The organism is Cohnella hashimotonis (genome assembly GCF_030014955.1).
Taxonomy (GTDB): Bacteria; Bacillota; Bacilli; order Paenibacillales; family Paenibacillaceae; genus Cohnella; species Cohnella hashimotonis.
In genome coordinates, this window is sequence record NZ_JAGRPV010000001.1 from 4496227 (window position 1) to 4611569 (window position 115343).

Annotated in this window: 93 protein-coding genes (2 of these 93 only partly in view); 8 read left to right on the forward strand and 85 right to left on the reverse strand. The window is 58.3% G+C overall.

Annotation, left to right across the window (positions count from 1 at the left end; all coding sequences use genetic code 11):
- The 34 genes from KB449_RS18260 to KB449_RS18425 all read right to left on the reverse strand — a co-directional run.
- Positions 1 to 121: the start of a hypothetical protein gene (locus KB449_RS18260; protein ID WP_282909735.1), read on the reverse strand. It extends 449 nt beyond the left edge of the window; only the first 121 of its 570 coding nucleotides appear in the window; it begins with the start codon at positions 119 to 121; its stop codon lies beyond the left edge, outside the window.
- Between the two features lie 165 nt (positions 122 to 286).
- Positions 287 to 820 carry a histidine phosphatase family protein gene (locus KB449_RS18265; protein ID WP_282909736.1) on the reverse strand — a complete coding sequence of 178 codons (534 nt, stop codon included), beginning with the start codon at positions 818 to 820 and terminating at the stop codon, positions 287 to 289.
- Positions 821 to 969: 149 nt separating this feature from the next.
- On the reverse strand, positions 970 to 1455 hold the full coding sequence (locus KB449_RS18270) for a GNAT family N-acetyltransferase (RefSeq protein ID WP_282909737.1): 486 nt from the start codon (positions 1453 to 1455) through the stop codon (positions 970 to 972).
- Between the two features lie 191 nt (positions 1456 to 1646).
- Positions 1647 to 2219, reverse strand: a complete 573-nt coding sequence (locus tag KB449_RS18275) for a hypothetical protein (protein WP_282909738.1) — start codon at positions 2217 to 2219, stop codon at positions 1647 to 1649.
- 249 nt (positions 2220 to 2468) lie between these two features.
- Positions 2469 to 2849, reverse strand: a complete 381-nt coding sequence (locus KB449_RS18280) for a retropepsin-like aspartic protease (RefSeq protein ID WP_282909739.1) — start codon at positions 2847 to 2849, stop codon at positions 2469 to 2471.
- The gene (locus KB449_RS18285) at positions 2846 to 3088 is read right to left on the reverse strand and encodes a hypothetical protein (protein ID WP_282909740.1); all 243 of its coding nucleotides are present in this window, start codon (positions 3086 to 3088) and stop codon (positions 2846 to 2848) included. Before KB449_RS18285 ends, KB449_RS18280 begins: the two co-directional genes overlap by 4 nt.
- A 467-nt stretch (positions 3089 to 3555) precedes the next feature.
- Positions 3556 to 3762 (reverse strand): hypothetical protein, encoded by a 207-nt coding sequence (locus tag KB449_RS18290; protein WP_282909741.1) that lies wholly within the window; start codon positions 3760 to 3762, stop codon positions 3556 to 3558.
- Positions 3763 to 3918: 156 nt separating this feature from the next.
- Positions 3919 to 4446, reverse strand: coding sequence for a VanZ family protein (locus KB449_RS18295; RefSeq protein WP_282909742.1), 528 nt, complete (start codon positions 4444 to 4446; stop codon positions 3919 to 3921).
- Between the two features lie 22 nt (positions 4447 to 4468).
- Complete coding sequence (cysC, locus tag KB449_RS18300) at positions 4469 to 5161, reverse strand: adenylyl-sulfate kinase (RefSeq protein WP_282909743.1); 693 nt, start codon at positions 5159 to 5161, stop codon at positions 4469 to 4471.
- A 43-nt stretch (positions 5162 to 5204) separates the two neighbouring features.
- The gene (locus KB449_RS18305; protein WP_282909744.1) at positions 5205 to 7013 is read right to left on the reverse strand and encodes an ABC transporter ATP-binding protein; all 1809 of its coding nucleotides are present in this window, start codon (positions 7011 to 7013) and stop codon (positions 5205 to 5207) included.
- 15 nt (positions 7014 to 7028) lie between these two features.
- The gene (locus tag KB449_RS18310) at positions 7029 to 8201 is read right to left on the reverse strand and encodes a nucleotidyltransferase domain-containing protein (protein ID WP_282909745.1); all 1173 of its coding nucleotides are present in this window, start codon (positions 8199 to 8201) and stop codon (positions 7029 to 7031) included.
- Positions 8179 to 8667: a lasso peptide biosynthesis B2 protein gene (locus tag KB449_RS18315; protein WP_282909746.1), complete on the reverse strand. Its 489-nt coding sequence runs from the start codon at positions 8665 to 8667 to the stop codon at positions 8179 to 8181. Before KB449_RS18315 ends, KB449_RS18310 begins: the two co-directional genes overlap by 23 nt.
- Positions 8667 to 8972: a lasso peptide biosynthesis PqqD family chaperone gene (locus KB449_RS18320; RefSeq protein ID WP_282909747.1), complete on the reverse strand. Its 306-nt coding sequence runs from the start codon at positions 8970 to 8972 to the stop codon at positions 8667 to 8669. The genes KB449_RS18315 and KB449_RS18320 overlap by 1 nt, the downstream gene beginning before the upstream one ends.
- A complete protein-coding gene (locus tag KB449_RS18325; RefSeq protein ID WP_282909748.1) occupies positions 8969 to 9931 on the reverse strand; it encodes an aldolase in 963 nt (320 codons plus the stop codon). The genes KB449_RS18320 and KB449_RS18325 overlap by 4 nt, the downstream gene beginning before the upstream one ends.
- Positions 9932 to 10218: 287 nt before the next feature.
- The gene (locus KB449_RS18330; protein WP_282909749.1) at positions 10219 to 10347 is read right to left on the reverse strand and encodes a paeninodin family lasso peptide; all 129 of its coding nucleotides are present in this window, start codon (positions 10345 to 10347) and stop codon (positions 10219 to 10221) included.
- A 78-nt stretch (positions 10348 to 10425) separates the two neighbouring features.
- Complete coding sequence (locus tag KB449_RS18335) at positions 10426 to 12369, reverse strand: asparagine synthase-related protein (protein WP_282909750.1); 1944 nt, start codon at positions 12367 to 12369, stop codon at positions 10426 to 10428.
- Positions 12366 to 13808 carry a sulfotransferase family protein gene (locus KB449_RS18340; RefSeq protein WP_282909751.1) on the reverse strand — a complete coding sequence of 481 codons (1443 nt, stop codon included), beginning with the start codon at positions 13806 to 13808 and terminating at the stop codon, positions 12366 to 12368. Before KB449_RS18340 ends, KB449_RS18335 begins: the two co-directional genes overlap by 4 nt.
- Positions 13809 to 13822: 14 nt before the next feature.
- Positions 13823 to 16765 carry a chitobiase/beta-hexosaminidase C-terminal domain-containing protein gene (locus tag KB449_RS18345; protein ID WP_282909752.1) on the reverse strand — a complete coding sequence of 981 codons (2943 nt, stop codon included), beginning with the start codon at positions 16763 to 16765 and terminating at the stop codon, positions 13823 to 13825.
- Positions 16766 to 16792: 27 nt separating this feature from the next.
- A complete protein-coding gene (locus KB449_RS18350) occupies positions 16793 to 18133 on the reverse strand; it encodes a UDP-glucose dehydrogenase family protein (protein WP_282909753.1) in 1341 nt (446 codons plus the stop codon).
- Complete coding sequence (locus tag KB449_RS18355) at positions 18130 to 19560, reverse strand: sugar phosphate nucleotidyltransferase (RefSeq protein WP_282909754.1); 1431 nt, start codon at positions 19558 to 19560, stop codon at positions 18130 to 18132. The genes KB449_RS18350 and KB449_RS18355 overlap by 4 nt, the downstream gene beginning before the upstream one ends.
- Positions 19557 to 20534, reverse strand: a complete 978-nt coding sequence (locus tag KB449_RS18360; protein WP_282909755.1) for a polysaccharide pyruvyl transferase family protein — start codon at positions 20532 to 20534, stop codon at positions 19557 to 19559. The genes KB449_RS18355 and KB449_RS18360 overlap by 4 nt, the downstream gene beginning before the upstream one ends.
- A gap of 737 nt (positions 20535 to 21271) precedes the next feature.
- Complete coding sequence (locus KB449_RS18365) at positions 21272 to 22636, reverse strand: lipopolysaccharide biosynthesis protein (RefSeq protein ID WP_282909756.1); 1365 nt, start codon at positions 22634 to 22636, stop codon at positions 21272 to 21274.
- Entirely contained in the window at positions 22633 to 23517 is an 885-nt protein-coding gene (locus KB449_RS18370) for a glycosyltransferase (protein WP_282909757.1), read from the reverse strand. The genes KB449_RS18365 and KB449_RS18370 overlap by 4 nt, the downstream gene beginning before the upstream one ends.
- Positions 23514 to 24569, reverse strand: coding sequence for a glycosyltransferase (locus tag KB449_RS18375; RefSeq protein ID WP_282909758.1), 1056 nt, complete (start codon positions 24567 to 24569; stop codon positions 23514 to 23516). Before KB449_RS18375 ends, KB449_RS18370 begins: the two co-directional genes overlap by 4 nt.
- Positions 24570 to 25793 carry a glycosyltransferase family 4 protein gene (locus KB449_RS18380; protein WP_282909759.1) on the reverse strand — a complete coding sequence of 408 codons (1224 nt, stop codon included), beginning with the start codon at positions 25791 to 25793 and terminating at the stop codon, positions 24570 to 24572. It abuts the gene before it with no gap.
- Positions 25790 to 27070, reverse strand: coding sequence for an O-antigen ligase family protein (locus tag KB449_RS18385; RefSeq protein ID WP_282909760.1), 1281 nt, complete (start codon positions 27068 to 27070; stop codon positions 25790 to 25792). Before KB449_RS18385 ends, KB449_RS18380 begins: the two co-directional genes overlap by 4 nt.
- A 56-nt stretch (positions 27071 to 27126) precedes the next feature.
- Positions 27127 to 28386: a glycosyltransferase gene (locus tag KB449_RS18390; protein WP_282909761.1), complete on the reverse strand. Its 1260-nt coding sequence runs from the start codon at positions 28384 to 28386 to the stop codon at positions 27127 to 27129.
- Between the two features lie 12 nt (positions 28387 to 28398).
- Complete coding sequence (locus tag KB449_RS18395) at positions 28399 to 29091, reverse strand: sugar transferase (protein ID WP_282909762.1); 693 nt, start codon at positions 29089 to 29091, stop codon at positions 28399 to 28401.
- The gene (galU, locus tag KB449_RS18400; RefSeq protein WP_282909763.1) at positions 29075 to 29974 is read right to left on the reverse strand and encodes a UTP--glucose-1-phosphate uridylyltransferase GalU; all 900 of its coding nucleotides are present in this window, start codon (positions 29972 to 29974) and stop codon (positions 29075 to 29077) included. The genes KB449_RS18395 and galU overlap by 17 nt, the downstream gene beginning before the upstream one ends.
- Positions 29975 to 30399: 425 nt before the next feature.
- A complete protein-coding gene (locus KB449_RS18405) occupies positions 30400 to 31044 on the reverse strand; it encodes a CpsD/CapB family tyrosine-protein kinase (RefSeq protein ID WP_282909764.1) in 645 nt (214 codons plus the stop codon).
- The gene (locus KB449_RS18410; protein WP_282909765.1) at positions 31025 to 31777 is read right to left on the reverse strand and encodes a YveK family protein; all 753 of its coding nucleotides are present in this window, start codon (positions 31775 to 31777) and stop codon (positions 31025 to 31027) included. The genes KB449_RS18405 and KB449_RS18410 overlap by 20 nt, the downstream gene beginning before the upstream one ends.
- A 211-nt stretch (positions 31778 to 31988) precedes the next feature.
- Entirely contained in the window at positions 31989 to 32660 is a 672-nt protein-coding gene (locus tag KB449_RS18415) for a response regulator (protein ID WP_282909766.1), read from the reverse strand.
- A 24-nt stretch (positions 32661 to 32684) separates the two neighbouring features.
- Positions 32685 to 33359, reverse strand: coding sequence for a sensor histidine kinase (locus KB449_RS18420; RefSeq protein WP_282909767.1), 675 nt, complete (start codon positions 33357 to 33359; stop codon positions 32685 to 32687).
- Positions 33360 to 33964: 605 nt separating this feature from the next.
- Entirely contained in the window at positions 33965 to 34501 is a 537-nt protein-coding gene (locus KB449_RS18425) for a hypothetical protein (protein WP_282909768.1), read from the reverse strand.
- Between the two features lie 159 nt (positions 34502 to 34660).
- Here KB449_RS18425 and guaD point away from each other — a divergent pair, with 159 nt between their 5' ends.
- Positions 34661 to 36025 carry a guanine deaminase gene (gene guaD, locus KB449_RS18430; RefSeq protein WP_282909769.1) on the forward strand — a complete coding sequence of 455 codons (1365 nt, stop codon included), beginning with the start codon at positions 34661 to 34663 and terminating at the stop codon, positions 36023 to 36025.
- A gap of 358 nt (positions 36026 to 36383) precedes the next feature.
- On the forward strand, positions 36384 to 37271 hold the full coding sequence (locus KB449_RS18435; RefSeq protein WP_282909770.1) for a fructose bisphosphate aldolase: 888 nt from the start codon (positions 36384 to 36386) through the stop codon (positions 37269 to 37271).
- 178 nt (positions 37272 to 37449) lie between these two features.
- On the opposite strand, the gene KB449_RS18440 is transcribed toward KB449_RS18435, so the two are convergent.
- Complete coding sequence (locus KB449_RS18440; protein WP_282909771.1) at positions 37450 to 38262, reverse strand: ABC transporter permease; 813 nt, start codon at positions 38260 to 38262, stop codon at positions 37450 to 37452.
- Positions 38259 to 39290, reverse strand: a complete 1032-nt coding sequence (locus KB449_RS18445) for an ATP-binding cassette domain-containing protein (protein WP_282909772.1) — start codon at positions 39288 to 39290, stop codon at positions 38259 to 38261. The genes KB449_RS18440 and KB449_RS18445 overlap by 4 nt, the downstream gene beginning before the upstream one ends.
- A 154-nt stretch (positions 39291 to 39444) precedes the next feature.
- Here KB449_RS18445 and KB449_RS18450 point away from each other — a divergent pair, with 154 nt between their 5' ends.
- Positions 39445 to 39582, forward strand: a complete 138-nt coding sequence (locus KB449_RS18450) for a hypothetical protein (protein ID WP_282909773.1) — start codon at positions 39445 to 39447, stop codon at positions 39580 to 39582.
- Between the two features lie 32 nt (positions 39583 to 39614).
- Here the strand turns inward: KB449_RS18450 and KB449_RS18455 are convergent, their stop codons facing one another.
- The 17 genes from KB449_RS18455 to gltC form a co-directional block, all read right to left on the reverse strand.
- Positions 39615 to 40007: an RrF2 family transcriptional regulator gene (locus KB449_RS18455; RefSeq protein WP_282909774.1), complete on the reverse strand. Its 393-nt coding sequence runs from the start codon at positions 40005 to 40007 to the stop codon at positions 39615 to 39617.
- 52 nt (positions 40008 to 40059) lie between these two features.
- On the reverse strand, positions 40060 to 40485 hold the full coding sequence (locus KB449_RS18460; protein WP_282909775.1) for a VOC family protein: 426 nt from the start codon (positions 40483 to 40485) through the stop codon (positions 40060 to 40062).
- 94 nt (positions 40486 to 40579) lie between these two features.
- On the reverse strand, positions 40580 to 40801 hold the full coding sequence (locus KB449_RS18465; RefSeq protein WP_282909776.1) for a spore germination protein: 222 nt from the start codon (positions 40799 to 40801) through the stop codon (positions 40580 to 40582).
- Positions 40802 to 40896: 95 nt separating this feature from the next.
- The gene (locus tag KB449_RS18470; RefSeq protein WP_282909777.1) at positions 40897 to 41265 is read right to left on the reverse strand and encodes a DUF4180 domain-containing protein; all 369 of its coding nucleotides are present in this window, start codon (positions 41263 to 41265) and stop codon (positions 40897 to 40899) included.
- Positions 41266 to 41526: 261 nt separating this feature from the next.
- Positions 41527 to 41862, reverse strand: a complete 336-nt coding sequence (gene isdG, locus KB449_RS18475) for a heme oxygenase (protein ID WP_282909778.1) — start codon at positions 41860 to 41862, stop codon at positions 41527 to 41529.
- A 117-nt stretch (positions 41863 to 41979) separates the two neighbouring features.
- Positions 41980 to 43089, reverse strand: a complete 1110-nt coding sequence (locus KB449_RS18480; protein ID WP_282909779.1) for an ATP-binding cassette domain-containing protein — start codon at positions 43087 to 43089, stop codon at positions 41980 to 41982.
- The gene (locus KB449_RS18485) at positions 43086 to 44084 is read right to left on the reverse strand and encodes a FecCD family ABC transporter permease (RefSeq protein ID WP_282909780.1); all 999 of its coding nucleotides are present in this window, start codon (positions 44082 to 44084) and stop codon (positions 43086 to 43088) included. The genes KB449_RS18480 and KB449_RS18485 overlap by 4 nt, the downstream gene beginning before the upstream one ends.
- Positions 44081 to 45097, reverse strand: a complete 1017-nt coding sequence (locus KB449_RS18490) for an ABC transporter substrate-binding protein (RefSeq protein ID WP_282912849.1) — start codon at positions 45095 to 45097, stop codon at positions 44081 to 44083. The genes KB449_RS18485 and KB449_RS18490 overlap by 4 nt, the downstream gene beginning before the upstream one ends.
- Before the next feature lie 2 nt (positions 45098 to 45099).
- Positions 45100 to 46245 carry a heme uptake protein IsdC gene (gene isdC / locus KB449_RS18495; RefSeq protein WP_282909781.1) on the reverse strand — a complete coding sequence of 382 codons (1146 nt, stop codon included), beginning with the start codon at positions 46243 to 46245 and terminating at the stop codon, positions 45100 to 45102.
- Entirely contained in the window at positions 46242 to 47063 is an 822-nt protein-coding gene (locus tag KB449_RS18500) for an ABC transporter ATP-binding protein (protein ID WP_282909782.1), read from the reverse strand. The genes isdC and KB449_RS18500 overlap by 4 nt, the downstream gene beginning before the upstream one ends.
- On the reverse strand, positions 47053 to 48036 hold the full coding sequence (locus tag KB449_RS18505) for a FecCD family ABC transporter permease (protein ID WP_282909783.1): 984 nt from the start codon (positions 48034 to 48036) through the stop codon (positions 47053 to 47055). The genes KB449_RS18500 and KB449_RS18505 overlap by 11 nt, the downstream gene beginning before the upstream one ends.
- Before the next feature lie 33 nt (positions 48037 to 48069).
- Entirely contained in the window at positions 48070 to 49008 is a 939-nt protein-coding gene (gene isdE, locus KB449_RS18510; RefSeq protein ID WP_434082559.1) for a heme ABC transporter substrate-binding protein IsdE, read from the reverse strand.
- Positions 49009 to 49149: 141 nt separating this feature from the next.
- Positions 49150 to 52578 (reverse strand): NEAT domain-containing protein, encoded by a 3429-nt coding sequence (locus tag KB449_RS18515; RefSeq protein ID WP_282909785.1) that lies wholly within the window; start codon positions 52576 to 52578, stop codon positions 49150 to 49152.
- A gap of 293 nt (positions 52579 to 52871) precedes the next feature.
- Complete coding sequence (locus KB449_RS18520; RefSeq protein ID WP_282909786.1) at positions 52872 to 53273, reverse strand: hypothetical protein; 402 nt, start codon at positions 53271 to 53273, stop codon at positions 52872 to 52874.
- A 318-nt stretch (positions 53274 to 53591) separates the two neighbouring features.
- Positions 53592 to 54974, reverse strand: coding sequence for a sensor histidine kinase (locus KB449_RS18525; protein ID WP_282909787.1), 1383 nt, complete (start codon positions 54972 to 54974; stop codon positions 53592 to 53594).
- Entirely contained in the window at positions 54971 to 55648 is a 678-nt protein-coding gene (locus KB449_RS18530) for a response regulator transcription factor (protein WP_282909788.1), read from the reverse strand. The genes KB449_RS18525 and KB449_RS18530 overlap by 4 nt, the downstream gene beginning before the upstream one ends.
- A 274-nt stretch (positions 55649 to 55922) precedes the next feature.
- Entirely contained in the window at positions 55923 to 56825 is a 903-nt protein-coding gene (gltC, locus tag KB449_RS18535) for a glutamate biosynthesis transcriptional regulator GltC (protein WP_282912850.1), read from the reverse strand.
- Positions 56826 to 56976: 151 nt separating this feature from the next.
- Here gltC and gdhA point away from each other — a divergent pair, with 151 nt between their 5' ends.
- Both gdhA and KB449_RS18545 read left to right on the forward strand, forming a co-directional pair.
- Positions 56977 to 58356, forward strand: coding sequence for an NADP-specific glutamate dehydrogenase (gene gdhA, locus KB449_RS18540; protein WP_282909789.1), 1380 nt, complete (start codon positions 56977 to 56979; stop codon positions 58354 to 58356).
- Positions 58357 to 58515: 159 nt separating this feature from the next.
- Positions 58516 to 58863, forward strand: a complete 348-nt coding sequence (locus tag KB449_RS18545; RefSeq protein ID WP_282909790.1) for a hypothetical protein — start codon at positions 58516 to 58518, stop codon at positions 58861 to 58863.
- Positions 58864 to 59025: 162 nt separating this feature from the next.
- Here KB449_RS18545 and KB449_RS18550 read toward each other — a convergent pair whose 3' ends face one another.
- The 15 genes from KB449_RS18550 to KB449_RS18620 form a co-directional block, all read right to left on the reverse strand.
- Positions 59026 to 59397, reverse strand: a complete 372-nt coding sequence (locus tag KB449_RS18550) for an iron chaperone (RefSeq protein ID WP_282909791.1) — start codon at positions 59395 to 59397, stop codon at positions 59026 to 59028.
- A 23-nt stretch (positions 59398 to 59420) separates the two neighbouring features.
- A complete protein-coding gene (locus KB449_RS18555) occupies positions 59421 to 61688 on the reverse strand; it encodes a glycosyl hydrolase family 95 catalytic domain-containing protein (protein ID WP_282909792.1) in 2268 nt (755 codons plus the stop codon).
- Positions 61689 to 61704: 16 nt separating this feature from the next.
- On the reverse strand, positions 61705 to 63324 hold the full coding sequence (locus tag KB449_RS18560; protein ID WP_282909793.1) for a helix-turn-helix domain-containing protein: 1620 nt from the start codon (positions 63322 to 63324) through the stop codon (positions 61705 to 61707).
- Complete coding sequence (locus KB449_RS18565; RefSeq protein WP_282909794.1) at positions 63299 to 65068, reverse strand: sensor histidine kinase; 1770 nt, start codon at positions 65066 to 65068, stop codon at positions 63299 to 63301. Before KB449_RS18565 ends, KB449_RS18560 begins: the two co-directional genes overlap by 26 nt.
- Positions 65069 to 65083: 15 nt before the next feature.
- On the reverse strand, positions 65084 to 66838 hold the full coding sequence (locus tag KB449_RS18570; protein ID WP_282909795.1) for an extracellular solute-binding protein: 1755 nt from the start codon (positions 66836 to 66838) through the stop codon (positions 65084 to 65086).
- Positions 66839 to 66933: 95 nt separating this feature from the next.
- Positions 66934 to 68349, reverse strand: a complete 1416-nt coding sequence (locus KB449_RS18575) for a family 43 glycosylhydrolase (protein ID WP_282909796.1) — start codon at positions 68347 to 68349, stop codon at positions 66934 to 66936.
- Positions 68350 to 68361: 12 nt separating this feature from the next.
- Positions 68362 to 69912: a carboxylesterase/lipase family protein gene (locus tag KB449_RS18580; protein ID WP_282909797.1), complete on the reverse strand. Its 1551-nt coding sequence runs from the start codon at positions 69910 to 69912 to the stop codon at positions 68362 to 68364.
- 96 nt (positions 69913 to 70008) lie between these two features.
- On the reverse strand, positions 70009 to 71799 hold the full coding sequence (locus KB449_RS18585) for an extracellular solute-binding protein (RefSeq protein ID WP_282909798.1): 1791 nt from the start codon (positions 71797 to 71799) through the stop codon (positions 70009 to 70011).
- Between the two features lie 46 nt (positions 71800 to 71845).
- Positions 71846 to 72811 (reverse strand): carbohydrate ABC transporter permease, encoded by a 966-nt coding sequence (locus KB449_RS18590; protein ID WP_282909799.1) that lies wholly within the window; start codon positions 72809 to 72811, stop codon positions 71846 to 71848.
- Entirely contained in the window at positions 72808 to 73722 is a 915-nt protein-coding gene (locus tag KB449_RS18595) for an ABC transporter permease subunit (RefSeq protein ID WP_282909800.1), read from the reverse strand. The genes KB449_RS18590 and KB449_RS18595 overlap by 4 nt, the downstream gene beginning before the upstream one ends.
- A 262-nt stretch (positions 73723 to 73984) precedes the next feature.
- Positions 73985 to 74983, reverse strand: a complete 999-nt coding sequence (locus tag KB449_RS18600) for a glycoside hydrolase family 43 protein (RefSeq protein ID WP_282909801.1) — start codon at positions 74981 to 74983, stop codon at positions 73985 to 73987.
- Between the two features lie 18 nt (positions 74984 to 75001).
- Positions 75002 to 76528 carry a glycoside hydrolase family 43 protein gene (locus KB449_RS18605; RefSeq protein WP_282909802.1) on the reverse strand — a complete coding sequence of 509 codons (1527 nt, stop codon included), beginning with the start codon at positions 76526 to 76528 and terminating at the stop codon, positions 75002 to 75004.
- 22 nt (positions 76529 to 76550) lie between these two features.
- Entirely contained in the window at positions 76551 to 78434 is a 1884-nt protein-coding gene (locus tag KB449_RS18610; RefSeq protein WP_282909803.1) for a beta-L-arabinofuranosidase domain-containing protein, read from the reverse strand.
- A 272-nt stretch (positions 78435 to 78706) separates the two neighbouring features.
- Positions 78707 to 83851 (reverse strand): Ig-like domain-containing protein, encoded by a 5145-nt coding sequence (locus tag KB449_RS18615; RefSeq protein WP_282909804.1) that lies wholly within the window; start codon positions 83849 to 83851, stop codon positions 78707 to 78709.
- Between the two features lie 330 nt (positions 83852 to 84181).
- Entirely contained in the window at positions 84182 to 85405 is a 1224-nt protein-coding gene (locus KB449_RS18620) for a Gfo/Idh/MocA family protein (RefSeq protein WP_282909805.1), read from the reverse strand.
- A 129-nt stretch (positions 85406 to 85534) separates the two neighbouring features.
- Here KB449_RS18620 and KB449_RS18625 point away from each other — a divergent pair, with 129 nt between their 5' ends.
- A complete protein-coding gene (locus KB449_RS18625; protein ID WP_282909806.1) occupies positions 85535 to 86449 on the forward strand; it encodes a helix-turn-helix transcriptional regulator in 915 nt (304 codons plus the stop codon).
- Positions 86450 to 86952: 503 nt separating this feature from the next.
- On the opposite strand, the gene KB449_RS18630 is transcribed toward KB449_RS18625, so the two are convergent.
- The 15 genes from KB449_RS18630 to KB449_RS18700 form a co-directional block, all read right to left on the reverse strand.
- Positions 86953 to 88941, reverse strand: a complete 1989-nt coding sequence (locus KB449_RS18630) for a hypothetical protein (RefSeq protein ID WP_282909807.1) — start codon at positions 88939 to 88941, stop codon at positions 86953 to 86955.
- 19 nt (positions 88942 to 88960) lie between these two features.
- Positions 88961 to 89782, reverse strand: coding sequence for a carbohydrate ABC transporter permease (locus KB449_RS18635; RefSeq protein WP_282909808.1), 822 nt, complete (start codon positions 89780 to 89782; stop codon positions 88961 to 88963).
- A gap of 10 nt (positions 89783 to 89792) precedes the next feature.
- A complete protein-coding gene (locus KB449_RS18640) occupies positions 89793 to 90683 on the reverse strand; it encodes a carbohydrate ABC transporter permease (protein ID WP_282909809.1) in 891 nt (296 codons plus the stop codon).
- 101 nt (positions 90684 to 90784) lie between these two features.
- On the reverse strand, positions 90785 to 92272 hold the full coding sequence (locus KB449_RS18645) for an ABC transporter substrate-binding protein (protein WP_282909810.1): 1488 nt from the start codon (positions 92270 to 92272) through the stop codon (positions 90785 to 90787).
- A gap of 200 nt (positions 92273 to 92472) precedes the next feature.
- Positions 92473 to 94686: a glycoside hydrolase family 36 protein gene (locus tag KB449_RS18650; protein ID WP_282909811.1), complete on the reverse strand. Its 2214-nt coding sequence runs from the start codon at positions 94684 to 94686 to the stop codon at positions 92473 to 92475.
- Positions 94687 to 94697: 11 nt separating this feature from the next.
- Positions 94698 to 100430 carry an S-layer homology domain-containing protein gene (locus KB449_RS18655; protein WP_282909812.1) on the reverse strand — a complete coding sequence of 1911 codons (5733 nt, stop codon included), beginning with the start codon at positions 100428 to 100430 and terminating at the stop codon, positions 94698 to 94700.
- A 22-nt stretch (positions 100431 to 100452) separates the two neighbouring features.
- Positions 100453 to 103461 carry a sensor histidine kinase gene (locus KB449_RS18660; protein WP_282912851.1) on the reverse strand — a complete coding sequence of 1003 codons (3009 nt, stop codon included), beginning with the start codon at positions 103459 to 103461 and terminating at the stop codon, positions 100453 to 100455.
- A 5-nt stretch (positions 103462 to 103466) separates the two neighbouring features.
- Complete coding sequence (locus KB449_RS18665; RefSeq protein ID WP_282909813.1) at positions 103467 to 104828, reverse strand: response regulator transcription factor; 1362 nt, start codon at positions 104826 to 104828, stop codon at positions 103467 to 103469.
- Between the two features lie 12 nt (positions 104829 to 104840).
- Positions 104841 to 106433 carry an ABC transporter substrate-binding protein gene (locus KB449_RS18670; protein WP_282909814.1) on the reverse strand — a complete coding sequence of 531 codons (1593 nt, stop codon included), beginning with the start codon at positions 106431 to 106433 and terminating at the stop codon, positions 104841 to 104843.
- Between the two features lie 175 nt (positions 106434 to 106608).
- Positions 106609 to 107865: a metal-dependent hydrolase family protein gene (locus KB449_RS18675; RefSeq protein ID WP_282909815.1), complete on the reverse strand. Its 1257-nt coding sequence runs from the start codon at positions 107863 to 107865 to the stop codon at positions 106609 to 106611.
- Positions 107862 to 109232, reverse strand: a complete 1371-nt coding sequence (locus KB449_RS18680; RefSeq protein ID WP_282909816.1) for a lanthionine synthetase LanC family protein — start codon at positions 109230 to 109232, stop codon at positions 107862 to 107864. The genes KB449_RS18675 and KB449_RS18680 overlap by 4 nt, the downstream gene beginning before the upstream one ends.
- 11 nt (positions 109233 to 109243) lie before the next feature.
- Positions 109244 to 109996, reverse strand: a complete 753-nt coding sequence (locus tag KB449_RS18685) for an amino acid ABC transporter ATP-binding protein (protein WP_282909817.1) — start codon at positions 109994 to 109996, stop codon at positions 109244 to 109246.
- Entirely contained in the window at positions 109993 to 110700 is a 708-nt protein-coding gene (locus KB449_RS18690; RefSeq protein WP_282909818.1) for an amino acid ABC transporter permease, read from the reverse strand. The genes KB449_RS18685 and KB449_RS18690 overlap by 4 nt, the downstream gene beginning before the upstream one ends.
- Positions 110697 to 111410, reverse strand: coding sequence for an amino acid ABC transporter permease (locus KB449_RS18695; RefSeq protein WP_282909819.1), 714 nt, complete (start codon positions 111408 to 111410; stop codon positions 110697 to 110699). Before KB449_RS18695 ends, KB449_RS18690 begins: the two co-directional genes overlap by 4 nt.
- Before the next feature lie 12 nt (positions 111411 to 111422).
- Positions 111423 to 112277: a transporter substrate-binding domain-containing protein gene (locus KB449_RS18700; RefSeq protein ID WP_282909820.1), complete on the reverse strand. Its 855-nt coding sequence runs from the start codon at positions 112275 to 112277 to the stop codon at positions 111423 to 111425.
- Positions 112278 to 112512: 235 nt separating this feature from the next.
- Between KB449_RS18700 and KB449_RS18705 the strand changes: the two genes are divergently transcribed.
- Positions 112513 to 113088 (forward strand): TetR/AcrR family transcriptional regulator, encoded by a 576-nt coding sequence (locus tag KB449_RS18705; RefSeq protein ID WP_282909821.1) that lies wholly within the window; start codon positions 112513 to 112515, stop codon positions 113086 to 113088.
- 87 nt (positions 113089 to 113175) lie between these two features.
- Positions 113176 to 114090, forward strand: a complete 915-nt coding sequence (locus tag KB449_RS18710; RefSeq protein WP_282909822.1) for an NmrA/HSCARG family protein — start codon at positions 113176 to 113178, stop codon at positions 114088 to 114090.
- Between the two features lie 96 nt (positions 114091 to 114186).
- Here the strand turns inward: KB449_RS18710 and KB449_RS18715 are convergent, their stop codons facing one another.
- Complete coding sequence (locus KB449_RS18715; protein WP_282909823.1) at positions 114187 to 114948, reverse strand: hypothetical protein; 762 nt, start codon at positions 114946 to 114948, stop codon at positions 114187 to 114189.
- Positions 114929 to 115343: the 3' portion of an RNA polymerase sigma factor gene (locus KB449_RS18720; protein ID WP_282909824.1), read on the reverse strand. It continues 149 nt past the right edge of the window; 415 of the gene's 564 nt are visible here — the last part of the coding sequence; its start codon lies off the right edge, out of view; the stop codon is at positions 114929 to 114931. The genes KB449_RS18715 and KB449_RS18720 overlap by 20 nt, the downstream gene beginning before the upstream one ends.

Genomic DNA, 115343 nt, shown 5'->3' on the forward strand with positions numbered 1-115343 from the left:
GCAGCTTTTGCGGAATGCTGGAATCTACGCAGCTGCATGCGAAGGCTCTGGATGGCGGAAACGAAACGAGTCCTGCAAAAACGAAAATCGCCAGCATGAAAACGGTAACGAAACGGCGCATCATAAACCTCCATTCGCGGCAGCACGCCCGAGCATCCGATACGTTCGTACCCAGCCGCCGAGTTGTGATGTTACCTCCGTTATATCATAAATAACAGATTCAGGAAAACCAAATGAACCGGTCGGGCAGCCTCGCTTTCGATAATCCTCACTTCTGGAACAAACCTCATAGTTTCTTTTTCTTTAGTTCGATTATGTAAGCATGTGGAATTTCATCTATCTGATATTGTGTTCTAAAAATCATTCCGTGACCTGCAATGATGACATATTCGAAATTTAAGTATCTATTCATAACACTTTCTATCCTTGTCTTCATCATTAAACTTGATTCCCATAATCGGGTTTCTCCTTCAGGGTATATTCCTTTATGTTTATCGAAGTCATCTCCAAGTTCTTTTAACTGTTCTAGCGTGTCAAATTGAAATGACAAATCAGGTTGCCATTCCCTCAAATCAAATTCAACTTGCACTTCTATATTCAATTGTTTAGAAAGAATGGCTGCTGTTTGAAGTGCCCGGGTATAGGGTGAGGATAAAATGATTTGTGCCTTTTTTAATCGGTCATCTTTAGAGGCTTCATAAACTTGCTGAATACCATTTGGAGTCAGTGGAACAAGATCTCTTCCATGCCCTTTTAACTTGTACTTCTCATTAATATCCCACTGGGGCTCCCCATGACGGATAAGAAAAAATATGGTCAATTGAACCCTTCTTTCGTTGTTTTATATGTTTTCGAGGAATTGCCGATAACGTTTCCGGATTCACGGCGCGAGAGGCTTAAGGTCACGAAGTGAACGGAGCCGACCGGACTTAGCCTGGCAAGTGTGTTCGATTATTCTTCCATTTAGCTCTACATATTAATTATAAATCCAGTCTTTTTGCCTTTAATGAATCCAGCATTTTCATAAAATCTATGTACTTCTTTCCTATGAGAACCAGTTAAAAGCATTACTTTATAGCAATTCATTTCTTTTGCCATTTCTTTAGCTTTTTCTAATACCGTAAACCCAAATCCCATTCTTCTATAATCTATATGCGTAATAACATTTTCAATCAAAGCGTACGGTCTTGCACTTCTAGTCAAATTCTTAATTATAACTAGGACACATGATGCCACAAGTTTCCCGTCATGCTTTACTACAATGATTTTCATACTCTGATCTTCTAAAATATTTTGCCAATGATCGTACAGGCTCTGGTCTATTTCCAGCACAGGATCTGCTGATTGTAAAAACTTATAAAGTAATAAAAGATCTTTTAATTCGCCTTCCCGGATTAATCTGCATACTGTCATTTCAATACACCTGCTTTCCATACAAGATATCGGCTGTTTCATCTAATATTTCCGTATCACGACGTGAGGGTTTTAAGGGCTGCAGGTTCGGCTAGGGCCTGTGCAGTGAATCTCGCAGGTGTGTCCGCCCAATTCCGTTTCATCGAATTCCATCTGGCGGACCGTGGAGCCTTTGGCTCCGAAGCGTACATACATTGTTATGAGAAGTCGGCGAATTCCTAATACACGTTCAACTATTCATTCATCATTTTATTGATGCTATGCATTTCAATTCGATCTTTCTCTTCCCTAAGATCTATGTATTCATGTTCGTTTACTATAATTAGCAATTTATTTTCTAAAAATCTTAAAACCCGCTTTGCTTCTTGGTTAATTTTCTCTCTATATTTTTGCATTTCAATAGGATCTTGATTTATGGCCTCTCTATATTCATCTGATGTAGTAACATACGCAAAAGCTATATATCTTAAAAAAAAGTATCCATCACAGTAATCATCATCATCATATATAGTGTCTAAAATTCCTAAGTACTCTTTAGAATTTACAATTAATTCGTTTAAGCTTGTTTCAATTCTTTCTTGTTCATAGAATCCGATGTTTTCTAAAAGATGTTTGATCTGTTCTTTGGTATCCTCGTAGGCGTATTTGTTTTTATAGTCTCGAGCGATAAATTGATAGTATTCATGCTCCCCAAAGATATCTTCAAGCTCTTGGTGGGTGTAAAACCATTGTTCAATCTCAAACAAAGTAACTTTGTCTTTGAGAAATTGATATAAGTATCTGTGAGCTGCGATTTTATCAAGCATTCTAGTACACCAACTTTGTATAGTCATTCGCCAACTTGTCATAACGTTACTGTATTCACGACGCCGTGAGGCTCAAGGCAGCAAAGCTGCCGGGGCCGTCAAGACTTAACCTAGAAGGTGTGTCCGCCTGAACCTGCTTCCCGAATTCCATCTTGCGGACCGAGGAGCCGCTGGCACCAAAGCGTGAATGCTTTGCTAGGTAAAATTCTATCTCTTCTTCGATTTTGCCCACAAAAAAATCTGCAATCGTTATTGCAGACGTAGTAGTTCAAGGTTGTATAAATCTATATTAAATTTCCCAGTCATTAAAATATCTAAACCTAATAGCCCATTAATATTGTGATATTTAAATGAAGTAAAATCCAATTCAACATTCGTTAAACTGTAATCTCCAATCTCAATTGATTGAATGGTTTTAATAAAAGCGTGCTCTTCTCCGCCGATCCCGTAGCTTGCAACAAAATGATCATCTTTTGTTACTCGTATTCCAAGGTCATCGACTTCATCTTGGGAAATCAGCGTATGGCTTGCACCTGTATCAATTACAATATTCTTAACGGTCTTACTTCGTCCATTAAATGTGATTTTTAATTCTGTAAAAAGGAGGCCATCTCTCAACTCAATCTTCATAGATATTTCCTCAATCCAATGTTCTTGCGGATCTTAACTATAATTTGATCTTTCGAAGTATGATAAACGAGAGTCCTGTTCTTACTATTCAATAATTCCTTTGTCGCATCATCATCTTTGACAGGTCCGATTAAAGCAATTTCGTCGATAATCTCATTATTGTCTTGCTCATATGAATGCAAAATTTCAAATTTAACAAATTGGTCCGGATAAATACTTTGAACTTCGTTCCACTTCACGTTGGATACCTCCAAACGTTTTCTTCTATTTTAACATTTATTGTTTCTAAAATCTTAGATAGAATCTCACCTAACGTTCCCGTATTCACGACGCCGAGAGGCTAAGTTCAAGAAGTGATCGGGTCCGACAGGACTCAACCTCGCAGGTATGTCACCTAATTCCACTTTCCCGAATTCCATCTGGCGGACGGGTCTGATAGCCTCGAAGCGTGAATACACAGTCATTAGAAATAATGGATTTTGTTTTGATCTTTGAATGCGTTGAGTTGTCCCATAACTAATTATTCTATTCAACTCATTCCTCCTGCTTTCAGTATTTCGATGAATTCATCATGCTTCCGACAGATTTGCAACCGACTAAGTGCGATTGGTTTTTGCTGAACGAGATTCCGCAGGAATCCGCCCCTCCGCCAAGCGCTTGAATCGTGATTCGTTTAGTCGAGACGCCTTTCCAGGCACGTTGAACGTCAAAGGCATATTGTTGCACCTGAAAGCAATATGCTCGGTAAGCCCTTATGGATCACTTTGCCGACGAACACGGCTGCGGCGTCGTCCAGTCTCTCCTGCGTATTCTTATCGGCGCAGCTGCAGGCGAACGCTCTATCAGTTGGAAAAGAGAAGAGTCCGACTGCAGCCAAGCTTATAAGCAGTAAAATGGAGATGTAACGCTTCATCAATGGCCTCCTTTTCCTTTAGCTAAGATTACCTCCGTTATATCACATTTGGTAATTCAGGTAACAAAATCAATGTTTTGAGTGTATCGTCGCCAAACGCAAAAAGAGCGACCCGCACTTCGCGGATCGCTCAATATGCAAGCAAAATGACGTGTCTTACCGCCTTCCTGCCGTACGGCTGCGTCGCCATTGCCGGTAGAGCGCGGCTGCGCCGAAGCATACGGCAAGACTGATCGCGCCGCCAGTGAGATCGACGAGCACGTCTTGATAAGTCGGCGTACGGGCCGAGGAATAGCGTTGGTTCCACTCGTCGAGAATCGCGACGAGCCCGACGACCGCCATCGACAGCGCCGCCGCGGCAGACGGGCGCAATCGGAACAAGCGCAGCGCCAGCGCGGTTACAGCCGCGAGCACGCCATAGACAAACAAATGCGCGCCCTTTCGAAACGCGAATTCGATCATGCCGTACGGATTTACGTCCCGGCGATATTCCTTGCCGTCGTAATGGATGTCCAAGCCCGGCGGCAGCAACCGCTCTGCCTTTTCAAAGGATAACGTTCGAAATAGAAGCGGCTGAATCGTCTGCTTGCTGTAAGGCTGCGAAGATAGCTTGAATATGACAGCGACGACGCAGCACAAGAGGACAAGCGCAACAAGACGCCTCCAACTGAGTTTGTGAGTCATGGTGCCATTCTCCTTCCTGCCGCTAGACCTGCCCCGCTTCGGCCAGCCTGCCGAGCAGATCGCCGCGCGCTTCCAGATATTCAATTAAGGCGGCGACCGATTCATTCGCCGATTCCGTCTGCGTATCGATCGTCAGCTCCGGCCGCTCGGGGACATCATACGGCGCGCCGATGCCCGTAAAGCTCGGAATCAGGCCGCTTCGCGCTTTTTTGTAGAGCCCTTTGGGGTCCCTGCGCTCGCACTCTTCAAGCGAACAGCGAACGTAGACTTCCGCAAAATCGCCCTCCTCGAACAAATTTCTGACCATCTGCCGGTCCTCGGCGTTCGGAGAGACAAGCGCCGCAAGCACGACGATTCCCGCATCGACGAACAGCTTCGACACCTCGCCCACTCTGCGCAGGTTCTCCCGCCGGTCGGCTTCAGAGAACCCAAGATCGCGGCACAGTCCATGGCGGACGTTGTCGCCGTCCAACACATAGCAGGCGATGCCGCGGGCATGCAGCTCCCGCTCCAACGAAAAGGCGAGCGTAGACTTGCCGGATCCCGGCAGTCCCGTGAACCAGAGCACGCGGCCGGAATGCCCGTTTTTGCGCTCCCGATCCTCACGCGTGACGCCTGGGCGCTGCCAGGTTACTTGGCCGACAGGCTTATCTCCGTGTCCTGCCGCTATGCCGGACACGCCAGCTTCTCCTGTGGTCGTCTCGTTAATTTTCATTCGAATTCCTCCCGGAGTCGCCCGCCAGCCTTCTCGCGAGCGCTTATCTAACGCCTGCCGGCCATTCGACGACGCCGTCGACCGGATGGCCATCCTGCATGCCTACGCGGCCGTCTTCCCGCACGATCGCCTCTCCTTGCTCCATGACGACGACTTGATCCGCTCCCCGGATCGTCGACAGCCGGTGCGCGATGACGATGATCGTCATTTTCCCCTTGAGTCGATCGATGGCCTCCTGAATGCGCGCCTCGTTGTCGGTGTCGAGCGCGCTCGTCGCCTCGTCAAGCACGAGAATCGACGGCTTCCTGAGGATCGCGCGCGCCAGCACGAGACGCTGACGCTCGCCGCCCGATAGCCGAACGCCGCGGTCGCCTACTACCGTGTCCAGCCCTTCGGGCAAGCGCCTGACGAAATCTTCCGAAGCCGAGAAGCTTAGCGCTTCCCACAGCTCCCGCTCGCTTGCTTCGGGCCGCACGGCCAGCAAATTGTCTCGAATGCTCTCATGGAACAAAAACGGCTCCTGCGCAACATAGCTCACCGCATGCCGCAAGTCGAGCCGCCGTCCGCCCGTCACCGGCAGGCCGTCGATCAGCACCGATCCGCGCTCGGGCTCGAGCAGCCCCATCAGCAGGTCGACGAGCGTACTCTTGCCTGCGCCAGACTTGCCGACGATTGCCGTCATCTTGCCCGCCGGTATGTGGAGGCACACGTCACGCAGCGCATATTCGGCGGTCGGGTCTCCGCCGTACTTGAAGTAGACGTGGCGGCATTCGATCCCTGTCTTGACCTGCAGCCCTTCCGTGCGTTCGACGGTTCCGTCGCTGCCCGTCTCGCGGGCTTCGGCGCATTCGCGCTCGAGCTCGCTCAGACTGCGGAACGCCGGAATCGCTGAGCCGATCTGCTCCGCATTCGATTGAATCTGGGCAAAGCGGGGCCAAAGCCGCGCGAACAACACGACGATGAGCAGGAGCTCGCCCGCGCCGACGTGCAGCGCCTCGACGGCCAGGTACACGAACAAGGCGATCAGCGCTGCCGAAGATATCTTGTACAAGCTCGACGTCGTCGCCTGCAGCCGCGCGAAGGCGATGAAGTTAGCCTCCATCCGCCCGGTCAGTCCGCGGAACCATCCGAGATAAGAGTCTTCCAGACGGTTGCTCTTAATGTCCTTGATCCCGTTGAAATGGTCGGTCAGTCCCGCGTAATATTGCTGCGAGAGCTCGCTCGTCCGGTTGCCGACTTCCTTGGCCCGCCGAATCTTGCGGCGCATGACGATCGCGATCGCGGCGCCGCTCGCAAGCACGACCGCCGTCAGCTTGGCCGACAGCCAGAAGGCGATCCCGATCTGGATGACCGTAAACGCCGCCGAGGAAGCGAGCTGCAAAAACAGATAAGTCGCCTGGCTGACCCGCGCCAGCTCGGAGGTGAGCAGGTGATGGAAGTCGGATCGCCGGCGACGCAGGAAAAAGATCCAATCGGAACGCATGAGCGACGCATACAGCGTCAGTCGCAGATGCCGGATAAAGCCCTGCTGCAGCCGGGTGCCGCGAATGCTCTGCGCCCGCTGCAGCAGCGACTGCAGCGTCACGATAAGCACGTAGACGGCCAGCAGGACCGGCAGGGCAAGGTGCGCAGGCAGCTCGCGAAGCGCGGAGAGCGCCTCGCCGGTAAACGGGAGGCTTCCGGTGCCGCCGGCGCCATCGCCGAGCAGGCCGAGCAGCCCAAGCATCGGCGCAAGCATGTAGATGCCGATGCCGTCGAACAAGCCGAGCGCGACCATCGCGAGAAGCTGGCCGTACAGGCGCATTCCCGCGTAGCTGCGCAGCCGGTTCAAGTAAAACCGCAGTTCGTTCATCGCCTCACTCCGTCCTCAAGTCTCCTGACGAACCTGCCTCCACAGCCAGACGAACGGCCGCAGCGGAAAATAAAGAAAATACAAAGAGCGCGGCAGCGGCAGCGCTTTGGTATCCCGGAAGCTGGGATAGAGCCGGCTGATCGCATAGCCCCATTTTTGCCGCGTCGTCTTTAGCTCGAATAAATAGCGCTTGTAAACCCGCGATACTTCGCCTGCGCTCGGATCTGTCGTCAGTACGACCGTATCGCGGATAAAACCGAGCGCGCGATCGGCCAGCGCTGGACCTCGACCGCCGGCGAGCACGCGGCTCATCTCGCGGGGAACCGGCGTATGCAAAAGTCCCGAAGCCAGCACGAGCGCCTGCCCCGCCTGATCGAGCGCGTTGTAGCGCCGCAGCAGCGGGATAATCGCGCTCCAGTCCAGCTCGCGCCCGACCATGCGGTCGATATCCGCGAGCCATCGCAGCCGGAACCAGCCGTGGCGCGCGCCGTGCGTGACGAGATACATGAACAGATGCGCGTCGCCCGGCATATAGACCGCGTCGGACAGCGCGCACGCCTGCCGATCCCGCCAGAGCGCTTCGAACGACGGCTCCTTTCCGTTTTCGCCGTTGAGGCGCCAATGCACCTCGACCTGGATCCCCGATTGAGGGTTGGTGAAGGATACGTGGTGGATTTTCCACTTCCAGTCGCCGAGTCCGCGCGGGATCGGCTCGTCCGCCCGATAGCCGAGCTCCAGCAGCAGACGCTCCGCCTGCTCCAGATCGCCGACAGGGATCAGAATATCCAGGTCCTTGGACGTCCGCAGCGAAATGTCTCCGTACAGCTGCCGGGCGAGCGCCGGACCTTTGAGCGCCAGCGATCTCACGCCCCGCTCGCCCAGCGACCTGCACAGCCGGTCCAGCTCGCCGCTCAGCCGGAGCATGCGCCAGGTATTTTGCCGGCAATCGCCGCCCAGGGCTTGCAGGACATCGGACGGAATCAAGCCGGTGCCGTCCCGGTCTCCTCGGATCTGCGGATAGACCCGGTGATGACGGACCAGCTTCACGAATTGATTCCAATCGATGTTCGGCAACGGCGGCGCCTGCCGCGCCTTTTTCTCCTGCGCGGCATCGCTGCGCATCGCCGCCAGCATCGCGGTCAGTTCCCGGGGAAATGCGGTCGTATCAAGCTCGAATGTTTGATTCATGCCTCGCACCTTCTATCTTTTCAGTCGAATAGTCCGTGCCGAATACAGCCACCGTCGTGAACAATCGCCGCTCTCCGGCGCCCGTCAGATAGACCGGGCCGCTGCGGAGCCACGCATGCGCGATGAGATTCCCTTGCTTGTCCTTGGCCGTGCCGAGATAAAGCGTGCTGTCCATGCTCCGCCGTTCAAGCATTTTTTTGGCCGCGAGCGCCTTAACGAGACATTGGCTCTCCCAGAACGTATGACGGCTCATGACCCGAACCGCCTCCGAGATGCTGCGAACCACGCGCTCGGCGCGGAGATCGTGCACGTGCGGCGTCTCCGTCATCGGCCGGCCGAGCTTCGGCGCGAGCCGGTTGAACGGCAGCGCCTTCAGGATTCGCGCCCAAGCCAAGTACAAGAGCGCCTCCAGCATGAGCCGCCGGCGCGCGGCGGGCCAGGCCATGAACTTTACGAAGCCCCGCATCAGGACGGACGCACCTCGATTAGCGACTCCCGGTACATTTGCCGAAGAAAAGCCAGCGCCTCCCGCTCGCACATCGCCCGTTCGACCTCGTATTCCGAGGCAAGCGTATCGACCAGCCGGCCGATATCGATGGGCTCGGCGATGAGATCCCAGATTCGGCCCCCGACGGCGCCAAGATTGTAGTACTTGCCCGTGCGGGTGCTGAACATGACCTTCTCGCCGTTCATGTCGCTTGCCATATTGCCCTCTGCCCGCACAACGATCTGCTCGGTATCGTGCGTATCCTTCAAGCCTGCTTCGATCATACCGGTAGGCCTCCCTTGTCGAATTGAATCATGGTCTTTGCGAGCTCCCGCGCCGTAAATCCGGCGGACGGTCTGAACAACCGGCCTACGGTGATGCCGGAAGCAATGCCCGATGCCGCGCGAAAATGCCAATCCACGAGACCGAGCCGGGGAATCAGCGCCTGCCGGTACGTATGCTGCAGCATGACGCGCAGCCGCTCGAGCACCGGCATTCGGGAGACGCCGATCTGCGTTCCTTCGGACCGTCCCAGTTCCAACACGCCTGCCAGCGGCACGGGGTCCGAACCGAAGCCCCCGACGAGCGGTACGGCGAACTTTTCGGTCTCCCTGTAGATGGTGCGGTACGGAGCGGCTTGCATCCCGAGCCCGTCCAGGCTTTCCCGCCACAGCTTCTGCTGCGGATAGGCGGGCATTACATACGACCTGCCGTCTACGCCCGCAGCGACCGCTACGACATCGTCGCTCAGCAGGCGATGTCCCATGCCGACAAGCGCGGCGGCGAGCGTCGACTTGCCTGCGCCCGAATCGCCGACAAAGGCGTACGCCCTGTCGCCGATGACGACCGCGCTGCCATGCAACGGCAGCAGTCCGCGGATCAGGAGCAGCGCGCCGAAGCAGGTGCCGAGCAGGTATACGCGCACCTTCTCCGGATCGGCGCCCGGCAGCGGCGCGACCGCGATATGGCGGCCTTCGTCGATGCAGTAGACGGCCGTATCGGGGATCAGGAAGAGAAAGCGGCTGCCTTCGCGCGTCAGCGAAAAGTTGCTGCCGCTCGCTTCAAGCTCCTCCCGGAGCGGAACCGGATCGGCCGTATCGATTGTCACGTCCGGCATTCCTGCGGTGCGCCCTGCCCCTGCCGGCGGCAATTCGGGCAGCGGAATCGTGCTCGCCATATCAAGACCGAAGGCCCTGTAGACCATTCCGGTCGCCGTTCGCTCGGCCAAAGCCGCATCGATCATCGTAATCGCTCCTTTTTTTGTAAAATGGGATGACTATTTCGACCGCTAACGCGGATATGGCCAAAGGTAAAGATTTGCTGGTTTCCTCTGCGCTGGAGCGCGTACGGGATAACCGCAAACGGAGGATTTCTTGCGTCCGTTTCCAAACATCAGATGCGACCTCAAACAGTAAATCTACGTGCAAACTCGTAACGCTAACTGCGATCAAGCCGTGACAAATGGATAAAGAAGTCCTTATACAGTCCGGTTAAGGACTGCATAAGGACACTTTTGGATGAAAAACGAATTCAGCTCGGCGTGTAAATGTCCATGTCTTCGACCGTGACGAAGTCGATATTCGTCATGCCCTTGCCGTACATCGTCTCGCTGACGTTCAGCGTTTCGAGCTCGGGCGTTTGCCATTGTTGCTTTGCCATTGTGCGTTCACCTCCTTTCAAAGGCGGGGATAGCGCCCGCAGGAGCAGCTTGCGCCCCGAGCGTCAGGCGTGCTTTTTTCAGGCGTGCTTTTTAATGAATCTGTACAAGATCACGCTGCGCAAGAGCAGCCTCATCTCCGGGTGAAAAGCGAGTTCGGGACGGGGCTCCCGCCCGATCCCGGCCGCGGCTGCGCGAATCCGGTCGACGTGCAGATAGCCGGCGACGGCCGAATCGCTGCAGAGCCGCCGCAACTCGTCCTGCAATTGCGGCCACATGGGCGCAGCCCGGTGGATCCAATCCGCGCCCTGGACGCCACGCACCCGCTGATTGAGCCGGACCTCGTCGGGCAGCACGGACTTCGTCGCGCGGCGGATCAGGGCGCGGTCCATGCCGTCCCGCACGTACTGCTCGACCGGCACCGAGAGGCAGAATCGCACGACCCGCAGGTCGCAGGTCGGGTCTCGCTCCCAGACGCCGTACCGCAGGGACAGCTTGGTCGCGGTCGCGCCGTTCTTGTTGGCGGCCGAGAGGCTGGCGAGCTTCTCCCTGCGTAGGGCGAAGGGATCCGCCGCCGCAGATCCGCTCCCGCCACCGCGCAGCTTGGCGAATACGCCCGTGCGCTGCGCGAAGTCGGGATGGATGAGCATCGCCGGCAGGTTCGGCTCCTCGTTGCCGCGACGGCCGCCCGAGAGCGCCGGAAAAGCCATCTTCCCCAAGGTCGACAGCAGACGCCGCCGGCCGATGCCCTTGTTCGCCCCGAACATGCGCAGCTCGCGGGACAGCCTCATCCACTTCATGCGTTTTAAAAGCTGCGCATAATAGTCGAGTGCCGGCCCCCACGAGACGGTGAAGTTGCCTCGCGCGCCCGTGAGCAGAATTCCCGCTCCCCGGCTGCCCGCCCGCTCGTGTATGCCTTTCAGCCAATGCGAGTTTTCAAAAAACTTGTAAGGCGATTCTAGCAAATCGATCCATTCGTCCACTTCGCTCAGCGGGCTAATCCCCTCGAAGTCCATGTACGACGACTCGATATTGCCGACATGCCTTACCGTGGCCGAGATGTGTGGACGCTCGTCGGCAGCCGCATGACCCGGCGTCCAATCGGCGAAACCGCTGGACGGCACGCTGCTGTAAGCCTGGAGCGTCTTGCCCTCCTGCAGCAGCGCCCTCGCCGCGAAGCCTGCGACCGCGCCGGAGTCGAGTCCGCCGCTCAGCGTCGCCGCGACTTCTCGATGCGTGCGCAGCCTGGCGCGGACGGCTTGGCCGAAGATGTCGCGCATCGCTTCCTCGTACTCGCCGTCCGACCGCAGAAGCAGCGGCTCGGCCGGCTCGATCGAGCCGTAGGCCTCGAAGCTGGCCCGTCCGTCCGCGAAAACGACCGCGTGCCCCGGCGGCACCTGACGAATGCCGGTATACGGCGTTGCGCCGGCGTCAGTGGACTCGAACATCTCGGGAATCGCCATGAATTCGGCGAGCCACGTCTCGTCCAGCCTGCCGCCGGTGTCCGGCAGCGCCAGCAGCGGCGCCATCGTCGTCGCGAAGGCGAGACGCCCTGCGCCGATGTGATAATAGAGCGAGCGGCTGCCGAACAGATCGCGCGCGCCGAACAGCTCCCTGCGCTCCTCGTCCCAGATCATGAACGCGAAGTCCCCGATCAGGTACGAGGGGGCGAGCCGTCCCCATCTGCGATACGCGAGCAGGATCAGCTCGCTGTCCGTTACGGCAGACCTGCGGACGATCGGCACCTCGAGCCGCTCGAACAGCTCGCTGCGGTTGTCGAGGATCGCGTCCGCGACAATGCGCAGCCGTCCGCCCGCGCCGCCGCCGGCAACGCCGTCCGGCATCCGCTCCAAGGCCGATTCCGGCGTAATCCAGCGGATGCGGCAGCCGAGAAACGCCGGCCCGTCGCGCCAGGTACGCACGTCGTCCGCGACATAACGCGACATGGCGTTCATCATCGCTTCGCCGTCCGCTGCCTCCGCTTCCCTGCCGTCGAAGCGAACAATACCCGCCAGCGCGCTCATTTCTTCCCTCCGCCGGCCATATAGGCCGATGCGAACCGGGACAGGCGCCTGCCGAACGGGATGGCCGACTTCAGCCAATCCGCCTTCCGCTTCATCGCCCCGAGCTGCGCGCGGAGATGCCGCTGCTCCCGGATGCCGGCTTCGAGCCGCATTTCCAGCGCGCGGACGGTCATCTGGAGCTGATGCACGCGGGAATCCGTCGCACGCGCATGCTTCGCCTCGTCCGCCATCGCCGACAATGCCGCAGGAACGCCCATCGCAGAAACCGCCTCATTCGTTGCCGGTCCGTTCGTTGCTGTTTCGTTCGTTACCAGACCGTACGTTGCCGTTCCGTTCGTTGCCGTTCCGTTCGTTACCAGTCCGTTCGTTGCCACCGTCGACTCCGCTATCCCGCCGATATGCAGCGCCCGCATCCCTGCGTCGGCGGCGGCTTCCGCCTTGAATTCACCGGCGGCGCCGCTACGCATCGCATACCCCGGCTGCCAGCGGCATCCCGTCGCGTCGGCCAGCTGCCGCTCCCGCAGCGCCAGCAGCGCCTCGTCCGGCTCGCGTTCGAAGCGAGCGCCGGTCCACCGCTCCGCCTCAGCCAGCGCCTCGCCGTAGCCGAGCGCCTCGAAGGTCCGCGCGCCGAGCAGGCGAACGTACAGCTCCGCCTCCTGCTTCGTGAGCGTCTCCTTCCAGGAGCCGACGGCATTCGTGTGCGGCGCGGCGTGGTCCGCGACGTTCGGATCGCCGACGCCCATGCTGAAGTACAGCTCCGACTTCGCCGTCCCCATCCGCTCGCCATACCGCTCCATGCCTTCCTCGTAAGCGATGCCGAAGAACTCGCTTACGCCCGCCAGCTGTCCGCGGGGATCCGCGACCAGCTCCTCGTAGCGCAGCCGGTATGCGTAAGGATCGGGCGCCGCGAAGTACCGCATATAACGCATCAGCCCGACCGTAAGGTCCGCGGCCTTGATATCGAACGCGGAGCCCGCCAGCAGTCCTGCGAGGTCCACGGCGCCGCCGCGCGATGCGCCCAGCTTTTTGTACGAAGCGAGCACGTCCAGCGGATTGCGCAAGAGCCAGATTCGCTTGGACCGGGGGAACAGCGTATCGAGGAATTCCAGCAGGTAATAGTACCGCGGCGATTTGTCGACGACGATGTCCGCGCCTTCGCCGCCCCGCAGGAGTCCGTTGTACGCCTCCACCGCAAACGCCCGGCACGCGTCCGCGAACGCGTCCTCGGGCAGCACGCCGCCGAAAAACCGTTCGAGAATCGCGCCTCCGCCGTACGCACGCCGCTGCGCCGCCTTCAGGTCGAGCAGGCTCATGAGGAACCACATCTCCTGCGCCGCGTACACGCTGCTATGATTTTGCAGCATGACCGTGGCCAGGGAGCTGCCGCTCCTCGGCGTGCATAGCAGGAATACGAGGTTGTTGCCGCTTGCGTCGACCATCCGGGGCGCCTCCTTCACTTCTTGTTGAAATCGTAGAAATACTTCGGCCGCTGACCGAGCATGATCCGGTAGATGTCGTCGTTCGTCGCCTTCGCGGCCGTCAGATAGTCCTTGTAGGGCCGGTCCGCGACATTGACGAGGCCCGAATTATAATGCTCGCCCCACTGGCCCTGCCAGTGACGGCCCAGGCCCGCCTGGTCCACGTAGTTGAACACGTTGGCCCCGACGACATACCTCAGCGATGCGACGCCCTCCACGTAGTTGCGGTAACGGATGCCGCGTTGGGCCTGATTCGATGCCGCGTTTTGAATGAGCTGCGCGAGTCCCTGCTCCGACGTGCCGTAGCCGAACTCGCTCATCATGATCGGTTTGCCAGCCTTCGCGTACAGGTCGTCGAGCAGCTCTGTCTCGACCTTGTGAGAGTAGTAATTAAGGCTGATGACGTCTACGTACTTGCCTTCTGCGGCGGCAAGCATCCCGCGCAGCTTCGCGTCGCGGAACGCCGTTACGGTCCACCGGTCGCCGAGCAGCAGATGATGCGAATCGTACTTGCGGAACAGCTTGGCGACGGTGCCGTAGAACCGGTCGAGATATTCCGCGAACAGCCCGTTCATATCGCTCCAGGCCGTCTTCGTGTCGACCGGCAGCTTCGCTTCCTTCAGGCTGTCGAACGAGGCGAAGTCCGTCCCCCACGCTTTGTTGAACGCGCCGATCGTTCCGTATTTGGACGCGAGACGCTGGACGAGACGGCCTTTTATCGCCGCCTTGCTTGCCTTCAGCCCCGGCACGACCTGATAGAACTTGTGAAAATCGTACTCGTTGCCGATGAAGTAGCCGACGAGCATTGGGTCGTCCTTGTACGGCGCGACGGCCTGGGCGAACGCCTGGTCGAGCTTCGTCTCCGCGCCCGGCGCGTAAATGTCGAAGAACTTCAGGCCGTCGATCTTCGCCCAGCTCATGGAATCGAGCGGCAGCATACGCATGTAGGGGAACAGCCCCTCTTCGCCGTACTTCTCCGGCGAGAAGCCGCCGATGCCGTTGAAGCCCCACTTTTCCAGCCGTCCGATCGCTTCCATATAAATGTCGTGCTCCGTCGGGAACACGCCGGACTTGCGGTACTTGTTGGCGACGTAGTACGAGAAGCTGTCCGTCCCGAGCCAGGCCGGCTTGTACTCTCCGGCATAAGGCGGCACCGACTCGTACAGCGTCTCCCTGCCTTTAACGAGCGAATACGTCTCGTTGGCCGTCACGCCGTTGACTGCGAGACTGAAGTACAGATTGCCGGACGGCGTCGTCATGACCGGGCGTCCGTTCAGCCGCTGGATCGCGAAGTAGCCGGTCGCCTTGAAGCCGTACTTGTCCTTGCTGCCGGCCAGCCCGCCGTAATCGTCGCGTCCCGCCGGCGCCTGGAGGCTGTCGTAGTATGCCTTGTCCGCCTTCGCGTCCGCCGCTAATTGCGACTCGGACGTCACCTTGCCCGCGAAGCTCGCGTCCTCCATCTGGCCGAACCGGTCGAGCTGCACCTCGTCGCTAGCGTTGATCGCGTAGCTGCGGACGGGGCTCGGCAGCAGCCCCTCCTTTACCGCGTACGCTTCCAGCCTGACGTACCCGTGCAGCGCGATCGGCGCCGTATACGGCAGGAAGTCGTTGCCGTCGTTCAGCCGATAGTAAAGACGCGCCCCGTCGGTCTCCGTCGCAAGCGTCGCGAGTATCCCGCCCTTCGTCTTCGTCGTCGCCAGCGACGCGGAAGCCGTATTCAGGTTGATCGCCACGCTCGACACTTGCGGGGTCCAGGCTTTGCTCTTGCCCGTCATCTCGATTTTCAGGTAGCGCGTGCCTTCCGGCAGCGCCATGTTCTCGTAGGCGTACGGCTGCCAGTTTTTAACCGGATTGCCGGACGGGTACGCAAGCGCCGGGACCTCGTTGTACGTCACGTCGTCGGAGGAGGCGTAGAACTTCAGCTTGCTAAGCGGGAGCCCGGCAAAATAATAGCTGCTGACCGAAAAGGAAGTCATGTCGTATTCGGTCTTGTAAAGGATCACGCCCGCCCCTGTCGTGGCGCGGACCGCTCTGCGGCCGTCGCCGCCGTAGTAGGCGGGATTGTCGGTCGCCGTGTAGACGTTCGCGCGGACGGCGGTCAGACCGAAGTCGTCCAGCTTGTCGTCGATGCCCTCGGGCGGCGCGGCAAGCGGATAGGGTGTATACGCGTAAGTCGATACGCCGCTTGACTCCTTTGCCGGCCCGCTTGCCGGGTCCGCCGACGTCGCCTTCAGCACTGTCTCGCTTGCGATCGCGATCGGCGCCCCGTACAGCAAACGCGTCTTCGAAGTCCGCGGGTCGCTGCCGTCCGTCGTGTAATAGACGGCTTCGCCTTCCTCCTGCGGACTGAGCAGGACCATGCTGCCGTACAAGACGGCTCCCGAAGGCTTGCTGGCAGCGGCGCCGGTGCCCGCATCGTCGTTCAGAACGACCTCGCCGATCTCCGGCGAAGCGTCCGCGCCGCCGCCCTCGAACACGATTTTCAAAAACTTCGTGCCGACGGGAAAGCCCCGCGACGCATAGGTTACGGTCGGCGACTTCCCCGGCTCCTCGTGAATGTCCGGCGTCACGCTCCGATACGACTTGCCGTCTGCCGAGATCAGGAATTGCAGTCCGCCGCCATCGCCGGCGCCCGGCTTGCCGCCGTACGTTTGAACCGCGAACGATCGCAGGCCGCCTTGGGTCTTGTAGACGAGCGCCTCGCCCGCCTCTCCGCTCGGCGCGACGCGGGTGGCGTCCTGTCCGCTGGCCGCGACCGTTCGCAGCGCCAGCGTGTCGGAATGCCCGTACGTCCGCTCCCAATCGGCAAGGTCGTCGACCTCGATCTCGTAGCTGCCGGGGCTGTCCCCGTGCGAGTGCGCGGGAAGCACGACGACGAGCATGCCGTAAGCCAGGAGCCAGATCGCTTTTCTTTTCATGATGACGAAGCTCCTTTGACCTTGCTATTAATACTGGAGGATCGGCATCTCTTCTCTGACGCCCTGATTCAGGCTGGGGCGGCCGATCGAGTAATAGACAAATGCCGTTCCGGCAAGATCCGTTTCCTTGAACACGTTGCGTCCGTCGATGAGGATCGGCCGTCGCATCGTCTCCTGCAAGCTGTGCAGGTCGGTCCTGGCGAACTCCTCCCACTCAGTGAGCAGGCACAGGGCGTCGGCGCCCCGCGCGGCTTCGAGCGCGCTTTCGCACCAGACGACGCCGCCGTCGCCGAACAGACCGCGGAAGCTCGGCGTCGCGATCGGATCGTACGCCCGCACGACGACGCCGCTGTCGACCAGATGCCGGATGATCTCGAGCGCCGGAGATTCGCGCACGTCGTCCGTGTTCGGCTTGAAGGACAGCCCCCATACGGCGACCGTCTTGCCCCGCAGCTCGCCGCCGAAGATCGTCTCGAGCTTGCGGACGATGCGCATGCGCTGGTCTTGATTGACTTCCACGACCGACCGCAGCAGCTTGAACTCGTACTCGACGTGGCCGGCGATCTGGATGAGCGCCCGCGTATCCTTCGGGAAGCAGGAGCCGCCGTAGCCGATGCCCGCGTTCAGGAACGCGGTGCCGATCCGCCGGTCGAGCCCCATGCCCGCGGCGACCTCCGCCACGTCCGCGCCGACCTTCTCGCATATATTGGCGATCTCGTTAATAAAGGAGATCTTGGTTGCCAGAAACGCGTTCGAGGCGTACTTGAGCATCTCCGCGCTGCGGATGTCGGTCACCATGACCTGCCCGGTCAGCGGCCGGTGAAGCTCGGCGATCCGCTCGGCGGCTGCAGGCGAGTCGGCGCCGATGACGACCCGGTCCGGCTCGAGCGTGTCGCGCACGGCCGAGCCTTCGCGCAGGAACTCCGGCAGCGATACGCTGTCGAAAGGCACGGCGGTCCTCGCGCGGATCAGATCGCGCACCCGCTCGTTCGTGCCGACGGGGACGGTGCTCTTGACGGCGACGATCGCATAGCCGGTGAGCGCGTCCGCGATCTCGGCAGCCGCGCCGTCGATATAAGACAGATCGGCCTGACCGCTCGGCAGCGGCGGCGTGCCGACCGCGATAATGACGAGATCGGCGCCGCGCACCGCCTCCGCCAGATCGTGCGTGTAGCGCAGTTTGCCGGCCGCGACGCCTTTGCGCGACAGCTCCTCGAGTCCCGGCTCATAGATCGGGATGCCTCCGCTTTGGAGCGTGGCGATCTTATACGGATCCTTGTCGACGCAGACGACCGCATGTCCGAGCTCGGCGTAGCAGATCCCCGATACGAGTCCGACGTAGCCGGTGCCGATTACCGCGATTTTCAAATGGATCCCTCCTGTGTCTCGCATAGTTCCATGATTTCTCCCCAGACCATCTCCAGCCTGACGATATCCTCCTCGATCAGGAGCGTTCCGGTTTGAACCTCGATGATCTCGAGATCCTGCTCCGCACGCACGCTGTGCATGCTCTCCTTGGGAATCCGAATGACGTCCCCGGCAGCCAGCGGCGAGATCCGCCCGTTCAAGACGAAGGTGCCGCTGCCCGCCATGACGGTCCATACTTCGTCCCGCAGGCTGTGGTACTGATAGCTGAGGTTGCGTCCCGCCGCGATCGTGATCCGTTTGGTCAGCACCTCGCGTCCGTCCGGATAGACCGCGTAGTCCAGCACGCGGTATCTGCCCCAGCGCCGCTCTTCGTACATCGGACGCTGATCCGCGGACTTAAGCAGGTCCTTCACCATCGGGCTCAGCGCCTTATCCGCGACGAGGATGCCGTCCGGGCTCGCGGCCACGATGACGTCGGACAAGCCGAGCACCGCGATCGGAACGTCCAGCTCGTTAATGACGTGCGCGCCCCGCGTCTGCGACGAGATCGTGCCCTTGCCGGTGAGCGGCTCGGCGATCTCCTCGGTGAGCGTGTTCCAGGTGCCCAGGTCCTTCCAGTCGCCATCGTAGCGAACGGCTGCGATCCGGTTCGCCTTCTCGACGACCTCGTAGTCGAAGCTGATCTGAGGCAGCGTGTCGTAGCGTCTCGCCATCTCCTCATGCTGAATCGGCAGCTCGTGGGCAATGAGGATATTGATCAGAAAATCGAGCTTGAATGCGAACACGCCGCAGTTCCACAGCGCGCCGTCCGAGATCATCGCCTCGGCCTCGGCTTTTGCCGGTTTCTCGCGGAAACCGCGTACGGTCATGAACGGCGCTTGGCCGCCTTCATGCGCGCCGGCAGCCGTGCCGACGCTCCCGTCCTCACCTACGGCGCTCGATCCGGGCAGGATGTACCCGTACTTTTCGGATGGGTACGTCGGCTGCACGCCGACGAGCGCCAGATCCGCGCCGGACGCGTCCAGCGCCCGTTCGAGCTTCGCGAGTTCCGCGAAAAACCGGCCGTCGACGTAAGGGTCGACCGGCATGACGACAACCGTTTCGGAGAGGCTCACGCCTTCCATCGCGTACAAGTGCGTCGCCGCGAGCGCGATCGCCGGGAAGGTATCCCTGCGCGAAGGCTCGGCGATCAGCCTGACGTCGCTGCCGAGCTGGCCGTACAAAATCTCGACCTGGGACTTGCCCGTCGCCACATAGGCATGGTCCTGCAGTCCCGCGTCCCCCAGCTGCCGCCATACCCGCTGGATCATCGATTCGGGCTTGCCGGACGGATCCTTAAGCACCTTGAGAAACTGCTTCGAGCGGGAATCGTTCGACAGCGGCCAGAGCCGCTTGCCCGATCCGCCGGACAAGAGCACGATTTTCATGCCATCCCTCCACTCTGCAAGTTCGTCGGCTCCGCCGCCAGCTTGGCCGAAGCGATGCTCTGAGTCCAACAGCGATAGTAGCGGCCGTTTTTGCCGTACGCGTTGTCGTACAGGACGTTCGGCTTGTCCATCAGGCAGGACAGGATATGGCCGTGAAGCCTCGACGTCTGCACGGTGCGGTACTGCGCGAACCGCTCGACCGCCTTGCTCACGAGCCGGTCCGAGTACCTGATCCAGAACTTCCCGACGGGCAGTTTACCCTTGGAGATGCGCATCACCTTGCCGATCGCGCGGATCGACCGATGCTCCGTACGGCTGTAGAGCGTCGACCAGTCGAGATCGTCGCCCGCGCCTTCGAGGGCTAGCCCGTCCTGTCCGGCCGTCTTCTCGATATCGGTACGCATGAAGCGAAGCAGCTCCCGCGCCGGCTCGCCGCCTCCGCGGATCGGCCACAGCTGATGCGCCATGTCCGGGGACAGGTAGACGCCGCAGCGCTTGAACTTGTCCTTCGCCATCTCCAGCGACAGCGTGTCGCGCACGAACAGATGCACGTCCTTGTGGCGGTTCAGGATATCGGCGGTCCGGTCGAACTCGCGCACGTCCTTGTAGTGAATCGTCTGCGGCAGGATGACGACCCGGTTTTTCGGATAGCCGGCGACGACCCGCTCGCGCAGCTTCTGGTGCACGGGGTACAGATCGCCGAAGTTGCCGCCGCCCTGCAGGACGAGAATATGGTCCTTCGGCACGCTCAGTCCGTCGGGGAAGTCGAACGCGCTGTATCGCGCACGCACCCGGATGCCGTTTTCACGAAAGAAGGCTTCCGTTCCTTTCATAATGAGCAGGTCCCCGCCATTGGAATAAACGGGATAGTCGATATAATAGATGTTCGAGCCGGGCGGTATAACGTTCAGTATGATTCTCAGCCGATTTTTGAGCTCATCCATCGGGTGAGCCGATAAGGTCGCGATCTCCATCCGTTTGTCTCCTTCGCGCTTATATCTTTCTTGTTCCTATGAAATGCGTTCCCCCGTCAGAAACGGGAGCCTTCTTTTTGCTTCGGCGGTTTAGGAGGCGCGGGAACGGGGAGCAATAACGGCACCGCGTGCCGCTAAGCTCCGGGGAACTCGTCCGCCGCGTGCAATAACGGCACCGCGTGCCGCTAAGCCCCGGGGCATCCGCACGCCGCGTGCAATAACGGCACCACGTGCCGCTAAGCCTCGGGGCACCCGCCCGCCGCGGGCAATAACGGCACCGCATGCCGCTAAGCCCCTCGGGCACTGCCCGCAGCGTGCAATAACGGCACCGCGTGCCGCTAAGCCCCTCGGGCACCCGCCCGCCGCGTGCAATAACGGCACCGCGTGCCGCTAAGAACCTCGGGCACCCGCCAGCTGCGGGCAATAGCGACACCGCGTGCCGCTAAGCTCCTCGGGCACCCGCCCTCCCGGGCGATAACGGCACCGCGTGCCGCTAAGCTCCTCGGGCACCCGCCCTCCCGGGCGATAACGGCACCGCGTGCCGCTAAGAACCTCGGGCATCCGCCCGCCGCGGGCGATAACGGCACCGCGTGCCGCTAAGAACCTCGGGCACCCGCCAGCTGCGGGCAATAGCGGCACCGCGTGCCGCTAAGCTCCTCGGGCACCCGCCCTCCCGGGCGATAACGGCACCGCGTGCCGCTAAGCTCCTCGGGCACCCGCCCGCCACTAAGCCCCGGTCAAGACTGCGCGGCCCTTGACAGGCGTCCGGCCAGGAAGCGCCAGTCCTCTTTATCGAAAAGCACGCCCGATACGGGCGCCTTGAACACGATCTTCATGGCCGCGACCGAGATGACGATCCGGCTGAAGGCGCCGATCAGCATAGCCGTCGCAATGCCGTTGAGCCCGTAGGCCGGAGCGAGCAAGAAACACAGACCGACCGTCAGCGCCAGCGCGATTGCCTGTCTGGTGACCACGAGGCCCGGCCGCCCCATCGCGTTGAAGGAGGAAGCGAGGATCCAGGAGCCGCCGCCGACGACGCATTCCAGGGACAGCAGATAGAAAGCCGTGTCCGCCGCCAGGAACGGCTCGCCGTAGAGCAGGCCCAGCAGCCAGCGTCCGACGATAATGCCGGGCACGAGCGCCGCGAGCATGAGCGGGAAGGAAAGCCGGAACGCCCGGCTGACCTTGGCGACGACCTCCTCCTGCGAGAGTCCCGTCACCTTCGGGAAGACGACGCCCGAGATAGCCGTCTGGACGATGTTGAACACGCGGGACAGCGTGTACACGACCGTGTATAGTCCGAATTCCCGGGGCGCGAGCAGCGACAGGATGATCAGCTTGTCGCACTGCGTGTAAAGCGTGCCGAGCAGTTCGACGCCGTACACTCTGCTGCCGTAGCCGAACAGCGACTTGATCGGGCCGCGCTCGGCGGATTTGGCGGCGCTTGCGGACGCGGTGTCCTTTTTCCCGAACCAGCCCACCGCCAGCTCCCGTCTCAGCCGGAACAGCGCCCAGCAGACGACGCCCAGGCTCGTGACGAGAAACATGAGCGCCGAGGAAAACTGGCTTAAGTACCCGCAGACCCACAGGGCGAGAAGTCCGATCAGATTGCTGAGCGGCACGTACAGCCGAATGCCGTTGTACAATCCGAAGTTCTCCATGCTCTGCGCGAGCGCCGACAGCAGGTTGACCATGAGCAGCAGCGGCAGCGTGAGCACGGTGTACCACCGCGCGATGGCTACGATATGGTCGCCGTAGTTGCCGAGCCAGGCGGGCATGCACATCCAGGCGACCGTGCCTGCGATCACGCATACCGGCAGCTGGAATAGAAATCCGGCTCTGATGTAGGCCGGTCCGTGCGTAGGATGCGTCCGCCGGTTGAAGATCAGCGACGTCGGCAGTCCGAAGCTGAGGACGCCGGCCAGCAAGGTCGACCAGAAGAGGATCGCCGAAAACTCGCCCTTGCCCGCTACGCCGAACATGCGCGCCGTCACGATCGAAGTGACGGTGCCGAGCAGTACGATGATCAGGTTGGCGGCGCTCGTCTTCATGATCGCCGTGAGCGCCCCTCCGCCGCTCCAGAGGCGGCTTAGCCTCTTCATTCGTACGTGCCCAGCACGCCGCTGATCTGCCCGTTGTTATAGGCGATCCGGCTGACGTTGCGGAATACACGCCGCCTGTCGTACAGCACCGGCAGCGAGAGCAGCACGATGATCGGCAGCTTCACGACCGATCTTGCGAACACGCGCATCTTGCGCTCCGAGCTGACCGCGCTGCTGACGCCCTGCCAATAGATTCGCCTGAGCAGCCACTTGCGGCTGATGCGGCTGCGCGGAATTTTATGCAGCACCGATGCGTGCGGCGTATAGTAGACCGAATACCGGGTGCGGATGCGGTCGATCAACTCCCCCTCCTCGCTCGAGAGCAGGTTGCTTCCGACGCGTCCGAGGTCCTCGCGGAACAGTGCCGCCATATCGAGTGCCGAGCGCCTGAAAGCCACATTGGCGCCGAACGGAATATGCGGCCGCTTCATCTCCACGATGTCTTCCGAATAGTCGAGGATCGTATAGAGCGTTCGGTTCTCGGGCGCGAGCCAGGCGGGCGCTTCGCCCTCCCAGGCCGGATCTATTCTGCCGCCCACGACGCCGATGCGGGCATCCCGCTCGAACAGGGCCACGATGCCGGCGATCCAATCCTCGGACGCGACCGCGTCGTCGTCCAGGAACAGCACGTACTCGCCCTGCGATTCGCGGATCGCCCGATTGCGGGCGACGGAGAGGCCGAGCCGCGCCTCATAGATATAGCGGACCGGGAAGCTGACCATCCGCTCGATTTCCTCCACGGTCTGCGCCGTAGAATCGGTCGAGCCGTTGTCGACGACGATCGCCTCGAAGGCGTCGAACCGCTGCTTCAGCAGGCTGAGCAGCGCCTCCCGCAGATCCGCGGCCCGGTTGTGCGTGCATATCGCTACCGTTGCTTTCATGCGTTCACCTCTTGCGGTATCCGGCCGGCGTAGACCGCGAGCATCCGGTCCGCGATGCGGTCCCAGTCGAGCTCCCTGAGCTTGTCCGCGATCCGCTGCTCCGTCTTATGCCGGTCCATGTTCATCACGTCTAGCAGCGCTTTGCGCAGTCCGTCCTTGTCGTCCGGATCGTACAGGACGCCGCAGCCTTCGGACACGTACTCGCCGAGCGAGCCGAGCCGCGGCGCCACGACGGGCTTGCCGAAGGTCAGCGCCAGGATGGCGCTCCCGCTCGTCGTGATCTGCCGGTATGGCAGCACGACCGCGTCGGCCGCTAGCAGATAGTCGGCCAGCTCGCCGTCGTCCACGAACGACGAGTGAAGCTTGATCGCTCCCGCTTCATCCCCCGCCTTGCCCTCGCCGATGAAGCCGAGGTCGTAGCCCGTGTCCGCTTGTCCCGCGATCAGCAGGGCGGCATCCGGCGCTGCGAGCGACCGGTAAGCCGACACGAGCTGTTCGACGCCTTTGTACCGGTTGATCCTGCCGACGAACAGATACAGGAACCGGTCCTTCGGGATGCCGAATCTGGCGCGCATATCGATGCCGCGGCTCGGATAGGCATCGTCATAATGGCCGTGCGGCGTGACGACGATCTTGTCCTCCGGGACGCCGAACACCTCGGCCGCTTCGCGCTTCGACGATTCGCTCAGGACGAACGCGGCGTCGCACAGGCCGAGCAGCCGCTTGCGGACGAAAAAGTCCCAGCGCGACTTGCCCTTGTGCGGCCAGATGTTGTGAATCGTCCAGAACAGCCGCACCCCGAGGAATTTGTACCAGTACAGCAAAAAAATAAAAAACAGCGACTTGACGACGGTCAGCGGAAAAACGGAAGCCTGGTACGTATAGCTCGGCCAGTGGATATGGACGATATCGCCCCGGCGCGGCTTGAACTGCGAGCCCTTGGCGTAATGCTCGACGCGCAGGCCGCGCCGCTCGAGCGACCTTGCGAGCAGGTCCGTGTATTTGTTGTGCGGATTCGTCTTGGGCCACATGTAAACGGTCGGCTCGCTCATCTAATGCACCTGCCCGACTGCGGTCTTGACCGGGGTATATTCGCTGCCGGCCAGCGTTTGATCGTACAGGTCGAGATGCCGGTCAAGCAGCGCGGCCTGCGTGAAGCCGCGGCAGTGCTTGAGGCACGCCGCCTGGATGCGCCGCTTCTCCTCGCCCGGAAGCGAGTGGTACGACAAAATCTTGGCCCGGATCGCCGCGGCGCTGCCCGGCGGGAACAGAAATTCCTCGGGATCGTACACCGCGTCCGGTATGCCGCCCACATCGGTTGCGTACACCGGCGTACCGACCTGGTACGACTCGATGATGACCCGGCCGAACGGCTCCTCCCACACCGAAGGAACGAAGCTGACGTCGGCCTCGCCCATCAAGCGGCGCGCCTCCGCAGGCTTCACCTTGCCCGGGAACACGAAGCGCGCGTCCTCGCGGCAATCGTCGGCGAGCTTCGCCCGCAGGCTGCCTTCGCCGCAGACGACGATGCGCTCGACGACGTCCGGCGGCAGCGACATCGCCGCTTCGATCAACTCGCGCACGCCCTTCTCCGGTTCGATCCGTCCGAAGTAACCGATGCGGAGCGGACGTCTGTCGAAGTCCTTTTCGCTGGCGGCGATGCCGCCCTCCACCGCGTTCGGAATGACCTTGGGCGCCGCGGCTGGGAACAGTCCCGCGCCCGTATGCCGTTTCAGAATGTGCGACGAGATGCCTACGACCGCCGACACATGCCGGCTGTACCCGCTTGTCGTCATCGCGTACATCCTCGCCAGCAGCGGATTTTTGATCGGCGAGCTGACCGGCGACAGCAGCGAATAGTCGCGAAGCGTATGAACGATCGGCACGTTCAGGCCGGCGGCCGCCGTCCAGATGCCGGCGCCGAACCCGGACAGGTTTTGCGTATGGATCAGATCCGGCTTGATGGCGGCCAGCCGTTCCCGCACCGCTTCGTTCATCCGCGGATTGTAAAGATCGGTCAGCCTGCGGGCGGTCCGCATCAGGACGCCCCGGCGTTTGGAATCGCCGATCCAATACAGGCTGCCGTGGGGCATCCGGTGCACGGTGACGCCGCCGATCCGCTCTTCCCGGACGCCTTCCGCGCGTCCGTGCCCGCCGAGCGTCAGCACGTGAACGTCGGCGACGGACGCGAGCGTCTCCGCCAGAATTTGCGTCGATATCTCCGCCCCTCCGATGATATGAGGCGTATACAAGCTGTTGACGATTACGATTTTCATGCGGTACGTCTCAACTCCCTATCGTTCTGCGTATCCCATTCTGCCGCCCGGGCGTCCGGCCGTCCTTCAAAAAACCCGCCCCGGATCCATCCGATCAGCAGCCAGAAGTTCACGAAGGAGTAGGAATCGAAATTCATAACGAGCGAAACGCATAACGCGAACGCGAACTGGGCGTATGGATGGCGGCGCGAGCTGCGAAGTGCGGCCGTCATGAACCCGAGGAACAGCAGAGCGCCGAGAAGTCCTTCCTCGGCAAACAGCTTGGACCACATATTGCGCGAGGTGGCCATCTCCGGATGGTCGTTCACGAGATTGGCGACCTCGGTGAACTTCATGCCGTAATCGAAGTGTCCGCGCAGCAGCTCCGCGAACTCGCGGTAATAATATCCGCCCCCGACGCCGAAAATCGGATGATGCCAAAACTCCATAAAGCCGATCGCCGGGAAAATGACGCGGATAAAAAATGAATTGTCCGACCGCAGCAGATGCGGAAAGTCGAATTGGAACCGGTCCGTGAAATAACCGCTGACCTTGAGCGTCTCGAGCAGAAACGGAACCCCGACGACAACGACGAGTCCGATGGCGCCGAGCGCGAGCAGCATGCGGAACCGGTACTTGTTAGCGATGAGCACATAGACGAGAAGCGCAATCAGCAGCACGCTGTAGGCGTAAGCCGAAAACGAAAGCACCAGCAGCACGGCGCAGCCGATGAGCGGGGCAATCGTAATTTTCCGGTAGCCTTCCTTGAACAGATACAGCAGCAGCAGGCCGCCCGTCAGCAGGTGAATGCCGCCCCAGGACGGCTCGCCAGACAGCAGCTGGATCCGTCCCTTGTACACCTTTTCGGAGAACAAGCCGGTCAGCGCGCCGGAAAAGCCGCTGCGAATCAAGTAAGCGTCCGCGAGCTGCAGCATGCCTGCCGCGAGCGGCGGCACAAAGCCGACGAGCAGGTAGACGGCAATCTGCCGGCGAAGCGCCGGATCGTTTTTGGCCTGCTCGGCGATATACAAGGACACCCTGTACATCGAGATGCCGAACATCAGCGTCACGGCGTGCTTGAGGCTCGCGCCCATGTCCCCGCCGACCGACGCGATCAGCGAATGCCCGACGCTGTACACGGCGAAGATTAGCAGCGGCACATCTCCGGGACGGAACTTGAAGTCCGTGAACAACAGCAGGAGCGAGGCGGCGAACATCGGAAACATCGCCAGCGGGCGATAAACCGAGAAGGCGAAGTATGGCAAGCTGTCATACGTGATGACCGCCAGCGAGAACAAAAACAGCGCGACGACCGAAGCGCGGACGAGATCGATCGGCTCGCCGCGATCCCGCGCTAGGATAGGATCAGCTCCATGTTTTTGCGGGTCGCGGACCCGCTGAACCGGCGGCTCACGTAACGGATCGAATTGCCCGATATGCTGTCGTTGATCTCGCTGTCGCCCATCAGCAGCAGTACGCTGCGTACCATCTCGTCTTCCGATTCGCATACGAACAGGTCCTCGCCGTTGTTCGCGTCCAAGCCTTCGCTGCCGATCGCATTGGTCACGACCGGTACACCCCAGGACATCGCCTCGAGAATCTTCGTCTTGATCCCGGTGCCGAACAACAGCGGCGCGATCATAAGGGCGGAATCGCCGACGATCCGCTTGACGTCGTCCACCTCGCCCGTGACGATGACGCCGGGATGGTCGCGCTGCAGGCGCAGTACTTCGGCCGTCGGATTTTTGCCGACGATGTAGAAGACCGCCGCCGGGTTGCTCTGCTTGATTCGAGCCCAGACGCGCTCGCAAAAGTACACGGCCGCCGAGCTGTTGTGGGGAATGTCCATTTTTCCGACGAATACGACCTTGTTTTTGTCGTAAAGCCGGGAGCCTCTCGCCTGCATCCGCACGTCGGGCTCGACCTTCATCGGGACGCCGTGGCAGGACTCGTGACGCGTCGTTTTCCTGAAGTTTTGCGCTTCGGCCGGGGAGGTGAAGATCAGATGGTCGAAACGCGGGGCCACTTGCTTTTCATACTTGCCCAGCATTTTGCTCTCAAAGGCGATGAGCCACTTCTGGACGAACTTCAGGTCCGCGAACTTCTTCAGGCTGCTCGGCAGCTTGTCCGAGAACCCGCCGAGCACGGACGGAATGTACTGGAACCAGTCGAGCTGGCGGCGGTAGCGCAGTGATAAGAGATCGTCGTAGCTCAGCACCTTGCGGCCCCGGCCCGGCGCCAGATATTCGGCCACCCGCACCATATCGTAGAGCACGAAGTCCGGTTCCTCTTCGCGGACGAAGTCCCGGATCTTGCGATGCGTCTTGCGGCTGTAGTATACCGATACCTGGAGCGGCCACTTGCGCCTGATCAGCGAATGGACGACGATGTTGTACAGCTTCTCAAGCTTGCCCGGCGGCGCGAGCGTCTCCAGCCTGCCGATCTCCGGCGGTCGCTGCGATAAATATTTGGGATCGTCCACGAACGAAAGATTGACGATTTCGCTGCCGGGGTATATCTCTTTCATGTGCCGAACGTATTGCAGCAGCATGTTTTTGCGGCCGTCCGTGCCGGGAAAAGGCAGCCGATTCGTAATAAACAAAATCTTGTTCATTTGTCGCCACCCTTAAAAAGCGTCTTTGGCCCCAAGCAGCAGCTTGAAGGTCCGGAAAATGATCTTCAGATCCCCCCGAATGCTCCGTTTGCGAATGTATTCCAGGTCCAGCTCGACCATCTGCTCGAAGCTGAGATTGCTGCGTCCGGTCACTTGCCACAGTCCCGTGCAGCCTCCGCTTACGGAGAGCCGAAGCTTGTCGTAATCCGAGTACTCTTCCACCTCTCTTTGCAACGGCGGCCGGGGGCCGACGAGCGACATCTCGCCTTTGAGCACGTTCACGAGCTGCGGAAGTTCGTCGATGCTCGTCTTGCGGATGAAACGGCCGATCCGAGTAATCCGCGGGTCGTCCTTAAGCTTGAACATCGCGCCTTTGATCTCGTTTTGGGCCAGCAGCGCAGCGAGCTTCTGCTCGGCGTCGGGCACCATGGAGCGGAACTTGTACATCTTGAACTTGCGTCCGTTTTTGCCGATGCGCGTCTGTTGAAAAAAGACCGGCGCCTTCGGGCTTTCCAGCTTGATGAGCGTCGCCGTCACCGCGAAGATCGGGCTGAACAGCGCCAGCGCCACCAAAGCGCCCGCGACGTCCATGCCGCGCTTCACCGTCGTATACATAGCCAGCTTGCCGTCATTCTGGGCCGCGATCCGCTTGCGTTCGAAATCGGTCAGGCGGGCGACCAGCTCCATGTCATACCGCAGAGCCATGACTATCCCCCACTTTCTCGCGCAAGATTAGCGACTCGAGCCCGTCCATCAGGCGGTACCTGAGCTCCTCGTCGCGCAATGCAAAATCGATTGTCGTCAGAATAAAGCCGAGCTTCTCGCCGACGTCGTAACGCATGCCTTCAAAGTCGTAGGCATGAACGCCTTGCGCTTCGTTGAGCCGCTGGATCGCATCGGTCAGCTGAATCTCGCCGCCCGCGCCAACCTCGTGTTTGCCGAGAAATTCGAAAATCTCCGGCGACAGCACGTAGCGTCCCATAATGGCCAGGTTGGAAGGCGCCTGTCCGATCGGCGGCTTTTCTACAAAACGCCGCACCTGGTACAGACGACCGCGCCGCTCGATCGGATCGAGGATACCGTAACGGTTCGTCTGGTCGGTACCGACCGCCTGCACGCCGATGACCGACTTGCCTGTTTGCTCGTACTGCTCGATCAGCTGCCGCGTGCACGGCGTGTCCGATTGTACGATATCGTCGCCCAGCAGTACCGCGAACGGCTCGTTGCCGATAAAGTTGCGTGCGCACCACACGGCATGTCCGAGGCCTTTCGCTTCCTTTTGCCGGATGTAGTGGATCTCGACGTTGGACGATTTGCGAACCTTGCTCAAAATATCGAGCTTGCCCTTCTCCTCCAGCGTGTGCTCCAGCTCGAAGGCGATGTCGAAGTGATCCTCGATCGCCCGTTTTCCTTTGCCCGTTACGACGATAATATCTTCGATTCCGGATTCGATCGCTTCTTCTACGATGTACTGTATGGTCGGTTTGTCGACGATCGGCAGCATTTCCTTGGGCATTGCCTTCGTGGCAGGCAGGAAGCGCGTGCCAAGACCAGCCGCAGGAATAATCGCTTTTCTCACTTTTTTCATACGCTCTCACCCCATCCGTATTTCTCTTTAGATTTTCTATTCGAAGCGCTGTTCCGGGAATAAGTGTTAAAAAGCATTTAATTCGGATTCGTGGGCTATTCAAAATGAAATAGCGTCCAGAAAGCAGTTAACCTAGCCTTTTGCGCCCATTTGGCTGCACGATGCTTTAATTAAATGCCTTTTAACATTTATTTGGACCAGACTTGGCTTCCGGTCGTAAAATAGCTGCTTTATAGCAACTACGCCCGCCAGAAGCCAAGCTGCCCATTCTAAATAACACATTTCAGGGCATTGAACCCATCCTCACGCCACACCCCTGACGATAAACGTCTAAGGTCCGCTGACCCACAGCATGGCCGAGTGCCTCCAGTGATAAAGGAGCAGGAGACATTTCCTTGGAACGCGCGTCGTTCGATCGAAGCTTCCTAGCGCCCCCGGCGGTTAAATACCGCGCCTACGACCCGGACCCGTCCGGACGAGAGCGTCTCCTTCGCCTTCAGCACCGCATCCATCTTCGTCTTGCCCTTGCGGATGACGAGGACGGCGCCGTCGCACTTGTCGGCGACGATCATCGCGTCCGACGCGGCAGCCATCGACGTCGTGTCGACGATGACGATATCGAAGCGCGCTTTGGCAGTCTCGAGCATGGCGCTCATCGCCTCCGAATCAAGCAGCTCGGAGGGATTCGGCGGCATCGGCCCCGCGCATACCACTTGCAGATTCGGGTATGCCGTGCGGCGAGCGACCTGGTCCAGTTCGCCTTTGCCGGCCAACGCCGTGCTCAGACCCGCGTCGTTCGGCAGATCGAAGATTTGATGCTGCACGGGCGACCGAAGATCCGTATCCAGCAGCAGTACGCGCCGGCCGGCTTTGGCATAGGCGACCGCGATGTTGGAGGACGTCGTGCTCTTGCCTTCCCCCGGCTCGGCGGATGCGATGGCGATCGTCTTCATGCCCTCGTCCCGGACCGACCATTCGATGCCTGTCTTTAACCTGCGGTACGTATCGGCGGCCGCCGATTTCGGATTTTGCGCCGCGATCAATCCACGTTTACGCATCCAGCGTGACATTCGGCTTCCCCCTCGCTCCCATCGTCGTTCGTTCCGAATCGTCGGGTCCGATCAAGTCCCGATTGCGAATCCGCGGTATGTCGGCCAGCAGCGGCAGTCCCAGCTTGGCGCGCACCTCTTGTTCCGTCTTGACCGAATCGTCCATATGCTCCAGCAGAAAGGCCAGCGCAATCCCCATCAGGATCGACAGCACGAACGCGATCGCTACGTTCTTGACGGGACTTGAAGTGATCGACCCTCCGCGCGCTTCCGGGTCGGCCCAGTTAAGGACGGAGACATTGTTCAGATTCATGAGCGTGCGAATCTCGGATTGGAACACCTTGGACACGGCGTTCGCCATGTTGGCGGCTCTGGCGTACGAGCCGTCCCTCGCGATCACGGTCATGATCTGGGTCTCGCTCACGGACGAAATGCCGATTTTACCTGCGAGCTCGCCTGCCGATGTATGGAGATCGGGATAAGCCGCGGCGACCTTTTCCAAAATTCGAGGCGTGAGGATCAGCTGCTTGAAGGTTTTGATCAGCAAAATGTTGGAGTTGATCGCGCCGGCGTCGGGCGCTGAGGACGTATTGCCGGGGGCTTCGCTTTGATACACCATCAGCTTGGCGGCTGCCTGATAAGTCGGTCTCTGTTGCGTCGTATAATATCCGACCGCCGTACACAAGACGATCGTAATTAAGGCGATCAGCCATAGCCTTTTCCTGATTACGCTCCAATATCGTTGAATTTCCAAAACGCTTCACTCCGATGCTGATTTCTTTTGAAAATGAAATAAATATCAGAATTTTCTGACTTGATTTCCGATATTCGTTTTCGTTTTGGCCTCCCCTGCCTCGTCCTGTTTTTATTGTAAATCGGCCGCGACTTTCAAAACTATTACGCGGCAGGATGATTTTGCTTCTTCTTCGGAAGCCATCATCGTGCCGCGTCGGTAGGTATGGATATTATACTTTAGTACCATTCGGAAGCGCGAAGCCGCTCTCCGTGCGGATATCCGGCGGCGCGAAGTCGCCGATCCCCTGCGACTGCGCGAACAGGGCCGCCTGGGTCCGGTCGGTCAGGTTCAACTTTTGAAAAATGCGGCTCACGTGCTTCTTGACCGTGAACTCGCTGATGACCAGCTTCTTGGCCACTGCGCCATTGGACAAGCCTTCCCCGAGCGCGACCAGTACCTCCCGCTCCTTCGGGGTGAGCTTCTCCAGCGGATCCTCCGATTCCTTGCGCAGCAGCGTGCCGAGCAGACTCTGGTCGAAGTACTTGCGCCCGCGGCCGATCATCTTGATGGCGAGCAGAAGCTCGTCCGGCGCCGCATCCTTCAATACATAGCCGTCCGCCCCGCATTCCTTGGCTCGGCGAATGTCGGCCTCCGAAGCCGAAGAGGTCAGCATCATAAACCGGCAGTGCAGACCCCGCAGCGAACGAACGAGGTCGTAGCCGGAATCGGCGCCGAGCCGGATGTCCAATATGACAAGATCGGGATTCGTAGTTTCCACGACCGAAAGCGCGCCTAATACGGTTTCCGCCTCGCCCGCGATCTCGATGCCTTCTTCACCCGACAGGACGGCTCTCAGTCCCTTGCGGACGAGCGGATGATCGTCAACGATTACGATTTTCATGTCATCACTTCCTTAAAGCTTGTTTTAGTTCTTCTCTTCGCGCACGTCGGACAGCGGCAGGCGCGCAACGATACGCGTGCCGCCCCCTTCATCGCTGTCGATCTGCAGGCTGCCGCCCAGCGCGGCGGCGAGCGTCTTCATATTACTCAGCCCGAAGCCCGAAGTTTCCTCCCGCTGCAGCACGCCGCCGACGTCGAACCCTTTGCCGTTGTCCGAGATCCGGAGCGTGGCCGAACACGGCCGAAGCGTCAGCTTGATGTCGATGGCGGTGCATTCGCCATGACGGATCGCATTGGAGATCGCCTCCGCAATGATCCGGTACAGCGCCTTCTGATGGTGAACGCTAAGACGCCGGTCGGGCGCGGGCGGCCTGAACCGGATCCGAACGCCGCTCAGCTTCGCCTGGCTCGCGAGCAGCGACTCCACGCCGCCGAGCCACGAAGCGCCCCCATGGTCGGATACGCTCAGGTCGTATATCGTCTTGCGCAGCTCCCGCGTCGCTTCCGCCGCAGCCTCTTGAATGTCGCGCAGCAGCGCCAGATGCTGCGCGCTCGTCATTTCTTCCCAATCGTGCTCCGCGGAATGTACCGCGTAGGTGATGCCGAATAGATGCGGGCAAATGCGATCGTGGAGCTCTTCTGCGATCCGGTTGCGTTCCTCGAACAGTAAGTACGGTTCCACCTTGCTCTGCATGGCCATCCAATCATCGCCTTTCCCGTCATGTATGATAATGAGAAATTTCAAATCTTTTCGTCAGGGTCCCTCACTTCTAGGCATCGACGTTCATTTTCAACATACCTTGCCGAAATTGACATGCCCATGCTACGGGAGTACCGATTATTGACTGGGTAGTTAGATAAGGTTTGATGTGCCTTCGGTCATGACCAAGGGTGCGTACGGATGCTTTTCGATCCATAATTACCCAATCTTTCATCGCCGGACGTATGCCATAGTGCGGACTCCAAGTCGAATTTGCGAATGACATAATTTGCAAGGCTGCATGTCTTGATATCAAGATTTTGGTTCTTTAGACCCACTTTTCCGTACGAACGGCTTCAGGAGAATTTTTTAATTTAAATCCATAATTTGTATGAATTCTATGATAAAGCGTTTTTATAAAGATATTCTCATACGGAACGGCAGCGTCAAATTGAAGCGTGGCGCGGCTTTGAATGAGAATCATGAGAAAAAGCAAACGCATACATGCGTCAATGCGTACCATTGAAGAAAGCCCTTATCCACGAATGGAAAGGGCTTTTGTTAGACAAAATGTAATCGTTTTCGTCATTCGGACCCGACGTGAGCTATTCGTCCTCCCATGCCAGACTCCAACGAGTGCGATATTGTACGAGTTTAGGCGCCGGATCGGCAGGGACAGCCGACAGCACAAGCCGCAGCTTCGTAATCCAGCCGTCAAATACATCATAGGAAGCGAAAAGGTTCGCCGTAGCCGGGGTCATGTAGACGAAATGCGGCCCTGGCAGCGTTTCCGTCAAGTGGCGCAGCGCAGCCTCCATAGGCGTATACTTCTTTCTTTTGCCTTCCCAGCGGTCGATCTCGGGTACAGGCTCGCTCGATTCGCGTTCCCGCGCCCACTCAGCCAGCCTCTTTTCCCGCTTGTAATAGGCGCTTACCGGGGTCTTGGACATTCGCCTCGCCGTCTCCTCGTGAATCGGATAGAGCACGAACCTTGCAAACGAACGCGCCTTGGCGGTCTCGGCGGCGATGCCGAGCATTTCGTCCGACGTCTCCTCGAACGAATCGTAGTAGATCAGCGTGCCTTTATCCCGCTTGGCCGGCGGCTCGTAGCCGAAAGGCACCTGACCTGCAATCGGGGTCATCTTCGTTCCTCCCTTGCTGTGTCATTGGCTAGCATGGCCTAACGGATCGCCTTCTATCGGTCGCGCGCACAACCTTGTCGGCGCCGCATGGACTTACCGATTCAGATTCCCTATAATGATAAAAATTCAAATGTAAAATGGCAAGGAGACGAACGACAGATGACTTACTCCCGCGTGTTTCAAGGAACGGCGTTTACCGCCCGCTCCCCCAAAGCAATCGACATTTTAAAGGACCATCTGTTCTGCGTCAATGCTGACGGCGTCATCGCGAGGACGATCGCGCCGGATGCGCCGGATTACGAGGCTGTTCGAAGCGAATACGCGGATACCGACCGCTATCGGAAGCTCGCGCCAGGGCAGTATTTGCTGCCCGGCTTCGTCGACCTGCACGTGCATGCGCCGCAGTGGGCGCAGTCCGGCACGGCGCTCGACGTGCCGCTTTACGATTGGCTGCACACCTATACGTTTCCGCTGGAGTCCAAGTTCGCGGATCTGAGCTTCGCGGCCGAAGTATACGGCGATCTTGTCGCCGCTCTGCTCGCGAACGGCACGACGACCGCTCTTTATTTTGCCACGATACACAAGGAAGCCAGCCTGCTGCTGGCCGAGATCTGCGCGAAGAAGGGACAGCGCGGTCTGGTCGGCAAAGTCGTCATGGACGATCCGGCGCAAAATTCCGCGTACTACCGCGATGCAGATGCCGCGGCGGCGCTGGCCGACACCGAGGCGTTTATCGTTGCCGTCAAGGCGCTGGCGAAAGGCGTCAAGCAAGGCGTATATCCCGTCGTGACGCCAAGGTTCATTCCGAGCTGCACGGACGAGGCGTTAGCAGGACTGGGCGCGCTCGCCGCGAAGCACGACACGCATGTGCAGTCTCATTGCAGCGAGAGCGACTGGGCGCACGGTTACGTGCAGGAGCGGCTGGGCAAACGCGACGCCGTCGCGCTGCGCGACTTCGGGCTGCTCGGCGACAAGTCCGTCATGGCGCACTGCAACTTCCTCGACGAAGACGACGCGGCTCTCTTCGCCCGGACGGGAACGGCGATCGGGCACTGCCCGATCTCCAACGCCTACTTCGCGAACAGCGTCATCCCGATCGCCCGCTGGATGGAGAAAGGCGTGGAGATCGGCCTCGGCTCCGACGTCTCGGGCGGCTACTCGCCGAGCTTGTACGACAACGCCCGGCAGGCTGTCATCTCCTCCAGAATGCTGGAGGACGGCGTGAATCCGGCTCTCCCCGCAGACGCGCGCGGCGTGCCGGCATCCCGGATCACAATCGACGAAGCCTTCTACCTCGCGACGGCCGGCGGCGGCGAAGCGTTGAGCTTGCCGATCGGCCGGTTGGCGGAGGGCTACGCCTGGGACGCGCAGGTCGTCGACATCGCGCTCGCCGGGGCAAGGCTGCCCGTATTCGGCGAGGATGAGCCGCTGCACGAGATTTTCCAGAAGATCTTGTACCTCGTGCGTCCGGAGCACATTCGGGAGGTATGGGTGCAGGGCGAAAAAGTCCATTCGCGCGCATGATCGCAGCCATTGCCTTCCATTGTGGAGGCGATGGCTTCTTTGTTCGGCGCGTTGGCGACATCCCATTTTGCCGGAAGGTGGCTAAACGCATGAAACGGATGAAACGGATGGACGAAAAAGGTTGCCTTCTCGGAAAAAAAGCAGTTCGCAGAGGTCGTCTGACCGCTGCGAACTGCCCAGCCCGAACGTGTTTCTTCTATATTAAATAGTACGACATTAAATAGCACGACAACTCAGGCTCCGCACATTGGCTGCTGCGGATTTCCCCGCTTATGCAACCGAGGCAAAAATGTTATGATGAGATGGACAAGGCTTCCATTCGCTCACGATATTTTATTTTCGGGAAGGAGCAACATCGATGAACGCGGAACAACTGGAACGGATTCGCACGGGAAAGGGCTTTGTCGCGGCCCTGGATCAGAGCGGCGGGAGTACGCCGAAGGCGCTGCTGCAGTACGGAGTACCGGAGAACAGCTATTCGGGCGAGGAAGCGATGTATGCGGTCGTTCACGAGATGAGAACGCGCATCATCAAAAGCCCGGCGTTCGATTCGCAGCACATCCTCGGGGCTATTCTATTCGAGAATACGATGGACCGGGAGATCGACGGCCTGCTGACCGCGGATTACTTGTGGGAAAAGAAAGGAATCGTGCCTTTCCTCAAGGTGGACAAGGGGCTTGCCGAGCTGGCGGACGGCGTTCAGCTGCTGAAGCCGATCGACGGACTCGACGCGCTGCTCGCGCGTGCCGTCGAGAGACGAATTTTCGGGACCAAGATGCGCTCACTCATTAAAGAAGCGAATCCGGCGGGAATCCGGCAGGTCGTGGAGCAGCAGTTCGCCATCGGCAAGCAGATCGCGGCGGCTGGCCTCGTGCCGATCATCGAGCCAGAGGTGGACATCGCCAGCGCTGACAAGGCCGAATCGGAAAAGCTGCTCAAGGCCGAACTCCTCTCGCAGCTCGCCGCGCTCGAACCGGACGTCAAGGTCATGCTCAAGCTGTCCATTCCGACGGAGGACAATTTCTATGCCGAGCTGATCGAAGAGCCGCATGTGCTGCGCGTCGTTGCGCTATCCGGCGGTTACTCGCAAGCCGAAGCGAACGAGCGTCTCGCACGCAACAACGGCCTGATCGCGAGCTTCTCTCGCGCGTTGTCCGAAGGCCTCAGCGCCGGACAGTCGGACGAGGCGTTTAACGAGAGGTTGTCCGAATCCGTGCGTAATATATACGAAGCTTCTATTAAATAAGTGTAAAAGAATCGTCAAGACCCCGGGCTCCGAGAGCCCGGGGTTATTAGTGTGCGGCGGAGCTGCAATCCGGCGTCGGGGGCGCGACAATGAGGGCTGGAACGCGGGCAATTGAGCGATCGCCTTCTCTACAGCAGACGATGGCGCCCTGTCTCCCTCCGACACTCCCCGCCCCCTCCTACGTCCGCCGCATGTATGCCCGCACCGTGATCGGCGCGAAGATCGCGACGATGACGGCCGCGCCGATCAGCGAGATGCCAAGGTCCCAGCCGACGGTGCCTGAATTCGCAAGGTCGCGAACGGCCGTCACCAGATGCGAGATCGGATTGATGTCGGCGAACCATTGCAGCCACTTCGGCATCGTTTTCGTCGGCACGAAGGCGTTGGAGAGGAAGGTGAGCGGGAACAGTACGATCATCGAGATGCCTTGCACGCTCGAAGCCGTCCGGGCGATGACGCCGAAGAACGCGAAGATCCAGCTGATGGCCCAGGAGCAGAAGATGACGAGCAGCGCGGCGATCGCGACATGGCCGAGGCCGCCGTCCGGGCGGTAGCCCATCAGATAGCCCATGCCGAAAGTGAGCACCGTGGCGATCGTATACCGGATCGTATCGGCTAGCAGCGCCCCCGCGAGCGGCGCGATACGCGCGATTGGCAGCGACTTGAAGCGGTCGAATACGCCTTTGTCCATGTCCTCGCGCAGCTGCACGCCGGTGACGATCGAGGTCGTGATGACGGTCTGCACGAGTATGCCCGGAATGATGACGGGCAAATAGCTGATGACATCGCCCGATATCGCCCCGCCGAAAATATAGGTGAACATGAGCGTAAAAATGATCGGCTGCAGCGTGACGTCGAACAGCTGCTCGGGCGTGCGCCGAATCTTGAGCAGGCCGCGGTACGCCATCGTCAGCGAGTGGCGGACGGATTGGCCGAAGCTCGTGCGGTTTTTAAGCCGGGCGCCCGGATGGACGGCAGTCGTGCTTTTCATAGCGTAACCTCCTGTTTGCGGCGGGATGCTGGCGCATCCGGGGCAGGCTCTTCCTGCGCGCCATGGCCGGTAATCGTCAAGAACACTTCGTCAAGCGTCGGCTTCTGCACGCTGATCTCGGAGAGTCGGATGCCCGACTCGCGCAGCGCGACGAGCAGATCTGTCACGCGATCGGCGTCCGCCATCGGCGCCGTGATCTTGCCGGCCTCCGACGTCACGCTGGACGTCACCTGGAGCACCCGCTCGACGATTCGCCTCGCTTCCGCGATCGCTGGTTGATCTTGCACCCTTAGGTGAAGCGATGAAGTGCCGACCGATGCCTTCAACTCGTCGACGGTGCCTTCGGCGACGACGATGCCGCGGTCGATGACCGCGATGCGGTCGGCCAGCTGATCCGCTTCATCCAGATATTGCGTCGTGAGCAGGACGGTCGAGCCCGTCTTCACCAGCCTGCGGATCGTCTCCCACATCTGGGCCCGCGTCCGCGGATCGAGTCCCGTCGTCGGCTCATCCAGGAAGATGAGCGGCGGCTGCGCAATCAGGCTCGCGGCAAGGTCCAGTCGCCGCCGCATGCCGCCCGAGAAGTTTTTCAGCGGCCGCTTGGCCGCCTCCGTCAGGCCGAATTCCTCCAGCAGCTCGGCGGCTTTCCGCCTCGACTCGGCACGGCCAAGCCCGAGCAGCCTGGAGAAAATAATGAGATTTTCCGTGGCGCTGAGCGACTCGTCGACCGAGGCGTACTGGCCCGTCACCCCGATCAATTGCCTGACGATCTGGGATTCCTTCGTCACATCGTGTCCGAAAATTCGCGCCGAGCCCCCATCGGGCTTAAGCAGCGTCGCCAGCATCCGGATCGTCGTCGTCTTGCCCGCGCCGTTGGGACCGAGCACTCCGTAGATCGAACCTGCGCGCACGTTCAGGCTTACGCCGTCCACCGCGCGATTGCTGCCGAACGCTTTGACGAGCCCCGACGCTTCGACGGCCCATTCGCCGACGTATGCCGCCTTATCCTTTGCATGTATCGCGTTCATCGTCATTCTCCTTCTGTTGAAATGATTAATATGGATACTAAGGCGAGAATGTGAATTGAATATGAACCGTTCCCCCGATGCTGAAAAGCTCATAAGCGCAAGCGGGTTCGACCATAATAAGGAGCGCGAGCAACAACAGCGAGGAGGCATGGCGATGGACGATTCCGGATATGCGTTTGCGACGCTCGAGGATGAGCAGCTTGACGAGCTGAAGCGGCTGGAGCAGGAACTGACGACTGCCAGCGGGCATGCGGTCACATTGATCGCCTACGAAAAAAAGGATGCGGAATAACGAAAAAGAGGCCTCTCGGGCCTCTTTCGTCGTCACGTAAGCTGTCTGGCGACATCGATGATTTTTTTGTCGCTCAGGTACTGCTCCATCTGCTGCTCGGCCGCCATGACGACCTTCTGGATCATGCAATCCTCGCCGTGGCTCAGGCCGCACTCGAAGATCGATGCCGTCCCTTCGATCGCATGGATGACGTCCAGAAAAGAAATTCGTTCGTAATGGGCCTTAAGCCGGTAACCGCCGTTCGCGCCGGAAACGGAGCCGATCAGCCCCGCCTTGACCAGCTTGCTCAGCATTTTGGACAGATACGTCTGGGAAACGCCGAGTCTGTCGGCAAGCACCTGCACCCCTACGGGCTTGTCCGGCGCCTGGCTCATCAGAAACATCATGGCATGGAGCGCGTAATCCGTCGCCTGCGAAAACTTCATTGGGACACCTCGATGATGGACTTTGTATGCCCATGATAGCCTCGGCTGGACGCTAAAGCAAGTCCGTATCCCAAGCCGGATTCCATACGATCTCCCACAAATGACCGTCCGGGTCCATGAAGTGTCCGGAATATCCCCCCCAGAACGTATCGTGCGCGGGATCGGTGACGACGGCCCCCGCCTGTCTCGCCTGGTCCATGACGCGGTCGACCTCTTCCTTGCTCGCGACGTTATGTCCGATCGTCATTTCCGTAGAACTGGGCGGCGTCTGGGCCACCTTCGCCTCGTGCGCGAGATCCCGGCGGCGCCAGATCGCGAGCTTCAAGCCCGCTTGCAAATCAAAAAAAGCGACCGCGCCATGCTCGAACTCCGTTCCGACGATGCCTTCCGTAGGCAAACCCAGCCCGTCTCTGTAAAAGAGAAGCGATCTCTCGAGGTCTTCGACGCCCAAAGTCAGTACCGTGACGCGCGGTTTCATCGTTCATTCCTCCCATCGTGGATGGATTGTCTCATACGGCCTGCGCCCGCAACTGCGTGCCTTCCGCCTTGCTTTTAAATTACCCGCCCGCAGATTAAACGACGTTGGAATTGTCGACCGCGTCCGTATCGACCGTATTGGTCCTGCTCAGCTGGTTATTGCTGACGCTGCCGAACGCGTCCCCTGGCGAAAACGAAGCCGCTCCGCCGTAATTTTTGGAGGTGCTGGTCAGGGAAATGAACCCTGTATCGCCAAATTGGACATTCGAGCCCTGGTTGACGTTAAGAATTTTTACTTTACCAACTATAGAGGGCATGGCAATTACCTCATCGGTAAGTTTTTAACGCTTGTGATAAGGTATGAAAAGCGGGCGTTCGCCGTGACCTTTCCTGAGACAAATATATAATCTCGTTAACGCGTCGCGCTCAGCTTCTCGATCGCCTGCGGCTCCGTCGGCAAGAAAAAAATATCTTTGCCTTGATTGCATTCGTAAATAAAATCGCGTAAACTCTTGCTCGCATAACCGGTGAAGTCTCCGACGATCGCGAGCTTCACCTGATAGTTAACGAACTTTTGCGCGATCTCCCCGGCCAATCCCGTCTTCAGGTCGTAAAACCCGGCGTCCAGCATCGCCCCGTCGATCACGATGCGATCGGCCCCCGTCTCGTACCGCACGGTCGCCATCATATCCAGCGCGGCTTGAACGTCCCCGATGACTTCGCCGCTTACGACGACCACCGGCTCGCGCCCGTCCGCCTCGACCTTCGCTATTTTCCACATGCCTATTCGCCTCCACGCGGCCGCGTTGATCGCGGCTTCTTCGCCTTTTTTGCTTATTCCTCGCCGATGTATCGATTGTGCTCGCCATCGTAATAGATCGGTTCGGAGCCTTGCCTCTACTCCGACATTAGACGACGTATACAGTTGTTGTCAATTCCCTCATGCACGGGGTTAAAGGAGGGATGCAACATGAACGGCAAAAAGCCCGGCACGAGGCCGGACTTCGATCGAGCTAACCAGAATAGAATTGGAATGATCGCTTCAGGACGCGGACGCCTGTGCGGCTTCAGGCAGCGGATGTCTGACGACTTTGACCTCATAGAAATTGATCTTGTTGGAAATGATGTATTCCGGCTTTTCGCGGTGGCTGTGCGATTCCCGGAAGGCTTCGCTCTTCGTCCAGGCCTGGAAGGATTCCTTGTTCTCCCAGCGGGTGCTGACGGTGACTTCGTCGTATTCCTTCGTATTTTCGGTCAGCATGACCTCGAGCCCGAGAAAGCCGTCCATGCCTTCCACCTTGCCGACCTTGTTGAAGCGCTCGATCAGCTTGTCGCCGTTGCCCTTCGTGATATGAGATACGTTCGTTACGATAACCATTATTGTTTCCTCCTTCGGATGAGTTCCGGTATGATATGAGATTTTATGTTATAAATGTAAGATCCAAGTATGAATGGCGCATGAACAATAAATTACAAACGCGGGCGATGCAGTCCGCTATGTCCGTCTGTGCGGCATACGGCGAACTTTGACAAGCCGGAGAGAAGACTCGTGCGAGCGAATCTCGAGCGTCTCGGAAAAAGCGGTATTTGATTCCTGATCGGCTGACGTTACTTTCCAAGCATCGGCAGCTTCTGCCGTCCGCCAGCGCGTGATGACCGAAATCTCGTCGCCTACCGATTTCTTCTCCGACTGCAGCAGCTCCATCCCGAGGAAGCCCGGCATGGCAGGCAAGTCGTCCCGGGCGCTCCAATACGCGATCATCCGATCTCCTTCGCCGCTTGCGACACAGTACGTATCGGTCGCCACGATGACCGCTTCCTCCTCGCCGACCGGCTCTGGCAGCGGGACGATCAGCGGATAGGGCTCGCCGAAGCGCACCTCGGCCTCGATCTCGTAGACGTCGCGGAGAAAAGCGGACGTAATGACGCTGCTCGGCACGCCGCGGGCAGCAATGCTGCCCGCCTTGAGCGCGATCAGCTCGTCGCAGAAGGCCGCCGCCTGCTGCAGATCGTGCAGCACCATTACAATTGTCAGTCCAGCCTCCCGGTTAAGCTTCTTCAGCACCCGCATCAGCTCAAGTTGATGCGCGATATCCAGGTAAGTCGTGGGCTCGTCGAGCAGCAGAATGCCCGTCTTCTGCGCGAGCGCCATCGCGATCAGCGCCTTCTGTCGTTCGCCGCCGGACAATGTATGGACCATGCGGTCTTCGTAGCTTCGCATGCTCATCTGCCGGAGCGCCCAGTCGATCTCCCGCTCGTCGTCTTCGCCGAGCCGCTGCCTGAAGCGGCCGAGCCGCGGCGTCCGTCCGAAAGCGACCAGCTCGCGCACGGTCAGCTCGGGCAGCGCCTCGCGCGACTGCGGCAGCATCGCCAGCGTCGTCGCGAACGCTTGCCGCGTATAGTCTGCGGCCGGCCGTCCATTGACGATGACCGTGCCGCCGTCCGGCTTCAACAAACCGGCGATCAGGTGCAGCAGCGTAGACTTGCCTGAGCCGTTCGGGCCGATGATCGCCGTCACTTTGCCTTCCAGCACGGCGGCATCCACTTCAAGCTGACAATACGGCCCCGCTTCGAAACGAAGCGCCTTCGTCTCGATAGCCTTCATCGCACCCCGCTCCTTTTACGCAGCAAATAGAGAAAAAACGGCGCGCCGATGCAGGCGAGCAAAATGCCGACCGGCATCTCCGCCGGATCGAACCAGGTGCGGGCGATCGTATCCGCGATGACGACCAGCGCGCCGCCGCCGGCGATCGATACCGGCATCAGATAACGGTAATCGTCGCCAATGAGCAGACGGACCGCATGCGGCACGACGAGACCGACGAAACCGACGAGTCCGGCCACGCTGACGGCCGTGCCGGCGAGCAGCGCCGCAAGCGCCAGCAGCAGCAGACGCTGCAGCTCGACCCGCTGGCCGAGCAGTCTGGCGGTCTTGTCGCCCAGCATGAGCACGTTGGCCGGCTTGATCGCAGGCACGGTCAGCGCGAGGCCCGCGAGCGCATAAGGCAGCATGAAGGACAGATGATGCCAGCTGCGGCCGTTCAGTCCGCCGGCCAGCCAAGGGATGACCGCCTGGATCCGGTCGCTGTGCACGACCATGATGCCGTTCATGACCGCGCCGAGCAGCGCGCTCACCGCGACGCCCGCCAGCACGATCTTGATCGGCGAGGCGCCGTTGTCCCACGATAGCGAATAAATGAGCAGCGCCGCGACCAGCGATCCGGCGAATGCCGCCGGGGGCAGCAAATAGCTGAGCTGCGGCAGCAGGACGAGCGTCACGACCGCCGCCAGGCCGCCGCCGGCGGAGACGCCGATGATGCCGGGATCGGCGAGCGGATTGCGCATGATCCCCTGCAGCAGCGCGCCCGAAGCCGCCAGACAGGCGCCGACGAGCACGCCGACGAGTACGCGCGGCAGCCGGACGTCCATGAGAATTACATCGTATTGCGAGTGAGATCCGCCCGTCAGAATACTGAAAATATCCCGCAGCGAAATCGGCACCGAACCTACCGCCAGTCCGAATACGGTGCCGGCGATCAGCAATAGCGGCGCCAGCGGCACGACGATCCGCCTTCTGCGCGTCCGGTCGGCCTTGCTCATGACGCGCCGCCTTGGCCTGCGGTGTTTTCGTCTGACAACTCAGCGGCATAGGCGTACAGCTTGTGGCGCAGCAGCTCCAGCGCCTCGACGACGCGCGTGCCGGGATTCGTGCCGAACAACTCGGCCGGCAGCACCTCCACGCGGCCGGCACGCACGGCGGCAACGTTGTTCCAGGCCTCGTTTTTGCGCATCTCGGCGACGAAGCTGTCCGCCACTTCCTCCGGATTGCCGTGCGTCATGATAAAAATGACTTCGGGGTCGGAATCGACGATCCGCTCCGCATTCAGCTGCGCGTACTGCGGATAGCTCTGCAGCCGCGGGTAATCCGACGCGATGTTGTAGCCGCCCGCCGCCTCGAGCAGATTGCCTCCGAGCGAGGTGGGCAGCGCCGCCATGAACGTGCCGGGCGCGCCGTAAACAAGCAGCGCCCGAGGCCGGCCGGCTTCGGCCTCCGAGGCGAGCGCGGTCCGCTTCTCCTCGATGCCGGCGATCAGCTCGTCGGCCCGCGACGAGCGCTCGAGCAGCTGCCCGATGAGCGCGATCTGCCGCTCGATCTCTTCGATGGAGTTGGCGCTGGTCAGCACCATCTTCGCGCCGATGCCCTCGAGCGTCGGAATATCCTTGACGTTCATCGGGTCGTTGCCGAGCACGACGTCCGGATGAAGCAGCGCGATGCGCTCCAGATCGACCTCGTGCGCCGTGCCGATGCGGGCCGCTTGCTCCGCGCCCTCGTACGGGAGCGGCACTTCCGAATCCGGACGCCCCGCGACCTGGCCCCCGAGCGCGTAGACGATATCCGTCTCGCCGTTGCCCAGCGTCACGATGCGCTGCGGCACGCCGCCAAGCGCGACCTCTCGCCCGGCAAAGTCCGTGACGACCAGCTTCCCCTGGCCGGCGCCTGCTTCCGTCTTCGCCTGCTGCGGCTGTCCGCCGCAGCCTGCAAGCACGAGCGGAATTGCCAGGAAGAACGCCGACCAAGCGGCTCGCCGCCGCGGACCGCGTACTCTTGCCATGCTTAACGTTTCTGAAGCCGACTGCTTCTCCACCACCATACGCCTCCTGCTGCAAATACCACGATCAAGGCCGCCAATCCAATAATGAGTCCGTTACTCTCTTTTTTCGCCGAAGCCAGCGGCTGCGCGCCGGTGGCCTCTCCTGCCGCCGTCTCGGCGCTAGCTCCTGCTTGTGCCGAAACGGCAGCAGAATCACCCGCATCCGCTGCTGCGGCGTCCGCGTCTTCGACGTCAGCCGCTTGCGCAGACACGCCGGCAGACGGCTCTGCCAACGGCGATTCCGCGTCGCTATCGCTGCCCGACGCCGTGCCTGCCGATGCGGACGGCTCTGCCGGCGACGCCTGTTCGCCGCCGCTTACGGCATTCGCTTCCTGCGATGCGCTTGCCGTCGCTGCCGCGCTCGCCTGCGGCTTCGCTGTCGCTGCCTCGCTTGACTGCGGCTTCGCTGTCGCTGCCTCGCTCGCCTGCGGCTTCGCCGTCGCTGCCACGCTCGCTTGCGGCTTCGCCGTCGCTGCCGCGCTCGCCTGCGGCTTCGCCGTCGCTGCCGCGCTGGCCTGCGGCATCGCCGTCGCTGCCGCGCTCGCCTGCGGCTTCGCCGTCGCTGCCGCGCTGGCCTGCGGCTTCGGCTTCGCCGTCGCAGCCGGCGTCGACGCAGCCGGCTTGCCGGCCCCCTCCTTCACTAATTTCAGCGAATCCGCCTTAAAATCGAACCGGATCGTATAGTCATGGTCATAGTCGATGTCCGGCACCGTTACGTGAATCTTGGACAGCATCGGCGACGACGGCAGCTCGGACACCGCGAAGACGACCTTCCTGGTGTCCGCCTTCGCGTCTTTGCTCAAAATGCGCGTATTGATGTAGCCGCCGCCGCTGCCCGGCACTTTGAACGCAGTCACCCACTGGCTGTGATTGATCGTCATTTGAATTTGAACGTTGCCGTTGTCGATGACGACGGTGGCCGGCTTTTCCCAATAATCGTTGGCCATCGACACCGAATCGTTTTCCGCCTGGAGAATCTGATAGTCTATCGTATAAGCGCCGTCCGCCTGCGCCGCTTGCGCGATATCTCCCGAGAACGGCAAGCTGAGCGTGAGCAGGAGCGCGACGACCCATATCCAGGCTGCTTTCTTTTTCATCCTCGATTTCAATTTAAAGCCCCCTCTATCGTTTGCCGGCGTTCGCCCGAATCGGCATGGCCCGCGCGCAGCGGCACGATGTACATGCCCGCTTCTTCATCGCGCCGAACCAGCGCTTCCACGCCGTAGATGTCCTTGATCGTTTGCGCCGTCACGGCCTGCTCGGGAGGTCCCTGCAGCGCGACGCGTCCTTCTTTCATGGCGATGATCCGGTCACAATAGCGTACTGCCTGATTCATGTCGTGCAGCACGACGACGATGGTCAACCCATGGTCGACGTTTAATCCGCGGATCAGCTCCATCAGCTCGATTTGATAATACATATCCAGGTATGTCGTCGGTTCGTCCAGCAGCAGCACCTGGGTCTTCTGCGCGAGCGCCATCGCGATCCATACGCGCTGCCGCTCGCCGCCGGACAACTCGCCGATGCGCTGCTTGCGCTTCGCGTTCAGGCCGGTGCAGGCGATCGCCCACGCCACCGCCTCGTCGTCCTCCGCATCGCGCTGCCCGAGCAGCTTGCGGTGAGGCAGACGGCCATAGGCGACGATTCGCTCGACCGTAAGGTCCGCGGGCGCGCCGTTGTGCTGATGCACGGCTGCCAGCTTGCGCGCTAGCTCACGCGGCTTATAGGCGGCCAGCGCCTTGCCGTCGAGCACGGCCGTGCCGCTCTGCGGCGCGATGCTGCGGGCCATAATGCCGAGCAGCGTCGACTTGCCGCTGCCGTTGGGACCGATGATGCCGGTCATCCGTCCGGCGTCGATCGTCGCCGTCACTTCCTTCAGCTGATCCGTCTTGCGGTCGTACGAGTACTTGATCCGGTCAAGCTCCATAGGCGCGATCACTCTTTCTCAGCATAAAAATCAAAAAGGGGCCGCCGATGACGGTCATAATAATCGAAGCGGGAATCTCGGTAGGCGCCAGTACGGTGCGTCCGAGCGTATCGGCGGTCAGAATCAGCAGGGCGCCGGACAGCATGGAAAACGGAATGAGGGCCCGGTGATCCGATCCGACCAGCAGCCGCGCGATATGCGGAATAAGCAAGCCGACGAAAACGATCAGCCCGCCGACGGCCGTCGCCACCGAGGCGAGCAGCACCGCGATCGCGGAGATGATCAGTCTCGCGCGCACGACGCGGAAGCCGAGATTGCCCGCCGTCCGGTCGTTAAGCGCCAGCGTATTGCACCAGCCGCATACGAGCAGCGCCAGCACGAGCCCGATCGAGCCGTACACGCCCAGAATGCGCACGTCCTCCCACGTTTTCATCGTAAAAATCGAGCTCACGGCCTGGTTGACCGACGTGACGGCGTAGCTGCCCCGGTAATTAAACGATTGACCGAGGCCGGTGAACGTGGCATTGATCGCGACGCCGACCAGAATGAGCCGCATCGGATTGAGTCCCGAGCTCCACGACAGCGCATAGACGAGCACGCAGGCCAGCGCGCCGCCGAGGAAGGAAAAGAAGGGCATCCAAAAAAACAAATTCGGGAAAATCGTCACCATCGCCAGCGACACGACGCCGGCGCCAGACGAGATGCCGATGACGCCGGCGTCGGCGAGCGGATTGCGCATGACCGCCTGCAGCAGCACGCCGGATACCGCGAGCGCCGCGCCCGTAAAGATCGATACGAAAATACGCGGCAGGCGCAAATCGCGAATGACATTGACGTTCTCGTTATCCCCGCGCGCGAGCCCCTGCACAAGCTCGAAAAATCCGACCTTGATGCTGCCCAGCATCATGGAAGCCGCGGCGGCCGCGATCAACAGAACGGTAACGATGGCAAAGTATAGCGTCTTTTTCGGCATGATCGATTTCCTCTTTCCTTTCAAGAACGGCGATTACGGATAGAGCCTCGTGTACAGCGCCTCCAGCGCTTCGTTCGCCGCGATGTTGCCGGTCGTGCCGAACAGCTCCTCCTCGAGGTCGTATACGCGCCCGTTTTGCACGGCCTTGAAGTGCTTCCAGATGTCGTTTTTCTTGAACTCCTCGTCGAACATCTTGACCACCTCCGCCGGCATGCCGTGCGCCGCGCGCAGGATGACGTCGGGATTCGCCTGCTGCAAATATTCCGTGTTGGAGGCCAGGTATTCCACCTTTTCCCCTTGCACGATATTGACCCCGCCAAGCAGCCGTACGAGATCTCCGATGTACGAATGCTCCGTCGCCACCAGATAACTGCCCGGGACGCCCAGCAGGATCAGCACCGACGGCTTCCCCTTGCCGGCCGCTTCCCCCTGGAGCTTCGCCAGCGTATCGTTGTAGCTGTTCGCCAGCTCTTCGGCTTCCGCTTCGCGCCCGAACTTGGTCCCAAGTCCCCGGATCTCCTTCTGCATGCTGGACAGGCTGGTCAGATTCAGGAAGGAAGCGTTCAAGCCGATCTGCTTAAAAGTGGGCTCAAGGTCATATTGAAGCGTCGTGACCGACAGCACGTCTGTCGGGCGAAGCGACTTGACCAGCTCCATGTCCGGACTCATCGGATTGCCGACCTTGGTTACATTGGCATATCGCTCGGGCAGCGTTTTGGCGCTCGTCGGGATGCCGACCAGATCGACGCCGAGCGCATCCAGCATTTGCGTCACGGCCACCGTCGTCGAGACGATCCGGTAGACGGGCGCCTCCGCGCTCGCAGACGCGCCTGCATCTTCGGAGCCGCTTGCGGACACGCTTGCATACGCGCTCGCGGCAAGGTTTGCGGACGCGTCCGATTGCGCCGCGTTCGCGCCGCCGCAGCCAGCCAGCAGTACCATCCAGACCAGCAGCATTGCGATGCCGGCCATTCCACGTTTCGTAGCGTTCATAATTCCTCCCGAATAAAACACGGCAGAGGACGCCGTCAAGGGTCCTCTGTCCGTTGCGATGAGTGAATGCGCGCGACTGCATGCCTGCATCGATCGGCCGTCGCGGTGAAGCCGGTCGCTTTATGATTTAGCCGCTTCGCTCTCCGTCTTGGCGCCGGCTGCTGCCGCTTCCGTCTTCGCCTTCGCGTCCGTCTCTGCCTTCGCTCCCGTCTCCGCTTTCGCCTTCGCGTTCGCCTCTGCGTAGTCCAGCGCCCGCAGCGCGAGCGTGATCGCCTCGGCTCTCGTCGCCGGCGACTTCGCGCCGAAGAGATTGTTGCTGCCGCCCTGGATCAGGCCGAGCTTGACCGCAGCCGCCACATAAGGGCGGGCGTAAGCCGGGATTTGCGATGCATCCGCGAACGCAAGCGATGCATTCGTTTCAGGCGCGATGCCGAGCGCCCTGACGATCATGACGGCGAGCTCGGGCCGGCTGATCTCCTTCGCCGGACGGAACGTGCCGTCCTCAAAGCCGCCGATGATGCCGGACGCGACCGCCTGCTTGATGAACGACTGCGCCCACGGCCGGATATCGGCCGCATCCTTGAAGCTCAGCTCGGCCTCATCGCCTTGCAGATCCAGCGCTCTGCCGAGCATTACCGCGAACTCGACGCGGCTGATCGCGGCGTTCGGCCGGAAGTTGCCGTCCGAGTAGCCGTTGACGATGCCCAGCTTGACCGCCCTGCTGATCGAAGCCGCGGCCCAGTGCTTCGCCGTATCGAAGAACTCTGCGCCCGGATTTTCATCCGTGCCGCCGGAGTTGCCGCCTCCGTTTGCGTTGCCGCCGCCAGTCCCGGATTGTTCGTCTTCTCCATCCGGGTTCGGTCGCGGAGTCACCGAGCCGAAGCCCTCTCCGCTCCATTCGGCTACCTTCGTGTAACTGCCAAGTCTGATTTGCACGTCATACTGATGGAAGTAATTCACCTCTGGCCAATCAATCTTGACCCACCCATTTTGCAGGGCTGTCAGATCGCTCGCCGGGAAACGTACCCATCTCGTATTGCCCGCGGCATCGCTCGACACGGTCTCCGCCGAAGATCCGTTCACCGTAAAACTAGTAATCTCCTTGCTCTGCTTCAGCCAGATATATACGTACTTCGTGCCGTTCTCCACGAGCAGCCGACCCGGGTGAGCGACATACTCGTCCATAACCGACGTCTCTTGCGTCCCATGCTTCAGAATGGTGAAGCTGATCTGGTACTTTCCATCCGTCAATTCAGTTCCTGTGCCCGGATTGCCGCCGGATCCATGAACAGCCGACCGGAACGTCTTGATCGCATCGTCCAGCTTCTGCACGGCGGCATCGCTCAGCGCCTGCGTGCCGGCAAGCCGAGTCGCTTCCTTGCCGGCCGCTGCGACGGCTTGCTCCAGCGTCGTCTTCGCGCTTGCCGGATATTGGCCGGCTGCGGTGCCGACGACTGCGGCAGCGAGCTCGCTCTTCGCGGCTGCAACCTTGGCGGCGAGCGCCTTGTTGTCGACGTCGCTCCAGTTGAGCCGCACATCGTACGCCGTGCTGTCCGCCACGATCTGGACGGCCGTCAGCGCAGCCGGATCCGATATTGCGATCTTGACACGTCGCGTATCGTTAGACGCATCGGCGCCCGTCTGCTCGGCATCGACGAAGGCAGCGCCGTTTTTAAAGCGTACCGCCGTCACCTTCGAGCTGTTTTTAATGGTGAATTCGGCATAAGAGACGCCCGATACCGTCGTAATATCGGCCTTGCCGTCCAGATAGGCGGCGACCGGAGAGAAATCGTCCCGAGCGGCGTCGGCAGCCGTAAAGGAAGTCGCGTAAGCCGCGCTTTGCAGGAAATCTACGACCGCATCTTCAAGCGCGCCGTCTGCGCTCACAATGTTTTTATAGATGGAAGCCAGGTTGTCGCCGGTTGCTCTTGCTTCCGTAATGGCCGCCTGCAGCGCATCTCGCGCCGCCTTATCCTGCTTGTACGCGCCGCCGCTGCTTGCTGCTTTGTCGTGCAGCACCTGCGCTGCCGCGATACGGGTTTGCAGGCCGTTCAATTCCTTATAGTTGTAGCTGATATACACCGCGCGTTCTTGGCCGCCGACGAAATAGCGGAGATACGAAATACCGTCGCTGTTCGGATACGAATGCGATTGAAGCTGAAATACCGTGTTGCTGTAATCCGCGAACGACAACAGCTTGACCGCTTTGAAATAGTCCGCGTATTCGTCGTAAGTCGGCATCGTGTAGCCGGTGTTAGCGGCCACCGACATATATGCCGCGCCGGCGACGGAGAGCTTCATCGGCACGTTCGCGTATTTCGTGCTATCCACGCCGTTATAAAGTTGATAGGCCACGCCGGCGAATTCGGAAGCATATTCCGACTGCGCCGTGGCGGACGTCGGGTTGTCCAGGACGTAAATCGGCAGCGGCTCCGGATTGAGTCGGTAAAAATAATCGGTATACAGTGTCAGCCTGCTGTTCAACGTCTTGACCCGGGAGGCTACCGTCGTATCCGTCGCGGTGACCGTGTCCAAAGTCGTTTTCGCGCTCGTCAGCGCGCTGGCGATCATCGATTGCGCGTCCTTGTGGTATTCGCCTGCTGCGACGACGGGAATGCGGTAGGTGTCCACATCGTTGTCCGGGTCGGCATCCCCGTTGAGGGCCGCGCGCGACGCCGCGTCCGCAGTGCCTACGATGCCCGCAGCCTGCACTTTGTCGAACAGCGCCTGCACCTTGGCGATCGCTTCCCGAAGCTCGGTTTTGTCGGCTTGCTTGACGGAAGCCTTGAAAGTGTCGATCGCGTTGGTCAGATCGACGTAAGCCGATGAAATCTCGGCGGGGCTCGCGCTCGGGTTGTTTGCTTTATCCTGGGCCGTTCCGATCTGGAGATGGAACAGCGCCTTGGAGTTGGACGGATACTGGCCGTAGGCATCGCCGACGACCGCATTGCCGTATACGGCCTGCGCCGCCGAAATCTGCGCGTTCAACTGCTCGAGCGTGTACGAGGGCGACTCGCCTCCGGGCTCCCCGCCCGTTTCCGTCGGCAGCCCCGCGGCGTCGAATTTCAACTGGGCGTTGTACCAGTTGTCGTAATTGATGCCGGGAACGACGATATGCATCAATACGTCGACGCTATCCGCCCCTTGCTCCAGCTCGGCGGACACTTCCGGCTGTCCGCCCGACGAGCGGCTGAACGGCTGGTAGCCTTCCATGCCGGTCACGACATTGCCGGAGATCGTCGCTTTAGGATGTCCTGTCTTGCGATAAGCGAGATAGACGATCCAATCTGCGCTCGTACTCGGTACCTTATGGTAGAAAGTCGTTTTTCCGTTGCTCACGACCAGCCGGCCGGAATGTTCGACCCACATGAATTCATTGGCGGCCGATGTCGCGGTCGTTCCGTCCTTTAAGTACTTATAAGGCACACCGGTATATTCCCCGTCCTTAACCGTCACCGTGCTGCCTGCAGCCGTTCCCAGCTGCGGGAGACTGAGCAGCAGCAGCGCCGCCAGGGCGACCAGCGCCCACTTTCTGATCCGCGTTTTCAACTGTACGATCTCCTGTCTTTTTGAATTTTCAGGGGAAATTCCCCGCATCAGCGCTATTTAACGTGCCGGCTTGGAAGCGAGCGTCCGATCCCGGATCTGGGTCGGCCGTTTACGTCCGAGCCGGAGCGCGTTGATTTCGATGTTCGGTCCAGCTTTCTCTCTCTCTCCATGGTCCGTTCCAGTTCGAGCCTCAATCATTAGAGGACCGGTACGACGCCCCATGGAAACGGGAGGTCGTACCGGCGTGTGGTTGGTGAGGAATGCTTCGGTACATTCGTTCGTCGTTCAGAACATTAAAGCCAATGCACTTCCAGGTCATACCAGGTATCATGAACCGTGATCGGGCCGATCGCGACGACCACATGCAGCGAGAGATCGAAGTTCGCGGCGTCGGAGCCCGGCAGGACGAACGTCGTCAAGCCGGTCGTCGCGTTATAAGAACCGTTGTAAGAAGTCGAGCCGATCTTGATCTGCGGGAAGTAGTTGCCGCCTTGCAGCTTCAGCGTGACCGTACCTGCCGTGTCGTCGATCGACGCGTCGCCCGCAATGTAGCCGCTCGAGTGTTCGTGGTACTCGCCGTCGTAGTAGAACTCATAGGCATGCGTGTGCGTCGCGGCGAAGGCCGGAACGACCATAACCAGCGCGAACACCATCATCAGCAGGAAAGATACCGAACGTTTCATTGTTTTTGTCATCATTTGCACGCTCCTTTAAAAGTTTGGATGATTGCTTTTGCTTTGTTGTTGCGAACCTGGACGACGTTGCGGCAGCGGCGAGTTTGAGGCATCCCTCCCGGTCATCATTTATGATAATGATTATCATTATCATTTACGAGTTTCATACTAACCCGACAAAATCCAATCTGTCAATCTGTTTTTAGTGATAATTTTGAATTAATGTTTTAATTTCCCTATTAGACATACTTTCTCACACTAGTGCTAGCCTATATTCGAATTATGAATGGACCATGAACAGGAAATTACAAATTTGGCGAACGCATCAACCTCCTCCGCTCACAATCCGGGTATCGTCACCCGAAAAGTCGTTCCTTCCCCGATGCGGCTGAACGCCTGAATCGTCCCTCCATGCCGGTGGACGATGGCCTGCACGATCGATAGTCCCAGTCCCGTACCGCCCGAGAAGCGGGTGCGGGATCCGTCGCCCCGATAGAAGCGGTCGTAAATATGCGGCAGCTGCTCCTCGGGTATGCCGTCGCCGGTATCGGACACCTCCACGACGCAGGCTCCGCTCTCCTCTCGCGCCCGAACCGAGATTGACCGTTCGTCCGGAATATGACGGATCGCGTTGAACAGCAGGTTCGTCCACACTTGGAGAAGCAGCGCCTCGTCGCCGCAGATCGTAAGGCTTGGCGGCACCGACAGCTTGACCGACAGCTGCTTCTCCGACAGCTGCCACTGCATCAGCCTCAGCGCATGCTGAAGCTGCCTTCTCAACGGATGCTCCCGCTTGTCCAGAGGTTCGCCGTCGGCATGGTCGAGCGTAGACAGCAGCAGCAGCTGACGGCTCATCTCCGCCAGTCTCCGCGCCTCCTGCCCGATGACGTCCGCGTATTCGATGCGCGTCGCATCGTCCAGCTCAGGCTGCTGCAAAATATCCGCGAACCCCTGGATCGAGGAGAGCGGCGTATGGATCTCGTGCGAGACGTTGGCTACGAAATCCCGCTTGGCGAGGTCCGATCGCGCAAGTTCCCGGCTCATCGTCTCGAAGTGCCGCGCCAATTGGCCGATCTCGTCTCTTCGGTTCGTGTTGAGCCGAATCTTGTATTCGCCCTGCGCGATGCGCTTGGTCGCTTCGGTGAGCTGCGTGATCGGCTGCACCAGGTAGCGCGTGCTGAGCAGGAAGCTCGGAATGCTGAACGCGACCGTAAACATGAAAATAAGCGCGAAAAAGACACGCAGCTCGCCGAACTGCAGACGGACGTCGGGCCGCAAAAACATGGCGTAGTTCTCCCCGGAGATTTGCAGCGGGACGCCGACGGTGTTGCGCAAGCCGTTCTCGAAGTATCCCGTCAAAAACGGCGAATCGGGATAGTGCGCGATGCCGTGATAGACGTCCCCCGCCAGCACCCGATCGCGCACGTCCGCGGCCAGGTTCTTTTTGCGAAAGGCATGTCCGAAATAAAACTCGCGTCTCGTGCGATCGGTCAAATAGATCTGATAACCGAGCGAAGCCGCGTTGCGCATGTAATCGCCGACCGCTTCCGGGTATTGCTCGGCGAACGTCCGCGCGTCCTCCGCAATGGCGATCAATTTGGCATCATGCAGCGGCTTGAGCTTCCAATGATAATAAGCGTTCGAAACGTAAAATCCGAGCAGGCTGCTCAGTGCCACCGTGTACAAAATAATGACAAAGACGCGGAAATACAGCGACCTCATGAGCCGGCTGCCTCGATCTTGTAGCCGATCCCGCGAACCGTATGGATGGAAAAATGCCGCTCGCTGCCGACGAACCGTTTGCGCAAGCGCTTGATATGTACGTCTACCGTCCGTTCGTCGCCCACGTAGTCCTGTCCCCATACGAGCCGGATCAGATCGTCGCGGGAAAAAAGACGGCCGGGATACTGCGCCATCTGGGCCAGCAGCTCGAACTCCTTGAGCGGCAAGACGATGACGCTGTCCCCGTCGATGACCTCGTAATTTTGCAGGTCGACGATAAGTTCGCCCAGCCTGAGCTTGCCGCTCGACGGAATCAGATAACGGCGAAAGAGCGCTTTGACCCGGAACAGCAGCTCTTGCAGCTCGTAAGGCTTGGTCATGTAGTCGTCCGTGCCGCTAAGGAAAGCCCGCTCCTTGTCCGCCAACTGATCTCTCGCCGTGAGCATGATAATCGGAATATCGTAGCTGTCGCGGATATGCTCGCACAAGGTCCAGCCGTCGACCTTGGGCATCATGACGTCGACGATCGCCAGATCGATCGGCTGCTCCTTGAGCACCTCGATCGCCTGCTCACCGTCCTGCGCCTCGATCACGCGATAGCCCTGTCGCGTCATGAAGTGATTCAGCAGCGACCGATGGTGAATGTCGTCGTCCGTAACCAGCAATTGCTTCATGCGCCCGTTTTCACCCGCCCGCAGTCGTATATGTTAACGGTCATGCCTCAAACGCCTCTTTCCTTCCAATATATGAGATTCATTCTCATTTTAACGATATTGATTATCATTATCAATGTATAATGAACAATTTGCCGGCTTACTTCAGATTAGGTGGGCAATGTGAACATCGTATGAATGCGAGATTACAAAAATAGAAGCAGGCAAGCTGCCTGCTTCATCTCGATTGCGGCCATGGACACAGCTTCTGGTACAAGTCGGCCCGCATCCCCGATTATGAAATCCTGTTCCAATCGGCAAAAAAATCGGACAGAAAATGATAGAACAGCTGCTCCGTCGGCAGCAGCTTGCGTAGCGTCGGGGAGATCACGCCTACGGTGCGCGTCACCTGGGGGTCTATCAATGGCAGCTTCACCGTCGACTGCGGGATGATGTCCACCAAAGTGACCTCCGGCATGAGCGCCACGCCGAGACCCGCGGAGACAAGCCCCTTCAACGCATCGATATCGTCGCCCTCGAACGCGATGTGCGGCACGATGCCGATCTCGCGGCATGCATTCAGCACGATCTCGCGAAAAATCGTTCCCTCCGGCAAGGTGACGAACGGATCGTCCTTCAGCTCCGACAGCCGTATGCCGGGCTGGCGGGCAAGCCGGTGGTGGATCGGCAGCAGGGCGACGATTTTTTCGGTGAACAAAAGTTTGGAGCGAATCTTTTTTTCCTCCGCCGGCAGCGGCGCGATTAAGGCAAGATTGGATTCGCCGTGAACGACGCCTTCGATCAGGTCGCGGTAGAGCGCTTGCCTCATCTGAAACTTGGCTTCCGGGTACCGCTGGCGAAACGCGTAAATGGCCGTCGGCATCACGTGAGCGGCCAGGCTGATCGGAAACGCGATCCGAATCGTACCTTTCTCCGGCTCCAGATGCTCCTTCACCTCGCGCTTTGCCTCGCCGATCATATTCATAATTTGCTCTACGCGAGCCAGAAACAGCTTTCCGTTCGGGGTGAGCTTGACTCTTCTCCCCTCGCGAATGAACAGGTCTACCCCGAGCTCGCTCTCGAGCTGTTGTAATTGCCTGCTCACCGAAGACTGCGCGACATGCAGCGCATTGGCTGCGTCCGTGACATGCTCGCGCTTCGCGACTTCCATAAAATATCGCATTTGCCTGATTTCCAGGACGAATCGCCTCTCCTTCATGCTCAAAACGCATCAACTTCATCGGAACTGAATATTGGAGCGATCAACAACTTCGATCATAATATTAAACTACGATCTATAAAAACGGAAATGGCTTTAGGGCCATTGCACCTAAAGGAGTTTTGGACGCATGAGCATTCTCGAAAAAATCGAACAAACGCACGCAACGCAAGCGCACGAATATGTCGACGGTTTGTTCGAGACCGTCAAGAAGCGCAATCCGAACGAGCCCGAGTTCCATCAGGCCGTCAAAGAGGTCTTCCTTTCCCTGATTCCGGTGCTCTCCCAGAACCCGGCCTACATCGCCAACGCCGTTCTTGACCGGCTGGTCGAGCCGGACCGCATCCTGTCTTTCCGGGTACCGTGGGTCGACGATGCAGGCAAGGTTCAAGTCAACCGCGGCTTCCGCGTCCAATTCAGCAACGCCATCGGCCCGTACAAAGGCGGCCTCCGCTTCCACCCTTCCGTCAACGCCAGCATCATCAAGTTCCTCGGCTTCGAGCAAATCCTGAAAAACGCGCTGACCGGTCAGGCGATCGGCGGCGGCAAGGGCGGCTCCGACTTCGATCCCAAAGGCAAATCCGACCTTGAGATCATGCGCTTCTGTCAAAGCTTCATGACCGAGCTCAGCAAGCATATCGGCCCGGACAAGGACGTACCGGCTGGCGATATCGGCGTCGGCGCGCGCGAGATCGGCTACATGTTCGGCCAGTACAAGAAGCTGGTCGGCGCCTACGAAGCCGGCGTGCTTACCGGCAAGGGCATCGGCTACGGGGGCAGCCTCGGCCGCAAGGAAGCGACCGGCTACGGCGCGGTCTACTTCGTAGAGGAAATGCTGCAAGACGCGGGGTCCGGCTTCAAGGGAAGCAAGGTCGTCGTCTCCGGCTCCGGCAACGTATCGATCTACGCGATGGAGAAGGCCATCCAGCTTGGCGCCACGGTCGTGGCCTGCAGCGATTCCGGCGGCTACATCTATCATGCGGAAGGCATCAACCTCGATACGATCAAGCGGCTCAAGGAAGTTGAAAACAAGCGCTGCAAAGACTACGTCCTCGTGCATCCGGATGCCGTCTACGTCGAAGGCTGCGCCGGCATCTGGTCGATTCCTTGCGACATCGCGCTGCCGTGCGCCACGCAAAACGAAATCGATCAAGCTTCCGCCAAGCTGCTGGTGCAAGGCGGCGTCAAAGCCGTCGGCGAAGGCGCCAACATGCCTTCCACTCTGGAAGCGATCGACGTCTTCCTCGACAACAACGTGCTCTTCGCGCCGGCCAAGGCCGCAAATGCGGGCGGCGTAGCCGTATCCGCGCTGGAAATGGCTCAGAACAGCGCCAGACTGTCCTGGACGATGGATGAAGTCGATACCAGGCTGCAGACGATCATGCACAACATATATCGCGAATGCATCAAAGCCGCCGAACAATACGGCGTTCCCGGCAACCTCGTCATCGGCGCCAACATCGCCGGCTTCGTCAGAGTGGCCGACGCCATGCTTGCGCAAGGGGTATAAGCTCGCACGGCATTGATCCAGCACTCCTCCGGTTAATCCGGCGGAGTGTTTTTTTTTCAAACGAAAAACCGGAATTGAAAAATGCACTTGAAATACCAATTTATCCGAGTATAATTGTCGGTATAAAAACAAACTGAAAAACGTCAGGAGATTTCGGTCATGAGTCACAACTTCCAAGCGCAGCGCGAAAAGCGGATCGACGATTATCTGGATCTGTATAATTATGCGGTCTCCATTAAGGACGAACAATGGCAGCAGGCGATACTGGCCGAGCTGAGCGCTCCGGCACGAGACGAACGGACCGAGCATCGCAGGCAGCAGCGCGACGAGCTCATCGCGTATTTTAACGATGTCAATCAGACGCTTATATTCCTCTATCGCAAGCTGCAGCGCGAGAGCGAACAAGCAAGCCGCGAGCAATTGTGGGAGCAGATCTGGACGTTAAAGCGGATCAGAGTGGAGATCGGGAAAAAAATGAGGGCGTTCAAAGAGGCGTTGAGTTCGTAAGTAGACAAAACAAAAGCAGGCCTGCAGCCGTCTGCTCGGCCCGCTATAAGAATCGTTCGGGACGGCCATTGTCGGATGGCCGGTTCGGCGCGACGCGCAACATTCGGATGGGAATGGTATGATAATCGAAAAAGCCCGCGGCGCACGTACGCCCGGGCTTCTTTATTTACGCCAAAAAGTCTCGCAATCCGCTTTATCCGCCATATTAAATACGATCATTTTCTCAAGTAACGCGTAATCCACCGGGCTGTCCCAACGGATCTTCACAAGCTCCTTGGTATGTTCGTAGCCGGCTTGGACGATATCGTCCGCAAATCGCAGCATGCCCGCCTTCTCCGGCGCAACGGCCATATGCGGCTTGGCGACGCTGAACCCGACGATAAACGTGCCGTGATCGGTGAACATCGGCTGGTTCCAGGCGATCTTGGGCGTCAACGCCGGAAACTTATCCATGATCCATTCGAAAACCGCTTCGAGTCTCTCCCGGTGGGACGGGTTGTCGATGCGATCCAGGTATTCCGCGAAAACTTCCATTGGACTCCCTCCGTTCCCATCCATTATATCGGATCGTCGAACGGGGCCGCAAACGAATAGCTCCTCCCTGCTTCCACGGGCAGCTCGACAAGCTCAGACCCCATACCCCGAATCCGGCAGATGCCGGTCCGGTCCGCGCGGATGACGGCCCGGACGAGACGGCCTTGCGACCATTCCATATCCACCGTATAGCCTCCCCTGCCCCGCAGACCGCTTACGCTGCCGTCGCCCCAGGCCGCCGGCCATGCGGGCAGCAGATGGAGCACGCCGCGGTGGCTTTGCAGCAGCATCTCGGCGATGCCCGCCGTGCCGCCGAAGTTCCCGTCGATCTGAAAAGGCGGATGGTTGTCGAGCAGGTTCGGCAGCGTGGAGTGGCCCAGAAGCGCGAGCACATGGTCGCGGGCTTGGTCCGCATCCTGCAGACGGGCCCAGAAGTTGACGATCCACGCTCTGCTCCAGCCGGTATGACCGCCGCCGTGGGCGAGGCGGCGCTCCAGCGTGACGCGCGCGGCAGCCGCCAGCTCCGGCGTCTCCTCGGGCGTGAATTGCTCGCCGGGGTATAGCCCGAACAAATGCGATATATGCCTGTGTCCGGGCTCGTCCTCCTCGTAGTCCTCCATCCACTCCTGAATCTGACCGTACTTGCCGATTTTCGTCCCCGGAATTCGGACCAGGGCATCGGTCAGCTCCTTGCAGAACGGTTCGTCGATGCCGAGGAGCCGCGCGCTCTCGAGACAGGCTTCGAACAAGGCGCGAATCATTTGAAAGTCCATGGAAGCGCCCGCGCATAAGACGCCGGATTGTCCGCCGGGAAGTCTGTACGTATTCTCCGGCGAGATGGACGGACAGGTAATTAGCCATCCGTCTTTCCCTTCGATCAGATAGTCCAGCAAAAATCGGGCGGCTTCCTTCATCGTCGGATAAGCCTCCGCCAAAAACGTCTCGTCTTTGCCGAAGGCATAATGCTCCCAGAGATGGAGGCAGAGCCATGCCGCGCCGAGCGGCCAGAACGTCGAGGGCGGCCAACCGTCCTGCGGCGCCGTATCCGCCCAGATGTCCGTATTGTGATGCGCGGCAAACCCGCGGCACCCGTACATCGTCTCCGCCGTCCGTCGTCCGGGTTCGCGCATCCGCTCGATCAACTCGAACAGCGGCAAATGACACTCGGCCAGATTGCAATTCTCCGCGGGCCAGTAGTTCATCTGGGCATTGATGTTAATCGTGTACTTGCTGTCCCACGGCGGCAGAAAATGAGGATTCCAGATGCCCTGCAAATTGGCAGGCAAAGACCCCGGACGGCTGGAGGAAATGAGGAGGTAACGTCCGTAATGGAAGTATAGGGACACGAGTCCCGGATCGTCTTCGCCCCGTTCGACGCGAGCCAGTCTCTCGTTCGTCGGCAGCCCTGCCTTCTCTCGGCCGGCGTCCGGGATTTCCAGATGCACGCGATTGAACAGGGAGCCGTAGTCGGAGATGTGGCGTTCGAGCAGTTGTTCGTAGGAACGGCGCGCCGCTTCGTCGATGGCCGCCTTGCAGGCGCGCTCCGGGTCCGGCGAGCGGAACGTCGTTGCGGCCGCAATGTACAAAATCGCTTCGTCAGCTTGCTCGACCACCAGATATTCGCCGACAATGCGGCTGCTGCCCCCGATAACGACCGCCTTCGCCGCCGCGCGAAAGGCCACGCCGCCTTCTCCGCCGGCATGGCCCGCCATGACCAGCCCGTCCGTTCCCCAAGGACGGATGCCGTCCAGGTATCTCCGGTGCTCACGGTCCCAGCGCACCCGGAAGCTCAGTGTCGACGGCTTGTCGGCCGTAAGCCGGACAGCGATAACTTGATCCGGGTAGCTCGCGAAAGCTTCGCGGACGTATCGGACCCCATCTTGCACGTAACTGACGCGAACAACACCGTTGCTTAGATTCAGCTCCCGTTCGTATGACTCCACCTGGCTGCCGTTCGCGACGCCCAGAAGCTCCAGGTCCCCCAGCGGCAAATAATGCCGCTGCGATTCGGGAACGCCCGTGAGCGCCATTAACGCCAAATCCTCCGCTTCCCGCAGCTTGCCCGCCAGAATCAGCTCTCGGATCCGCGGCAAATTCGGCAGCGCGTCGGGATTGTTGCGATCCCGCGGACCGCCGTACCACAGCGAATCTTCGTTTAATTGAAGCCGCTCGCCGCTTGCGCCTCCGAACATCATGGCGCCGAGCCGTCCGTTGCCGATCGGCAGCGCCTCGTTCCATTCCTTGGCGGGCTGTCTATACCAGAGCCTCTTGTCAGCCGTATCTGCGGTCATGATGATCCCCCTATCTTTACGTTCTCGAGGCTTCCCGATATTCCTGCGGCGTCACGCCGGTCGCCTTTTTAAAGAAGCGGGTGAACGACTGGGAGGCCTCGTACCCGACCCGGACCCCGACTTCCAGTACTTTCAGGTCGTCGTTCTTCAGCAGCGCCTTGGCCCGCTCGACGCGCGCGGCTTCGATATATTCCGAAAGGTTCATGCCGCAAGACTGCTTGAATAGACGCGACAGGTACGACGGATTGAAATGGATGTATCCGGCGAGGCGAACCAGAGACAGATCCTCGTCCAGATGCTCCTCGATATAAGCGCGGACCTTCAGGATCGCTTCGGCGGCCCGGTTGCTTTCTCCGGAGCTTCGGAGCTCGAAAAGCTCGCCCGACATTGCGCGAAGAAACGCGAACGCGTCCTTCCAGCAAGCAAATTCGTCAGGCCGCATCAAGGCGGGAAAGCCGGTTACCTGATTCTCGAGCTCCAACCGGTTGATATAAGACAATAGGACAAGCGAGATCGTATAGTACAGCTCCAGCAAATAGGGAGACCCGTTGTCCTGCTCCGACGCCGTCAGTTCGTCGAAGAGCTGAAGGAATTCTTCGCGCCTGCCGGCATCCAAATGGGCGGATAAAGCATCCGATTTGTCCCGCGGCGAGCGTTCCCTCGCGCAGCATGAGACATCGAGACTAAGCATCCGAACCATTTGCCCACCGTCTCCGGTTCTGGTCTGCCCTTGGCGCCGCATCTTGTCATAGGTGGCGGACAGCTTCCCCCACTTGGAGGGCCGATCTCCCAGCGTTACGGCGACGGAGAGCTCGAGACTGCTCATGCACGCTTGCTGGATGAGTTCGAATTGACCGACCAGATAAGACAGGAAGGACATGCGATCCTCTTCCTCTTCGCTCGCGTCCGCTCGGTCGGCCGACGGCTGAATGAGCCAGACCACGTCGCCGAAGCGATCGATCATGCCGAGGCTCAGCACCTGTCCGTTCAGCAGACGCTCGGCCAGCAGCGTGACGGCCATGGCCGATTCATGCCGGCTCGCGTAGGACGAAACGGCGGACGAGGCGCGCGAAAGATCTCCCTGCGCCACGTAGACCGGCCTTTCGGCATCAAGCGGGATGCTCAGCTTGCGGAAGTCGGCCGCCAGATTCGCTGCCGGATTCGCGCCATGCAAGAGATGCCGGAAATATTCGCCGCGGGCCAGCACCTCGAGCGTATTCAGCTTCTCCTGCGCTCGCTGGATGAGGTCGTTCACGCGCAGGCTGTCGTTCAGTTCAGCTACGGCTTGATCGACTGCCTGAATAACCTTTGGATACCCTTCGCTCTTGAGGAGGTATTGCACGCCTGGCGTCTGAATCGCCCTGTATACGGCATCGAAGTCGCTGTAGCCGGTGAGGAAGATCACCCGGCAATGCGGCCAATGCCGCTTGATGACGGACAGGAGCTGCATCCCGTCGATGCCCGGCATTCGAATATCGGACAGCACGATGTCCACTCGTGTCCGATGCAGCCAATCGAGCGCCTCCCTGCCGGAATAGGCCTTGCATAGATCGAGATCGAGATTGCATCGGGACAGCGTCTCGTACAAGCCGTCGGTAATCATTTCTTCGTCATCCACAATCAGCAACCGGTACATCGGCTCGTCCCTCCCACGGAAAGTATAGCGTCGCTTGAAGTCCGCCAAGCTCGCTTCGGGCGACGCGGACGCCGCCCCGCTCGCCGAACGTGATCGCAAGACGCCGGTGAATATTGACCATCCCCGTCGTTTCGGCCGTATCGTCCCGGTTCGCCAGCATTTTCGTCAATTCAAGCAGCTTCTCTTCGGACAATTCGCTGCCGTTGTCTTCGACGACGATCCGGAACTCCCCGTCCTCGCCGGCGAAGCGAACGACGATCCATCCGTTCTCCTCCTTGCGCTCCAGGCTGTGCTCGAACGCATTTTCGATGATCGGCTGCACGATGAGGCGCGGCACCTTCGCATCCGCGAGCTCCGCGGGCAGCTCCTCGAACCGCGCCCGGATCCGTCTGGAGAAGCGAAGGAGCTGAATATCCGTATACGTGCGCGCATGATGAATCTCCTGAGAAAGAGAGATTTCGTCGGAGGCGCTGCGAGTCACGAAACGAAAGTATTCGCCGAGCTGGATCGTAAATTGCTCTACCCGCTCCATATCTCCCGTTCGTGCCATCGTGCTCAAGATAAACAGGCTGTTGAACAGAAAATGAGGATTGATCTGCGATTGAAGCTGCTTGAGCTCCGAGCGCTGCGCCATCAGCTTCTGCCGGTAAGCCTGGTCGATCAAGGACCGGAGGTTGGCCACCATCTGATTGAATCGGCTGTACAGATAGCCGAATTCGTCCTTCGACGTGTGCAAGATGACCTGCTCCAAGTCGCCGTTCTCGACGCGGCGGAAGCTTTTCACAAGCCGCAGAAGCGGCTTGTGAATGAATTTGTACGTCGACATCGCATAGATGGCGACGATCACGAGCGCCGCCGCGGCAAATAGCCAGGCCCATCTGTAAAACTTGTCGAGCGGCTTGCGGATGACCTCGGATGGGATGAAACGGTATATGGCCGTATCCAGCTTGTCCGAGCCCGCGTAGATGGTGTAATACGACTGCCCGCCGAACGCTTTGGCTTCGCCGTATTCGCTGCCGTCTGTCCGCTGCCTGACGTACGACGAAGCTTCATCCAGAAACGACGCCACGGAACCGCTTGCCAGTCGGATGCCGCCGTTCGCCGTTACCAGTAGCGTGCCGCTGCCAGGATACGTGTTGAACTGGACTAACGCCTCCGTCAGCTTCTGCTGGTCCAGCTCGATCTCGACGACGAACAGCGGTTGTCCGTTCTGACTGCCGCTCGGCTTGGCCGCGCTAAGATAAAGCCCGTTTTTCCACTCGTTGATCCGGGTATTCCGGCTGCCGTATACGGCGAGAACGGCGTCGTACAGCGTCTTGTCCAACGGGCTAACGCCATCCACGGAAGAGACGATCCGTCCGATCGGTTGGATATAGACGCTGACCTCTTTGATATACTTGCTGCTGTTTTGGATCAAGTACAGCCGATTGCGCAGCGAATTGATCTTGTCTGTCTTCTCGATGACGCCCATCCGGTTCCACAGCAGCGTCAGCTTATTCAAGTCCTCGTCCTCCAGCAGGCCGAACTGCAGCAGCTTGATCCGCTCGATCTCGTTCTCCAGATCCGTCAGATAGAAGGCGGTCTGTGAAGCCGCCGTCTTGGAAATATCCTCTCTTGCGGTGTGAATCGACCACTGGTACAAATAAACGCCAAGAATGAGCAAGGGCGTCAATATAAGCAGAAACGTAAAGATCAAGCGAAGAAACAGGGTGTTGCGAATCGAGAACATCGGCGTTTTGAACATGGCGGCTTTCAACCCCTACTCTGTCTGATCGATTCGAGCTTTTCCCTTTACGCTTGCGTAATAGTCGTTGACTTCCCTCGTAATCTGCTCGCCGCCAAGCTTGTTCCAATCCTGGACGAATTTGTCGAACTCCCCGATCGGCGCGCCGAGGATAATCCGGACGAACACCTCGTTTTGCATTTTATCCAGCGTCGTCTGGCGTTCCACCATCGTGGCGGTCGGCGCGCCTTCGAATTTATCGAATAAAAATTGCTCGTTTTTGTCGTATTGATCGACGACGCTCTCCGCGCCTTCGGGGCCGTAGATGCGTTCCCATCCCCATAGCGCGAAGCCTTCCTTGGAGCCGCTCGCGTAAGCGTCCAGCTTCTGCTGAACGGCCTTCGCTTCGCCCGTCAGCTTCGGCTTGTCCCCGGTGCGCCGCACTTCGTCCAGCGTTCGGAACAGCTCCAGGTTTTTTTTCGTCGGCGCCGGCTGAACCAAGGAAAGCTGCCATACGCTCTCCGCATCCGGCGGCGCATAATAATAAGCGTTTTCCTGTGTCTTGCCCCAGTTTTTCTCGACATGCATATTGAATAACTTAATGACCGCCTCGGGATGCGCGGCGCCCTTGCGGACCGCGAAAAACTTCGTCGTGCTGAATTTGAGCGGCACCTTCGCCGGACCGCCCGATTCGGACACGATCGGGAAAGCGCGCCACTGCGCATTCGGATCTGCATTTTTATTCAATTGAAGCGGCCAGATGGAATTCCATTGCTGTCCGTAAGCCATCCCGATTTTTCCGCTCGCGATAGCCTCAGACACCTTGGTGCCTTCCTTGACGCCGAACTCTTCGTCCAGCTCGCCGCCTCGGTACATGCCCTGCAGGGCGAGAAGCGCCCGCTTCATTTCCGGTTGAACGCTGCCGTAGACCAGCTTGCCGGCCGCGCCCTCCATCCATATGTTCGGAAAAGCGCCGTAGCCGGCCGCAAAGCCCTCCAGCCCCATCGACCCGCCCCACAGATCCTTCGTGACGGCGAGACCGTAAGTGTCTTTTTGGCCGTCTCCGTCCGGATCGCGCGCTGCGAACGCTTTCGAAATGGCCAGGATGTCGTTCATCGTTTTTGGAGGCTGCAGGCCCAGCCGGTCCAGCCAGTCCGTCCGGATCCAGACGAATTGCGCTTGCTCGATCGACGATCCGGTCTGCGGAATGGCCATCAGCCTGCCGCCGAACGTCGCGGCGTCGAACGGGCCGGCGCCTTCCTCCGAGAGGATATTTTTCAGTTCCGGCGAAGCGTAGCGCTCGTACAGATCCGTCATGTCCTCAATCTCGTCCGTATCGGCGAGCTGCTTGAGCTGGGTGGCGTTCACCGGAATGATGTCGGGAAGGTCGCCCGAGGCCAGCATGACGTTCATCTTCTGCAGGTACGGGTCCGACGTGTCGTTGCCTTTGACGACCCAGTTGTACTTGATCTTGATGCCGAGCCGGTCGGCGTAAAGCCGGCTCCAACGGTTATCCTCGAAATTTTCGTCCTTCAGCACCCCGAGCACGTTGTTCTCGACGATGTCGCTCAGATTGCGCACGGTCGTGATCTCGATCGGCGGGTCGTAGCTGCCGAGCGGGCCGGAGGTCGCTTCCGTCCCGGTCCCGCCGGATGAGCGGGTGGCGGCGGAGCTTGCGCCCGCGTTGCCGCCGCCGATGCCTTCGCTGCCGCTGTCGCAGGCCGCCAGCGCCGCCAGGAGCATCATGGCCGAACCTAAAGCCGACATGGAACGCGCTTTGCTTTTGTTCATAGCCATCCCCTCTTCTTCGGCTCAGCATTAGCAATGTTTACGCTCTCATTATAGGCGGGCCGAAGGGGCCCGGACAATGTACATCTTTGCCAGCATCAAACGAGCGCAAAGGAAGCCAAGCTGGCGCCCCCCGTTCCGGTATAGGTCAAGTAAATGGCTTGAATACCGTCCGGTATGGCGACATCCGCCGCATATTCGCGCCACACGTTTGTAAAGTCGACCGGGATTCTGGCGAGCGCGGGTCCGTCCCACGACGTCTTGACTTCAAAGGCGCCCCGGCAATAACCGCGCACCTTGATGCGGACGGACCGGATGCCCTCGCAGCGGAAATACTTGAAACCCGCCGTTGCGCCGTCTCTCATGTTGGCGATATAGCCAACCTCCTCGTCGCCGTCCTTGCCGTCCTGGGTAATCTTCGGGAAGCGGCTGTCCATCCATTCCCCCGGAGCTCCCGTGTACAAAGCTTCGTCCCGGCAAAACAGATTGCATGCCAGGTAAGCCGGATATTCGCCCCGCCCCTCGAGCGGTCCGCCGTTCGGACCGCAGGAGGTCATCTCGGCCTGAACGATCGTCCCGTCCTCCCGGAATTCGATCGGCTCGATACAGCCCTGCCGGCTGAAGTTCGTTCCGTTCGTATGCCGATGATAAAAGACATGCCATTTGCCGCCGATCCGGGCGATGCCGCCGTGATTGTTGCCGCCGTAATACATAGGCATGTTCGCCGGCTTGTTCGCATCGATATGAAGATCGTTGTTGCTGACGACGACGCCTTGATAGACGAAGTCCCCGGTCGGGGACCGGCTTGTCGCGTAGCACAGCTCATGCATGACGACCGAGGAGTAGATCAGATAGTACGTTTCCCCTTTTTTCCGTATGGAGGGCGCCTCGAAAAAGGCGTGGCCTTCAAAGCTGCTGCCGACGCTGTAAGGCTCGCTTGGCGCTACGAATTCAGGTTCCCGGACGATGGTGAGCATATCCGAGCCGAGCACCGTCGCCATGGCGCCGTGACGGGAACGATCGCCCGGCGCGCTGAAGCCCGTGTACAGGTAGGTCTTATCCCCTTCCGTCAACACGGCCGGATCGAATTGCGGCTCGTCGCCTCCTCTCTCGCCCAGACGCGTGCCGTCGGCGTACCGGACATAGCCGTAAAACGAATACTTGCCTGCCGGCGTATCGCCTACCGCGACCGATACGACGGGCACTTTGTCGAGCACATAATAGAGATAATACCGCCCATCCGGGCCGACCGTGACATCCGGCGCATATAAGCACATGCTGCCGTCCGGATTCAGCGGATCGTCCGTCTTGCAATAGATCACGCCTTCGTACCGCCAATCGCCCAGATCACTCTCTGGCGCGGACCAGCAGACATAATCGTTCAAGCAATAGGCGTGGCCGTTGAATCTGTCGTGGGACCCGTAAACGTATACTCTACCATTAAAGACATAGGGTTCGCCGTCGGGCGTATACTCCCACGATGGCAGATAGGGGTTCAAGCCTTGTTTTTTCATCTGTTGCCTCTCCTATTCGCTATCGAGTCTCTGCTGCACGACCGGATTTCGCTTGAAGTATCGTTCAACGAGAAATTGCATCAACTCGCCGGGCGCTTCTCCGGCAAATTCGGCTCGATCCGTAAAACGCATGCCGTACGGCGCCTCCGGCGTATAGACCTCCCACCGCGGCAGCTCGGCGCCCGTCGAATCCTGCCCGTTCGGATCTCCGGCGCGAATGAAGTTCGCCCAGTAATCGCACATCTGCCGCGCCAGGTCGTAATGCTTGCCGACGAACGGTCGCCAGCATTTGGCGAGCGTCTCGAAGAAAAACCACAGATCGACCGAATGGAACGTGCCGGGGTTATCCCAACCCGGAATGTCGGCGTCGAAATTGTAATAATACAGCGGCAGGTTGACGCCGGTATCGGCATTGGCCCGTCCCGCGATCCGGATCGCGTATTCGATGCCGCTCGCCGATGCTCGCTTCAGTACCTCGTCCAAGCCGCCTGTATTCGCCCCGCATAGCGCGAGAAAAGTCTCGGCTCCGTCGCCGAACAGCTCGGCCGCCATCTTTTTGAATTCGTCCAGCGTACCGGCCTCCGGCACGCTTATAAATTCCGAGGAGGTATGGCCGAACAGCACCGGCACCGGCCAGCGCTCATTCCGAAGGAACAACCCGAACGCATCCCCCAAATTGAACTTGCCGTCGGTCACGGTGCCCCAGAAGCGTCCGGATTCCAAATATTTGTCGCGGACGAACGCCGCATCGAGCCTGCGCGCTTCCGCCAGCGAGGACACGCCGAGCGCTTCGAAAAAACGAATGCCGTCCGCCTCGGCCTCCGCGAACTCGCGAAGGAACCTGGGCGCGCCGCTGCCGGGATAAAGCGTCGTGAATACCCCGCTCTGCACGATCGCCCGCTGAAACAGGCCCTCGTTCTGCGGCGACGCGAGCTGGTTCATGACGCTGCCGCCGCCCGCCGACTGACCGCCGATCGTCAGGTTGTCCGGATCGCCACCGAACGCCGCGATATTGCGTTTGACCCACCTCGTCGCCGCCTGCTGGTCCAGATGGCCGAAGTTCGCCGGCGCCTCCGGCGCTTCCGCCGTAATATCGGGATGGCAGAGAAATCCGAACGCATTGAGCCGATAGGCGATCGTCACGACCACGATGCCTCTTCGCGCGATTCGTTCGCCGTCGAACTCCATCTCGGCCGTATGGCCGACCTGCAAGCCGCCGCCGAAGTACCAGACGAACACCGGCAGCTTCTCGCCTTGGCGCTTGGCCGGGGTCCATACGTTCAGATACAGGCAATCCTCGTCCATGGCAATATCCGGCTCGACGGCCCATTCCCGGGTATAAATGTTGTTGTCGTCGATCTCCTGCCGAACCTGCATCGGGACCGGCGCGAACGCATACGCGTCGCGCACGCCTTCCCAATCCGCGGCCGGCTGCGGAGCGCGCCAACGGTTGTCCCCGACGGGAGGAGCGGCGAACGGAATGCCTTTAAAGCTTGTGATCCGGGGGTCGGCTGCCGGCAATCCGCGCAGCGTTCCGTTTTCTGCCTTCACGACTCTTAACATCGCTGCGTCTCCTTTCCTTTTCCCGAAGTCAACAAAATACGGAGGAGGATATCTTTCGATATCCGTCCCCCTCCGAATTTTGCTGCGAATCGATTTTTACTTGTTTGCGCTCGCCTCGGCGCGCATTTTCACAATCTTCTGCGCCTTGACGGTATCCGCGGCCACGACATCCTTCCAGCCGAGGCCTTCGACGTCCTTCTGCATCTTCGTCCACAGCTGGTCGAACTCCGCCTGATTTTTCGCGAATACCATCTTCCAGGACGTGTTCTTCACGTAGTCGGAGATCTGGCTGCGCTTGTTCTTGATGTCCGAGGAATCGGTTCCGAGACTCGTGTTGATGTTCGGCACGATATCGATCATGTTGTTTTTCAAGTAGTAATCCGTCGCGTTCTCGGCGCCGTACGTCTTCTGCCAGTCCGTCGTTAGTACGGTCTTGTTCGCTTCGATCGTCGCGCTCCAATAGTTGCTGTTATAGAACTCCTTGGTGTCCGGATCGAAGGTAAAATCGCTCATGATCATCGTATTGAGCTTGCTTTGTCCGTCCTGGTAACCGCCGCCGCCATATTCGTCCGGAACCGGCGTATTTTTCTGGAAGGCGGTCTGTCCGACCTCGGTCAGCTGGAACTTGCCGTCGGCCGTCTTCTCGTAGTTGAAGCCCTCAAAGCCGTTCACGTAATAGCGCAGACCTTCGGGCGAGGCGAGCCAATCCATAAACTCCATGATGCGATCCGGATTTTTCGCCTTCGCGCCGATCGCGAACGCTCTTCCGTTGCCGAAATAAGCGTCGCTGCTCTGAATGATATGCGTGTCGGCGATCGGAACAGCTACGTTGCCGTCCCCGTTTTTGCCTCTCTCGATCGAATTGTAGAAGCCGCGCTGCCAGGAATACCACAGGAGCAGCACCTGCTTGTTGGTCAGCTTCTCGGCGACCTTGTTCCAATCCTGCGTCGGCGAGTCGGGATCGATCAGACCCATTTGATTGGCTTTAAAATAAAATTGCAGGATTTTCTTGTACATGCTGTTGTCGTCGACGAGCGGAACGATGTCGCCTTTGGCGTTCAGTTGGATCGTCGTCGTGCCGTCCGGCTGTTCGAAGCCGTACCAGCCGCTCACCCAGCGCACGTTTTCCATGCTGCCGCCGTCCCAATCCTTCCACAGGGAGATCGGCACGATCGGCTTGCCGTCCGGCGTTTTCGGATATTTCTCCTGCATCTGCTTCAGCACGTTCAGCAGATCGTCCAGATTGTTCAGCTTCGGCGCGCCGACTCCTTTGTAGTAGTCCCAGGGCATGATCGGGCTGGAATAGGGAATCTCTTCGGAGAAGGTCGTCGGCGACGTATCCGCCTCGAACGTCGGCAGGCCGTAGATCTTGCCTTCCGGATTGACCTTGTCGAAGCCCGCGTTAAACGGCTTAAAATGTTTGTCTACGTATTGGGACAGGTACTTCGTATTCTTCAGCCGGTCGGTCATATCCATTACGAGGCCCGCTGGAATGAGCTCTTCAAGCTGGCTGTTGTCGACGATCACCAGATCGCCCAGGTCGCCCGCCGCCGTGCGGGTCTTGTACAGCTGGTCGCCGGCGACCTGCGGCGCGAGGATATTCAGGGTGATGTTGAACTTATCTTTGACGAGCTTGCCGTACCAGCCGGTCTGCTCGCCCTGGTAGTTGGCCGCGTTGTCGAATACGGTGATGGTGATCGGCTTGCTGTGGTCGATCGCCCCGGCGGACTGGGATGCGCCCGAGCTGACGCTTGCGCCGGACGGTTCGCCGGACGCCGAATTATTTTTGGAGCCGTCGCTGCACGCGGTCAACGCGGCGGACGCCAGGAACAAGCCTGCCAACGATACGGCCAACGATTTCTTGGCCCATTTTCTGCTGTCGCTCATGTGAAACCCCCATTTGATCAATTTATTATAATGGCGCGAGCGCAGGTCAGCCTTTCACCGCGCCGATCATAATCCCTTTTACGAAAAACCTTTGGAAAATCGGATAAATCAGCAAAATGGGCGCCACGACGATGATGGTGACCGTCATCCGGATCGAGGTCGTCGTCTGCTTGGTCGAGAGGCTGGACATCGCCGTCGAGCCTGCGTTTTGCAGATTGACCATCGTTGATAAGGAGCTCGCCTGGTTGATGTAGTTATATAAAATGAACTGCAGGCTGTAGAGATTGCTGTCGGTCACGAGGAGCAGCGTATCCTGGAAGGAATTCCATTGATCCACCGCCGCGAAGATGGCGACCGTCGCCAGAATGGGCTTGCAGATCGGCAGCATGATGCGGAAGAAGATGGTCATGGTCCCGGCCCCGTCGATGCTCGCCGCCTGCTGCAGCTCCTTGGGTGTCGACTCCACGAACGTTTTGACGAGTATAATAAAGAAGGGAGCTACGACCGTCGGCAAAATATAGGCCAGAAAGTTGTTGGTCAGATGCAGCGACCTCATCGTCAAGTACCAGGGAATGATTCCGGCGCTGAAGAACATCGTGATCACAGTGAAGCGGTACCAAAACTTCCGCGCCCACATGTCCTCCTGGGAGAACATGAAGCCCAGGAAGGCGGAGGCGCCCACCGTCAAGCTCGTGCCGATGACCGTTCTGCCCAGCGAGACGAGCGCCGCGTGGCCGAGTCCCGGGATCTTGAACACGTCGATGTAATTCTGGAAGTGAATATGCTTCGGGAAAAACACGACGTCGCCTCGGGCGCTGATATCGTTCGCGCTGATCGTGTTGATGATGATCGAGTAAAAGGGGTAGACGCAGATCAGCGCAAACAGAGAGAACAGCGTATAGATGACGACGGAGATGAATTTGTCCGTCGCGCTGAGCTTATAGCGCGTCTTCTGATCCAATCGACTTTGACGGACCGGCTCGAGTACCGGCTCTGCCGCATGCTCGCTCATACGATGCTCTCCCCTCTTAACATTTTGGACAGACCGTTCACCGAAAAGAGCAGCACGACGCTGATCAAGCTCTTCAGCATGCTGATCGCCACGGACACCGAGTAGCTGCCCCCGCCCATGGCCAGGTTGTAGACGTACAGGTCCAGCACCTGAATGCTGTCTTTGTTGAACGCGTTCTGAAAGACGAAGTACTGCTCCAGGCCGTTGTTCAGGAAGCTTGCGATCTGCAGCATCAGCAGGACGAAGTAGGTCGGCAGCATGCTCGGCAGAACGACGTGGCGGATTACCTGCATGCGGGTCGCGCCGTCGACGTGGGCCGCCTCGTAGAGGGAGTCGTCGATGCCCATGATTGCGGCGATGTACAGGATCGCGGACCACCCTAACGCTTTCCAGGTTGTCCACATCCACATCGTGAGCCACACGTGATCGGAGCTCTGGAGGAACAGGATCGGCGCGTCGGTCAGGCCCAGCTGCCGCAGCATGCCGTTAATGACGCCTTCGCTCGAGAACATGGAGAAGGCGAGGGAATACACCAGCACCCAGCTGATAAAGTTCGGAAGCGTGGTCACCGTCTGGATGAACTTCCGGAAGCGGACGGCCTTAATCTCTGTGAGGAAGATGGCGAACACCATCGGCAGCCAGGAGAACAGCAGCGTCAGGCCGCTCATGCCGAACGTGTTCTTGATGACTTGCAGCAGTTGATCGACCTTTACCTGGTTTTCGACCAGCGATCTGAACCACTGAAGCCCGACGAACGGCGACTTGGACAACGGAATCGGAGGCGTGTAGTCGAAAAAGGCGTATACCCAGCCGTACAGGGGGTAGTAGGCGAAGATGAACAGCAGAACCATAAAAGGAGAGATATAGAGAAACTTCCTGAACGACGTGCTTCTCTTGTTGTAAGTCAGCATGCGTACTCCGCCTCTCCTCTTCGTTTCGAATGGGCCTTACCTTTCATATCGATCTCCCTTCCTTCGTGCCGCGAAGTCTTGATGGCGCTTTCATGTTTCCATTATAGGCACCCGATCATACCCCTAACTACGTGCATCTTTTTACTTGCTTAACGATCGTTTACTAAAATGAAAGCGCAACCTATTCCAGAGAGCATCGTCCCTGAACAAAGAAAAAGAGAGAATCCGCCGGATTCTCCCTGAAGTAAAGACTGTTTGAAAATCACTCCCCGCTCTCGTCCTCCGGATACGGATCGATCGTCAGAATCGTCCCGTCCTCGCCGTAGTGCAGCTCCGTATACTTGACGCAGCGCTTATGGTTGACGCCGCCCGACAGGGAGCTGTCGTGGTAGAAAAGATACCACTTGTCCTGAAATTGAACGATGGAGTGATGGGTCGTCCAGCCGATGACGGGCGTCAGGATCGTTCCCTTGAAGGTGTACGGTCCGAGCGGATCGCGGCTGACGGCATAGACCAGCTTGTGCGTCGTCCCGGTCGAGTAGGACAAGTAATACAGGCCCGCATGCTTGTGTACCCACGGACCCTCGAAGTAGCGCCTGTCCTCGTCGCCCGCAAGGATCGGGCTGCCGTCTTCGTCAACGATCTCAACCTCATGCGGCATTGCCTGGAACGACAGCATATCGTCGCTCAGCAGCGCGACGCGCGGACCGAGTGCCGGTGCGTCGGGTGCGAGCTCTTCCGGATCCGGCCGGAATTCGCCCGTCCGCCACTTCTCCAGCTGACCGCCCCACAGACCGCCAAAGTACATATAGCTGCGGCCGTCGTCGTCGACGAACACCGCCGGGTCGATGCTGAAGCTTCCCTCTATATAGTTCGGCTGCGCCAGGAACGGCCCCTCCGGGGAAACGCTTGTCGCGACGCCGATCCGGAAGATGCCTTCTCGGTCGCGAGCCGGGAAGAAAAGATAATACATACCGTTCTTGTGCGCGGCATCCGGCGCCCACATCTGCTTGGACGCCCACGGCACGTCCCGAATATGCAGCGCTTCGCCGTGATCGACGACCGGGGAATCGAAGCTGTCCAAGGACAGGACATGGTAGTCCTCCATCCGGTATTGGTCGCCGTTGTCGTTGCTCTCGCCGTCATGGTCGAGATCGTGCGAAGGGTAGATATAGATTCGCCCGTTGAATACGTGCGCGGACGGATCCGCCGTGTAAATATGGGTCACGAGCGGCTGATTCTGCTTCGGGACTTGAGTCATCTAAGGTTCGCTCCATTCTTAATAGAGTCCGCCGCTCTTGACGTAACGGAAATAATCGAAGTCAGCGCAGCCGCCATACTCGCGGGTCGCGTAATTGAACAAGCCGATCCGGTAGCCCATGAAGTGATCGAGCGTATACTTCATTTGGAGCGGGCGTCCGATCGTCCGCCATGCTTCGCCTTCTGCTGCATAAGAAAAGACTGCCGTATCGACGCTCTCCCTGAAGTCAAAATCGATCTTCAAGCGGATTCGCTCGCCGGCGATCGGCAAGATTTCCGCGATCTCCTCGCTTCCGTCCACTCCTCGCACGCACATCGCGACGCGCATCTCGCCGTTATCGCCGACCCAAATGCCGACGGTGCCATATCCGCCCTGCAGCGCTACAAGGCCGGCGCGATCGCCCGGTTTCATCCCCGTCGCGTCCAGCAGCGTCTCTCCGACGCAGACTGGACCTTCCGTTCGCTGCGTCAGCGTATTGCGGGCGCGCTCGATTCGGTCGACCATCGATCCCGTCGTCAGCCGCAGCCAACCCGGGCGCTCCGTCACCGACCACCGCCTGTCGTCCGGGTTATGGTTCCACTGCCAGTTCAGCGCCAGCTTATTTTCGGAATAGTCGAATTCGTCGCTGATGACAAGCGGCTTGGGCGCCGGATCCGGCCGCGGCAGCGGCACTTCGAACGTCTGGGGTACCTGGCCGCCCTCGCCGAGAACCGGCCAATCGTTCTCCCAACGCATCGGCACGAGACACGGAAGACGGCCGACGGCATCGTGATCCTGGAACAGCATCGCGTACCATTCGCCATCCGGCGTGTCTACGATCCCGCCTTGGGCGACGCCGTTGTTGCGATAACCCAGGTCGTCGTCGAGCGCGATGCGGCGCTCGTAGGGACCGAGCAGCTCCCGCGAACGGTAGACAAGCTGCCGGCGGCGCCGATGGCCGACGTTCGGCCATTCGATAAAGAATAGATAATAGTAGCCGTTGAGCTTATACGCGTGACAGCCCTCGCAGCGCAAACCGATGCCTTCGCTCTCCGTCTCGAACAGCAGCCGATCGAGGCCGCCTTCTCTTGGCGCCGAAGCGGTCTCTGTCAGCTCCCGGATGCGGATGTCGCCGTTGCCGTAGATGACATAGACGCGTCCGTCGTCATCGAACAGCAAGCTCGGATCGTGGTGCAGCCCCTCGATGACGGAGCGCTCCCACGGCCCTCGCTCGATATCCGCCGCGCGATACACGTAGAACCGGTTCATATCGTTGCTGCTAAAGGCGACGTAGTACATGCCGTCACGATAGCGAAGACATGGCGCCCAAGATCCATTGCCGTAGACGCCTCTGCCGTCGATCAAATTATGGGCGTCGTTGTCCTCCAGCTTGTCGAAGACGTAGCTCACAAGCTCCCAATGCATCAGATCTCCGGACTTCATAATCGGACAGCCGGGCATCGAATGCATGCTGGTGCTGACCATATAGTAGACGGAGCCGACCCGGATGACGCTGACGTCCGGAACGTCGGCCCACAGGATCGGGTTGGCGACGGTTGTATGCATAGCGATCTCCCTTTTACCGAAGTTATGGATGGTTGGCCGACGATCTTCCTTTCACTTTGAAATAAATCTGGAACGGCTCGTACCCGATATCTCGGATTCGCCTCATTTGAATCGCGGGGTCCTGATTGACCGTCTTGAAAAAATATCGCCAGCTTCCCCATTCGCGCTCGTTTTCCAGCTCGACCTCGGACGCGGCGTCTTCGATTTCCACATGTAATATCCGTTCCGTCTCCCCAATCCCTGCCAGCACCTCCGGACCGTACCGGAATGCCCCGATGCTTCCGTCGTCCGGGAGCGGAATGAAACGGATTCCGATCGGCAGGATGACGCTTATTTGGTCACCGTCCTCCCAGGTTCGGCGAATGGAATAGAAGCTGCCGCTCTCCGCCGTCTTTTCCTGCAAGCTGCCGTTGACATAAATCTTCGCCTCCGCCATGATCCATTCCGGAATCCGGCAGTGAATGGCGAATTCCTTTGGCGCCGACGTGTGTACGACAATATCGTGCTTGCGATACGACGGCATATTCTCGTGAATCGCGGTCAGCTCATTGATGCCCTGAAAACCTGCCGTTATCGAGGAATTCATCGAGCTTCCGCTCATGCGATCCTGGGATTGAACGATCCGTACGGGATCGCTTCCGATGTCAGCGGCCAGCTCTGAATCGAAATATTGGCACACATAAATGCCGTCGCCCCCATCTTGATAATAGAGCCCCCGATTCCAAGCCGCGTTCGCCTGGACCATCGTTCCGTGGCAGCAGAAGAAGCTGTCCGTCTCCTTGCTCCAATCCTTGCGCAGTCCGGCCTTCATCGGCAGAAAGTAGGTGAGCAGTCCTGTCGAAGGATTGTCATGTTTGTTGCCGGTCAAAGGATACTCCTGATAGTACGCCTGCGCCATAATGCCGTTATACAGGTTGTATTCGATATATTGCGCATAGGCGGGATCTCCCGAATGCCGGAACAGGAACTCGGCCAACCGGTTCATATTGTAGACCGTGCAGTGCTCCTGGTTTTTGTCCCCCAGGCGCGCCTTCATCTTCTGCTTCGGCAACCATACCTCGCCGGCCGTCTGCCCGCCCGTCGCCAGATCCCCCCTCTCCGTCACCGCGCAATTCCAATAGGACTTCACGATGTCCAACCACCGCTTGTCGCCTGTTACCTCGTAAGCCCTCGCACAACCGAGCACTTCCGGGATGGTCGTGTTCGCGTGCATATTCGTCAGCGGATCTTTGCCTTCGAGCAGGGGCTGGAACAGACGACTGCGATAATAGCGTTCGAGCAGCGTCTTATATTTCTCCTTGCCGGTGATGCGCAGCAGATCCGCCCATACCTCCAGCATCCCGCCGGTCTCCACATCCAGAATGTCGTCGAATTGCTCCCTCGAGAATCGTCCGCTCCAATCCGCGAACCAGTCCGCGAACGAATCCGCAATGCCGAGCGCCTTCTCGTTTCCCGCATAGAGGTAGGCGTCGACCAGACCCATCAGGATCTTGTGGAGATTGTACTGCGGCGCCCATATACTTTTGCCGCTCGCGATCCAGTGCAGGTATTTCTCAGGGATGGGACCGACCCACTGCCCTCCATTGTCCTTCTGGCACGGCGCCAGCTCGTCGATGACTAGATCCATTTTCACCTTCAGCTCCGGGTCTCCGGACTCGTCGACATGCAGGGCTGCCCCCGACAGCCAGTGGCCAAGGAAATGTCCCCGCAGCTGACAGACCGGCGATTCCCATCCGCCATGCGCGTCGTGCGGAATGTCGCGACCGGCAAAACGCCCCGCTTCCAGCCGATAATTAAAGAGAAGATGATCGCTATTGAGCCTCATCAAATACGAACGGTTCGCCGCTTTTCTTCGGTTGATCTCCTCGTCGCGCACGATCGCGCTTCTTCCCTTCAGCTGCTCCAAAACGATTCTCCTCCCCGCACCATGCCATCAACCATGAATAACGCTTATATGATTGCGCTTACAATTTAGTATAAAAGGTTTAAAATTGCGTCAACAATGGGCAAGTTTTTACTTCGTTACCCGATGTTTACGAATTGGCGCGGTAGTGGCCGGCAACGATCTTCCTTCGTCTTCCGCCCCCGGCACAGAGAAACCCCCTTGCTCGGCAAGGGGGTTGATCGGTTATTCAGTTTAAGCTCTTAGGGAGATCTGTCTGTTTTCTTATCATGCAGTTATTTTACGGTGTGATCCACGGAGGCCGCTTGAATGTTGCCGTATGCCCAGTGCTGAGCAGGGACGTCCGTCCACTTTTGCGCCGCAGTGGTCAGCGGAGCGATGCCCAGTGCGCGGTTGATGATCGTGACGGCTTCCGCACGGGTTAACGTTTGGCTCGGACGGAAGGTTCCGTCTTCATAGCCGGTAACAATGCCTGCCTTGGCCGTCGATTCGATCGCCGCCTGCGCCCAGTGTCCCGCGATATCGCTGAAGCTGGCTGCATTGCCTGCGACGCCGGTAATCAAGCGGGCCAGCATCGTCGCCATTTCAGCCCGGGTGATCGTTTGGTTCGGCTTGAAGCTGCCGTCCGCGTACCCCTTCATGATGCCGCTTTGGGAGACTTGGCCGATGGCGCCAGCCGCCCAATGATCGGTAGCTACATCGATGTAAGTCGCAGCTGCGCCGGTTGCCGTCTGCTTGAAGGTACGGGCGATAATGGTCGCCGCTTCAGCGCGGGTGATGCTCTTACCGGGTCCGAAGGTACCGTCTGCATATCCGGTCATGTAGGCCTTCACTTCAACAGTCGGATTCATTCCTTCTACACGAACCACGGTAAAGGTACTGAATTTGTTGACCGTAAAGCTAATGCCGGACTTGCCGGACTGGCCGTAAGGAACGATTTGACCCTTGACCAATTCCTTGGTGCCGTCGCTGTGTTCGATGAAGATCGCGAGATCCTGCTGCTGTTCGGTCGTTAACGACGCGTCCAGCGGCAGTACGAGCGTCACTTCGCGGCTTTGCAGGTTCGTATCGATCGTCATCGGACGACCGACTAGCGTGACCTTCGCGTCGCCGGATACGAGTTGAACCTGCGTTTTCGCGCGGGCTTCGGCATCCGTACGCAGCTGCTGCGTCTTTAACGGTACCAGGTTGAAGTAAATGTCGTCGCCGAAGCCGGTCAACGATCTGCTCGGCACCTTCACTTCGGCATTGACGGTGAAGAAGTCCAGATCGATTTGGTTTTCGGCAAATTGCTGCGTGGTAGCCTTCGGAAGCGTAAGCTTCGTTTCCGCTACCTCATCCTTCTCGTCCGGTACGATGATTTTGGCCGAATGAGAGCCGGCTGCCTTCAGCTGGCTAACCGTTTGGGATGCTTGATCCACGGTAAACGTAATGTCGTCTTTCTTCACGCCATTCGAATCCGTCGTACGTTTGATAGAGACGTTCGATACCGTCGAACCTTGCGCTGCGCCGTTTTCAACGTTCGCAGGAATCGTCTCCGTCACTGGACCCGAAGGCGCGCCACCGCCAGAAGGCGGCGTTACCGGCTCGGATTCGGTCGCAAAGTTCCACGCTGTCTTGTCCGAAATGCCAGCAAAGCTGTTGTCGGACGCATCTGCAAACGCGCCGGTTTCGATCAGCACGTAATAGCTCGCGCCCTTCTTCAGCAGATCGCTTGTCTTGATCGTGACGGTCTTGTCCGCAACGGTGACGAGCGCCGTATTGTTGGCTTTGATCGTCGCTACGGTTGCATCGTCGGTCGCATTTTTAACGATAACATTCGCATTTTTCGCTACGACGCTCTCACTGAATACAATCGAGAGATTCGTAGTCGCGGATACATTCGTTGCATTGTCCGCCGGGCTCAAGGTCGTTACCGTCGGTGCGGTCGTATCCGGCTCAATTGGCGCTTTTTCAGTTTTGAAGCTCCAGGTGCTGCCTTCAATGCCGGCATAGCCGTTGCCAGCGAGGTCCTTGAAGGCTCCTGCATCAATCGTTACAAAATAAATGGTGTCGTACGCTAAATCGGCAGACGGATTAATGGTTACCACGTTGCCTGTAATCGAGACCTTATTGGAAATGGCTAAAATGGTCTCTGCCGCGTTCTCATCATTGGTGCTCTTGTAAATCTTAATGTCGGCATCCGAAGCCTTTACGTTCTCGCTAAAGGTCAGTTGCAGATTGGTATCGATCGCGACGTTGGTAGCCTCTTTGGCAGGCGAGTAGCTGCTGACCGTCGGCGAAGTCGTATCCGGCTCACTTGTTGTGGTAAATTGCCAAACGTTCGGCTCTGAGAAACCTGCATACTTATTGCCTGCCGCGTCTCTGAACGTTCCTTTTGCAATTTTCACAAAGTAGCTTGTGTTGTATTCCAGAGCAGCGGATGGATGGATCGTCACCACATTACCCTGAATTGTCGCTTTCAAGGCGACGATAGACTGTACTGGCGTTTCAGTATCCGTACTCTTGTAAATCTCGATGTCGTAGTCGCTCGCCTTTACATTTTCAGTGAATGTAAGCGTCAGATCGGTTCCAATGGCTACACCGGTTGCCCCATTAGCAGGCGAAAAGCTGCTCACCGCCGGCGGCGTCGTGTCGGGCTCATTCTCGGTTGTGAAGGTCCAGGTGATGTTGTCGTTGATGCCCGCATATGCGTTAGGATTGGCTGCCTCATCTACAAACGCATCGTTCGAGATATTCACATAATAGCTCGTAGCATAGGCCAGTTTGTTCAACTTAATTGTTACTTCGGTTCCTACGATCGACACATCATCGGAGTCAACGGGAATGGTTTGAACCGGTGTCTGGTCCGCGCTCTTGTAAATCACGATGTTGCCGCTGTTTGCCTTCACATTCTCGCTGAAGGACAGCTCCAGCTTGGAATCAGCAGGAACATTGTTACCCGTAGGCGAATGGCTCAATAAAGCCGGCGCATCCGTATCCGGTTCTTCGGCTGTCGTAAAATGCCAGGTCTCGCTGTCAGAGATGCCGGCATAAGCGTTGCCTGCCTCATCTTTAAACGCTGCAGCATCGATTTTTACATAATAGCTTGTTTTGAAATCCAAATCAGACGGGTCGATCGTCACCACTTTGCCCGTGACATCCACCTGATTGGAACCAACGGGAATTTGTTGAATCGGATCCTCGTCGTCGGTACTATCGTAAATCTCGATATTCCCGCTATTGGCAACGACATTTTCGTTAAAGGTAAGCTTCAGATCCGTTTTGACAGGCACATCGGTGTCTTCATTCCCAGGCACATACTCGGTCACCGTCGGCGGTGTAGTATCGGGCACGGACTGCATGGTAAACTGCCAGTTATCATTCTCCATTCTTTCGCTTTCTTTACCCTTATCATTTTGGAACATATTACTTTCAATGGTGACAATATAGGTTTTATTTGCTTCAAAACTCTTTTCCGGATCGATGGTTACAATATTATTGGATATCTTTATCCGTTCGCTATTCGGCGCAAAGTCTTCAAAGAGAAGCGGGAAAGGCTCCTCCGGATCGGATTCTGGATCGATCTCATCCTTATCGTAAATGGAAATGCTTGCATCCTCGCCCGGCTTCACATTCTGGTTAAAGGTGAGAACCAGATTCGCATCCAGATCTACTTCCGTAGCCGAGAATGCCGGCGAAAAGCTGACAACCAGCGGGCTGCTATAGAACGCTTTGGATGTTAACATCGTCCCTGCTTGGCCGACCGCGATATGACGATACTCCTTAGCCACATACCCAATCCCGTTAAGCGTCTGGTTCACATCAGTAACCGTGGCTTTCCAAGTTTTGCCCAAATCGGCTGAATAGATCACTTTTCCTTCGGCGCCTGCCGCCAGGAATACGCCGTCTCCGAACGATACGGCATTCAAGTCTACGGTCGTTGGAGAAGTTTGAGTTGTCCACTCCTCGCCGTCTGTTGAGGAAAGAACCTTTCCGGACGCGCCGACCGCGACGAACGTACCGCTGCCAAAGCTGACGCTTTTCAAGTCTTCCGTAATTCCGGACGTTTGCGAAGACCATTCTTCGCCATCGGCAGAGGTCAGGATCGTTCCGTCCTCGCCTACTGCCACGTAAATAGAGCTTTGTGGATCTTTTCCGCCGTATGCGATAGCATACAGTGATTTTTCCGTTCCGACGTCGGCGACCTTATCCCAGCTTTCTCCAGACGGAGACGTTTCAATTTTACCGTTGTCGCCTACCGCAACAAAGCCGCTACCGTATACAACGCCGTTTAGCGAGTCCGCGTCCACAGGCGGTTCTGCCGACCATTTAGTGCCGTTGTTGACCGATGTCAAAATGGTGCCGCCTGCGCCGACCGCTGCGAATATGCCTTCTTCGTCGCTAATCTGACCATACGCGAGGCTTTTAACATCCTCGACGGTGCGGCTATTTGCCTTCGACCAGGTTGCGCCGTCAGCGGAAGTGCTGATGAAACCGCCTGTGCCTCCGGTGATATAGGTGCCGTCAGCATAAACAAAAGCATTCAGCGTACTGGGGGTGATGACCTTGATCAGTATCAATTGTCCTCCTGCGTTCGCAATAATATTGCCTGTGGAGTCCATGATAAAGAAGGCCAAGCCAACACTCGTAATTTTTAACAGGTCGCTGGTCATGCCATTCAAAATGCTCGATTCATCGGTCCAATTGGTCCCATCGCTCGATGTTGCCAATACGCCTGCATCGCCTACCGCTACAAATCCGTTATCCCCGTGTGCAACACTATTAAAAGCAAAATCAGCATCAAAGCTGCCCTGTTGTGTCCAAGGTGCATCCAAAGCTTGGGGCGCGTTCAGAATTACGCCGTTCGCCCCGACTGCGACAAGGACATCGTCGCCATAGCTGATGCCGTTCAAGTCCTTGTCCGAAATGACCTCCGGTGCCGTCCAATTTGATCCGTTCGTCGAACGAATCATCATACCGCCATCGCCAACGGCAACGAACTTATCGCCGTCGAAAACGATCGCGTTCAAGTTCACGTTAAAATTAGGATGAGATACATCGGACCAACTATCCAATCCGTCGTTGGATACAAAAATACTTCCGCCATCGCCGATTGCGACAAAAGTGTCATTTCCATACACAATGGCATTTACGCTGCGGGTTGTCTGCAGGCTCTCAGATGACCAGTTCGCGCCGTCGCCGGAAGTTAAAATCGTTCCTTCCTCGCCCACGGCTACAAAGCTGTCGCCCTCATAAATTATGTCATTCAAGTCCTTAACGACCTTGGAATTACGAGGCGCCAAAGCGTCTTCATTGCCAGTAGACGAAAAAATCAAACCGTCCGTACCTACGGCTACGGACGTCGTTCCATCAGTGGCTATTGCGTTTAAGTGGCTACCGCTCGGCAGCGGACTGCTTGCTTCCCAACTAGTCGGCACTTCATCCTCCGGAGGCGGAGGACTTGTCGGATCTGCCAATACGGGAACCGCGCCTACCAACAGAAGACTGAATACGAGTAAAGTCGACAAAAAGCGTTTAATTTTCGTCACTCACCTTTGCTGTTTAAGTTTATGCCGCGGATTCTGTCGCAGCTAGGTCTACTCCAATTATAAATGGGTGTAACTGATTCATATAGTTTAAATCTCCTCCTTGTGTAATAAAATGTCAAAATTATAGAAATGTTTTATCAACTTATAATACTAGTATAATTTTTGTAATCTAAATCAAAACACGAAAAAGAGCACCCCTAGGTGCTCCCATTGGACAGGTCAAACTTGGTTAGCAAAAGTAGAAGCCAGCATCGGCTCGCTGCGTTCGATCCATTTGCCGTTCGTAAAGTCCGGGAAGGCGACCGGCGCCCCGCCGGCGTGCACCGACTGCTCGGACAGCACCGTCACCGCCATCCAGGTAGCCATATCGTAGACATCGATCGGCGGTGTCGATCGGGCAGCTACGCACGCGACGAAGTCGCGCAGGACCAGATAGTCCATTCCCCCGTGTCCGCCCTTGACGCCGTCGTTTAAAAATCGCTTCCAGACCGGATGCTCGTATTGTTCCAGGTATGGATCGAACGACTCCCATTCGTGGGCCGGGCTAGTGCCATCAATATAGATCGAGTTGCCGTCCTCCATCCAGATGCCCTTCGTTCCTTGAACTTGGCCCGCTCTGGAGTACGGTCGGGGTAAGGAAGTATCGTGCGTCAGCAAAATCGTCTCGCCGTGCGCGCACTTCATCATCGTAGTGACGATGTCGCCGAGTTCGATCGGCGAACGCGCTGCAGGATGCGTCGGTCCGAGATGTTCGCCGGCCCACTCGTTAATCCCCCGCGACTTGGACGCAATCGAGGTAACACTCACGATGCGGTTGCCGCGGTTAATGTTCAGGCAGGCCGCAGGCAAGCCGAGGCCGTGCGTCGGATACAGATCGCCATTGCGGTTCAAATAGTTATGAATGCGATAATGGCGGTTCTCGATGCCCGTCGCCACTTCCTCGCGCAGATCGTGGAGATAGCCGCCGCGGCAATGGATCAATTCGCCGAACAGCCCTTGCCTGACCATATTCAGCACGGCCATTTCGTTGCGTCCGTAACAGCAGTTTTCCAGCAGCATGCAGGGCACGCCGGTCGCTTCGGAGGTCCGTACCAGCTCCCAGCACTCCTCGATCGATGCCGCGCCGCCGACTTCCGACCCGACATATTTCCCCGCTCTCATCGCCGCGATGGCGATCTCCGCATGGCTGGTCCAGGAGGACGCCACGATGACGGCTTCGATGTCTTCCCGCGCCAGCAATTCTTTATAATTCAGGTACAAGGACGGCTTCGGTTTCGAAGCGTTTTGAGCTGCCTCTGCCGCCTTGTGCAACCGATCTTCGTACAGGTCGCTGACCGCCGCGATCTCGACGTCGTCCATTTCCTGAAGCAAGCCGAAAAGATCCTTTCCCCGTTGTCCCAAACCGATGACGCCGATCCGGACCTTCGCAGACGAAGCTGGCATGAATCCATCTCTCCCTCGAAATTGTGAATTCCTGTTCAACACGTTTATGCTATCATGGGCATAATCGCTTGTATTTGTCGTTCCTCGAATACGAGTTGTGAATTTCCGTTCTGTCACGAGGTGGAATCAATGCCGTCGGGTTTCATGCAGCCCCATACGAGACCGTTGGACGTCCGGGCATTCGCGCCGAGCGTCCACTATGCCGAGTATCAGCGCACGCCGCCTACTCGTGGTTATTTGCGCCGTCTATACGACAGCGAGCTGATGTATATTTACTCCGGCAGCATCCGGGTGCATTTCGAAGACGAAGCGTCGCCGCTTGCCTTTTTCGCGGGGGATCTGCTCGTGCTGCCTCCGGCCATAGAGCACCGGATCGAGCTGACCGGCATGCCGGACACCCGGCTGCTCGGCCTTCATTTCGACCTGTATGACGAGGTGGAGATCGAATTCGAATACCAATTGGTCATCCAGGACGGGGACGCGCGGGAGGATCGGATCGGCTATTGGCCCGTAACGGGAACCGGGAGTCCTGTCTTCGCTCGCCGATACCGTTCGGCGCCCTTGGAGCTTGTGTCCTGGCTGGAACAAGCCGCGGAGGCCTATCACGCCAGCCGCACTGCTGCTTCGCTCGCTTGCCGCGGGTATATGCAGCTCGTGTTGGCCGAGCTCGTCGGACTTTCTATGGATCCGCAGAGTCAGACTGTCACCGCTTACCAAAAACGGCTGCTCGAGATAAAGGCAGATTTGCAGCAGAGTCTTCATTTGCCGCATACGAACAAGACGCTGGCCCGCGAGCTTAGCGTCAGCGAGGATTACTTTATCCGCCTGTTCAAACAGCTGTTCGGCGAGTCGCCCCAAAAATACTTGCAGCGGCTTCGCCACCAAGCAGCCAAGCGCTACCTGCTCGAGACGGACGAAAAAATCGAGCGAATCGGCGCGCTGGTCGGCTACGACGACCTGCATAACTTCAGCCATGTGTTCAAAAAGTGGCAGGGGATTTCCCCACAGCAGTATCGGAAGCTGTTCAGGGGCGGGGTTTCTTGATTGTTCGCCTTGGTGTCCGACGCGCTCCCGCGATGTAGCGCTGTACAGCGTCTCTTCGCGCCGATGGCCGACGCGATCCCGCGATGTAGCGCTGCACAGCGTCTCTTCGCGCCGATTGCCGACGCGATCCCGCGATGTAGCGCTGCACAGCGCCTCTTCGCGCCGATTGCCGACGCGATCCCGCGATGTAGCGCTGTACAGCGTCTCTTCGCGCCGATGGCCGACGCGATCCCGCGATGTAGCGCTGTACAGCGTCTCTTCGCGCCGATTGCCGACGCGATCCCGCGATGTAGCGCTGTACAGCGTTTCTTCGCGCCGATTGCCGACGCGATCCCGCGATGTAGCGCTGTACAGCGTCTCTTCGCGCCGATTGCCGACGCGCTCCCGCGGATGAGTAAAGCTTCCTCACGACGTGCCCCAGCTATGCAACTCTGCAGGACATCCGACACGCCTTTCGAAACACGCAGGAGTCGCCTTATGCTTCAATTCAAGCAACATCGGCGCTACATCTGCTCTCGGTAAGCCTCCCACACCTGGCGCAAATACGCATAATCCGATTCATCGAACGCTTCGCCGGAAGCCGCTATGCCCCGAATATAGTAGGTTACCGGAATGCCGATCTGCGGCTGAAATTGCAGGTAGTCCCGCCACATTCGTTTGTCCTGCATCAGGTCGTTGTCGGGATCGATGAGCCAAGCCGGATTGCACATGCGGGCGATCTCCGCCCGGTTTCTCATGATATCCGTTGCTTGGGGCGAAGCGCCGTCGAGGTCGTTAAGCCGAAGGACGTCCGTAATATTCGCGAAATAGGGATTGGCCGTATGCGTGATCAACATGGCGTCCGCCTTTACGGCCTTTATCGCCGAATGCAGCGCCTCAATATAGGCACGCAGCAATTCGACGCCCCACAAAGTTCCCGCGGTACGAATGAGCGTGTCGCGGCCTTCGCCAAGCCGGGGATACACATGCGCGGGGTCGCTCTCGTTTAGCATCGCGAGGCTTGTCGATAAATAATTGCGGAAGGTTCTTCGCTCCGAAGCGATATTTTGCGTAAAGTCGATCTTGAGGCCGTCGGCGTTCAGGCAGCCGGGGCCGCTGCCGCACATGAGGCGGACTTGCTCAGCCAATATCTCCGAATACCGCGCGGACGTCGGGTCCGCGGCGACGACGCGTCCGTCCAGCGTCATACAAGCTTCTTGAGGCAGTCCTTCCGCCAGCAAAGGCGAATACCACAGCAGCACCCGGCGGCCGAGCGAATGCTGCTCGTCGATAAAAGCGCGCATATCGTTCCACTTCAGCGGGTCGGGGGCGGCCAGCGCGTCCTGCTTCGCCCATTTGTAATCGATAATAATCGTTCCCGGTTGAATGTCGTGCAGCGCCATCAGCGCGTCATAGGATCGATATTTTTCCTCGGTTGCGTATGCGCCGACATTCAGGAAATGCCCGTTTTCCGTACCGTCGTGATCGCCGCGATAATCGTATCGCTGCTGTCCCCATCCGCAAAACATCGGTTCCTTCCACCAGGCCGGCCGCGATCGCCGGGAGGTGGCAGCTTCGGCCGCATCTTTAAGCCTCATGCTGCGCGTCAGCGACGCAATGTACGCCCCGACGGCTTCGTTCTCGCCGACAGCCGGCTTTAAGCCGAAACGAAGTGCGGGCGTGCAAAAGCCCTTCTCCCCCACCTCCGTATGTCCCTCGTAATCGAGTTTGAACGAGAAATCTTCGCAGGGCGCGACGGCATAATCGAAACCGAGAAAGTTGAACGCGCCCGGCTGGGCCACGATGCCGCAGCTTACCCAGCGTCCCTCCTTCTGCAGCGCGTAGCAAAAGGGAGGCGGACTCAGCCACTGCTGACAGTTCAGCGTGTCCGGCTCGTCCGGCCTGCGGTGTACGATCCCGACCTTCCAGTCGAACCGGGGCGCGTAGTAGCGTTCAAAACCCGGGCGTCCGCCGCTCCAGTCCGGCGAAGCGCCTCGATTGTCCCCGGTGCCTGCAGCGATCCAATCTTCGGCAAAATAATAGACTTCGTCTATTCGTCTGCCGGGCCCGACGACCTCGGTCCGATAACTTACAGCGTCGGCGCCGAAGGTAAAGCGATACACTTTTTGTGTCCATAGCGCTCCCCTCCCAGTTGCAAACGTTAGCGTCAACTGACGGCCGCTCCGCCGCTTGCGAACGAGTCGAAGCGCTCCTGCGTCAGCCAGATCCGGCTGATCCAGCGCGTGAACGCGAGACTGCATCGGTAGGCAAACAATCGGCTGTGGCCTGCGTTCTCCCGCTAAGCGTCCGTCCTCCTTCCCGTCTCTGACATACAAACGCCAGCGCTGCCCTTCCAGATCAAGATGTGCCTCATAAGCGGCGGCCGACACCGTCAGCTTCGTCGCGCCTTCCGCATGGAGAAGGATTTCCGCCTTTTCCATATCCTTCTCCTGTTCCCTACGCTTCTCCTTATCCATCCCTTTCTCCTGTTCTATACGCTTGTCCTTATCCATAAGCCTCTCCCCCTCCCGCTCATGCCTTGATCGCGCCGGAGGTTAGACCTTGAACAAAAAACTTCATCGTGAAGCTGAACAGCACCATCAAGGGGACCGAAGCGAGCGACATCGCGGAGAACACCTGGCCGTACAAAATTTGCTGCTGATCCATGAACCGGTACAGGCCGACCGTCAGCGTCATCTTGTGCTGGTCGGGTAGCACGAGCAGCGGCCAGAAAAAGTCGTTCCACGTATTCAGAACGGTCACCAGTCCCATGGACAAAATGATCGGCAGCGCAAAAGGAATAACCAGGCTGATAAAGCAGCGGAATTCGCTCCCCCCGTCGATCTTGATGCTCTCGAACAGCTCCTTAGGTATGCCTTCGAAAAAGGTTCTCATGACGAATATGGTAACGAGCTGCCCGCTGGCGATATAAGGGAGAACGGCCGCCCAGGGCGTGTTGATCAGGCCCAGATTTTTCACCAGCACGAATTGCGGAATGATCGTGAGCACGCCCGGAATCATCAGAAACAGCAGCAGGGTAAAAAACAACGCGTTTTTGCCATAGAACCGAAAGCGCGCAAAGGCATAGGCGGACAAGGAAGATACGATCAGCACGCCGACCGCGCTGATGGCCGAAATGACGCCCGAATTGGCCATATACGTTTTGATCTTGCCGAGCGCGCTGCCGTAGTATTGAAATTGCGGTTCGATCGGAAGGCCGAAAAAATTGCTCTGCAGCTCCGCATTGGTCTTCACCGAGGAGATGAGCATAAAAAATAACGGGTAGAGCGTGCAAAATGCGAAAAACAGCAATAGCGCCATGTTGACGGATCGCGACCATCTTTTTGTTTTCAAGAGCTGCCTCCTAAGTCCGCGACTTCATAAAACGCAAATTCAGCACGGTGAACAGGGCGATGATGAGAAACAGGGTCACGCCCGCAGCCGAGCCGATTCCGAGCTTGCCGTAATTAAAGGCATTGTTGAACAAAAACAAGCCGGGTACCGTCGTGTCATAGCCCGGACCGCCTTTGGTCAGGATGTACTGATCCCCGTATTGCTGAATGCCGCCGATCAGGACGAGGATGGTCGTCAGCTTGAGCTGAGGCAGGATGAGCGGCAGATCGATGGCCCAGAACACTTTCCATCCGCTGGCCCCGTCCATCCGCGCCGACTCCCGAACCGACTCGTCGAGCGACTGAAAGCCTGCCAGGTAGATCAAAAATCCAATCCCGCTGATCCAGGGAAAGCCCTTCATGAGCAGCGAGCCGATCGCTGTCGTCTGGCTCTCGCCTAACCACACCTTTTGCCAGCTGTCCAAGCCGAGCGTGCCCAGCAGCACGTTGAGCATGCCGTTCGTCGGCTCGTAAAAGAACAGCCAAAACAGTGTGGAGACCATGCCCGGAATGACCATGGGGATAATGAAAGCCACCTTAATAAACCCTGCGAACCGGCTGGTGCCAAGCAAATAGATCAGGTAGCCTGCGAACACGGAAATGCCTTGAAGCACGACAAGCTGCCACCCCAGAAAGATCGCCAGCACCCGGAACGAATCGATAAATACGTCATTGCTGAAAATTTCTTTGTAGTTGGAGAAGCCCACGAATTCCGGATTGTAATAGTTGCGCATATTCCAGTCCAGAAACGAAATGCGGACCGCCTCGAAGGTCGGATACACGAGAAAAACGCCGACGAACAGGAACGTGGGCAGCAGGCAAAGATACGCCGCCCTGGATTCCAATAAACGCAAAGGCTTCATCGCTTCACTTCCGTTCAAGTAGATAGAATCGATAGGATGGATGTAATCAAGGAGGACGGAGCGAAGCCCCCATCCTCCCAATCGTCGTTTCTTCTATGCGGTTATTTCAGGTACGCCTCGACGCCCCATTCCGGGTTCGCTTTAATCGCCGCGTCCGCGTACTTCTGCAGCGTCTTGGTAATATCGCCGATAAATCGTTCTGCCGTCAGCTTGTTGTCCAGATACTGCTGCTGGGCCTTGAAAAAGGCGTCGGATTGCTCGGGCTCGAACTTGAAGGCGGTGAACGATACCTGCTTCTCGGTGCCGAAAGTATCGATAATGGGTTGAACTTGCTCGGGCGCCTGGATGCCCTTGACGACGGGAATGAGGAACAATTCGTCCGTCATCATCTTCGCGCCGCCACTCGGATCCGTCCAGAAGCGCAGCCAATCGAGCGCCGCCTGCAGCTTGCCGTCCTTCTCCGCCTTGGACGTGATCGCCACGTAGGCTTCTCCGCCCATGATGTAGTTGTAGCGCTCCTCGCCGCCGAGCTGCGAATACGCCTTGTCCAGATAAGGAATCGGCGCGATGCCATAGTCGACCGACAGCTTGTTCTGCAGATGCTGGTTGGGATACCAGCTGCCGTTGAGCGCCATCGCCGATTTGCCGTCGTTGAACAGGCTCTCGAATTCCCAGCTGGCCGTATTGAAGCCTTCGTTAAAATAAGGCGACAGGTCCTTAATGACTCTCGCGTATTCCTTGAGCTCGGGAGAATCCTTCGTCACCATGCCCTTCTTGACCGCCAGCGCCCACTCGTCCGTACCGACATAGCCGTCCTTTTTGATGACGTCCAGCTGATCGAGCTTCGGCTTCCACAGGTAGCCCCAGAGATCGGTAGCGAGCCAGCCCAGGTTCCAGTCCATCGAGTTTTGAATGCTGAAGCCCGTATAGCCTGCGTCTTTAGCCTTTTGCGCGACCGCGAGCAGCTCCGTGATCGTCTTGGGCGGTTCGGATACGCCAAGCTCGCCGAATATTTTTTTGTTGTAATACAGATTGACCGTCGTCAACTGAATCGGAATGCCGTACAGCTTCTCCGGCGGCGTCTTGTCCGTCGCGGAATCGAGCACCCCGTCGACGAACGAGTCTCTCCAGGCCGCATTCGTGAACCGGCTCGTCTCGTCCATATGCGGATACAAGTTAACGATCCAGCCGTTTTTAAACCAGGAGGACTTGTCGGACGGACCGCCCATAATAATATCCGCTTCGGTGCCCGCGACGAACTGCGCATCGAGGTACTTGTCGAATTCGGCCGCAGGCACGTATTGCAGCTTGACGGTGTGGCCGGTTTTTTCCTTGAACGCCGCCGCCATCTTCTTGTAGGCGGGCCACGAGAACTCGCCCTGGGAGTAGACCATCGTCAGCGTCTGGGGCTCGGCGCTTTGCGACGCGCTTTCCTCCTGGGTGGGCGACGCTGCCGCACTCGACGCGCCTGCGCTGGACGGAGGCGGGCTATCGCCGCTCGCCTGGTTGTTTTTCGCGGCGTTGGAGCAGCCCGCCATCGCGAGCGACACGCTCATCGCGGACAGCAAAAGGATCGATTTTCGCTTCAATTCGGGTATCCCCTTTTCGTATGTGTTGGTGTTCCCCTTAAATATAGAGAGCGGGCAAAAAGCAAACAATCAGGCGAAATCTAGATTTCATTTGCGTTTTTTGGAGGTTTCCGAAGCCGGAAAAAGGGCGCTCGAACATGCGAAAGAAGCCCGCAAAATGACGCTTTGCGGACCTCGATCGATCTGTCCTGATCTATCTCCTATGCCTGATTTGCTATGTCCGGCGCCGCAGCCTTGCGCAGCTCGAACAGACGCGCCTGATATCGTTCCGGCAGCCTGACCCGCAGTACGCCATCCGCTGCTTCATAGCCGTGTTCGACGACCATGTCCGTCCCGGCAGGATAAAGCTGCCTGACTTCGGCAGCCTGGCCTGTCCAGCCCTTGATGGGAAGCGCCGTCGTCTCCTCCCCGCCGTCTAGCCGCCATACGGCCAGCACGATGCGGTCCCCGTCCATGCTCGCGAGACCGACGCCGTTCCAGCCCGCGGTGTCGGCGATCGAACGAAACCCTAGCGGCCACACCGGATGCGAGCTGCGAATATGCGCTCTTTCGGCCTTGTACAGCGAGACAGCTTCATTGATCAGCGCCCGGTTGCGGCCGTCGGCCTTGTCAATCCTTCCCGACAGATACAAATTGCCGCAAAAGCCATTGATCATGTTAAAAACCGTCTGCTCGCCGTCCGCCATCTCCCGCCGATATGTCTCTTCATCCAGCAGCTCCGGTTTGTCGCGATGCGAGGCCGGCAGCGGGTACGGGTATGCCCACACGCCGTTCTGCTCGGGCAGGACAGCCGCCAGCATGCCGCCCAGGACGGACGGGTACTTCCTGTAATCCTCCTGGTCGCTGGAGCTGACCATATGCACATGGGACAGCAGGCCGTAATCGGCACGCATGCCGCCCGACGCGCAGCCTTCGAAGATGAGTCCGGGATGCCTCGCCCTCACTTCGTCGAGAAACGAATACACCGCACGTATATGACGAATAAGCCCGTCCGCCGCCGAATCCCCCAGCGTATCGTCGCCGGCCCCGATACAGCCGTTGTAATCGTTTTTGATAAACCCGACGCCCATCTCAGCCAGCCTGTCGATGACGCCGTGCATATACGTCCTGACTTCGGGATGGGAAAAGTTCATAAACCAACGCTCTCCGCCGCCGACTCTCTTGCCGTTGCGCCGCAGAAACCACTCGTCCGGCTTCGACGCCAGCGCCGCATTTTCCCCGCATACCTCCAGCTCCAGCCAGACGCCGGGAATCATGCCCGCGTCGCGAATCCGCCGCAGCATACCAGGCAGCCCTTCCTTGCCGAATCGCGTATCGTCTGGCTGCCAATCGCCCAGAGACGAGCCCCAGTACGAGCCGGGCAGGGCGAACCAGCCTGCATCGATGCAGAAAACTTCCAGTCCAAGCTCGGACGCCTCGCGAATGAGCGGCACGAGCTTGTCGGTAGAAGGATCCGCCCACAAGCCGTTCATATAATCGTTGAAAACGACGGGAAACTCTCCCTGCCAAGCCGGCGTTGGCTTCAGCCTGGCGCGCCTGTACGCCGTCAATTCGCGTACGGCCTCCTCCATGCCGCCCATGCAGCAGCCGATCGCAGCCGGTATCGTCGTAAAGCTCTCTTGCGGCTGCAGCGTTCGGGTCCAACCCCCGCAGCCTTCGCTGGCACCGTCGATTTGCAGGTACAGACTGTCGTTTCCGATATAGGCCCCCTCGTGCCGGTTGCCGAGCTCGATATGCCAGTGGGACGAGGTCTCCGCCTGCGCATACCAGACGGCGCCCGTCTGCGTGTCCTCCACGACGACCATCGGCAGGTAACGGCCTGTGCTCCAGCTCCCCCGCGATTCCCAGTGCGCGGCATGGGACATCGAATAGGGTGCCGTGCGGTAAAGGCCTAGACTTTCCGCGTCCTCGCACCGCCACTGCCCCTCGCCGCTCCAGGCCTGGCGCGCGTAGCGCACCTGGATTCTGCCCGGCTCGGACCAGTCGCCGACGCCGCCGAGCCCGATGCCCTGCATCATTAGCGAGGACAAGTGCGTCAGCACGACGGCCTCGTCGCCCTCGTTGGTGACCGTCGTCGTCTGACGGACGACCGCCGCGCCGGGTACGAATTCCATATTCGCGACGAAGCGCAGCTGCAGCCCTTCGTGTCGGTAGTGCAAGCGCAGTCCGCTGTCCGTCGGCTCGATTCCAGTCACGGTTAGTTGCTCCGCGAGCAGCGAATGTCCAGAGGCGAGCCCCGGATGCACGCCATGCGGCACGCCTGCGGCGGCAGCCTGTACAACGGCCGCTGCGGCATACCTTCTCTCCGATTCCGAGGATAGGCTCTGCGGCTGGAATACATCCTGCTTCAGCTTGCCTTCTTCCCGCACGAAACCGATCCTCATCTTTTCATGAATCCATTCCAGACGCTCCATACCCGCACTCCTTAAGCTTCCGTGGCGTAATCGACGACTTTTACCGAATTCAAAAAGCCCCACGTATACGCCACCGCGTGAATATCGATTTTCAAATAAACGGTCGTTTGTCCCTGCGCCACGCTCGTCAGGTCGAGGGAACGAATCGTATCGTAGTTGCCCGCGGCCGACGTCGGCAAGCTGCCGACCTGCGTCATGCCGCTTGTACTTGTACCCGCATAGAAGCGAATATCCGCGATCCGGTTATCGTCGATATACAGCGTTCGGCCGCTGTACAGCAGCTCGAGCTTTTTGAACCCGTCCGCGTCCGTGCTGTCCAGCTTGTAGATGACGTATCCGTCCTGTTTGCCGCCCGCGCCGTCGGGCGTGCCGGTCAAGCCCATATTCGGCAGGCTCTCGTGCAGCAGCTCGTTTTGCAACTGGACAACCTCATAGGCGCCGATGTCTCCTGCCGCTACGGGACCTGCCGGAAGCGATTGGAAATCCTCGTCGACAAGCGCAACCGGACGAGCGACCGTAACGTTAAAGGTCCGGACAAGACTTGTATTCTCGAAGTCGACCTGGACCGTAATAACCGCACTGCCGTAAGCGACGGCCGTCAACGTCCCGTTCGCGGATACCGATGCGACCGCGCCGTCGCTGCTCGCAAAGGTCGCTGCGTACAGCGACGAGTGAAGCACGTAATCCTGATCGTTGTAGACGGTGATGCCGATACCGTACGTATCGCCGAGCCCCATCATCCGGTCCGCGGTCGACAACTCAAAATGATCCAGCGCCTGAGCGGCGACGGTCACGGCCACGCTGTTGGAGGCCACGACGACACCGTTAACGGATACGTAGGCGCGTATCGTCCCCGTGCCCGGCTGTACCGCGCGCACGCCGCCGGCGCTGCGCACGAACATTGCCTCATTGTCCCAGCTATACGCGACCTTGGCCTCTTCCAGATTAACGGCCGCCCCAGTGTCGTAGGCGGCGCTCAGCGACAGCGGCACGTCCTGCCCGGTAAATACGGCGCCGCTGCCAAGAGCGAGAACCGCTGAGTCAAGCTGGCGGGCCCCCGCCTGCAGCACCGTAAACCTCATACTGTTGAGCGACGCCCACGTATCGGAAGTGTTCGTCGACATGACGACCCGGACATACAACGTGCTCGTATTCATGCTCCCGAGATCCAGCTTGATATCGCGCAGCTGGTTATAGTTGTTGTTGTCCGAATTGTTGGCGATCTCCCCGACCTTCTGCCAGCTGCCGCTACTGCCGCTCGAACTGATCTCCCACTCGACCGTCGAGCCGAGAATCGCGCGTCCGCTGTACTGGATCGCAGCCAGCGTGAACGGCGCGGCGCTCTCGAACTTCCATTCGACGATGCCGGGCTGACTGATATCGCTTGGCCTTAATACGCGATCCTGAATGTTCGAATCCAGACGCGTCTCGATGACGTTTTGCACCACGTAGGCCCGATTGCGCCACGTCTCGCTGCCGTCCTCGAAGTTTTCGTTCAGCAGCGAATCGTACGTTTCCGAAATTTCCAGCAGGCGCTTCTCCCTGCCCGAGGTGACATACGGACTGTAACGAACCGTTACCTCGTCTCCGTCCTTGAAGCCCCAATCGTCGATTTGCGCCATAAACAAGCTGACGCCCGTGGCCCTGGGGGACTTGAACTGGCTGTCCTGCCCAAGCTCGAAGCGATAGACATGGTTTTGCGAATCGCGCAATTCCATGTACGCATTGCGCAGCTCGCCGTTCACTTCGATCGGTTCGATCGCGGTAATCGCGCCGTATACGGTCCCGTAGTAGGCCTTGATCCCGGTAATTTCGTTATCGCCGTTTAGCGTCAGCCGGAGCAAATCGCCGTATTCGAGCATTTCGGCCGGCACCGCCTGCAGGTCCTGATCCGAAGCGCCTTCGGGTCCCCGCAATATCGTCGCGCCGTCCGCGAGCTTCAGCTCGACGGCGCTCGCATATTCGCCGATCTCCGGGTCCTGCGACTGGATCGCGATTGATTCTCCCGATGCCGAGACGCCGTACATTTTGGCCTCGAATGCGGCAGGATATTGCTTGACCGCGTCCCCCGGCGCCGTCAACGCGAACGTGACATGACCGCCCGATACCGCCACGGCGCCTGCATCCCCGGCCTGCGCAGGCTTAAGCTCGTACTGCCCCTCGCCAAGATCGGCCGCTTGGTAATGGGAGGCGGTCGCTCCGGTCAGCGTAACGGAAACTTGCGTCTCGGCGTCTGCCGCGAGCCCGATTCGGACGGAATCGCCTGCCTCGTACAAGGTCGCGCGGACGACGGCCTCCGGACTGCCGGCGTCGAGCGACATCGGGTAATCCCCCAATTGGCCGTAGCCCTTGACCACGAACTTGGCGGGAAGCAGCTGCGACATGGCCGCCAGCAGCGCCCTATACGCGCTTCCATAGTAGCCTTTGTCGTATTGCTCCTTGATCGTTTGATAGACGCCGGTCTGTCCCGCTTGCCCTGCATATTGGTCGAGCAGGCGCTCGACGTCGGCACGGTAGGTCACCCACAAATTTCTCTCCCGGAGCTGCTTCAGCGTATATTGAAAACCGTTCATATGACCGCTTGCTTCGCTCAGCGCCGCCGAGATCTGAATGCCGGACAGCGCTACCCAATTGTCCAGACTGGCGACGCTCGGCGAATAGAACCGGATCCGGACATAGGCCACGTCGCTCGCCGGATCGATCTGATCTCTGGCTTCTACGTGCGCCGTCGATCTGAAGCCGTACACGGTACCCGCGACCGACAGATCGCTTAGCGTAGCGCCCGCCCATACCTCGATCTTGCAGCCGCCGCACAGCTCGTGCAGATTGCGGCCCGTCAGATCGACGAGCAGGCCGTCGGACAGGGGAACGCCCTGATTGTCGACTTTGAACGTCAGGTATCCGCCGCCGGCGTCGGCCGTATCCGCGCTTGCGACATAATGCTCCTGCAGCAGGCTCCGCTTGACATGGTTCACTTCGACCAGCGTAGCCGACGGCGTCAGCGACAGTTCGTCCGAGAACTGATAATCGACCGCGACCTTCCCGTAAGAAGGCGTTACGTAAGGCGCGTCGATGTCTCCGTCGGCGGCGCGGACGATGCTGTCGTCGCCGCTCCGGAAGTTATAGATCGTCGAATGATCCGCTCCGAATGCGTAGGCTTGCGGCAAAAATCCAAAATCCTGCATCGCGCTCCGCTCCGCATTGACGTCCGCGAATTTGCCTCTGGCGGCTATATAGCTCAGGTAGCGCTCGTCGAGCAGATCGTCCCACTCCCCGCCGTAGCGAATCGCTTCGACCATGTGCGACTCCCATAACGCCCGGTTCTCCTCCAGCGCAGGGTACTTGGCATTGGGGAAAATATGCGTAAACGCATTTTCGATCAATTGGCTGTCGGGATACGACACTTGGCCATTGTTTACGACGATCGCATTGTGCCCGTAGCCGTCCGCCATCGCCTGCGCCGTGTCCGATATATAATCGGTCATGTTTTTGGCGAGCCATCTAAGCTCCTGGACGGACAGTCCATCGGCCGGGTTCAGCGTCACGCCGTCCGCAGCCGCCGCGGCGATGACTTCGGGACCGAAATCTCCGGCGCCTTGCGGGGAGGGGTTCAAGGCAAAGTACGGCCAATACCACGGTTCGTTCTCGGTAAATACGACGATCGGGGGCAGCGTTTCGCCTTCCGCCTTCATTTCTCCCGTCCGCTGCGACAAGTACGACGTCACGTCCCTGATCTTTTCCTCTCGGACTTCATTGTAATGGGCGTTGTTCATCGTCAGCCATGGCGTGTTACCGAATACGTTGGGCGTCGTCAGCTTCCATTGGCCGCGGCCGTCCGAGTTCAGCGGATCGTACACGACCTGCTGATACGGCAGATCCCGCCAATAGCCGCCCAGCCCGTCTGGTCCCGTCGGCGTGCCGTCCCACCAGGCGTCGACACTCAGATGGATCGGCAGGCCGGAATCGGCGGACAACCGGATCAGGTAATCCAGACGGCGCTTCATTTCCGCGCTGCTCCAGTGCATATAAAGGATATCGAAGACAACTGATATCCGGTACATGTCGTAGTTGGCATAGGTTTCCTTGAGTCCGTTCAAAAGCGCAAGGTCGGCCGCATAATCGTTCCAGCTGATATTCGGTTTAAACAGCCCGACCGTCATCGGCCGGTAAATTTGCTCGTCCGCCAGCAGATCGGCATAGTTGCTGTAAGCCCACACTTTTGAGAAATGGACCCGCGTCTGCGTCTCATTGCGCAAGGTCAGCGTGACCGACGAGGCGTTGCCCACCGCCGCAGCGCTCAGCTCGATAAAATAGTGGTTCGGTCCCGCGGAAGCTTCGCGATACGTTCTGAAGTAGACTTCCTGTCCGTTCGCGAGTACGGTATAGGCGAACGCTTCCGGATTGCGCGTATGAATCTCCTCGATCTCCACGGTTGCCGGCGCGTTCGGCGCAAGGCCATGGAGCGTGAAGGCGATGGTCGAGCCTGCGCCTTCCATGTAGCGAACCTCGTAGGTGTCGCTGAGCTCGCCGACATTCGTCTGGAGCTCGGTCGTGCCTCCGCCCCCGGTCGCGACCAGATCGGCGTCTTCCTCCTCGTCCGCCTGCGCGAACGCGAGCGCCGACACCTTGGCGGGGAGCGTCTCCTGACCGGACGGAACGTCGGATCCCGCTCCGTTGCCGCCGGTCTGGAGACCGGCCGTTCCGCCTTGCGATGCCGACTGGCGAAACTCGACGCGAAGCGCCTCATTGTCGAGCTTGCCGATCGAGGTCGCGTCATCCTGCGAGATGACGCTGTCGGCTGCGGACTGAAGCATGCGCAGCCGGTCAACCTTGACGGCAGCCAGCGACAGCTTTGTCTTGGGCGCCGCGATCTGGACGACGGCAAGCTGCGAGTCCTTGATCGCAATGCCGGCGGCCGGGCTCCCTTGCACCAGCACCCGGCCCTTAACCGTCACATGATCGAGGGATACTGCGCCTTCCCGAACGCCGGGAGCGAGCAGCAGATCGCCTTCGACGACCAGGTTTTGCAGTCGCACGGGCGCATGGTTCACGACGGCGTTGCCTTGCACCGTCGTATCGCTCAGCCCTTCGGTGCCGATCATTCGATCGACGACGTTGTCGAGCACCTGGATCATCTCGGCCCTCGTCATCCCGGCTTTGGGCTCGAACCGGTCAAGTCCCCGTCCGGTCATATAACCGCGGCCAAGCATGGCTGCGACGGACGGACGTGCCCAGGCGGCAATCTGTTCTCCATCTTCTGGCGCCTTCGCTTCCGACGTATCGGGTTCGACGTCAAAAGCCAAAGCGACGAGCTTGGCCGCCTCCTCGCGGGTGATCGGCCGATCCGGCATGAACAGTCCGTTGCCCGTCCCTCCTGCGAATCCGGCCGCGAATGCGCCGGCCAGCGCCTTGCTGTAATAGGCCGTCTGCGGCACATCCTTGAAGGGGGCGCCCGAACCGCCGTCGAAGCGGAATACCCGGTCGAGCATGACGATAAATTCCGCGCGGGTCAGCTGCCGATCCGGCTTGAGACTGCCGTCCGGATACCCGCTCACAATGCCGTAGGCCTGCCATTTCCGAAGCGCCTTTTCGGCCCAATGTCCTGCGGCGTCCGAGCCCGGTTGCGTCCCGAGCGGCGTAGCCTCCGCCTGCTGCGCAAACGTGCGGCCGGACGTCCATAAGCCCGCGAATCCGGAAGCCAACACAGCGACGATGCAAAGACAGCTCATCCATTTTCTGAACATGGAACTACCTCCCCGATCATTTTCAGCGTTTAACCGCGATTTCGCCTGCACCTGTACCTGAATCTGAGTCTGTATCCGAACTTGAACTTGAACCTGATCCTGATCCTGATCCTGATCCTGGTCCTGGTCCTGGTCCTGATCCTGATCCTGATCCTGATCCTGATCCTGATCCTGGTCCTGGTCCTGGTCCTGGTCCTGGTCCTGGTCCTGTATTTCCACGAGGAATCAACAATGTCACTGTGGTTCCTTTCATATATTTGCTCTCGATCCGCACGTCGGCTTGGTCCCCGTAGTAGATTTTCAGACGACGGTACACGTTGACGAGTCCGATGCCGCGTTGATCGGACGACCATGTCGGCCGATTCTCGTTCTCTTGCTCAAGCGTGAGCTTCGCTTGCAAAAGCGCCAGCTCGGACGCCCGCATGCCAATGCCGTTGTCCGCGATGGCGATTACGAGCCGATCCGCTTCGAGCCGTGAGGAGATGCGCAGCTCGCCGCCCGAGGTGTACTCGGAGAGCCCGTGATTAATGGCATTTTCCACGATCGGCTGCAGAATCAGCTTGAGCACGTTAACCGGCAGCGTATCCGGTTCGATATCCCATGTCACCGCGAACCGGTCTCTGAAGCGATTTTCCTGAACGTTCATGTAATAAAGGGTATATTCGATCTCCGTCTCCAGACGCACGCCCTGCTCCGGTCCGGAGCGTATCGAATACCGGAACAGCTTGGCCAGCGAGCCGATCATTTTGTTGACCGCATCCCCGTTATTGCGCTGCGCCTCCATATTGATGGACTCCAGCGTGTTGTACAAAAAATGAGGGTTGATCTGCTGCTGCAGCATGCTCATTTCAGCCTGCGTTTTCAGCGCGCCGAGCTCCTTCTCGCGAAGCTTGCTGCGGTAGTCCTCTTCCACCAACTGGTTGATTTTCTCGACCATGCGATTGTAGTGCTGCGCCAGCAGACCGACTTCGTCTCTGGCATCGGCGCCGGCGGCCGCAGGGAAATGAAAATCGTTGATCCGCTCCATCGCGTGCTGCAAATGACCGAGCGGCCTGACCAGCCAATGCGACAAAGTCAGGGCGACGAGAATGCACAGCAGCGCCACCGATGCCACGACCCATAGCATTTCGCGATTTTGCTCGTGCCGGGCGTCAAACGCAAACTTGGCCGTCATCTGCCAGCCGTATGCCGGAATCGGCTCCGTCCTTACAAGCGAGGCGCCCCGGCCAGCGGACGGCTGCGCCGCATTCGCGCTCAGCAGGTCGCGCTCCTCGTACCCTTGGCTTTGGAACAACAGATGTCCTTTGCCGTCCTCGATCCGAAAAGCCGCTCCCCCCAACCGTTCGATGGCCTGGAAGGCATCGGGCTTCAGCACGAGCTGCAAGTATCCGAGCGTCCCTCCGCGCTCGTTCTGCCCCGCACGGTAAATGGGCTTGATCAGCTGGCTTGCGAGATGGTTGTAGATATCCGGCGAGACCGGCAGCCAGGAAATATCCTCGCTCTCCTCGTCCTCCATCCGGGGCTCCAGGTAGAATAGAGACAGATTGTTGGAAAAGATCGTCGAGTATCTCGCGCTGCCGTTCATGTCGTACAGGATAAAGTAGGAAAATTCTTCGGACTCGGGGTAGATCGTTCCGGACCGTCCATTGGCCGCGGTTGCGGACGCAGACTGGAAGCCGCCTTGCGTGGACAAATAGGCGCTCAACACGTTATTGGCCGCCAGCGCGTGAGCCGCTCCTTCAAGCGTCTCCGCCTGCTTCGCGACCGTCCAGCCGATCTGACCGGTCAAAGCCTCTGCCGTCCGCTTCCACTCCTGCTTCGCGTAGTGGTTCTGGATCGAGGAATACAAGGCGACCATGATCAGCAGCGGCACAAGCACCGTCACCAGAAAAAGCATCGCCAGCTTCGTTCTGATTGAGGCGGCCGTGAGCAGATTGTGAGCCGTTTTGCCGGAAGGTTCGTCTCCTGCGTATGCGCTTAGGGGAAGCGCGCCGCCCTGGCCGCGAATAAATCGGGTCAGCTTATGCAACGGGGACAGGATGCGGTTCGCCAGCACGATCGATAGGAGCAGGCTGCCCGATAGCAGCAGGACGAGCGCGGTTCCGACAGTCGCCATCGTACGGGCGAAGCCGGCGGGCCAGCCCGCCTTTCCCTCCGTCCATACGAGGACGACACCATAGGGAGCCAATTTCTTTATGTAAAGAACCTGCCCTTTTTCATCGGACATTCGCGTCCATGCTGCCTGCCCGTCCCCCAGATCGGGTTGTTCGTTTAAATCCAGCGGGGCCAGATTAGCGCCCCAGGTGCCGATCCCTTGATCCGTATAGATCGACAGATGCCGGCTGTCCGCGCCTTCAGCCAGAAATTCGCGGGGAAAATCGTCGCCGAGCACGAGCAGGCTTAGCGTATAATTATTGATGCCGTTGTTGATGATCCATTTCCCTTCAAGCGAACTTGCGAAGTCTCTTGCACGTTCGAGCTGGCGGTCGCTTATATAATTCCATTTACGAAGCAATTGCCGTTGAAGCTCGCCGGCTTGAATATATACGGGGAAGCCGATCCCCTTGGCAGTCAGCGCCTCCAGCATTCCCGTTCCGTTCAAATCCTCGATCCAGGGCAGCTCTTCGGCGGCCGGCGATGGCCTGTCGAAAGCCCTGGCATAATTCAACTGGTTTTTATCCTGGCCCAGCATGTACATGCGCTGGATCAATTCCGGTTTGACCGCCAGCCTGCTGATCTTCTCGTTCAGCCCCCACAAAGCTTCCTGACCCTCGGCCGATGTCCCGAGCCCCAGAAAATCCGCGGAATAAGCCGTATATTCCTCCGTCTTGACATGCGCGGAAAAGGTGCTTGCCTGCTTCAGCACCGACATCGCGTTATATTCCAGTTGGCTCATCAGATGATTTTTTCTGTAAGATTCCGCTTCCTTGCGAATCTTGTTCATGTTGGCATACCCATAGACGCCGAACAGAACAAGCGCGGACAAGAGCAGCAGCAGGGAGCTTGCGACGATGCGCTTGCGATGCGTCATGCTGTTCACGAACGGCTCGCCTCTTCCTGCGCGAAGGTCGCCATCGCATGCTTGTTGCGGTATTCCAGCGGCGTGAGCTTACGGTACTTTTTGAATACGATCGAGAAGTGCTGGGCGTTGTGATAACCGATTCGCTCGGCTACCTCATAAATCTTGAACGCCGGATCCTGAAGCAGCAGCTCCGCTTCGGCCATGCGGCAGGCCGTCAAATATTGCAAATAGTTTTCCCCGGTCACCTCCTTAAACAAGAAGCTCAAATACGCGTTGTTGACATGCAGATGACGGGCGATCTGCTTGAGCGAGATCGGCTCCCGGAAATGCTCGCGCACATATTTTTTGGCGCTTTCTACAATTCTTCTCCCCGTCTCGGAATCCCCTGTACCGACTTCATGCAGCTTGCCGTCCCCAGCCTCCGCCGACTCGGACTCGTCTGCGGCCGTACCTCCCTCCGGTTCATAGAAGACGAGGTCCTCTTCCCCGTTCGCGCGGCGGAGCGCGATGTCCGCCTGCTCTCTGGACAGCGAGATGTCCGCGAGCCGCGTCACCGTCTCGCCCATCGCGATCGACATCGTCGTCTTGAACAGACCCCCGAACCGGTACAAATGCTCCCTGACCGCCGCTGTCCTTTTTGCCAGCACCCGCGCGTCGCACATCCCGACAATGTAGCAGCAGCCCGTCTCGGACTCGACTAGATAACTGCCGAGCCCCTCGGTCTGCCTCAGCTCGGACAAGGCGTTTTCGAGCGCGAACAAAATAAGCTCCCAATCCTTAATGGAATAATCCTGTCTCTTTTTCCCGTCCAGTCCGATTGCCGCCACGGCGTAAGCGCTTGCATATTGATCGAGATACGCCTGTCCGCAGCCTTCCTCGATCTCTTCCTGCGAGAGCGGCATGCAAAGCAGCTTATGCAAAAATTGAAAACGCAGCAAGGCCGACGCTTGCAGCAGCCTGCGCTGTACGATTCGCTCGTTGTCCGCCTCGCGGCGTTCGTCGTTCAGCAGCGAGACCAGCGGCACGAAAGCTTTGATCAGGTCCTCCTTCGCCGAAGGCTTGAGCAAATAATCCGACACGCCGTAACGCAAGGAGGATCGAACGAGATCAAAATCGCTGTAACCGGTCAAAATGACGATTTTCGTCGCCGGACTTCGGGTCCTGATTTTCTCGGCCAGCTCGAGACCGTCCATCAACGGCATGCGGATATCCGCAAGCAGCAGGTCTGCAGGCTCTTCCTCGAATTTGCGAAGCGCCTCAAGCCCGTTTTCATAAGTTCCCGCAAGCTCGATCCCAAGCGTCTCCCATTCGAATCCGGCAAGCCCTTCCCTGATATTCGCCTCGTCGTCGACAATGATCAACTTGTGCTTGTTCATTAGGTCCTCCGATCATGTAAGCGGCCGCCAGCCGCTCGTGTCGATGTCGTTCAACTGGATCATACGGTCCGCAGCCTTGCCCTGAATGTCGTCGATGGCGGCAAAATACGTATCGTCGTCCAGCTTGCCGTTGACCCAGGCGGACGTGTATTGATTCCATTGATCGTAGCTCTCGGTATCCAGACCGGTCGGCCATGAATAAATGGGCGTAATCGGAAACGGGCGGGAGATCCAGTCCCGCAGCAGCTCGGGTACGGGCACGCCTTCCACGGCGCCGATCGAGGTCTGATCCTCTTGAATGAGAAGCGAGACGTTTTCCGGAGCGGTGAGAAATTGAAGGAACCGGACGGCGGCCTCCTCCGTTCCGTGGCGCTCGACGGACGGTCGCAAAATGTTGAGCGTGACGGACGGTTCGGGTTGATAGGGACCGCTCTCCGTATACCTGGGCGCCGACACGTAGTCCGATTCTTCCACCGACAGCGGGATGGGAGGGAGCATGCCGAAGTCGAAGGCGCGTTCCTTATTGCCCTCCTCCGTATTGAGGAGCCAGGTGCCGTCCTCGAACATCGCTACCTTTCCTTCCGCCCAGGGCTTGGAGAAATCGGTGTATTCCCAGTTGGGGGGCGACACGTCGAACAGCTTTTTAAAATTGACGTACAGCTCTTTGGCATAAGCATGCCTGGCGGGCGACAGCAAGCCTTCCTTGATGCCTCGCATCAGTTCCTCGTTGGCGATATGCCCGTTGGAAGCCTGCTTCAGCTTGCCGGCCACGTTTTTCTCAAAATAATAGGGACCCAGATTAAAAATGAACGCCCAGCTGTAGATTTGATTTTGCGCCGTCCACGGATGAAGCCCGATATAGCCTTTACCGTTCAATGACTCAGCGGTCTCGATCAAGTCCAGATACGATTCCGGAATCGATAAGCCTTCCTTGGCAAAAATGGCTTTATTATAAAAAATGGCCGTCGCAGGTCCGGAATAAAGGCTGATCGGAATCCCTGTCGAGGTTCCGTCGACCGGAGAAGTGACTAAATTGTTCTCCCATAAATAAGCGGGAAACTGCTCGCTCCAATTCCGATTGCCCGCCACGTACGGATTGGGCTCGTCCAGATATCGGTCCAACGGCAAGTACCAGTTTTCCTCCGTGAAAAAGTTCCAGCTCATCCCGATATCCGGCGCGTCGCCGGAGGAGAAATGCGTCGTATAGTAGCTCGCGAGCTCCGCCTGGTCCTTCTTGTTCATGCCGCGCACCCATTCAATCTTCACGTTCGGGTACAGCTCCATAAACTTGTCCGCAATCGCCTGCCCGGCCACTCTTTTCTCGGGATTCGTTTTCGTCCGGGCGGCATCGGTCGTCGGCGTGAACATCCACAAGTCGACCTTGAGCGTGACAGGTTGTCCGCCCGCCAGCGTATCCGCATGCGCCGGGGCCACGGTCGAGGCAGGGCTGACGCCGGGCGATTGCCGGGAGACAAGCGTATCGCTTCGCACCGGGTCCGTGCTCCGGCCGCCGGCATAGGGCTCCGCATCATAGCATCCGGCAGTCAGCAGACACGACAACAAGCCCAGCATGCAGAGAATAACCGGCTTTCTTCGCAATATCATGCTGCCTCAGTTCCCCTTTATACGGCTCTCTTATTTCAATCTTAATGTCAATGCCGCCGCCGGACAACAAGGTTTTGTTTAGGTTTGATTTGCGATTTTTGGATGTTTAACGATAAAACGAAAATCAGCCCCGATCCATACGGACCGGGGCTCTCAGAGATTTGGATCAGCGGAATCAGAGTGTATTTTTATAGACCACGGCATCTTTCATAATGAATCGTATGTTGCTTTGCTCCGCCAAGATATCCAAATCCTCGACCGGATTGCCGTTGACGACGAGCAGGTCCGCAAAGGAACCTTCCTCTAGAACGCCTATTTTGCCCTCCGGATACGGATTTTGATAAGTAGATAATTGAATGAGTTCGTGAATATTTCCGGTCGCAGCCACGATGCCGCGAAAACTGCCGAACCGCGACTTGAACAATCTGAAATCGTCCAATTGTATTTCCGCAGCCCTGTGAATGTCGCCAAAGGCGTCGGTTCCGTATAAGATGGGGAGGTTGTATTTATCAATTAGTTCGGTTGCGCGTTTTTCTCCATCGCGAAAATCTTCAATCAGCTTGACCGTCGATTTCGGCAATCCTGTCGTGGGGTAATGCCTGCCGAGCTGCGGGCCCGGCGTAATCCAGATGCCTTGGTCGGCAACGATCCTGGCCGTTTCTTCGTCGAGCAGCGTGGCGTGCTCGAAGCACTTTACGCCCGCTCGGGCCGCTCGCTGCATGGATGGCGGCGTATACAGATGCGCCATGACATAGGTGCCGTAATCAGCCGCGGCGTCCACGGCGGCTTTTATCTCCTCGAAGCTGAACTGTACGGTCCAAATCGGATCGTAAGCGGAGCTAAACCCGCCCCCGGCCATCAGCTTGATCTGGGACGCTCCCAAAAAAAGCTGCTCTCTGACGGCGCGAATCACCTCGTCGACGCCGTCTGCAAGGACCGACAGCTTGCTGTTCAAATCGGCGGAAGCATAAATGCTGTCCGCGATCCGTACCTCCGCATGGTTGGCCCGGATATCGCCGTGCCCGCTCGTCTGTGAGATCATCGCATTGGAGGGCAGAATCCTGGGGCCGTCCAGAAAGCCATTGTCGATGTTTTTCTTTAAGCCAAAGGTGATGCCGCCCGCATCGCGCACGGTCGTAAACCCGCGCAGGAGCATTTCCTTGGCGAAACGGACGGATCGGACAGCCTTCTCGTCGACCCGCCGCCCGTCGGACAGCGAGTTGCCGGTTATGGATAAATGAACATGCGCGTCCGTAAGTCCCGGTATGACGGTATGGTGCGACGCATCATACACGGCCTCAAAGTTTTCCTCCGTAACAGCGCCGCGAACGATTTCTTTCACAAGGTTGTCCTCAATAACGATATGGACGTTTTCTTGCAAAGCGGCATTTTTACCGTCGAAAACGTTGGCGTTTTTAATCAAAGTATTCATGCCTGCACCTCGTTTGAGTTGAGCTCGCCATGCGCCGGATAGGGATCGTCAATCAGGCGATTCCATTCAAACGCTCCTTTCAGCATTTGAAAAAGTTGAAGCAGCGCGCTGGCGATTCCCGCAGCGCCGTGCATATACCCTTTATTCAAGGTGATGTTGTCCGGCTCAAGCCTTGTCTCCGCAAGGGGCCAAGCGATCGCGCCGTTCCCCGTTTCCCGCGCTTCGCCAAGAAGGACCTGGGCGCAGCGCTTCGCCACCTCCAGATACGCTCGATTCCCGAAGGCCGCGTATAACGCCGCGTGAAATTGAAGAATAGATGCCGTGCCGCAGCAAATGCATGTATTATTCCAGTAGCCGGAGGATTGCATTTCCGGCGCATCGAGACTGAGCATGCCCTTGCTCATCTCTTCGATCTCGCGCTTGTAACGCTCGTCTCCCGTCATACGGTAGAGCTGATAAAAGATCTTTGACGTCCCGCTGGCACCGTGGCATGAACCCAAATACAGCGTACGTTCCTCCGGGTCATCCGTCAGTGGAACAAGCCTTCCTTCCGACAGGGGAACAGAGATGGCACGCAGATGTTCCGCTGCCGCTGCAGCAGAAGACAAGAATGCCTCGTCATTCGTATGTTCGTAAAATACGGACATCGCATAGCCGATTCCCGACGTACCGATGACAAAATTGGGGAAGTTGTGCGGATAACCGGGCGGCTTTACATCCCATGCTTGGCCTCCTCGAGGGTGCGGCCGCTGGCTCCTCAAAATCGTTTTCGCGGACGCTACGGCCAAAGCATGCAGCTTCTCGTCGTTTCGTACCATTGCGATTCTCAGTAACAAAAGAGCGATGCCGGCGTCTCCAATGGCATAGTAGGGCAACCCCGTCCAGCTTACGTCGCCGTTGCCTCGTTCGGCCGATTCGGACAAGTATTCCGCAATCTCCTGCAAAGCGATTAAGCTTCCGTTGTCCCGGGTTTCTTCGTAATACGCAAGAAGCGCAACGCCTATACTTCCAACGCCTGAATTGACGTTCAGCTCATAACCTTTTGCATTCGGGTTCTGGATGCGCAATTGCTTGCGCCAGTGTCGGCAAAGATATCGGAAGCCTTCTTGAGCGATTCGCAAATATTCGCCGTTCCCGGTCGTCTTAAACAGCTCGAGGTAGAAGTAGGAAATGCCTGCTGCCCCGTTCTCGAATCCGAGGTCGATATTCGCGTCCGGCGTACCCGTCCAATAATATCCGTCCGGATCGGACACGTTGAATTGCTCGATATAGCGGTGGGCCTGGTGCGCTGCTTCAATCAGATCGGCCGCTTCCAACTGGGGGACAAAAGCAAACGGCTTTCCGATCGCATGGGTATGATCGCTCATTTGACGGCTCCTCAGATGTTAAATTCAACCGGCCTCAGTATTCGTTTCAAAAATTGCCGGGTTCGTTCTTCCTTCGGCCGGACCAGCACTTCGTCAGGCTTGCCTTCCTCTACGATGACGCCGCCATCCATAAAAATCACTTTGCTCGCCACTTCGCGAGCGAACGAAATCTCGTGCGTCACGATTATCATCGTAATGCCTTCTTCAGCGATTTTTTTAATGAGCGACAATGTCTCCCCGATCAATTCCGGATCCAGCGCGGATGTCGGCTCGTCAAAAAGGATCACTTCCGGGTTCAACGCCACCGCTCTGGCGATGCCGACCCGCTGCTGCTGCCCGCCTGAAAGCTGGGACGGATAATAGTCGTGCCGATCCGCCAGTCCCACCTTTGCCAACGCGTTTTTAGCGATTTCGATAGCTTGCGTTTTAGGCATTTTTCTCCCGACGATCAAACCCTCGGCAACGTTTTCCAAAGCCGTCTTATTGTTGAAAAGATTGTGATTCTGGAAAACAAACGCCATTTTCTTCCTTAACGCGACGATGTCCCGCCTTTTCGCCTTATTTAGCTCGACGGTCTTTTCGCCGATGGTGAGCGTGCCCCGATCGGCATTTTCAAGGAAGCAGATGCTTCTCAGCAGCGTCGTTTTGCCGGAGCCGCTAGCGCCCAGGATTACGACCACCTCGCCATCGTCGACATGAACGTCCACGCCGTTCAGGATTTTATTTTTCCCGAAGGCTTTATGGATGTTTTTAATTTCGATCATGCAGCGCTCCCCCTGTATCTTCCGATGCGCTTTTCCAAGGCTTTTCCGAGAAGCTCGATACAGAGACTGAGTCCCCAGTAAACCAGGGCGGCGGCCAAGTATGCTTCGAAATAGCTGAAATAAAGGTTGGCGTACTTCAAGGCGCCGTTCATCACGTCAACGACCCCGATCAGGATGACTAGGGACGTCGCCTTCATGAGCGCAATGACGATACCGGTCAGCGACGGTACGAACACAAGCATCATTTGCGGCAAAACGATGCGCCGAAAAGTCTGCCAAAAAGTTAATCCGACCGTATACCCGGCCTCATACTGTCCTCTGTCTACCGAAAGGAGAGAACCTCGTATAAACTCGCTCATCTGAGCGATCGCAGGGAATGACAGGGCGAAAATACCGACGTAAATGCGGCTGACATCCCGGATCGTAACGGTCAAATGCAAGAAGCTTGCGATGCCGTTAAAATGCGTGACAAACAAAAGGCTGGATACGACTAATATCAAATTGATCGGAATCGCCTTGAACGCAATGACGAATCCGTCTGCCAGATGCGATAGGACCGGAATGCGATAGGTACGAACGGCCGCGACCAGGACGCCGAAAAACAATCCGATAACGACAACCGCCGACGTGATAAGAAGCGTAATGGGGATATAGGATACGGCGCTCTTGAAGGCTTCCCAAATCAATACCGGTTGAATGTTCATGTCGCCTCGTCCACCGATTTCCTTCCGTAGCTTAATTTCTTAATGAGCATCGCGGAGAGCTTTTCAAGTATAAAACTGGCGGCAATGAATATAATGGCGGCGTCCGCATAACCTTCCAGCGAATGCTGCGAGCTGTAGCTGATCGTCGTAATCATGCCCATCATATCGGTGACGCCAAGCAAATAGGCGAGCGCTGTTGCGGGAAGCATGCCCACGACCATGGCGCTTAGCCCCGGCACCAGTACGCGGAATGCTTGCGGCAGCACGATCCTTCGAAACGTTTGAAATCCGGTAAGACCTACCATATGCCCCGCTTCGGTCTGGCCGCGCGAAACGGATAGAATGGCGGCTCGGATATGTTCGGCAAGGAATCCCGCTTCATTAATTCCGTACGCCAAAAACACGAAGATCAGTTTATTCCAGCCTGAAGCGATGTTGTAACCGAAAAGGGCGTTAAAAAGCAGCGGCAGTCCGTAATAAACGAGAAATAAATGAATCAGAATCGGGGTGCCTCTAACAAAGGAGATATACACGACGGCCAATTGATGCAGCACCGGAATCTTTCGAATGCGGATGATCGCCAATACCGTTCCGAGCGCCAGCGCCAATGCTGTCGAGACGGCGACCACATACAGCGAAACCGGGAACTTGGACAGTATCTTAGGGAAATACGCGACTAAGCGTTCAAAGGAAAAGAAATCGCCGTCCATTTGCGCTTCCGGTTAATCCGGTTTGACGGTAACGTCAATACCCAATATTTCTTTGGAGAGATTACTGAGCGTTCCATCTTTGAGCAAATGGTTGATCGCCTCATCGATATCCTTCTGCAGCGGCTCGCTGCCATAGTTGAACAGGAGATACGTGCCGTTTTTCTTGCCGGCGTCGTAGAACAAATGACTTCCCGCAATATCGAACGCATCCGCGCCGTATGCTTCCAGCAGCGCTTTATCGTTCAACGGCTCGCCGAAGAGCGCATCGATCGCGCCGCTTTTCAAATTGGCCAGCTGCTGCTCGACCGTTCCCGTGTCCCAGACCACTTCGATCTTACGGTCCGGATGCTGCTCGTTATATTTTTCTACGTCGCCGGCAACGGCAGCGCCAGGCGCCAATGCTATTTTTAAGCCCCCAAGGTCCTCCTCGCTTTTGACGACGATCCCCGAACCTTTCTTGACCTTTAACGTATAGCCGGAATTCTCATAGTTGCTTGCCTCGCCGTAAAGGTACTTTGCCGCACGCTCTTCCGTCCAGCTGGCGTGAACGGCAAGGATATCGAAGGACTTCGTATCCAGACCGACAAAAGCGGCCTGAAAATCGGTGATGGGCTCGTATTTGAAAACGTATTGCGGCAGAAGATCGTCGATTTTGACGAGCGTCTCATAATCGTAGCCCGTCCATTTTCCGCTTTCATCCAGGACGCTGATTTTAGGTATACCATTGACAAGACCTACCGTAATCGTCTCCGGCTCGGATGCTTCCTTATCCTGTCCGGCAGCATCGGGCGTACTTTTGTTATTTCCGCAAGCGGTAACGGTTAGGAAGATTACAATCGTAAGCGTAACACTTAACCATTTTTTCATTTTCAATACTCCTCCACGTTTCGTTATAGTCTTAGTGTTCAGCCTTTCTTACTAGGTTTTAACGACGAACGGCTTCCTTGCTCATGAGCGCATAGCGAATTGCAATTCTAGGAATCATGATATTACCAAGGAAATACATTGTCAATACCTCGTTAATAATAAACATTACTACGGTAATGAAATGCTATTTAGAGGTTAAATGTTTTATAATAATCGCAAAGGAGTTGGCGCTTGGATGAGTACGAGAGGTGCAACCAAAGAGGCGATTTTGTCTAAAAGTATCGAGCTATTTAATAAATATGGCTTCGAACAGGTTACGATCAACCAGATTTGCAAAGAGATCAATGTTACGAAGACTGCGTTCTACTACCACTTCAAATCTAAAGACGAATTGATCTCGGATTTTTTCTCGTTTGATAACATGGTCTCGAACGACGATTTGCTGGACATTCTCTCCGTCACGGATTTTGCCGATCAGGCCATGAAGGCCATGGAGATTTTCGTAAAGCATATCGTTCGTCTCGGCGTTGAAATGACCAAAGAAAATTACAGAATCCACCTTCGCAGCCACGTACCTCCGCTCGATAAAAGCCAATCCGCTTTGCTCGGCAGCGTGATTCCAACGCTGATCCAACGGGCGAAAGACGCAGGTCAAGTCAAAAATCCGGCGAATGCCGAAGATTTGCTCGAATCGATGTGCAACATCGCCAGCGGGGTCATTCTAAACTGGGCAATCATGGGCGGCAGCTTCGATGTGCTGGCGGAGACCAGGAAGCGATTTGAGATTTTACTGGTCGTCAACGAGAAATAAACAAACTTAAGTTTACCTGGGTATTGACTTAACTTTACCACGGTAATATAATCCGATTATTCCTTCTTCAGATTGGAGTGATCGGATTTGGCGTCCAACGAATCAAGATTAATACTGGTCATAGGCGGCACTGGTACGCAAGGCGGCCATGTTGCCCGCGAATTGTTAAAGCACGGTCATCGCGTGCGGATTCTGACCCGGAACCTGGCGTCGGCGGCTTCGCAAGCCATGGCGGCCAAGGGAGCGGAAATGATCCAGGGCGACCTGGCCGACCCGGCCTCGCTCGAGCCTGCCATGCAAAACGTATCGGCCATTTTTTCCGTGCAGTACGCCGATCCGTACGATCAGACGATCGAGCCGCGAAATGCCGCCAACATGGTCCAGGCCGCCCAAAAAGCCGGCATCGAACAAGTCGTGCATACCTCGGTTGCCGGCAGCGATCTTTTTCCGCGGTGGGACAAACACAAGTATTTGGTGCAGACTTGGGAAAATAAATACAATATTGAAGCGCTCATCCGAAACGGCGGTTTCAAGTATTGGACCATCCTGCACCCGGTCTGGTTTATGGAGAATTTCGTCGCGCCCCATTCCGCTATCATGGCACCGGAATTAAAAGACGGCGTTTTGTTCGGCACCCTGCAGGAGGACACGCCCTTAAAGCTGAATTCGGGGGAAGATACGACCCAATTCGCCCGCGCCGCATTTGAAAATCCGCAGAAGTTTCACGGTAAAGACATTAATGTCGCAAGCGACGAGCTGACAATGACGGAGATCGCGCAGACGTTAAGCCGCGTTCTCGGTAAAAAAGTAGCTTATAAAAGGACAAGCAGCGAGGAAACCCGAAAGCGCGGCATGCTGGAAGGAACGGTTTACTTTATGGAATGGCTCGAGGCCGTGCCGGGCTACGGATTCGATATTCAGGAAACCAGGCAGTACTGCGTTGCGCTTAAGTCTTTTGCGGAATGGGTCGAGGAGAACAAGCATCGGTTTGAAATCGATTGATTTTACTCGGATCTCTAAAGGTCGCAAAACGTTTAAAACCGCGAAGCAGTTCGCTTCGCGGTTTTCGCAATGGGTGTTCAGGTTTGAGGTCTCACCTTACGGCTTCGCCGACTCGGCGATCTTCATCGCTTCGTCGGAGTTGACGTGACCGACGATGCCGTATTGGATGCCGTCCTCCATCCAGTACAGCTCGGTGAGCGCCGGCTGTGCGAATATGAAGCCGTCATTACCGTTGACTTGCCTCGCGGTAAACATGTCCGCCGGGAATACGGCAGCCATGCGGCTTGCGGTGAACGTGATCGTCTTGTCGCCCGATGCGGACGCGTAGGAGAAGATCACGTCCCGAAGCGGTTCTCCCGCCATTCCCGCTCCCTGAATGTCGGTGAGCGTAAACCCTTCCGGTACAGACTCCGGAGCAAGCATATCCGCCCCGAACGAAGCTTTTGCTTCTTCGGCGGTGGCGTAGGACGTCGACACGAGCTGGGACAGCTCGGAGCCCGCAGCGCCTGCTTTCCCTGAATTTCCTGCATTCCCTGCATTTCCTGCAGCATTCCCGCCATTTCCGGCAATCTCGGCGCTGCCTTCGTTGGTTGATGGCGAGGCTCCGATCGGGCTCTGCGCCGGCGCGGATGTGTGCTGAAGCGTCGGCAGCCCTAGCGTCAGAAATACCGCCAAAGCCGCTGCAGCCACGCCTGCCGCCCAGACATTCCTGGAGACGCGTCTGCGGCCCATTTGCGCCGAGGCCGCTTTTTGCCGAATGTTCTGTTTAAGCCGGTCCGTCAATTCCAGGTTGGTAAAGAGCACTTCGTCGGCCTCCTTGGCCAAATGCACACGCAATTCACGATCCATATCCGTCATGTTTTGTCTCCTCCTTGTTCATCGCCCGGGCCAGCGCCTCGCGCGCCCGATGCAGCCTGTTGCGTACCGTTCCTTCCGGAGAAGCCGTCGCTTCCGCAATCTCCTTGGTCGTGAGCTCCAGATAGTAGTACAGGTACAACGCTTCCTGGAACGGAATCGGCAAGCGAAGCACGTGCTGCAGCACCTCGCTCTTCTCCAGCCTTTGCAGCGCCTCGTCCTCTACGTTAAACGTTCTGTCTTGTTCCAATCGGATCGGGTCGGTCGGCTGTTCGGTATACATCCGTACGCCCGTCTTGTCCCGGCACACATTGACGCAGATCGTCGTTAGCCAGGTTTTCACGCTGCTGTCTCCCCGGAAGGACGTCCAGCTCCGATAAGCCCGCAGGAATACCTCC

Coding starts and splice junctions, on each gene's coding strand:
- KB449_RS18505 (WP_282909783.1), bottom strand. CDS start 48,036: ATGCCGAAAAAGACGCTATACTTTGCCATCGTTACCGTTCTGTTGATC.
- KB449_RS18700 (WP_282909820.1), bottom strand. CDS start 112,277: ATGAAAAAATGGTTAAGTGTTACGCTTACGATTGTAATCTTCCTAACC.
- KB449_RS18520 (WP_282909786.1), bottom strand. CDS start 53,273: ATGACAAAAACAATGAAACGTTCGGTATCTTTCCTGCTGATGATGGTG.
- KB449_RS18670 (WP_282909814.1), bottom strand. CDS start 106,433: ATGATATTGCGAAGAAAGCCGGTTATTCTCTGCATGCTGGGCTTGTTG.
- KB449_RS18365 (WP_282909756.1), bottom strand. CDS start 22,636: ATGAAGAGGCTAAGCCGCCTCTGGAGCGGCGGAGGGGCGCTCACGGCG.
- KB449_RS18315 (WP_282909746.1), bottom strand. CDS start 8,667: ATGCGGGGCTTCGTAAAGTTCATGGCCTGGCCCGCCGCGCGCCGGCGG.
- KB449_RS18695 (WP_282909819.1), bottom strand. CDS start 111,410: ATGGACGGCGATTTCTTTTCCTTTGAACGCTTAGTCGCGTATTTCCCT.
- KB449_RS18685 (WP_282909817.1), bottom strand. CDS start 109,996: ATGATCGAAATTAAAAACATCCATAAAGCCTTCGGGAAAAATAAAATC.
- KB449_RS18340 (WP_282909751.1), bottom strand. CDS start 13,808: ATGGTCGACGCAAGCGGCAACAACCTCGTATTCCTGCTATGCACGCCG.
- KB449_RS18665 (WP_282909813.1), bottom strand. CDS start 104,828: ATGAACAAGCACAAGTTGATCATTGTCGACGACGAGGCGAATATCAGG.
- KB449_RS18550 (WP_282909791.1), bottom strand. CDS start 59,397: ATGGAAGTTTTCGCGGAATACCTGGATCGCATCGACAACCCGTCCCAC.
- KB449_RS18655 (WP_282909812.1), bottom strand. CDS start 100,430: ATGTTCAGAAAATGGATGAGCTGTCTTTGCATCGTCGCTGTGTTGGCT.
- KB449_RS18325 (WP_282909748.1), bottom strand. CDS start 9,931: ATGATCGATGCGGCTTTGGCCGAGCGAACGGCGACCGGAATGGTCTAC.
- KB449_RS18310 (WP_282909745.1), bottom strand. CDS start 8,201: ATGAATCAAACATTCGAGCTTGATACGACCGCATTTCCCCGGGAACTG.
- KB449_RS18555 (WP_282909792.1), bottom strand. CDS start 61,688: ATGACCGCAGATACGGCTGACAAGAGGCTCTGGTATAGACAGCCCGCC.
- KB449_RS18605 (WP_282909802.1), bottom strand. CDS start 76,528: ATGCATACAACCGTCGCCAACCCGATCCTGTGGGCCGACGTTCCGGAC.
- KB449_RS18650 (WP_282909811.1), bottom strand. CDS start 94,686: ATGGAGCGTCTGGAATGGATTCATGAAAAGATGAGGATCGGTTTCGTG.
- KB449_RS18445 (WP_282909772.1), bottom strand. CDS start 39,290: ATGAACGCGATACATGCAAAGGATAAGGCGGCATACGTCGGCGAATGG.
- KB449_RS18625 (WP_282909806.1), top strand. CDS start 85,535: ATGCCGTCGGGTTTCATGCAGCCCCATACGAGACCGTTGGACGTCCGG.
- KB449_RS18530 (WP_282909788.1), bottom strand. CDS start 55,648: ATGAAGCAATTGCTGGTTACGGACGACGACATTCACCATCGGTCGCTG.
- KB449_RS18690 (WP_282909818.1), bottom strand. CDS start 110,700: ATGAACATTCAACCGGTATTGATTTGGGAAGCCTTCAAGAGCGCCGTA.
- KB449_RS18435 (WP_282909770.1), top strand. CDS start 36,384: ATGAACGCGGAACAACTGGAACGGATTCGCACGGGAAAGGGCTTTGTC.
- KB449_RS18560 (WP_282909793.1), bottom strand. CDS start 63,324: ATGTACCGGTTGCTGATTGTGGATGACGAAGAAATGATTACCGACGGC.
- KB449_RS18370 (WP_282909757.1), bottom strand. CDS start 23,517: ATGAAAGCAACGGTAGCGATATGCACGCACAACCGGGCCGCGGATCTG.
- KB449_RS18395 (WP_282909762.1), bottom strand. CDS start 29,091: ATGGCTCTGCGGTATGACATGGAGCTGGTCGCCCGCCTGACCGATTTC.
- gdhA (WP_282909789.1), top strand. CDS start 56,977: ATGAGCATTCTCGAAAAAATCGAACAAACGCACGCAACGCAAGCGCAC.
- KB449_RS18490 (WP_282912849.1), bottom strand. CDS start 45,097: ATGGCAAGAGTACGCGGTCCGCGGCGGCGAGCCGCTTGGTCGGCGTTC.
- KB449_RS18575 (WP_282909796.1), bottom strand. CDS start 68,349: ATGAAAAAACAAGGCTTGAACCCCTATCTGCCATCGTGGGAGTATACG.
- KB449_RS18600 (WP_282909801.1), bottom strand. CDS start 74,983: ATGACTCAAGTCCCGAAGCAGAATCAGCCGCTCGTGACCCATATTTAC.
- KB449_RS18450 (WP_282909773.1), top strand. CDS start 39,445: ATGGACGATTCCGGATATGCGTTTGCGACGCTCGAGGATGAGCAGCTT.
- KB449_RS18590 (WP_282909799.1), bottom strand. CDS start 72,811: ATGAGCGAGCATGCGGCAGAGCCGGTACTCGAGCCGGTCCGTCAAAGT.
- KB449_RS18480 (WP_282909779.1), bottom strand. CDS start 43,089: ATGAAGGCTATCGAGACGAAGGCGCTTCGTTTCGAAGCGGGGCCGTAT.
- KB449_RS18565 (WP_282909794.1), bottom strand. CDS start 65,068: ATGTTCAAAACGCCGATGTTCTCGATTCGCAACACCCTGTTTCTTCGC.
- galU (WP_282909763.1), bottom strand. CDS start 29,974: ATGAAAAAAGTGAGAAAAGCGATTATTCCTGCGGCTGGTCTTGGCACG.
- KB449_RS18470 (WP_282909777.1), bottom strand. CDS start 41,265: ATGTGGAAAATAGCGAAGGTCGAGGCGGACGGGCGCGAGCCGGTGGTC.
- KB449_RS18420 (WP_282909767.1), bottom strand. CDS start 33,359: ATGGCCATGCAGAGCAAGGTGGAACCGTACTTACTGTTCGAGGAACGC.
- KB449_RS18455 (WP_282909774.1), bottom strand. CDS start 40,007: ATGAAGTTTTCGCAGGCGACGGATTACGCGCTCCATGCCATGATGTTT.
- KB449_RS18485 (WP_282909780.1), bottom strand. CDS start 44,084: ATGAGCAAGGCCGACCGGACGCGCAGAAGGCGGATCGTCGTGCCGCTG.
- KB449_RS18360 (WP_282909755.1), bottom strand. CDS start 20,534: ATGGAGATCGCGACCTTATCGGCTCACCCGATGGATGAGCTCAAAAAT.
- KB449_RS18460 (WP_282909775.1), bottom strand. CDS start 40,485: ATGAAACCGCGCGTCACGGTACTGACTTTGGGCGTCGAAGACCTCGAG.
- KB449_RS18675 (WP_282909815.1), bottom strand. CDS start 107,865: ATGAATACTTTGATTAAAAACGCCAACGTTTTCGACGGTAAAAATGCC.
- KB449_RS18375 (WP_282909758.1), bottom strand. CDS start 24,569: ATGAGCGAGCCGACCGTTTACATGTGGCCCAAGACGAATCCGCACAAC.
- KB449_RS18585 (WP_282909798.1), bottom strand. CDS start 71,799: ATGAGCGACAGCAGAAAATGGGCCAAGAAATCGTTGGCCGTATCGTTG.
- KB449_RS18345 (WP_282909752.1), bottom strand. CDS start 16,765: ATGAAAAGAAAAGCGATCTGGCTCCTGGCTTACGGCATGCTCGTCGTC.
- KB449_RS18595 (WP_282909800.1), bottom strand. CDS start 73,722: ATGCTGACTTACAACAAGAGAAGCACGTCGTTCAGGAAGTTTCTCTAT.
- KB449_RS18405 (WP_282909764.1), bottom strand. CDS start 31,044: ATGTCACGCTGGATGCGTAAACGTGGATTGATCGCGGCGCAAAATCCG.
- KB449_RS18620 (WP_282909805.1), bottom strand. CDS start 85,405: ATGCCAGCTTCGTCTGCGAAGGTCCGGATCGGCGTCATCGGTTTGGGA.
- isdG (WP_282909778.1), bottom strand. CDS start 41,862: ATGGTTATCGTAACGAACGTATCTCATATCACGAAGGGCAACGGCGAC.
- KB449_RS18580 (WP_282909797.1), bottom strand. CDS start 69,912: ATGTTAAGAGTCGTGAAGGCAGAAAACGGAACGCTGCGCGGATTGCCG.
- KB449_RS18715 (WP_282909823.1), bottom strand. CDS start 114,948: ATGACGGATATGGATCGTGAATTGCGTGTGCATTTGGCCAAGGAGGCC.
- KB449_RS18500 (WP_282909782.1), bottom strand. CDS start 47,063: ATGGAGCTTGACCGGATCAAGTACTCGTACGACCGCAAGACGGATCAG.
- KB449_RS18705 (WP_282909821.1), top strand. CDS start 112,513: ATGAGTACGAGAGGTGCAACCAAAGAGGCGATTTTGTCTAAAAGTATC.
- KB449_RS18295 (WP_282909742.1), bottom strand. CDS start 4,446: ATGACTCACAAACTCAGTTGGAGGCGTCTTGTTGCGCTTGTCCTCTTG.
- cysC (WP_282909743.1), bottom strand. CDS start 5,161: ATGAAAATTAACGAGACGACCACAGGAGAAGCTGGCGTGTCCGGCATA.
- KB449_RS18525 (WP_282909787.1), bottom strand. CDS start 54,974: ATGAGGTCGCTGTATTTCCGCGTCTTTGTCATTATTTTGTACACGGTG.
- KB449_RS18330 (WP_282909749.1), bottom strand. CDS start 10,347: ATGGCAAAGCAACAATGGCAAACGCCCGAGCTCGAAACGCTGAACGTC.
- KB449_RS18275 (WP_282909738.1), bottom strand. CDS start 2,219: ATGCTTGATAAAATCGCAGCTCACAGATACTTATATCAATTTCTCAAA.
- KB449_RS18680 (WP_282909816.1), bottom strand. CDS start 109,232: ATGAGCGATCATACCCATGCGATCGGAAAGCCGTTTGCTTTTGTCCCC.
- KB449_RS18290 (WP_282909741.1), bottom strand. CDS start 3,762: ATGAAGCGTTACATCTCCATTTTACTGCTTATAAGCTTGGCTGCAGTC.
- KB449_RS18570 (WP_282909795.1), bottom strand. CDS start 66,838: ATGAACAAAAGCAAAGCGCGTTCCATGTCGGCTTTAGGTTCGGCCATG.
- KB449_RS18545 (WP_282909790.1), top strand. CDS start 58,516: ATGAGTCACAACTTCCAAGCGCAGCGCGAAAAGCGGATCGACGATTAT.
- KB449_RS18390 (WP_282909761.1), bottom strand. CDS start 28,386: ATGAACAAGATTTTGTTTATTACGAATCGGCTGCCTTTTCCCGGCACG.
- KB449_RS18280 (WP_282909739.1), bottom strand. CDS start 2,849: ATGAAGATTGAGTTGAGAGATGGCCTCCTTTTTACAGAATTAAAAATC.
- KB449_RS18630 (WP_282909807.1), bottom strand. CDS start 88,941: ATGGATAAGGACAAGCGTATAGAACAGGAGAAAGGGATGGATAAGGAG.
- KB449_RS18270 (WP_282909737.1), bottom strand. CDS start 1,455: ATGAAACAGCCGATATCTTGTATGGAAAGCAGGTGTATTGAAATGACA.
- KB449_RS18660 (WP_282912851.1), bottom strand. CDS start 103,461: ATGACGCATCGCAAGCGCATCGTCGCAAGCTCCCTGCTGCTGCTCTTG.
- KB449_RS18425 (WP_282909768.1), bottom strand. CDS start 34,501: ATGACCCCGATTGCAGGTCAGGTGCCTTTCGGCTACGAGCCGCCGGCC.
- KB449_RS18355 (WP_282909754.1), bottom strand. CDS start 19,560: ATGAAAATCGTGCTCTTGTCCGGCGGATCGGGCAAGCGGCTCTGGCCG.
- KB449_RS18320 (WP_282909747.1), bottom strand. CDS start 8,972: ATGATCGAAGCAGGCTTGAAGGATACGCACGATACCGAGCAGATCGTT.
- KB449_RS18415 (WP_282909766.1), bottom strand. CDS start 32,660: ATGAAAATCGTAATCGTTGACGATCATCCGCTCGTCCGCAAGGGACTG.
- KB449_RS18335 (WP_282909750.1), bottom strand. CDS start 12,369: ATGAGCGCGCTGGCGGGTATTGTTCGCTTCGACGGCAGGGAAGCGGAG.
- isdE (WP_434082559.1), bottom strand. CDS start 49,008: ATGGCCGGCATCGCAATGCTGCTGGTCTGGATGGTACTGCTGGCTGGC.
- KB449_RS18640 (WP_282909809.1), bottom strand. CDS start 90,683: ATGAAGCCTTTGCGTTTATTGGAATCCAGGGCGGCGTATCTTTGCCTG.
- KB449_RS18380 (WP_282909759.1), bottom strand. CDS start 25,793: ATGAAAATCGTAATCGTCAACAGCTTGTATACGCCTCATATCATCGGA.
- KB449_RS18440 (WP_282909771.1), bottom strand. CDS start 38,262: ATGAAAAGCACGACTGCCGTCCATCCGGGCGCCCGGCTTAAAAACCGC.
- KB449_RS18465 (WP_282909776.1), bottom strand. CDS start 40,801: ATGCCCTCTATAGTTGGTAAAGTAAAAATTCTTAACGTCAACCAGGGC.
- guaD (WP_282909769.1), top strand. CDS start 34,661: ATGACTTACTCCCGCGTGTTTCAAGGAACGGCGTTTACCGCCCGCTCC.
- KB449_RS18305 (WP_282909744.1), bottom strand. CDS start 7,013: ATGAACGAACTGCGGTTTTACTTGAACCGGCTGCGCAGCTACGCGGGA.